We start from the raw sequence: 109,220 nt of genomic DNA, 5'->3' as shown, positions 1-109,220 counted from the left end.
CGCGGCAGTGCGCGCAGTGGCCGACCTTCTCCACCGCTTCGGCCAGCACGTGCGCCAACCGCTGCCCGCCCTCGCGCTCGCGTTCGAGCACGTGGTAGGCCATGCGCTGCGCCGACTTCTGGCCCACTCCCGGCAGGATCCTGAAAGCCTCGATCAGTTGGTCGAGCAGCGGCGAACTCATGCGTCCTGCGCGGTCTCGGACTGCGCGCCGTCGAGGCCGTCGCGCAGCGTGCGCAACCGGTGCAGCGCCTGCGCGACCGCAGCGTCCATCTCTTCGCGCGACACCATCCCGAACCCGGGCATATAGCTCACGATGTGCTCCACTTCCTCGTGGTGCGCGCCCGGACGCTCCAGCAATGCCAGCGCCAGCGCGTCGAACGCCTCGCCGTAGCCGGTGCCGCGCCCGTAGCGCAGGTCGCTGAGCGGATGATCGCCTGGCTTGCCGTTGGGCATGTCAGAACGGCAGCTTCATGCCCGGCGGCAACTGCATGCCGGCGGTGGCCGACCCCATGCGCTGCTTGGACTCGGCATCGATCTTGTTGGAGGCATCGTTGAAGGCGGCGGCGATCAGATCCTCGGCCATCTCCTGGTCGGAGAGGATGCTCGGATCGATCCGCACCTTGCGGCATTCCTTGGCGCCGGTCAGGGTCACGCTGACCATGCCGCCGCCGGCCGTGCCGGTGACTTCCAGCTGGGCCAGTTCTTCCTGCGCGCGCTGCAGGTTTTCCTGCATCTTCTGCGCCTGTTGCATCAATTGGGCGATGTTGCCACGCATGCGTTCTACTCTTCGTATGGGCGGATGGAATCGGGAACGACCCGCGCGCCTTGCTGCTGGAGCAGCGCTTGCACCGCCGGGTCGCGCATGAACGCGGTCTCGGCCGCATTCTGGCGCTCGCCGCGTTGCCGGTGCGAGCGCTCGTGCAGGGTCTCGGCATCGACTTCGATGCCGCTTTCGATCACGATCTTCGGCTTGCTGCCCAGCGCATCGGCCAGCGCCGTGGCCAGTTCGCCGAGCGAACGTTCGGACTGCAGGTATTCGAAGCCCGCCGACAGCGACAGCCGCAGCACGCCCTCGGCGTGGCTGACGAAGGCCGCGTTGGCCGCCAGCTGCCGCGACGGCCCGGTCAGGCCGCAATCGGCGACCAGCTCCAGCCAGTCCTCGGCCGCGTGCAGCACGCGCGGCGTCGCGCTTGCAGACGGCGGCGTGCGCGTGGCCGCGGCCAGCGGCGGCACCATCGCCATTTCCGGCTCGGCCACAGGCACAGGCGCCGGCGGCGCGGTGTTGGTCGCTGCCGGCGCGGCCTGCGCAGGTGCCGGTGGTGCCGCGGTGTCCCACGGCGGATCCAGCACTGCGGCCGTCGCAACCGGCGCAGGCGTCGGCCTGGCAGCGGCGGGTGTCGGCGCGGGCGCCATCATCGGTGCGACGGGCGCCGCGACCGTGGCAGACGGCGCCGCGACGCTTGCCGAAGCGGCGGCCGGTGCCGCGGCCACCGGCGCCGCAGGCGTACGGCCTTCGGTCGTCGTGCCCGACCCGGACGCGGCCGGCAACGGCGCCGCGCCGGCCGGGCGGAACGCGAGCATGCGCAACACCGCCATCTCGAATCCGGCGCGCGGGCTCGGCGCCAGGTACAGGTCGCGGCGCCCGTTCAGCGCCATCTGGTACCACAGCTGCACGATTTCCGGGCGCAGGCGCTCGGCGAACGGCGCCGGATCGAGACCGTCCAGACCCGCCACCGCCGCGGCCGGCACCAGCTGCCGCACCTGGATCCGGTGCAACGCCTCGGCCAGCGCCTCCAGCACCCCGCCCCAGTCCGGCGAGAACTCGGCCAGCGCGGCGACCACCTGCAGCAGCCGCTGCCCGTCGCCATCGGCCAGCGCCTCGAGCATCGCCCCGACCTGGGTGCGGTCGACCGTGCCCAGCATCGCCCGCACCACGTCGTCGCGCAGCGCGCCGCCGGCGTAGGCGATGGCCTGGTCGAGCAGCGACAGGCCGTCGCGCAGGCTGCCGTCGGCGGCCTTGGCCAGCTGCACGATCGCCGAGGCATCGACCTCGATCTGCTCGGCGGCCAGAATCCTGGTCATCTGCCCCTGGATCTGCTCCTCGTCCAGGCGCTTGAGGTTGAACTGCAGGCAGCGCGACAGCACCGTCACCGGCAGCTTCTGCGGGTCGGTGGTGGCGAGCAGGAACTTGACGTGCTCCGGCGGCTCCTCCAGCGTCTTCAGCAGCGCGTTGAACGCCGCCTTGGACAGCATGTGCACCTCGTCGATCAGGTACACCTTGAACTTGCCGCGCGAGGGCATGTACTGCGCGTTCTCGATCACCTCGCGCACGTCGTCCACGCCGGTATTGGACGCGGCGTCGATCTCCAGCAGGTCGATGTAGCGGCCGGCATCGATGTCCAGGCACGCCGGGCACTGCCCGCACGGATCGGCGCTGGTGCCCTGCTCGCAGTTCAGCGACTTGGCGAAGATGCGCGCGATGGTGGTCTTGCCGACGCCGCGGGTGCCGGTGAACAGGAACGCGTGGTGCACGCGCCCGCTGTCCAGCGCATTGGTGAGCGCGCGGACCACGTGTTCCTGCCCCACCAGCTCGGCAAAACGCTTGGGGCGCCACTTGCGGGCGAGAACGAGATAGGACATCAGGCAACCGTCTTCATCTGAACCGCCATTGTGCCACGCCGCGCCAGTTCGATCGTTCAGCGGCGGCGCCCGGACCGGCCCGTCGCCGCGGAGCCCGGACGACGACCGGCCGGCAGTCTCCCGCAATCCGGGCCGGCGCCGCAGCACGCCCCCGCCTCCGCAAAGCGCCGTCCTTGTGAACGGCGCCCGCGACGGCTAGAATCCCGCCCCTGCCGTCGGCTAGTCGCGCCGGCAGGCCCGGAGAGGTGTCCGAGTGGTTGAAGGAGCACGCCTGGAAAGTGTGTAAGCGTCTAAACCGCGCTTCGGGGGTTCGAATCCCCCTCTCTCCGCCAGATTCGAATTGCGCTTCCCTCGCAGGGTTTCTTCGCCACCGGCGAAAGAACTCAAAGGGAAAGACCGCGCCACGGCGCGGTTTCGTCTCTATGGTGGCCCCGTCGGCCCCTCGCGACGCTAGGTCGAAAACTCCGCCAGGGCCGGAAGGCAGCAACGGTATCGATCGACGCGGGCGCCGAGGTCAGCCGGCGGGGTCGCCACCCTTTCCTGAAAACACATCCGCCAGATAAAATGCGGTCACTTCGACCGGATGGTGCTGGCAAGCTGCGGCTGTGTCCCGCGCCATGCCGCAAGCGTCGATCCTGGCCAGTCATTGGCACCGGCCGTGGCGACGGCGCAACCATCACCGCAACGGCAACATTCCCACGGCGCGTATCGATCGACGCGGGCGCCGAGGTCAGCCGGCGGGGTCGCCACCCTTTTTCTGAAAACACATCCGCCAGGTAAATGCGGTCACTTCGACCGGATGGGTTCTGGCAAGCTGCGGCTGTGTCCCGCGCAGTGCCGCAAGCGTCGATCCTGGCCAGTCGTTGGCACCGGCCGTGGCGACGGCGCAACCATCCCCGCAACGGCAGCATTCCCACGGCGCGTATCGATCGACGCGGGCGCCGAGGTCAGCCGGCGGGGTCGCCACCCTAATCTCTTCGAAGAACGCCACACCGGCCAATTCGTGCGCCCATGGCGCGTGCATGCGCTTGCCGGTCGCCACGTCTCGTCAGGTCATCGCCGCGATATCGGCGCCTGCCGATGGCCCAGCATCCCGGGCCTGCCCTACGCCTCCGGATGCAGCCAGCCGGCGTCGCCCTCGCGGTAGCGCTCGTGCTTCCAGATCGGCACCCGCGCCTTGACCTCGTCGATGACGTAGCGGCACGCGTCGAACGCCGCGCCGCGATGCGCCGCGACCACGCCGACCCAGACCGCCAGGTCGCCGATCGCCAGGTCGCCGACGCGGTGCACGCAGCGCAGGTCGAGGATGTCGAAGCGGGCCAGCGCTTCGTCGGTGATGCGCCAGCCTTCGGCCTCGGCCAGCGCCGCGTAGGCTTCGTAGCGCAGGCCGTCGACTGCGCGGCCGTCGTTGTGGTCGCGCACCCAGCCCTCGAAACTGGCATAGGCGCCGGCCTGCGCGTGCGCCAGCGGCGCGCGCAACGCGGCGATGTCCAGGGCGCTGTCGGCAAGATGGAACCGCTGCGGCGTGGACATCGCTCAGCCTCCCGAGACCGGCGGAATGAACACCACTTCGCTACCGTCGCGCGGCGCCTCGTCCCAGCTCACGAAGGCGCCGTCCACGGCCACGCGCAGGCGTTGCGGCGGCCAGCGCAGGCCGTGCCGCGCGTCGAGTTCGGCATACAGCGCGCGCAGGTCGGCGGCCGCGGTGCGCACCTGCTCGCGCTCGCTGCCGGCCGCCTCGCGCAGGCTGGCGAAATACAGCACGGTCACCTGCACGCTCATGCCGCGCTCCCGACGTCGCGCTTGCCGCCGCGTTTGCCGAGCAGCCGCACCGGGCCGATGGTCATCGCGTGGGTCAGCGCCTTGCACATGTCGTAGACGGTCAGCGCGGCGATGCTGGCGCCGGTCAGCGCCTCCATCTCCACGCCGGTGCGGTGCACGGTGCGCACCGTGCATTCGATGCGCAGCACCTGCGGCGAGGCCCAGTCGATCGCGAAGCGGCAGCCGTCGATCGGCAACGGGTGGCAAAACGGGATCAGTTCGTGGGTGCGCTTGACCGCCATGGTGCCGGCGATCACCGCGGTGTCGACGATGCCGCCCTTGGCGCTGCGCAGCGCGTCGGCGCGCAATTGCGCGGCCACCGCGGCGGGAAAGCGCACCCGCGACTCGGCCACCGCGACGCGCGCGGTGACTGCCTTGGCCGAGACGTCGACCATCGTTGGCAGACCTTGCGGGTCCAGATGGGTCAGCGTCCTGCTCGCCGCGACGGCGTATTTGGCCTGTTCTTCGCTCATAGGCTGCGCTGCCGCTCCCACGGCACCATGCTCAGACATTGCCGGACATCGGCGTGCCCTGGTGGAACAGCATGCGCCATTCGCCGTCGCGGCAGCGCCACAGCGAACTGCGCAGCGCATGCCGTACCGGCACGCCGTCGCCTTCGTGGCGCTCGCTGCGGTAGCGCAATTGCGCCAGGTCCGGCGCCAGCCAGCATGCCTGCAAGTCGAACGCGCGATAGCGGACCGCGCCGGCCTCGGCCGGCAATGCCTGCAGCAGCGCCGGCTTGTCGATGCAGCACCCGGACGCGCCGAACTCGACGAACGCCTCGTCGAGCAGCGCCGATACCCGCGCGACCGAAGCGCGCGTCGCCGGCTCCAGCAACTCCAGCTCGAGCGCGAACAAGCGGTTTTCCAGCGATTTGTCCATGCCGCTCATCCGCCGATCAGGAACATCTCGACGTGCTTGCCGCGCGCCGCGCGCGCGTCGCCGCGCAGTTCGCTGTAGCGGTCGCCGCGCTGGCCCCACAACGCCCGCACGCGCTCGGCCAGCGCGTCCTCGCCGCCGCCCAGCGACGGCTTCAGGTCGGTGCCGGCGGCGGCGAACAGGCAGGTGTAGAGCTGGCCGTCGGCCGAGACCCGGGCGCGATGGCAATCGCCGCAGAACGGCGCGCTGACCGAGCTGACGAAGCCGATCTCGCCGCCGCCGTCGACGAAGGCATGGCGCGCGGCGACTTCGCCGGCGTAGTGCGGATCGAGCGCGCGCAACGGCCAGCGTTCGGCGATGCGCGCGTGCAGTTCGGCCGAAGGCACCACCCGTTCGCGGCGCCAGGCATTGCAGGTGCCCACATCCATGTACTCGATGAAGCGCAGCACGTGGCCGCTGCCGCGGAAGTGCGCCAGCAGCGGCAGCACCTGGTCGTCGTTGATGCCGCGCTGGACCACGCAATTGATCTTGACCGGCCCCAGGCCGGCGGCCACCGCAGCGTCGATGCCGGCCAGCACCTGCGCCACCTCGCCGCGGCCGCCGGACATATGCCGGAAGGTCGCCGGGTCGATCGCATCCAGGCTCACCGTGACCCTGCGCAATCCGGCCTCGCGCAAGGCCTGCGCGTGCCGCGCCAGCAGCGAGCCGTTGGTGGTCATGGCCAGGTCGTCCAGGCCCGGGATGCGCGCCAGCCGCCGCACCAGCTCGGGCAGGTCGCGGCGCAGCAGCGGCTCGCCGCCGGTCAGGCGCAGCTTGCTGACGCCGTTGCGCACGAACGCGCGCACCAGGGTCTCGAGCTGCTCGAAGGACAGCCGCGAGGACGCGTCGAAGCCGTAGTCGTCGGGCACCTTGTCGGCCGGCATGCAGTAGCCGCAGCGGAAGTTGCAGGCCTCGATCACCGACAGGCGCAAATCGCGCAGCGGCCGCCCCAGCCGATCCAGCGGCGTGGCCGGCAGCGGCGGCAGCGGCGGGCGCAGCAGCGCGTTCATGGCGCCGGCACCTGCGGCGCGCGCGGCGCGTCCAGGGCCACGCATTCGCCGGGCCGCGCGACGCGGTGGCCGCGCGCGCGCAAGGCCTGGGCATCCTCGGCGCTGGCGTAGTGGTACAGCATCATGCGTTGCCGCAGCTCGGCGGGATATTCCCGTTCCAGGTCGTCCACGCCAGTATGCGACGGATTGCCGTGAAGGCCGCAGTCGTGCGCGATCAGTTCGCCGTCGTTGGCGTAACGGCTCAGCATTTCCGGGATCGGCCGGGTATCGCCGCTCCATACCAGCGCGCCGGGCAGGCGCAGCCCGTAGGCGGTTTCCGGCCAATGGTGGCGCACCGGGAACGCTTCCAGCCGCACCCCCTCGTGCCAGAACGCCTCGCCCACCGGAACCAGCTGGAACGCGTCCCAGAAGTTGGCGCCGCCCTCGGCCAGCGCGTTCGGGTAGTCGCCGACCCGCTTGTGCAGCAGCGGCACCACCGGCGCCGGCACGTACAGCCGCACCTTGCCGCGCCGCGCCGAGAAATACGCGTCCACGAACAGCCGCTCGAACCCGGCCACGTGGTCCAGGTGCACATGGGTGACGAACAGCGCCTGCGGCATCGCCCGGTAGTGCGCCTGGTAGGCGCTCAGGCCCTCGCCACCGCAGTCGATGCTCAGCCACGGCGCGCCGTCGCGCTCGATCGTGGCCATCGGCGAGCCCAGTTCCACCGCCGACGCGTTGCCGACGCCCTGGAAGCGCAGCGCCCAGGCCATCAGTAGCCCCGGTTCCAGGCCAGGTCGTAGGCGCGGCGCAGGCGCGCGTAGTCCTTGTCGACCTCGTCGACGCTGCGCTCGCCGCGCAGCTTCAGCAGCGAGCGGTGCAGGCGCTTGAGGTTGCGCTCGCGCCAGCGCGTGGCCGGAATGCGCAGCACGCCGCGGTCGAAATCGATCATCCAGCCACGGCCGTTGCCGTCGAACAGGATGTTGTGCGCGTTGAGGTCGGCGTGATCCAGCCCGGCGCGGTGGAAGCGCGCGATCAGCCGCCCCGCCTCCTCCCACGGCGCGCCGCGGCCGGCGACGTGGGCGCGATCGGCCAGCGAGCGCACGCCCTCCAGCCGCTCCATCAGGATCGCCGCGCGGTAGCGCAGCCCCTGGCGCAGGTAGCAGGCGGCCAGCGGCACCGGCACCGGCAGCTTGCGTGCGATCAGCGCGCGCATCAGCCGGAATTCGGCGAAGCTGCGGGTGCGGTCGGCGCCGGACCAGAAGTAGCGATCGCGGCTGAGCTTGGCGACCAGGCCGCCGCGCCGGTATTGGCGCAACACGCTGGCGCCGAACGGGGCATCGACGAACCAGGCGCCGCCGCGGCCACCCTCGTCCACCGGCCGCGCGCGCTCGGCCCAGTGCGCGGCGGAGAACAGCGCCGGCTCGGCTTGCCGCAGTCGCTGGCGGTCGAACAGAATGGCGCCATAGCCGCGTCCCTCGCGGTACGGCGTCAGCGCTTCGGTGGCGTCGAATGCAACCATTCAGCGAGTCTAACAACACCATGGCAGCAACGCTCCCTTCGCTGTGCCTGTTGCGCCTGTCGGCGCTGGGGGACGTGACCCACGTGGTGCCGCTGGTGCGCACCCTGCAGCGCGCCTGGCCCGACGCACCGCCGCTGCACTGGATCATCGACAAGGCCGGGCACAAGCTGCTCGACGGCCTGCCCGGGGTGGTGTTCCATGCCTACGACAAGCGCAGCGGCGTGGCCGGCATGCGCGCGCTGCGCCGCGAACTGCCGCCGCAGCGCTTCGATGCGCTGCTGCAGATGCAGGTGGCGCTGCGCGCCAACGTGCTGTCCGCGTTCGTCCGCGCACGCCGCCGCATCGGCTACGACCGCAGCCGCTCCAAGGACCTGCACGGCCTGTTCGTCAACGAACGCATCCCCGACCGCCCCGGCATCCACGTGCTCGACGCGATCGGCAGCTTCTGCGAACCGCTGGGCCTGCGCCAGACCGAGGTGCGCTGGGACCTGCCGATCCCGGACGATGCGTACGCCTGGGCGCAGGCGCAATGGCCCGACGACGGCCGCCCGGCGCTGCTGATCTCGCCCTGCTCCAGCCACGTGCGCCGCAACTGGTACGCCGACCGCTACGCCGCGGTCGCCGACCACGCCGCCGCGCAGGGCTGGCGGGTGGTGCTGTGCGGCGGGCGCAGCGAGCTGGAGCGCAGCACCGCCGACGCCATCGTCGCGGCCGCCCGCGCGCCGCTGCTGGATCTGGTCGGCCGCGACACGCTCAAGCAGCTGCCGGCGCTGCTGCAGCGCGCCGCACTGGTGATGACCCCCGACTCGGGCCCGATGCACATCGCCAACGCCGTGGGCAGCAAGGTGCTGGGCCTGCACGCGGCCAGCAACCCCCGCCGCAGCGGCCCGTACTCGGACATCCGCTACTGCGTGGACAAGTACGACGCGGCGGCGCGCAAGTTCCTCGGCAAGCCGGCCGAGCAGCTGAAATGGGGCAGCAAGATCGAGTTCGACGAGGTGATGGCGCTGATCGGCGTGGACGAGGCGATCGCCGCGTTCGAGCGCTATCGCACCGACCAAGGCATGTAGGCCGGCTTGTGCGCCGGCCGAGCGCGGCCTTACCATGCTGGCGCGCGTTCGCCACCACTTCGGTCTGCGGACGCCGCCGTAAGCGTTTACGTCAAGCAACGCGCCAACCGCGCCGGATTCGTCCGGGGCCGTTTCCCGCCAGCGCCTCGGCGCCTGCGGGTGGCGCCTTTGCTTCGACCGGCTTACGGAGTTCGCACCATGTCCCGTTCCCCTCGGTTTTTCCCGCGCAAACTGCATTCCCGCCATGCCGGCTGGGTGATGCCGCTGTTGTTGTCGATCCTGATGACCTGCGTGGTCTCGATGATCAGTACGCTGCGCACGGTCGGCCTGGCGCCGGGCGTGTACACGCTATGGCTGGGTGCCTGGGCGTTGTCGTGGCTGATCGCCTTTCCCACCCTGCTGCTGGCATTGCCGCTGGTGCGTCGGCTGACCGGACTGCTGGTCGCCCGCACCTGACCGTCCACACCCGGCCGCACCGATCATCCGGGAGGCGACGACGCCTCCCGGATGTTTTCCTCAGGTCGCCGCGCCGCGGTAGTCCTGGTAGGACTTCTCTTCGACGTAGCTGGAACCCAGCGCCAGGTTGATCTCCTTCTTGAGCCGCGCGCGCTCGTCGTTCTCGTAGTACACGCTGCGCGCGAGCTTGATGAACTCCTCGTCGAAGGCCTGCGCCTTCTCCTTGATCCGGATCTCGTCCTCGATCACCCACAGGCGCTCGTTGACCGCCTTCAGCTCCAGCCGCAGCCGGGCCACGTCGCCGCTGGCGGCCGGATGCGCCATCCAGGTCTTTTCCAGCGCCGACAGCTCCGCGCGCACGTTGGCCAACTTGGCCGCATCGCCGATGCGCTCGGACTTGATCTGCAGGATGGCGATCTTGTCGAGCAGTTCGCCAAAGGACACGGGGGCCAGAATTTCGGACATGGGAACACCCAAGCGATAGTTGAGAGGAAGTGTAACGGGCAGGCCTTAACGCCATGTCGGCGCCGCATGGCGAGCGCCGTCAAAAGACAAAAGGCCCCTGACGGGGCCTTCTGAAAACTGGCGGGAAGGGGGGGATTCGAACCCCCGAGGCGCTATAAACGCCTGCCTGATTTCGAGTCAGGTACATTCAACCGCTCTGCCACCTTCCCGGGTGGTCCCCGGCGGACCGGGGGCGTGCATCATACGGTCCCTGCCGCGCGCGGACAAGCGCCGCGTCGCCCGGTAGCGCCCGTACCCCCATGAACCCCGCCTGCCCTGCGGCACGGCCAACGATTGCCTGATGTCCGCTTGGCCGCGATGATGCCGTTTGAATGACAGGACGCCGGGCCGGCCGCGGGCACGCAATGATCGAATTCGGACACCTCACCCACGTCGGCCTGCGCCGCGAGCTCAACGAGGACACCTATTACGGCGACAACGAGCTCGGCCTGTGGCTGGTCGCCGACGGCATGGGCGGCCATGCCTGCGGCGAGGTCGCCAGCGCGCTGGCGCGCGAGGCCATCGTCCGCGAGGTGCGCGGCGGCACGCCGCTGGCGCAGGCGATCCGCATCGCCGACGAGGAGATCATCCGCGCCTCGCGGCGGCGCAACGACAGCTTGCCGATGGGCACCACGGTGGTCGCCGCGCGGGTGCAGGGCAACCGCTTCGAGGTGGCCTGGGTCGGCGACAGCCGCGCCTATCTGTGGCGCGACGGCAAGCTGGCCCAGCTCAGCCAGGACCACAGCTACGTGCAGGAACTGATCGCACAGGGCGCGCTGACCGCCGAGCAGGCGCGCGCGCATCCGCACCGCAACGTGGTCACCCAGGCGCTGGGGGTCACCGATCCGCTGCACCTCAACGTGGCCACGATGACCGGCGAACTGCGCCCGGGCATGCAGCTGCTGCTGTGCAGCGACGGGCTGACCGAGGAAGTGGACGATGCCGGCATCGCCGCCACCCTCGGCCACGACGACTGCAGCGCGCAGGAATGCGTGGACACGCTGGTGGCCGCCGCGCTGGACGGCGGCGGCTCGGACAACATCACCGCGATCCTGGTGCGCTGCCACTGAGCCGATGCGCCGATGCCCGCGCTTGTCGGCGCAGGCCGGGCCACGGCAGGCACGCGCGATTCGCGGCTGCGCTCAGCGCGCGCTGCGCCCCACGCTCGCCGCGATGGCCGCGCCGGTAGCTGGCGGGGCAAGCCCGAAGCAGCGCCAGCGAACGATCGTCTGCACGACGTCGCCCCGCTCAACCGGCCACGGCCTCGGCCAGCACCGGCTCGGCCTCGTCCCACAGCGCACGTCCGGCCTTCTTGCGCAGCTTTTCCAGCCGCGCCTGGTGCGCTTCCAGCTCCGACGCGGTCGGCAGCACCCGCGGCCGCGGCAGCAGCATCGCCATGTCGAACGCCGCGCGCTGGCCATCTGCGTGGTCGCCGGCGCGGTCGTCGGCCAGGGCGAAGCCGATCTCCTCCTGGCCCGAGGTCAGCGCGATGTAGACGTCGCTGAGGATCTGCGCATCGAGCAGCGCGCCGTGCAGTTGCCGGTGCGAGTTGTCCACGCCCAGCCGCTTGCACAGCGCGTCCAGCGAATTGCGCTGGCCCGGGAAGCGCTCGCGCGCCAGCAGCAGCGTATCGATGACCGTGGCGCGGTCGAGGATGCGCCCGTAGGACGCGCCCAGCCGCGACAGTTCGTAGTCGAGGAAGCCCAGGTCGAACGAGGCGTTGTGGATGATCAGTTCGGCGCCGTCGACGAACGCCAGGAATTCGTCCACCACCTCGTGGAATTCCGGCTTGTCGGCCAGGAACTCCAGGGTCAGGCCGGTGACTTCCTGGGCGCCGGGTTCGAAGTCGCAGTCCGGGCGCAGGTAACGGTGGAAGTTGCGCCCGCTGGGACGGCGCTCGAGCAGCTCCACCGCGCCGATTTCGACGACGCGGTTGCCCTTCTTCCATTCCAGGCCGGTGGTTTCGGTATCGAGGATGATCTGACGCATGTCGCTCGCTGCAGGATGGATCGTGGAAAGGATCAGGACGCGACCGCGGCGCCGCCGGCGCGCACCCGCAGCGCCTGGTTGCGCGCCAGCACGTCCACCCGCTCGTTGTCCGGATCGCCGCTGTGGCCCTTGACCCAGCGCCAATCGATCGTGTGCCGCTGCGCGGCGGCGTGCAGCCGCTCCCACAGGTCGCGGTTCTTGACCGGATCGCCGCCGGCGGTCTTCCACTGCCGCCGCACCCAGCCCGGCATCCATTCGGTGATGCCCTGGCGCACGTACTGCGAATCGGTATGCAGCACGATCTGGCACGGCTCGCTGAGCGTCTCCAGCGCCATGATCGCGGCCATCAGCTCCATGCGGTTGTTAGTGGTGTGCGCCTCGGCGCCGGCCACTTCGCGCTCCAGGCCCTTGTAGCGCAGCAGCGCGGCCCAGCCGCCGGGGCCGGGATTGCCGAGGCAGGCGCCGTCGGTATGGATATCAACAGTCTTCATGTACGTCCAGGATCAGATGGAAGCGGCCGAACCGCGCCAGCGTACCGGCGCGCGCAGCGGAATGGGGCCGATGCCGGCGGCGGTGCGTTTTTCTGCCTGCAGCATGCACACCGCGCGCAACGGCGCGCCGGACGTCGCCGCCGCGATGCCGCCACGGGTCGGCCACACCGGCCCGAGGTAGCGCAGGCGCTCGACGCACGGCAGCCCGGCCTGCGCCAGCAAGCCGCGCCAGCTGCCCGGCGGCCGCGCCACCAGGCCCTGCCGGCGCCAGCGCAGCCGGTACGGGCTCATCGCGTTCAGTGCGAACAGCCAGATGCGCCCGCCCGGCAGCAGCACCCGCTCGCATTCTTCCAGCAACGCGGTGGCGTCGGCACCCAGCACGTGCTGCAGCACGATCGCGTTGACGCTCTCCGACGGCAGCGGCAACGGCAGCGTGCACACCAGGTCGCCGGCATAGCCGTGCGCGGTGCGATGCAAGCGCACGCCGCGCCCGGGCAGCTCGCGCGCCAGCGGCGCGAACGGCACCGGCGCCAGCCACAACCAGGGCTGTGCGGGGCGAGCGAGCAAGGCGTCCAGGATCAACGGCTGCTCGGCCTGCAGCAGCTGTTGCGCCACCGCCGTATCAAACCAGGATGAGACGGCGGCTTGACGGGGGAACGGGGCGGCAGGCATGGTGCCAATTCTATGCGACTGATCGCCCTGCCCGCATTCCAGGATAATTACATCTGGGCGATCGCCGCCGCGGATGGCCGCGCCGTGCTGGTCGACCCCGGCCAGGCCGAGCCGGTATTCGAGGCAGCCGCCCAGGGATTGCAGCCATCCGCGGTGCTGCTGACCCATCATCACGACGACCACATCGGCGGCGTGGCGGTTCTGCGCGAGCGCTGGCCGGACCTGCCGGTGTTCGCCCCGGCGGACGAGCCGCGGATCCCGCTCGCCAGCCAGCACGTCGGCGACGGCGATGCGGTGCAGGTGCTGGAATGGGAGTTCCGGACCCTTGCCGTGCCTGGGCACACCCGCTCGCATGTGGCCTATGTCGGCCATGGCCACCTGTTCAGCGGGGACACGCTGTTCAGCCTAGGCTGTGGGCGCATGTTCGAAGGTACGCCCTCCCAGATGTTGGGTTCGCTGCAACGGCTGGCCGCCCTCCCGGGCGCCACGCTGGTGTGCTGCGGACACGAATACACCCTGGCCAATGCGGCATTCGCCGTCACGGTCGATCCCACCAACGCTGCCTTGCGGCAGCGCCATCAGGAAGTCCAGGCCATGCGTCACGCTGCCCGTCCCACTGTTCCCGTCACCCTCGCCAGCGAAATGGCGACCAACCCGTTCCTGCGCACCGCCTCGGCGGCGATCCAGCAGGCGGTCGCCGCCCGGCTCGGCCGCGGCGCGCGCGACGAAGTGGAGGTATTCGCCGAATTGAGGCGCTGGAAAGACGATTTCCGCGCATGAGGTCGCTGCTGTTGAGCGCGGCGCTGACGCTGACCATCGCGTCGGCGACTCCTTCCGCGACCGCGGCGGCGCCGGTCGGCGCCGCACTGGAGCAGACCCTTGCCGGGCTGAATGCGCTGCCGACGGACGCTGCGGCGTTGCCGCCGGCGACCACGCGTAACGGCCATACCATCCTGGCCAACTTCCGCGACGGCCTGGCCGACGCGCAATGTGACAGCAGCGCCACCGACGCGCGCTGGAAACAGCAGTTTGCGCGCGCGCCGGCGCGCCTGGCCAACGAGGACGAGGACGTGTTGCCGCTGTTCGGCTACGTGGTCGACGAATTGCGTGCCGCCGACCTGCCGACCGAATTCGCGCTGATCCCGTTCGTCGAGAGCGGCTATCGTCCCGCCGCACGCAACAGCGGCGGTCCGGCCGGACTGTGGCAGTTCATCGCCGGTACCGCCCGCAACCACGACGTCCCGGTCGAAGGCAGCTACGACGGGCGCCTGTCCGCGGTGGATTCCACCCGCGCCGCGGTGCGCTACCTGAAGACCCTGCACGGCATGTTCGGCGGCGATTGGCGCCTGGCGATCATGGCCTACAACGCTGGCGAATACCGCGTGCTGCAGTCGATGCGCCGCGCCGGCATGAACGCGCAGAACGCGCAACCGGCCAAGCTGCCCGGGTTGTCGCCGATCACCTACGCCTACGTCGAGAAGCTGCACGCGCTGGCCTGCGTGCTGGAGCAGGCGCAGAGCCGCGACGAGTGGATGGCCTCGCTGGACCGCGAGGTGCCGATCCTGCAGGCGCGCACCCTGCCCGCCGGCATGGCGCTGGACGACTGGGCGCGCCAGCAGGCGCTGCAGGGCGACCGGATCGCGCGCCTGAACCCGGCGCTGGGCAGCGGGCGCAACAGCAAGCGCGCGCTGCCGGTGCTGGCGCCGGTCGGCAGCGGCGGCAGCGCGGCCACGGCCGCCGCCGACGCGCTGGCGGCGACGCAGGCGCAGGTCGAGGCGCCGGCCGTGCGGACCGTCGCCAGCGTCGGCGAAGCCGCAACGCCGCGGATCCGCTCACGCACGGCTGCGGCGCGCCGCACCCACACCGTCCGCGACGGCGACACCGCCTGGACCATCGCCAAGCGCTACGGCATCACCGTGCAGACCCTGCTGGCGAAGAACGGCCTGTCCGCGCGCAGCGTGCTGCGCCCGGGCATGGTGCTGAGCTACGAGGAATAGGCCGCCCTCCCGCTGCGGCGGGATCGATGCGCTGCGGCAGGACCGACGAGACCGCGACAGCGGCGACCGCCAGCGCTGCCACCGTCAGCCTACGCAAGAAGCCACTTGTGGGAGCGACTTCAGTCGCGACGGGCTTTATCGATAAAGCCTACGCGACTGAAGTCGCTCCCACAGCATGGCGAACAGCTGAGAGATGAAACGAGAAGTCTCAGCTTCCACATTGGCCAGTGCCGCAGCCCAAGGCAGGCGTGGCCGCCATTGCATCGCCGCTGACGTCGTCCCCACCGCATGGCGAACAGCCGAGAGAACGCTTAAGTCGCAAGCGCTCCGCAATAGCGCGCAGCGAACGCCCGAAGCCGGCCTTGCCCGACACATCGCTGCGGCGATGGACGCCATCATGGCCAGCGGTAATCGGCATCGGCATCGGCATCGGCACCGATGCTGCCGCCTAGCGCAGGCGCGACAGCCCTGGGCGTGCGTCATACACGCGCACCGGTAACCCGCACGCACGCGTCAGCGGGCCACACCTCGCACGCTGGCGCTTCCTTCTCCCCTCGGGAGAAGGTGCCCCGAAGGGGCGGATGAGGGTACGACGTACCGGCGCATGCACGAAGCACATGCACACTTCCTTGCCGGCCTTCCGACCTGCCGCAGCGACAGCGTCACGACGCATGATCGCGCAACACATCACCGCACATCCGAATGTCCCAAGTGCTCCCGTGCTCCCTTTGCCCGGAGTGCCGAGTGCCTCAAGTGCCCGCAGTGCAGGCCCCACAAACGAACAAGCCCGGCAATGCCGGGCTTGTTCGCATCATGCATCGGCAAGCGGCAGTTACAGCTGCGCTTCCTGCACGGTGACCTTGTAGCGCTTGCGCATCGCGTCGACGTAGGCCTTCGCCGCGGTGGCGCCCTCGATCTGGCCCAACTGCTGCTTGAGCGTGGCCTGCTGCTCTGCCGGCACCTTGCTCAGGTCGCCCGGATTCACCTTGTTGACCACGAACAGCGCGTAGCGCTTGGCGCCGCCCGGGATGCCGTTCGCCGACAGCTCCACCTTGCCCACCGACGGCTTGCCCGCGGCCGGCGGCGGCGCGCTGAAGATCGCGCGATTGGCTTCCGGACTCGGCATCGGCACGGTGCGCGGCAACCCCGGCATCGGGTTGAGCTGCAAATTCTCTGGGCCGGCCAGCGCCTGCAACGTCTCGCCCTTGCGCAGCTTCTCCAGCAGCGCATCGGCCTTGGCCGCCGCCGCCTTGGCGGTGCGATCGGCATGCACCGCAGCGACCACCTGCTCGCGGACCTTGGCCAACGGCTGGGTCTGCTCGGGCAGGTGCTGGGTGACGCGGATCATCACGTTGTGGTTCGGCCCCAGCGTGATCGGATCGCTGACCGTGCCGTCCTGCACCAGCGTGTCGGAGAACGCCGCACGCAGCACCGCCGGCTGCGCAGCGACGCCACTGGCGTCGGCGCGCGAGAACGGCCCCAGGGTCTGCACCGGCAGGCCCACTTCCTTGGCCGCCGGCGCCAGCGCGGTCGGGTTCTTGTAGACCAGGTCCACCAGCCGCCCGCTCAGTTCGCTGAAGGCCTTCTCGTTGTCGGCCTGAAGCTGCTCGCCGGCGAGCTGGTCGCGCACCTGCTCGAAGCTCTTGCCCTGGCCGCCCTTGATCTCGCGCAGCTGGATCACGTGGTAGCCGAACTCGCTCTTCACCGGGCCGATGATGTCTCCGGCCTTCATCGCGAACAGCGCGTCGTCGAACGGCTTGACCATCGTGCCCTTTTCGACCCAGCCCAGGTCGCCGCCGGCGTTCTTGGAGCCCGAATCCTCGGAATTGGCGCGGGCCAGCGCGGCGAAGTCGGCGCCCGGCTGCTTGGCCTCGGCGACCAGCTTGGCGGCCTTGGCCTCGGCCGCCTTCTGCGCTGCGGCGTCCTTGCCGGCGCTGATCAGGATGTGCGAGGTCAGGCGCTGGTCGGGTTCGACGAAGCGCGCCTTCTCCTCCTCGTAGCGCTTGCGCAGCGCCGCCTCGTCGGCCGGCTTGGCCGGCGGCAGCTTGGACGCGTCCAGTTCGACGTATTCGATCGACACCCGCTCCGGCTGCTTGAAGTCGGCCTGGTGCGCGTCGTACCACTGCTGCACCTGCGCGTCGCTGACCGGCGTGGTGTCGGCCGGCTGCTCCGGCAGCAGCGCCAGGTCCACGTCGCGGGTCTCGCTCAGCATCTTCAGCAGGCGCTCGGTTTCCTGCTGGGTCGCGAACGCCGATTCCATCAGCGCAGACGGGATCAGCGACTGCTGCAGGCCATCGCGCACCATCTGGTCGAACATCGCCGGCGTCCGCGGCGGCGTGCCCGAAGCCAAGGCCAGGCGGTAACGCTCGGGATCGAACTTGCCGTCGTTCTGGAACGCCGGAATGGTGCTGATGTAGTCGCGGATCGCCGCATCGCCGATGACCACGCCGGCCTGCTCGGACGCCAGCTTCACCACTTGCTCGTCGATCAACTGGTCGAGCACCTTGCGCTTGTTGTCGGCGCTTTCGAACTCGCGCGGGTCGAAGTTCTCGCCCTGTTGCTGCCGCTCCTGCTGGCGCGCTTCCTCGAAGCGCGCGCGGAACTGCTCCGTGCTCACTTCCTGGTGGCGCCACAGCAACGAGGCCGGCCACCACGACGGAGCCGACGCCCACCACGACGGCGGCGCCTGCACCTTGGCGACGTTGTTGGCACCGACGCCACCGAGGTAGCTGCCGTCGATGACGAACAGGAACGGAATCATCAACAGGCCGATGATCGCGGTGGCGATCCAGCCCGAGGTCTTTTCGCGGAGTTTCTGCAGCATTGGTTGGGAACCGAGGCCAGGTGGCGAGCCGCGCAGTTTAACCCGCTTCACGCCCTGCCGCGGAATGGCGTACCGCAGGGGCCGCGCGCCACGGACATCCGCGGTCCGCCCGGCTGTCGCCGGCAACGCCTTCCGGAAAAAAAGAAACCCCCGATCGCTCGGGGGTTTCGCGTACAAAACTGGCGGAGTGGACGGGACTCGAACCCGCGACCTCCGGCGTGACAGGCCAGCATTCTAACCGACTGAACTACCACTCCGCTTTTTGAACGGAGGCAGGCGCAAGGCCCGCAATCTCTGGGTATCGGCGCAGCGCAGAACGCGGCGGATGCTTCGAGAAACGAAACCCCCGATTTCTCAGGGGCTTCGGTGCAACTGGCGGAGTGGACGGGACTCGAACCCGCGACCTCCGGCGTGACAGGCCAGCATTCTAACCGACTGAACTACCACTCCGCTTTTGAAACTTGTCGCTCGGTGCTCTGGTGGGTGCTGAGGGTTTCGAACCCCCGACCCTCTCCGTGTAAAGGAGACGCTCTACCGCTGAGCTAAGCACCCTAGCGAGTCGATTAGTTTACGGCATCCTTCAGCGCTTTGCCAGCCTTGAAGGTCGGATTCTTCGACGCGGCGATCTTGATCGAGTCGCCGGTCTTCGGGTTGCGGCCGGTGCGCTCGGCACGGTCGCGCACCTGGAAGGTGCCGAAGCCCACGAGGGTCACGCTGTCGCCCTTCTTGAGCGCCTTGGTGACTTCGGATACGAAGGCGTCGACGGCGCGACCGGCTTCGGCCTTGGAGATATCGGCAGCGGCGGCGATAGCGTCGTTCAGTTCGGCTTTATTCATTTCTTGATGACTCCATGTGCGGCAGAAAACCGCGGAATTGAGGATCGGGTGTCGGCTTGGCCTGCCTCGTCCGGGACGAGGCCCCCGATTGATTTTTCACTACCAAGCACGCCCGTTCGCAGTGCTCGCAAGTCGTGCATTTATACCAGCGGCCTCGTACCCGCGCAAGCCGAAAAGCCAGCAACGGCGCGGGTTTGAGCCACTTGGGCGGGTGCGGTTCAGCGCTTTTCAGTGCTTGACGCGCGCGTTCGGGGATGCTTTCGGCTTGGGCTTGCGCCGCACCGGCGCCTGCTCGCCATCGGCCGCGGCCTTGGGCTTGAGCGGCGTCTCCAGCGCCAGATCCAGCACTTCGTCGATCCACTTCACCGGCACGATCTTCAGGTCGCGGGTCACGTTGTCCGGGATGTCGGCCAGATCCTTGCGGTTCTCTTCGGGGATGATCACCGTGCGGATGCCGCCGCGCAGCGCCGCCAGCAATTTCTCCTTGAGCCCGCCGATCGCCGAGACGCGGCCGCGCAGCGTGATCTCGCCGGTCATCGCCACGTCGGCCTTGACCGGCACCTTGGTCAGCATCGACACCAGCGAGGTCACCATCGCGATGCCGGCGCTGGGGCCGTCCTTCGGCGTGGCGCCATCGGGCACGTGCAGATGCACGTCGTGCTTCTGCAGGAAGTCGACCTCGATGCCGAGCCGCTCGGCGCGCGAACGCACCACCGACAGCGCCGCCGATGCCGATTCCTTCATCACGTCGCCGAGCTGGCCGGTCAGGATCACCGCGCCCTTGCCCGGGACCAGGGTCGACTCGATCTGCAGCAGATCGCCGCCGACCTCGGTCCAGGCCAGGCCGGTGACCAGGCCGACCTCGTTCTGCTCCTCGGCGCGACCGAAATCGAAGCGGCGCACACCCAGGTACTTGTCCAGGTTCTTGGAACCGACACTGACGCGCGCCTTGTCCTTGCGCGCCGCGCCCTTCTTCGCCACCGCCTTCTTGGCGACCTGCGCCTGCGGCCCGGCCAGCGCGATCTCCTTGACCACCTTGCGGCAGATCTTGGCGACCTCGCGCTCGAGGTTGCGCACGCCGGATTCGCGCGTGTAGTAGCGCACGATGTCGCGGATCGCGTCGGCGGCGATCTCCAGCTCGTCGCCCTTCAGGCCGTTGGCCTTCAGCTGCTTGGGCACCAGGTAACGCATGGCGATGGCGAGCTTCTCGTCCTCGGTGTAGCCGGGGATGCGAATCACCTCCATGCGGTCGAGCAGCGGGCCGGGGATGTTGAGCGAGTTGGAGGTCGCCACGAACATCACTTCCGACAGGTCCAGATCCACTTCCAGGTAGTGGTCGTTGAACGCGTTGTTCTGCTCGGGGTCGAGCACTTCCAGCAGCGCCGAGGACGGATCGCCGCGGAAGTCCATCGACATCTTGTCGATCTCGTCGAGCACGAACAGCGGGTTCTTGCTGCCGACCTTGTTGAGGTTCTGCACGATGCGGCCTGGCATCGAGCCGACGTAGGTGCGCCGATGCCCGCGGATTTCCGCCTCGTCGCGCACGCCGCCGAGCGACATGCGCACGAACTTGCGGTTGGTCGCCTTGGCGATCGACTGGCCGAGCGAGGTCTTGCCAACGCCGGGCGGACCGACCAGGCACAGGATCGGGCCCTTCATCTGCTTCACCCGCGACTGCACCGCGAGGTATTCGAGGATACGGTCCTTGACCTTCTCCAGGCCGTAGTGATCGGCGTCCAGCGTTTCCTGCGCGACCTTCAGGTCCTTGCGCACCTTGCTGCGCTTCTTCCACGGCACGCCCAGCAGCCAATCCAGATAGTTGCGCACGACCGCGGCCTCGGCCGACATCGGCGACATCTGCTTGAGCTTGTTGAGCTCGGCCTTGGCCTTGGTCTCCACCGGCTTGGGCATGCCCGCCTCGGCGATCTTGCGCGCCAGCTCTTCCAGTTCGCCGGGCGCGTCGTCGAGATCGCCCAGCTCCTTCTGGATCGCCTTCATCTGCTCGTTGAGGTAGTACTCGCGCTGGCTCTTCTCCATCTGCGACTTGACCCGGCCGCGGATGCGCTTCTCCAGCTGCTGCACGTCGATCTCGCCGTCGACCAGGCCGACCAGCATCTCCAGGCGCTCGCCCACTTCCAGGGTTTCCAGCAGGCGCTGCTTGTCCGACAGGCGCACGCCGATGTGCGCGGCGATGGTGTCGGCCAGGCGGCCCGGCTCGTCGATGCCCGCCAGCGTCTGCAGCAGCTCCGGCGGCAGCTTGCGGTTGGTCTTGACGTACTGCTCGAACAGCGACATCAGCGAGCGCGCGATCGCCTCGACCTCGCGCTCCTCGCGCGACTCGGCGGCCTCGATCTCGCTGCCTTCGCCCTGCAGCGCGCCGTCGCGCTCGACCACCTTGTCGACGCTGACCCGCGACAGCCCCTCGACCAGCACCTTGATGGTGCCGTCGGGCAGCTTCAGCAGTTGCAGGACCTGCGCCAGGGTGCCGACGTTGTACAGGTCGGCGGCCACCGGATCGTCGGTCTCGGCGGATTTCTGCGCGACCAGCAGGATGCGCTTGTCGGCCTCCATCGCGTGCTCGAGCGCGCGCATCGACTTGTCGCGGCCGACGAACAGCGGGATGACCATGTGCGGGAAGACCACGACGTCGCGCAACGGCAGGACCGGCAGGTCGAGGACTTCGGATTTGGACTGGGCCATGAGGGTTCCGATGTGGGGTGCGGGAATGCGTAAAAGGCGGGCATAAAAATGCCGATGGCCCCGTTATGGGGCCATCGGCTGGATGATGCAAGGGCAGCGAAAAAGCCCCTTTTCTTTCAACCGCTTAGCAGGCCGCGAAGACCACGGCGGGACAGCGCCGCGGCCTCACCCGAGCCTCACTCGGCGGACGCCACCTTCGGCGCCGGCGGCGGGGTCTGGTAGATCAGGTACGGCTCGGACTTGTGCTCGATCACCGACTCGTCGACCACCACCTTGCTGACGTTTTCCTGCGACGGCAATTCGTACATCGTGTCCAGCAGCACCGACTCGACGATGGTACGCAGGCCGCGCGCGCCGGTCTTGCGCTTGAGCGCCTTCTTGGCGATGGCCAGCAGCGCGTCGGGCCGGAATTCCAGCTCCACGCCTTCCATCTCGAACAGCTTCTTGAACTGCTTGGTGATCGCGTTCTTCGGCTCGGTCAGGATCCGGATCAGCGCCGGCTCGTCCAGCTCCTCGAGCGTGGCGACCACCGGCAGGCGGCCGACGAACTCGGGGATCAGGCCGAACTTGATCAAGTCCTCCGGCTCCACTTCCGCCAGGATCTTGCCGACTTCGCGCTTGCGCTCGGAACTCTTCACCTTGGCGCCGAAGCCGATGCCGCCGACGTCGTTGGAGCGCTGCTGGATCACCTTGTCCAGGCCGGCGAACGCGCCGCCGCAGATGAACAGGATGTTCTTGGTGTCCACCTGCAGGAATTCCTGCTGCGGATGCTTGCGCCCGCCCTGCGGCGGCACCGAGGCGACCGTGCCCTCGATGAGCTTCAGCAGCGCCTGCTGCACGCCTTCGCCGGACACGTCGCGGGTGATCGACGGGTTCTCGCTCTTGCGCGAGATCTTGTCGATCTCGTCGATGTAGACGATGCCCTGCTGCGCCTTGTCGACGTCGTAGTCGCACTTCTGCAGCAGCTTCTGGATGATGTTTTCCACGTCCTCGCCGACATAGCCGGCTTCGGTCAGCGTGGTCGCATCGGCGATCGTGAACGGCACGTTGAGCAGTCGCGCCAGCGTCTCGGCCAGCAGCGTCTTGCCCGAACCGGTCGGGCCGACCAGCAGGATGTTGGATTTGGCCAGTTCGACTTCGTCGTTCTTCTGGCGGCTCTCGATGCGCTTGTAGTGGTTGTACACGGCCACGGCGAGCGTGCGCTTGGCGCGCAGCTGCCCGATCACGTACTGGTCCAGCACCTCGAGGATTTCCTTGGGCTTGGGCAGGCTGCTGCGTGCGGACTGCGCCTTCTCCTCGAGTTCCTCGCGGATGATGTCGTTGCACAGCTCGACGCATTCGTCGCAGATGAACACGCTCGGCCCGGCGATCAGCTTACGGACCTCGTGTTGACTCTTGCCGCAGAACGAGCAGTACAGAATCTTGTTGCTGTCGCCGGAACGGCCTTGCCGGTCTTCGCTCATTGCTTCGCTTACCCAGTTACCCCACCCGATGAACGGGGGTTCGATTTCGAGAATAGCACAGGGCCGGGAGGACGCTAGCCCGACCCCGGCCCTGCGGAATACGCTGCGTTTTGCAGTACATGCAAGCCTTATGCCGGCTGGATCGACTCTTCCGGACGGCGCTCCAGCACCTGGTCGACGAGCCCGTAGGTCTGCGCGTCGACGGCGCTCTTGAAGTTGTCGCGCTCGGTGTCGCGGGCGATGGTTTCCAGCGACTGGCCGGTGTGCTTGGCGAGGATTTCGTTCAGCCGCGCGCGCAGGGTCAGGATCTCGCGGGCGTGGATGTCGATGTCGGTGGCCTGGCCCTGGAAGCCGCCCAGCGGCTGGTGGATCATCACCCGCGAATTCGGCAGCGCGTAGCGCTTGCCGGCCGCGCCCGACGCCAGCAGCAGCGCGCCCATCGAGGCGGCCTGGCCGACGCAGATGGTGCTCACGTCCGGCTTGATGTACTGCATGGTGTCGTAGATCGCCATGCCGGCGGTGACCACGCCGCCCGGCGAGTTGATGTAGATGCTGATGTCCTTTTCCGGGTTGTCCGCTTCCAGGAACAGCATCTGCGCCACGATCACGTTGGCCATGTGGTCGTCGATCGGACCGACCAGGAAGATCAGACGCTCCTTCAGCAGGCGCGAATAGATGTCGTAGGCGCGCTCGCCGCGGCTGGTCTGCTCGACCACCATCGGAACCAGATTCAAGGCCTTGGTCACATTGTCCACGCGGGAACTCCTGCTCTGTGTGTCGTCCCTGCACGGGGATGTGCAGGGGTTGCATCGTGTCGCGCCCCACGGCTGCGAGGGCTTGGATTGCGTCTCCAACCCGCATGCAACATGCGGGCCGCCGCGAAGCGTCGCCTTACTGGCGGATCGCTTCCTGGAACGTCATCGCCTGCTCGGTGTGCTTGGCGCGCTCGGCGATCCAGTCGATCACCTGCTCCTCCATCACACGGCTCTGCAGTCCACCCATCAATTGGGGGTCGTTGCGGTACATCTCAATGACCTGTTCCGGCTCTTCGTAGGTCGAGGCGATCAGGCGCAGCGTCTCCGAGACCCGCTTGGGGTCCAGGCGCAGCTCGTTGCGGCGGGCGACCTCGCCGACCAGCAGGCCGACCAGCACGCGCTTGCGCGCCGCGTCGACGAAGCCCTGGTGGGCGTCGTCCGGCACCTGGCCCGGATCGCGGCCGGAGCGGCGCATCTGTTCCACCTGCTGCGCCAGCATCGAACGCGCTTCGTTCTCGACCAGCCGCGGCGGCATTTCCACCGACGCGTAGGCGGCGATCAGCTGCTCGCCGACCTCGCGGCGCAGCCGGTTCATCAGCGCGCCCTTGAGCTCGCGCTCCAGGTTGATGCGGATGTCCTTGCGGAACTGCTCGGCGTCGCCGCTCTTCACGCCGAAGCTCTTGATGAACTCCTTGTCCACCTCCGGCAGCACCGGCGCGGCGACGTCGACCGCCTTCACGTGCACCTGGACCTGCTTGCCGGCGAACTGCGGCACGCGCCAGTCGGCCGGGAAATCGACCGTCAGGGTCTTTTCCTCGTCCTTGGACAGGCCGACCAGGCCCTGCTCGATCGCCGGGAACATGACGCCCGACCCGATCACACTGCTGCCCTTCTCCACGCCCTCGGCGGGCAGGCGCTCGTCGCCGGCCTGCGACCAGGTCTCCAGGGTCACTAGGTCGCCGTCCTGCGCCGGGCGCTCGGCGGGCTGCCAGGTGCGGCGCTGCAGGCGCAGGTTCTCGATCATCTGCTCGATGTCGGCATCGGTGACCTCGGCGGTGTGGCGGACCACTTCGAGCTTGGCCACGTCGATGTCGCCGAAATCCGGCACCACTTCGAAGGTCGCCACGAACTGCAGCTCGTTGTCGCCGGCGCGGTCGATGCGCGGATTGCCGGCCAGGCGCAGCTCGTGCTCGCGCACCGCCGAGTCGAAGGTCTCGCGCAGCAGGCCGTCCAGCGCCTCGGCGCGGATCTGCGGGCCGAAGCGTTGCTCGATCACCTTGGGCGGGATCTTGCCGGGGCGGAAACCCTTGATCCGCGCGGTCCGCGCGACTTCGCGCAGGCGGCCGCCGATATGGGTCTCCAGGCGCTCCTCCGGCAGGGTGAAGGTCAGACGCCGTTCCAGGGTACCGGTGGTTTCGATCGAAGCTTGCATGTGGACTCCTGCCACCGGGAGCCCACGGCTCTCGGCACGATGTAGAGAAATACGGGTTGACGCGGGCACGGGACGGCCGCCGCAGCCGGATAGTTTCGCCTATTCCCGCGGTGCCTGCCAGCGCACCCGGTCGACCGGCGCCGGCATGGGCCTGGCGCGACGGGCCTGCGGACGGGGCTGCAGGGGGACGGCGGGCCGCGCGAGCGGCGCCGGGATGGTGCGAAAGAGGGGACTCGAACCCCTACGCCTTGCGGCACTGGTACCTAAAACCAGGGCGTCTACCAATTCCGCCACTTTCGCGCTGCGGCGCAGGACGCGCTCGCCTGCGCATTGTTGCAGGCCTGCCGGCAAAGAAAAAGGCACCTGGCTGAGCGGATGCCGTCCATCCGGTCGGCGACAGGGGATGCGCGGCTCCACATCTGGTGGAGCGCGGGAGGCGACGTCAACCGGCTGCAAGCAACACGTTGGGCATGCGCGTCGCGAAGACGCGTCTCGCGTGGCCGACGGACGGGCGCCCCGCCAAACGCCAGCCGCGAGGCGACGTCCCGCCTGCCGTTCAGCGCTTGGGCGCCCGGCGCCGGCCGCGCACCGCCGCCGGCGCGAGCACGAACGCCAGCGACATCGGCCGGTCGCGCGAGGGATCGCGCGGGCGGCTCAACAGGTCGCACAGCCGCTCCAGCAAGGCATTGGCTTCGGCCAGTTCGGCCGCGTTGAGCCAGCCCTTGTTGCGTGCCGCCCACAGTTGCCGGGCGGGGCCTTCGACCTCGACCCCGGGCTGCTTCAAGGCCGCCTGGAAGTCGCGCTCGGCGACCTGCGCCAGGCCCTTGGCATAGGCGGCCAGGGCCGCAGCCGCCTGTTCGTCGGCCAGATCGTAGGCCAGTCGCAGAGGTGCGCCGGCGCTGCCCGCGAGCCGGAAGATCCGCTCCCCGGCCGCGCCCTCGCCTTCGCGCACGAGTTCGCTCTCGGCGAGCAGTTGCAGGTGGTAGTAGAGGCCGTCCGCCGGCCGCCCCAACTGTTCCGAGAGGTCCGCAACGCTGGCCTCCCCGCCCAGCGAGGCCAGCGTATCGACCAGCTCCTGGCGGACCGGCGAGGCCAGCAGACGGATGTGGGCCGGATCACGGATCGCGGCGGCATCGAGCGGCGGTTTGGCTTTCTTCGTCATATTGAAATTTTATGGTATTTTTTCAACACACTTTCCGGGAGGTCGTCATGCCAAGGCTGCCACTGCTCCGAGCATGCCTGCTCTTGCTTGCCGCCACGCCGGCGCTGATCGCGCCCGCCCTGGCGGCTGAACGCTACAGCACGCAGCAGCTGCGCGCCGACATCGACGCCCTGGAAGCGGGAATCGCCGCGACCCACCCGCAGCCATCGCATTCGACCGATCCCATGCGGCTGCAGTCCGCGCTCGACGCGCTGCGCCAGCGGGTCGCGACCGGATTGGACCGCGATGCGGCCTGGCGGGAATTCTCCACGCTCAACCCGCTGCTTGCCGATGGCCACTTCTTCGTCGGCTATGCCGACTGGCGCGCGGAGACGGAACGTCATCTGCGCGACGGGGGCGCCCTGTTTCCCTTCGAGGTCACGGTCGATGCGCAGGCGCGGGTGCGGATCCTGTCCGACCTGGGCGGCGCCCCGACCGCCCTCGCCGGCCGCCGGGTCGCGACCATCAACGGCGTTCGCGCGGACGCGGTCGCGCGCGCATTGCTCGCGCACGTGCACGGCGACAGCGCACGCTTCCGCGCCGACCTGCTGTCGCGGCGCTGGTGGTTCTTCTACTGGAAAGTGTACGGCGCACCCGCGACATTCCGGCTGACCCTCGCCGGGCCGCCGCAGGCGCGGCTGCACCAGACCGCAAGCCACGCCCGCCCTTCAATCCTGGTCGGCGAGGACGAGTTCGACCGGCAGTTCGGCTTCGAGCTGCGCCCGGGCGCCGCCGCGGTCATGACCATCCGCACCTTCTCGTGGCCCGAGCCCGCCGCCTTCCTGGAGTTCACACGCCGCGCGTTCCAGCAGATGCAGGCCAGCGGCACGCGGACGCTGATCATCGACGTACGGCAGAACGGCGGCGGCGACGATGCGCTGTGGCTGCAAGGGCTGCTGCCCTACATCGCCGATCGCCCCTACCGCTGGGCGTCGCGCTACACCAAGAAGGTGATCCGCGCCGACCCGTCGAAACATGAACGGCTGGGCGAGGTGCTGAGCGGCCCCATAGAGACATGGAGCACCCCGCAGACGGCGGACCCGCTGCACTTCGACGGCAAGGTCTATGTACTGGTCGGCCGCGGCACCTATTCCTCGGCGGTGCTGTTCGCCGACACGATGCAGGACTTCCGCTTCGGAACGCTGCTCGGCGAAGGCGCCAGCGCCAGGAGCACGCAGACCGGCGGCGTCCAGAAGATCGTACTGCCGCACACCGGGCTGGCGCTGTGGGTTCCGCGGCTGCTGCTGGTGCGGCCGTCGGCAGCGGCGACACCGATGCTGCTGACGCCGGACATCGCCATCGACGACGATCCGCTGCGGCCCGACGCGATGGTGGAGACCGCATTGGCGATCGCGGCGGCGGCGCGGGACTGAGCAAGGCACCGTGCGCGCCCATGCCATCGCCGGCTGCTCCGCGCGCGGCACATAAAAAAACAGCCACTTGGCTTGCGCTAAGTGGCTGCTTGATTTGGTGGGCCGTCAAGGATTCGAACCTTGGACCTATTGATTAAGAGTCAACTGCTCTACCAACTGAGCTAACGGCCCTGAAACTGAGTCGCGCATTTTATGCGCTTTTTTGCTTCGTTGCAACACCCCGCGAAGCAGCGGGTCACACGATCAATGGGGTGGCTGAGGGGACTCGAACCCCCGACATCTGGAATCACAATCCAGTACTCTAACCAGCTGAGCTACAGCCACCATTGAACTCTTGCAACACCCTGCCCGGCACCGATGTGGCGCGCCCGACAGGAATCGAACCTGTAACCGCCGGCTTAGAAGGCCGGTGCTCTATCCGGTTGAGCTACGGGCGCCCGGGGCCGGATTGTCGCATTCCTCTCCGCCGTTTGGACATCGGATTGGTCGGGGTAGAGGGATTCGAACCCCCGACATCCTGCTCCCAAAGCAGGCGCGCTACCAGACTGCGCTATACCCCGGCGGAACATCCCTCGCGGCCGAGGCCGGAAAGGTCGGCTATTGTGGGAACCTCGCGGCCCGGTGTCAACGGCACGCGGCGTCACCGTGGCCTGCGCTATGCTCGGCACTTGCGGCCGATACGGGCCAATCGTCTTTTTTACAGGGAGAAACAGCATGATCCGCAGCGGCAACCCCGCCTTGAAGGAATCCACCTTCCTCGACCTCGGCAGCGGCGCGGTGGTCTCGCGCGACGGCGAGGCGATGACCCTGAACGGCACCATCCACAAGACCGGCGCGTTGCTGCTGTTGACCGTGCTGACGGCGGCGTTCGCCTGGAGCCAGTCGATCTCGATCGACGGCGCCGGCAAAGAAGTGATCGCCCCGGGCATCATCGGCTACGTGCTGGGCGGCGCCATCGGCGGCTTCATCCTGGCCATGATCACCACCTTCAAGAAGACCTGGGCGCCGATCACCGCGCCGCTGTACGCGCTGGTGGAAGGCTTCTTCCTGGGTTCGATCTCGGCGATGTACGAAGTGCGCTTCAACGGCATCGTGCTGCAGGCGGTGCTGCTGACCTTCGGCACCCTGTTCGCGCTGCTGTTCGCGTACCGCAGCGGGCTGATCAAGGCCACCGAGAACTTCAAGCTCGGCGTGGTGGCGGCCACCGGCGGCATCGCACTCGTGTACCTGGCGACCATCGTGCTCGGCTTCTTCAACATCCAGATCCCCTTCATCCACGCCTCCGGCACGGTCGGCATCCTGTTCAGCCTGTTCGTGGTGGTGGTGGCGGCGCTGAACCTGGTGCTGGACTTCGACTTCATCGAGAGCGGCGTGGAACAGGGCGCGCCGAAGTACATGGAGTGGTACGGCGCGTTCGGGCTGATGGTCACCCTGGTGTGGCTGTACATCGAGTTCCTGCGGCTGCTGTCGAAGTTGCAGTCGCGAAATTAAGCCGGGAGTCGGGAATCGGGATTGGGGATTCGCAAGAGCGGCTCCCTGTGATCGATGAGCGGAAGTGGCTTCAGACAAACTTCCGAGCAAAAGAAAGGGCGCCTCAAGGCGCCCTTTATTTTTTGCGATCTTCCGGCGCGCTCAGAGGCGGCTGGCGATGGCCTTGGCGAAGCCCATGGTGTTGCCGCTGCCGCCCAGGTCCGGGGTCAGCCCGTCCTTGGCTTCCAGCGTGGCGACGATGGCATTGCGCAGGCGCTCGGCGTTCTGCGGCTGGCCGACGTGATCCAGCAGCTGCGCCGCGCCCAGCAGCAGCGCGCACGGGTTGGCCTTGCCCTGCCCGGCGATGTCCGGGGCCGAGCCGTGCACGGCCTCGAAGATCGCCGCGTCGACGCCGATGTTGGCGCCCGGGGCCAGGCCCAGGCCGCCGACCAGGCCGGCGCACAGGTCCGACAGGATGTCGCCGAACAGGTTGGTGGTGACGATGACGTCGAACTGCTCCGGACGCATCACCAGCTGCATGCAGGCGTTGTCGACGATCATTTCCTGGAATTCGATCTCCGGGTAGTTCGCCGCCACTTCGCGCGCCACCTTCAGGAACAGGCCCGAGGTCGACTTGATGATGTTGGCCTTGTGCACGGCAGTGACCTTCTTGCGGCCGGTCGCCCGCGCCAGGTCGAAGGCGTAGCGGACGATGCGCTCGGAGCCCTTGCGGGTCACCTTGGCCATCGACACCGCGGTCTCGCCGTCGGCCGACACTTCCTGGCCTTCGCTCAGGTAGGCGCCTTCGGTGTTCTCGCGCACGGTGATCAGGTCCACGCCGGCGCCGAAGCGCGACTTGGTGTTCGGGAACGACTTGGCCGGGCGCACGTTGGCGTACAGGTCGAACTGGCGGCGCATGGCCACGTTGATCGAGCTGAAGCCCTCGCCCACCGGCGTGGTCAGCGGGCTCTTCAGCGCGATCCTGTTCTTGCGGATCGAGTCCAGGGTGGCGGCCGGCAATAGATCGCCGTGCTTCTCCAGGGCGACCAGGCCGGCGTCGGCGTATTCGTAGGTGAGGCCGGCGTTCAGCGCGTCGAGCACGAACAGCGTGGCGTCCATGATCTCGGGGCCGATGCCATCGCCACGGATGACCGTGATTGTCTGCGTCATAGGATTGCGGTTTCCGTACAGAGGGGGAGCGCGCCGGCCGGAAGCCCGGGCTGCAGGCGCAAGGAGGTTTCACCGGTAATTATGCCCGAAGCCGGTGAAGGCTCCCAAACCGCCGCGGCGCCGAAACGCAGCGCGCCGCCCGTGGGCGGCGCGCATCGGGCCGATCCGGGCGGCGCTCAGGCGTGCGCGTGCTCCGCCGGCGCGGCGGCCGCGCCGTCCTCGAGCTTGTCGAGGAAATCCACCGCCCGGCGCAGGTGCGGGATCACGATCGAGCCGCCGACCACCAGGCCCACCGAGAAGGTCTCGAAGAACTCGTCGCGCTGCACGCCGGCCTCCTTGCACTGGGCCACGTGGTAGCTGATGCAGTCGTCGCAGCGCAGCACCAGCGAGGCGACCAGGCCGAGCAGTTCCTTGGTCTTCACATCCAGCGCGCCGGCCTGGTAGGTCTGGGTGTCCAGCGCGAAGAAGCGCCGCACCACCTGGTTCGGCTCGGCCAGGATGCGCTGGTTCATGCGCTGGCGGAACTCGGTGAACTCGCGCACCCGGTCCTGGCCGTCGCCACCCTCGCCGCCGGTCTGCGCAGCGCTCATGCCTGCGCCTCGGGCGCCTGGCCGTCGAGCAGCGGCTGCAGCTTGCCGGCGCGGTGCAGCGCCATCATGTCGTCGTAGCCGCCGACGTGGGTGTCGCCGACGAAGATCTGCGGCACGCTGGTGCGCCGCGCCAGGGCCACCATCTTCTCGCGCTCGGCCGGGTCCAGGTCGATGCGCACCTCGATCCAGCTGCGGCCCTTGCTCTTCAGGAAGTTCTTGGCCGCCACGCAGTACGGGCAGATCGCGGTGGAGTACAGGGTGATCGGCGGGCCGCCGGCCTGGCCGGCGTCGGCATGCTGGGTGTCCATAGGAAACTCCGGGCGCTGTAAGTGGTCCAAGCCACTATGGTAGCGGGCGGGTGGATTTTCGAGTCCGCTGCCGCAACACTGCGGATTACCGTGGATTCACCCATCGTATCCGGAACGCCGCCCGCGGCGCCCTTGCTTTTCTCCTGGAGCCTGCCTTGCGCCCGCTGCCGCTTGCCTTCGCAATTACCCTGGCCACTGCCGCCGCCGTCGCGCCGGCGCAGGAGAACAAGCTCCCGGACATCGGCTCCTCGGCCGGGGAATTGCTGACCCCGGCGCGCCAAGCCGAGTACGGCAAGATGATGCTGGCCGAGCTGCGCAACTACGACTACGTGCTCGAGGACCCGCTGATCGGCGACTGGCTGCAGACAATGGGCACCCGGCTCGGCGCCAACAGCGACCAGCCGCAGCAGAAGTACACCTTCTTCATGCTGCGCGACCGCCAGATCAACGCCTTCGCCACGCTGGGCGGCTACGTCGCGGTCAACGCCGGGCTGGTGCTGACCGCCGAGCGCGAGGACGAGGTCGCCGCGGTGCTGTCGCACGAGATCGCGCACATCACCCAGCAGCACGTGCTGCGTGGGGTGGAGCGGGCGCAGCGCGACCAGGTGCCGATCCTGCTCGGCATGCTCGCCGCGGTGGTCGCCGCGCAGCAGGCCGGCGGCCGTTCCAGCGGCGACGCCACCCAGGCGGCGATCGCCAGCGGCCTGGGGCTGATGCAGCAACGCCAGATCGACTACACCCGCTCCAACGAATCGGAGGCCGATCGCCTGGGCATCCGCACCCTGGCGCGCAGCGGCTACGACGTGGATGCGATGGCCGGCTTCTTCGAGCGCATGTCGCTGGCGATGCGCGGCAACCAGGGCGGCTACAGCACCCCCGACTACCTGATGACCCACCCGGTCACCACCACCCGCATCAGCGAGGCGCGGCAGCGCGCCGAGCAGATGAAGAAGAACACCGTGACCCTGACCACCCGCGTGCCCGGCGGCACCTTGCAGGAGCGGGTCGACCCCAACGACGTGTCGCTGAGCCAGCCGCTGGGCGCGCCCAGCAACCCGTTGCTGCCCGGGAGCCTGCAGCTGCCGTTCGACACCTATGCGCGCGGCACCAGCGGCCAGTTCGAATGGGCCCGCGAGCGCCTGCGCGTGCTCAGCGCCAATACGCCGGCCGATGCGGTGCGCGAGTACGAGGGCCTGCGCCAGGGCAGCAAGCAGGGCCTCAGCGATGCCCAGCGCTACGGCTTGGCGCTGGCCCGGCTGCGCGGCGGCGGCAGCGCGCTGGACGCGACCAAGACCCTGGAGGAGCTGTTGCAGGCGCACCCGGACAGCTGGTGGTTGGGCCTGGCGGTGGCCGAGGCCGAATCGCGCAATGGCCGCGTCGCGCAAGCCAACCAGCGCTTCGACGGCCTGCTCAAGCGGCTGCCGAGCAACCGCGCGGTGGCACTGACCTATGCCGCCGCGCTGAACGAGCAGGGCGGCCGTGCCGCCGGCCAGCGCGCGCAGGCGGTGCTGCGGCCATTGCTGGCCGCGGCGGCCGACGATCCGGTGTTCCAGCGCACCTTCGCCCGCGCCTGCGAGCTAGCCGGGGACGGCAATCGCGCCGGCGAGGCCTATGCGGAAGCCGCGTATCTGAACGGACGCCCCGAACAGGCGCTGATCCAGTTGAACAACCTGAAGAAGCGCGAGGACCTGGATTACGTGGCGCGCGCCCGCATCGATGCGCGCATTGCCGCGATCACGCCCACGGTGCTGGAGCTGCGTCGCCAGGGCGTGGAGGATCCGGATGTGAAACAACGCTGAAACGCCATACAGGCGCCGTCACTGAATCGTAATAAAACCGTAGTCTACTGGCGACCTCTCCTCCCAGTCCCACGGTGCCGTCGTGCAGAAACGCATCCTGATCGTCGACGACGAACCCGCCATCCGCGACATGGTGGCGTTCGCCCTGCGCAAGGGCGACTTCGAACCGGTCCACGCCGGCGACGCGCGGGAAGCGCAGACCTCCATCGCCGACCGCGTCCCCGACCTGATCCTGCTGGACTGGATGCTGCCCGGCACCAGCGGCCTGGAACTGGCCCGGCGCTGGCGCAAGGACGCGATGACCCGCGAGGTGCCGATCATCATGCTCACCGCGCGCGGCGAGGAAAACGACCGGGTCGGCGGCCTGGAAGCCGGGGTCGACGACTACGTGGTCAAGCCGTTCTCGGCGCGCGAGCTGCTGGCGCGGATCCGCGCGGTGATGCGCCGCACCCGCGACGACGACGAGGACGGCAGCGTCTCGGTCGGCAGCCTGCGCATCGACGGCGCCGCGCACCGCGTGTTCGCCGGCGACGCGCCGGTGCCGATCGGCCCCACCGAATACCGCCTGCTGCATTTCTTCATGACCCATCCCGAGCGCGTCTACAGCCGCGCGCAGCTGCTCGACCACGTGTGGGGCGGCAGCGTCTACGTCGAGGAGCGCACCATCGACGTGCACATCCGCCGGCTGCGCAAGACCCTGGAGCCGTTCGCGGTGGAGAACATGGTGCAGACGGTGCGCGGCTCCGGCTATCGCTTCTCGTCCTCCATCTGACTGCAGCCTTCGCCTGCTATAAACGGCGGACGGACACGATCCATTGCGACAGAGCGCGCTCCCGATGCCCCGCCACATCCGTTCCGCCTGGTTCAAGACCCTCGGCACCCTGGCCGCGCTGCTGCTGCTGGCGGTGCTGGTCGGCTGGCTCGGCGGCCACGTGTGGATGGCGCTGACCCTGATGGCGCTGGCGGTGATGGGCTGGCACTACTGGCGCCTGCGCCGCGTGCTGCGCCGGCTGACCGCGCGCCAGCGCTGGGAGCCGCCGGCCGGCACCGGCGTGTGGAACGAACTGGACCGGCTGCTGTACCGCAGCCAGGCGGAGATGCGCACGCGCAAGCGGCGCCTGCTGGACATGCTGCGCGCCTACCGCGCCGCCGCCGCGGCGCTGCCCGACGCGGTGGTGGTGGTGGACCGCAACAGCCAGCGCATCCAGTGGTTCAACGAAGCCGCCGGCACCCTGCTCGGCCTGCGCCATCCCGGCGACCTCAACGTGCCGGTGGTCGAACGGCTGCAGCCGATGCCGCTGGCGCACTGGCTGGCCGGCGGCCGCAACGCCGAGCCGATGCTGGATACGCCCTCGCCGATCGACGACCGGCTGCGCCTGAACCTGCGCCTGATCCCCTACTCCGACGACTACTGGCTGCTGGTCGCGCGCGACGTCAGCAAGCTGCTGCAGCTGGAGCAGGTGCGCCGCGACTTCGTCGCCAACGTCTCGCACGAACTGCGCACGCCGCTGACCGTGGTGCACGGCTACCTGGACATGCTCGATCCGGAGGATTTCCCCGATTCCGGGCCGATGATCGCCGAGATGCGCAAGCAGTCGCAGCGCATGACCCAGTTGGTCGAAGACCTGCTGACCCTGTCGCGGCTGGAATCGCAGGAGCACGCCAACGAGGAGAGCATCGCGATGGCGCCGATGCTGGCCACGCTGCGCCGCGAGGCCGAGGCGCATAGCCAGGGCCGGCACCGCATCGAGGTGCACGACGAGGCCGATCTGGACCTGGTCGGCTCCAACAAGGAACTGCACAGCGCGTTCTCCAACCTGGTCACCAATGCAGTGCGCTACACCCCTGCCGGCGGCGCGGTCAGCATCACCTTCGCCCGCGAAGGCGACGGCGCGGTGCTGTCGGTGCGCGACAGCGGCTACGGCATCCCGTCGCACCATCTGCCGCGCATCACCGAACGCTTCTACCGCGTCTCCAGCAGCCGCTCGCGCGAAAGCGGCGGCACCGGGCTGGGACTGTCGATCGTCAAGCACGTGCTGGGCCTGCACCAGGCGCGGCTGGACATCGAAAGCGAAGTCGGCAAGGGCAGCACGTTCTCCTGCCACTTCGGCGCCGGACGCGTGCATCCGCGGCACGACCATGCCACCCTGACCTCCGCCTAACGAGTACCGCCATGCCACGCGCCGCCGCCCTGCCGCCCACGCCGCCACCGGACGTTCCCAGCGACCCGCTGCGCGACCCGTCGCTGTACCTCAACCGCGAACTGTCGCAGCTGGACTTCAATTTCCGCGTGCTGGCGCAGGCGCAGGACCCGAGCGTGCCGCTGCTGGAGCGACTGCGCTTCCTGTGCATCTCCTGCACCAACCTCGACGAATTCTTCGAGATCCGCGCCGCCACCGTGCGCCACGCGCTGGAATTCGGCCTGCCGCCGGCGCCGGACGGGCTGAGCTCGAGCGCGATCCTCAACACCATCCACGATCGCGCCGCGCAGCTGGTCGACCATCAGTACCGCTGCTGGAACGAGGTGCTGCGCCCGGCGCTGAAGGAAGCCGGCATCGGCGTGCTCGGCCGCAACAGCTGGAACGCGCGGCAGAAGCGCTGGCTGCGCGCCTACTTCCGCAACGAGATCATGCCGGTGCTGTCGCCGCTGGGCCTGGACCCGGCGCATCCGTTCCCGAAGATCCTCAACAAGTCGCTGAACATCGTGGTGGTGCTGAAGGGTACCGATGCGTTCGGCCGCATCGGCCACCTGGCGATCGTGCGCGCGCCGCGCTCGCTGCCGCGCATCATCCAGCTGCCGGAAAGCCTGTCCGAAGGCGGGCAGAGCTTCGTGTTCCTGTCCTCGGTGCTGTCCACCTTCGTCGACGAACTGTTCCCGGGCATGGAGGTGATGGGCTCCTACCAGTTCCGCGTGACCCGCAATTCCGAGCTGGTGGTGGACGAGGAGGAAGTGGAGAACCTGGCGCTGGCGTTGCGCGACGAGTTGGTCAACCGCGGCTACCGGCCGGCGGTGCGGCTGGAGATCGCCGAGGACTGCCCGAAGTCGATCATGCGCACGCTGCTGCAGAACTTCGAATTGCCGGAGAACGCGGTCTATCGCATCGACGGCCCGGTCAACCTGAGCCGGGTCAACCAGGTCTACGACCTGGTGCAGCGCCCGGACCTGAAGTACCCGTCGATGAATCCGCGCACGCTGCGCGACAGCGAGGGCATCTTCGAGATCGCCGCCGCCGGCGACGTGCTGCTGCACCATCCGTTCGACGCGTTCACCGCGGTGCTGGACCTGATCAAGCAGGCCGCGGTGGACCCGCAGGTGCTGGCGATCAAGCAGACCCTGTACCGCACCGGCAAGGACTCGGGCATCGTCGATGCGCTGGTGCTGGCCGCGCGCAACGGCAAGGACGTGACCGTGGTGGTCGAACTGCGCGCGCGCTTCGACGAGGAAGCCAACCTGGGCCTGGCCGATCGCCTGCAGGAAGCCGGCGTGCAGGTGGTGTACGGCGTGGTCGGCTACAAGACCCACGCCAAGATGCTGCTGATCGTGCGCCGCGAAGGGCGCAAGCTGCGCCGCTACGTGCACCTGGGCACCGGCAACTACCACAGCGGCACCGCGCGCGCCTACACCGACCTGAGCCTGATCACCGCCGATGCGGACATCTGCAACGACGTGCACCTGCTGTTCCAGCAGTTGTCCGGGCTGGCGCCGAAGATCCGCCTCAAGCGCCTGCTGCAATCGCCGTTCACCCTGCACCCGGGCGTGCTGCACCGGATCGAGCGCGAAACCAAGCTGGCCCTGGCCGGTCGTTCGGGCCGCATCATCGCCAAGATGAACGCGCTCAACGAACCGCAGGTGATCCGCGCGCTGTACGTGGCCTCGCAGGCCGGGGTCAAGATCGACCTGATCGTGCGCGGCGCGTGCACGCTGCGTCCCGGCGTGCCGGGCGTGTCGGACAACATCCGGGTGCGCTCGATCGTCGGCCGCTTCCTCGAGCACAGCCGCGTCTACTGGTTCGGCAACGACGGCGCGCCGGAACTGTTCTGCGCCAGCGCCGACTGGCTGGAGCGCAACCTGCTGCGCCGGGTCGAGACCTGCTTCCCGATCCTGGATCCTAAGCTGATCCAGCGCATCCATCGCGAAGTGCTGAAGAACTACATGGACGACAACCTCAACGCGTGGGAACTGGACGCCAGCGGCACCTACCGCAAGCTGACGCCGGGCCAGGACCAGCCGCCGCATTCGGCGCAGCTGGCGCTGCTCGACGGGCTCTGAACCACGCCACGCGCGCGCCGATGGACGGCACCCGCCGTGCATCGGCTACCATTCCGCCCATGCCTCCCATCTCCCCGTACACGCCGTTGCGCGATGGCGACCTGCTGGCCGCCGTCGACCTGGGTTCCAACAGTTTCCACATGGTCGTGGCGCGGTATCAGCTCGGGCAGTTGCGGGTGGTGGACCGCCTGCGCGAGACCGTGCGCATGGCCGACGGCCTGGACAACAAGGGCGGGCTGTCGGCCGAAGCCCGGCAGCGCGCGCTGGAGTGCCTGGCGCGCTTCGGCCAGCGTATCCGCGACGTGCCGTCGCTGCGGGTGCGCGCGCTGGCCACCAACACCGTACGCCAGCTGCGCTCGCCGCAGGCGTTCCTGATCCCCGGCGAGACCGCGCTCGGCCATCCGATCGAAGTGGTCAGCGGGCGCGAGGAAGCGCGCCTGATCTACCTCGGCGTGGCGCATGCGCAACCGCCCAAGCCGGACCAGCGCCGGCTGGTGATCGACATCGGCGGCGGCTCCACCGAATTCATCATCGGCCGCGGCTTCCAGACCCTGGAGCGCGAGAGCCTGCAGGCCGGCTGCATCGCCAGCACGCGGCGCTTTTTCCCCGGCGGCAAGCTGTCGAAGAAGAAATGGAAGGACGCGCTGACCGAGATCGGCGCCGAGTTCCAGCAGTTCGCCGGGCTGTACCGCGCGCTGGGCTGGCACGAGGCGCTGGGGTCGTCGGGCACGCACAAGGCGATCGGCGAGATCTGCGCGGCGATGAAGCTGACCAAGGGCGCGATCACGGCCGAGGCGCTGCCGCAACTGCGCGAGCGCCTGCTGCTGGCCAAGCGCATCGAGGACATCGACCTGCCCGGCCTGTCCGCCGACCGCCGGCCGATCATCGCCGGCGGCGTGCTGGTGCTGGAAGCCGCGTTCCAGGCGCTGGGCCTGCAGCGCCTGATGGTGAGCAAGGCGGCCATGCGCGAAGGCATCCTGTACGACATGCTCGGCCGCGGCGGCGAGAACGATCCGCGCGAAACCGCGATCGCCGCGCTCACCCAGCGCTACGGCATCGACGAGACCCAGGCCGCGCGCGTGGAAGGCACCGCGATGGCGCTGTTCGAACAGGTCGCCACGGCCTGGGCGCTGGATGCCGACGATGGGCGCATGCTCGGCTGGGCCGCGCGCCTGCACGAGCTGGGCCAGGTCATCGCGCACAGCCAGTACCACGTGCACGGCGCCTACGTGCTCGAGCACTCCGACATCGCCGGCTTCTCGCGGCAGGAGCAGCAGGTGCTGGCGACGCTGGTGCGCACCCACCGCCGCAACGTGCCCAAGACCGCGTTCGATGCCCTGCCCGACCGCCTGCTGCTCAGCGCCAAGCGCAAGGCCGCGCTGCTGCGGCTGGCGGTGCTGCTGCATCGCGCGCACGAATCCGAACCGATCCCGTCGCTGGAACTGAAGGCCGACGGCGACAACCTGCACCTGATCCTGTCGCAGCCGTGGATCGAAGCGCGGCCGCTGCAGCGCGCCGACCTGATCGGCGAGGTCGAGGGCATGGCCGGGCTGGGGATCAATTTCCGGCCGTTTGTGGCTTGAAGGCCGGGATTGGGGATTCGGGATTGGGGATTCGTAGCGCCCTCTAACTGGCGCGCCGCTAAACGTCCTGGGCCGGCGTCATCATTTCTACATGCGGCGGACATGTTCGCTTCACCGCTGCGCGCGAAGCTTTGGCAAACCGGAGCCTCAACATGCGCTACGCGATCGTCACCGAGACGTACCCCCCTGAGGTCAACGGCGTCGCGCTGACCGTGCAGGGGCTGGAACTGGGATTGCGTGCGCTCGGCCATCAGGTCGACGTGGTGCGGCCGCGTCAGGTCGGCGACCACGACGACGATGCGCACCTGGTGCGCGGTGCGGCGCTGCCGCGCTACCCCGGCCTGAAGTTCGGTCTGCCCGCGCCGCGGCGCCTGGCCCGGTTGTGGCAGGCCACGCCGCCGGACGCGGTCTACATCGCCACCGAAGGCCCGCTGGGCTGGTCGGCGCTGCGCACCGCGCGCCGCCTGGGCATCCCGATCGCCACCGGCTTCCACACCCGCTTCGACGAATACCTGCCGCAGTACGGCGCCGCCTGGCTGCAGTCGACCGCGCTGCGCTGGATGCGGCGCTTCCACAACCAGGCCGACGCGACCCTGGTGCCGACCCGCGAACTGCTCGGGTTCCTCGCCGGGCAAGGCTTCCAGCGCGTGCGCCTGCTGGCGCGCGCGGTGGACAACCGCCAGTTCGAACCGCAGCGCCGCGATGCGCAGCTGCGCCGCGAATGGGGCCTGGACGACGCTGGCTGCGCGGCGCTGTACGTCGGCCGCATCGCCTCGGAGAAGAACCTGCCGCTGGCGGTGCGCGCGTTCCGCGAACTGCAGCAGCGGCGGCCGGACGCGCGCTTCGTGTGGGTCGGCGACGGCCCGATGCGCGAGCGCCTGGCGCAGGAGAATCCCGACTTCATCTTCTGCGGCGTGCAGCGCGGCGACGCGCTGGCACGCCACTTCGCCAGCGGCGACCTGTTCCTGTTCCCCAGCCGCAGCGAGACCTTCGGCAACGTGACCCTGGAAGCGATGGCCAGCGGCGTGGCCACCGTCGCCTTCGACTACGGCGCCGCGCGCGAATACCTGCGCGACGGCGTCAACGGCGCGGCGGTGGCCGACGACGCGGACTTCGTCGCCGCGGCGCTGCGCCTGGGCGGCGACGACGCGCTGCGCAGGCGCCTGGGCGAGGCCGCCTGCGCGGCGATGCAGCAGCTGCGCCCGGAACGGGTGGTGGCCGATTTCGAAGCGCTACTGGGCGAACTGGCATCCAGCAGGAGGACACATGTCGACGCGGCTTGAGATCTTGCGCGGGCACGAAGCCCGCTGGTGCCGTCAGGCCAACCACTGGTGCCGGCAACGTTCCGTGCGGCGCTTCTTCGCGATGATCAGCCGGCTCGGCGACGGCGTGTTCTGGTATGCGCTGATGGCCTTGCTGGTGGTCTGCGACGGCATGGACGGCGTGTTCGCGTCCGCGCACATGGCCGCCACCGGGGTGGTCGCGCTGAGCCTGTACAAGGGCCTCAAGCGCTGGACCCGGCGCCCGCGCCCGTACGCGGCCGACCTGCGCATCCGCGCCTGGGTGGCGCCGCTGGACGAGTTCAGCTTTCCGTCCGGGCACACCTTGCATGCGGTGTCGTTCGGCATCGTGGCACTGGCGTACTACCCGTGGCTGGCACCGCTGCTGATCCCGTTCATCGCCTGCGTGGCGCTGTCGCGGGTGGTGCTGGGCCTGCACTACCCCAGCGACGTGCTCGCCGCCACCGGCATCGGCGCGCTGCTGGCCGGGATGTCGCTGTGGCTGCTGCCGATGCCGGCGTTGCTTGGGTGAGACTCGGGACTCGGGACTCGGGACTCGGGACTCGGGACTCGGGACTCGGGACTCGGGACTCGGGACTCGGGACTCGGGACTCGGGACTCGGGACTGCAGGATGATGTCCCGGCGCAAATCGCTGTCAAGCGATTTGATGCAAAAAGGGCCGCTTTTTTTAAAGAAAAAGCGGCTTTTTTTGGTTATAGCTAACCGCTTTTCTGTAGGAGGGGCTTCAGCCCCGACGCCTTACCGGTAACGCGTCGGGGCTGAAGCCCCTCCTACAGAAAACGCGCATCGCTGCAGACATGGGAAAATCCCGAGTCCCGAGTCCCGAGTCCCGAGTCCCGAGTCCCGCCCCGTACAATGCCCCAATGACCACCCTGTTCATCTCAGACCTGCATCTGGATCCGGCGCGGCCGGCGATCACCGAGTTGTTCCTTGAGTTCCTGCGTGGCGAAGCGCGCTCTGCCGACGCCCTGTACATCCTCGGCGACCTGTTCGAGGCGTGGATCGGCGACGACACGCCGTCCGCGGCGGCCGATGCGGTGGCGCTCGAACTGCGCGCAGTGAGCGACGCCGGCGTGCCGGTGTATTTCATGCATGGCAACCGCGATTTCCTGCTCGGCGCCGACTACGCGCGCCGCGCCGGCATGCGCCTGCTGCCCGATCCGTGCGTGATCGACCTGTACGGCGAACCGACGCTGCTGCTGCACGGCGACCTGCTGTGCACCGACGACACCGCTTACCAGGCGTTCCGCGCACAGACCCGCGATCCGGCGTTCCAGCAGCAGTTCCTGGCGCAGCCGCTGGCCGCGCGCATCGCCTATGCGCAGCAGGCGCGCGCCGCCAGCCAGGCGCGACAGGCGGAAATGAAGCAAGGCGACCGGGCGCAGTTCGAAACCGTCACCGACGTGGCGCCGGACGAGGTCGTGGCCACGTTCGCGCGCTACGGCGTGGCGCGGATGATCCATGGTCATACCCATCGCCCCGCGGTGCACACGCTGGAGGCGAACGGCCGCAGTTGCACCCGCATCGTGCTCGGCGACTGGTACGAACAGGGCTCGGTGCTGCGCGTGGACGCGCAGGATTGCCGGCTGCAGCAGCTGTAGTCCGCCGCCGCGAAACAACGCGACAGACGAGCGGCGCGGGCTAGAGCATGCCGCCGGTGCGGTCCTGCGCACGTTGTGCATAGCCGACGAAATCGCCCTCGGCCACGTCGTACCATAGGATCGCGCCGGAGCGTTCGACCCGGTAGCGGTCGCGCACCGGCGCGGTCTGCGGGTCGCCCGGGCAGCCGTCGCCGTGCTTCTCGCGCACCGCGAACTCGATCGCAGCCGGTGCGGCGGCGGCGGCTCCGCTGATCGCGGGTGGCGGAGCAGCGGCGTCATCGGCCACCGGTTCGGCGTCGGTCTCGGCGTCGTACTGCAGGCACTGCGCATCGGCATAGACATGGTCGGCCGCCAGCCGCGTCTCCAGCATGTCCAGCGCCCGGGTTTCGTCGAAGGCCGCCGCAGGCGCATCGCGCGCGACAGGGGCGGCGGCCGGTGCAGCAGCGCTGGCCGGCGCCTGCTGCGGCGCTGCCGGCGGATCGGCCGCCGGGCCGCAGCCCATGCTCAATATCGCCAGCGCCAAGGCGGCTGGCACGCCTATGCTCTTCAACACCATCGCCGGATCCACACGTAGTGAGCGGTGCGCGCCGGCCCATGCCGGACACGTCGTCGCGCAGCATAGCCGAAGCCGGACGCCACGGCGTCCGCCCGGCCTGCAGGATCGGCAAGCGGGGCGTTCCGGCACGCGCCTGGCGCGGCTTGCACCGGAACGCCGCTGGAACGTACTGCCTCGGTCAGCGGAACGCGGCGACCGCCGCCTTGGTGTTGACCAGCACGCGCTGGTTGTCGGCGCTGGTGGCATTGCCCATCGGCACGCCGCCGTAGGTAATGTTCGGGTTGGACCAGTAGTTCAGGCGCGGGCAGTTGACCGGGCAGTTGTAGGCCATGATCGTGCGCCAGTTGTTGCCGTAGCGGTAGCCGTGGCCATAGGCGTACGGCGAGGTGCTGGGATCGGTGGCGATGTCGTGGCGCGCGCTCTGCAGGTGGCCGATCTCGTGGGCGAAGCTGTAATAGCCCGTGGCGCAGTCCCAGTACACCGCGGCGAACGCGGTGGCCGCGGTCGAGCCGATGCCCGAGGCCAGGCCGCAGTAGCTGGCGTTGTCGATGATCAGCACGCCGACGTCGGCGGCCACGCTGTTGCGCGTGGTGTGGATGCTGTCCATGTAGCCGTCGCTGGTGCCGCGGAAGCGGGTCAGGTCGGTGGTGAAGTTGCCCGACTCGGTATAGGTGGTGGTCTGATAGCCGGCGAGGACCAAGTTGATGCCGACGTTGCTGTTGACATAGCCCTGGTTGGACTCGGCCACCGCCAGCTGCACCAGCGACTGCATGTTGCCGCCGTAGCCGCTCACCGCCTGGTTGGTGGCCACCACCAGCACGCGGATCGTCGCGGTCGGGCCGGCGGTCGGGGACGCGATGACCGCGCGGTCGTCGATCGCGGCCTGCGGCATGCGGATGGTCGGCAGCAGCGCGTATTCGCCCGGATGCTCGGCCGGCATGCGGCTTTCGTCGACCTCGACCAGCACGTGGCCGCCGCCGGCAATCGGACGCAGGTGGAACAGCGTGCCGTTGCTGCGGATGCTGCCGGTGATGGTGTCGCCGCTGCGCACCAGGATCGCCGAATTCAGCGGATCCAGGCCGGAGCGGGCGCGCGCCTTGGCCGCGGCGGCATTGCCGAGATTGCCGTACCAGATGCTGTTGCCGCCTTCCAGCCGCTCGGTCTTCAGTTGCGTGGCGGTGACGCGCTGGCCCAGCAGGTCCAGTTCCAGCTGCGCCTGCGTGGCATCGACCGCGGCGGCGTCCACGCGCACGCTCTGCACGGCGCCGGTGGCGGGATTGGCCAGCACGCGGCTCAATCCGGGCTCGCCAGGAATGGCCTTGGAAATGTACTGACTGCTCTGGAACAGGGGTTTTCCGGCCGCGGAGGCGGAACCGGCGACACACAGGGCAAGCATCGCGGTAAGGCAGCAGATCGACTTCATGTCGTACTCCCAGGGGTGGTGAGAAGAGACGGAGCGTCGTCCCTCGCGCAGAAGGCGCGTCCACAGCGCGCGGAGGATTCCGATTAGCCGCCCGGCCGACAGCCAGCGCAAGCGACAAATGCGCGGCGTTTCCACTCAGAGATAGCCATTCCAGAAGGCGCCGTGATCGCCATCAACGCCGACGACGTCGTGGTTCACGCATCGACTGCACCTGCACGCCATTTCATCTTCGTCATGTCAGCGGCCCGCGCCAGTCGGTGCCGTGCGCGGTCGGTGCAGGAAGGCCCACCCGGCAGCGCGCGCTGCGCAGTTTCGCCGCCGCGCGTCAACCTGCCTGGTGCTGCAGCGCCAGCAGTTCGTCCTCGTCGAAGCCGGCCAGCAAGCGTGCCGGCAGGTTGAACGGGCCGTGCAGATAGCCGCCGGCGTATTCGCGCAGCAGCTCGGCGAAACGGGCGCGCGGCTCGATGCCGGCGCGCGCGCAATACCAGCGGTACCAGCGCGAGCCGGCGGCGACGTGCGCCACTTCCTCGCGCAGGATCAGTTCCAGGATCTCGACCGTGGCCTCGTCACCGAGCGCGCGCAGCTTGACGATCATGCCCGGGGTCACATCCAGCCCGCGCGCCTCCAGCACGCGCGGCACCAGCGCCATGCGCGCCAGGCCGTCGTGCGCGGTCTTCTCGCACATCTCCCACAGCCCGTTGTGCGCGGCGAAATCGCCGTAGTCGTGGCCCAGCGCGCGCAGCCGATCGCGCAGCAGCGCGAAGTGGCGCGATTCGTCGGCTGCCACCGCCACCCAGTCGGCATAGAACGCGTCGGGCAATCCGCGGAAGCGGTACACCGCATCCCAGGCCAGGTCGATCGCGTTGAGCTCGATGTGCGCGATCGCATGGACGAAGGCGGCGCGGCCTTCGGCGCTGCCGAGCCCGCGCCGCGGCAGCTCGCGCGGATGCACCAGCACTGGCCGCGGCGGACGCCCCGGCATGCGGATCGGCTCCGGTTCGCCGGCATCGGCCGGCACGCGCAGTTCGCCGGCGGCGAACGCAGCGGCGTAGTGCTGGGTCAGGGCGACCTTGTCCTCGGGCGCGCTGGCGGCCAGGCACCGCCGCGCGGCTTGCAGCAGATCTCCGCCGGCGTGCGCGTCCTGCATCCGTGCGCTCCGCAGCGCCGCGTCAGGCGCGGCGCTTCTTCTTCGCTTCGTCCGAACGCAGTTGCATGATGCGCTCGAAGTAGCCGGGCTCGATGCCGGTGGTGTATTCGCCGTTGAAGCACGAGGAATCGAAGGTCTTCAGTTCCGGGTTGCCCTCGCGCACCGCGGTCTCCAGGTCTTCCAGGTCCTGGTAGATCAGCCAGTCGCAGCCGAGGAATTCCTGGATCTCCTGCTCGCTGCGGCCGTGCGCGATCAGCTCGTCGGCGGCCGGCATGTCGATGCCGTAGATGTTCGGGTAGCGCACCGGCGGCGCGGCGCTGGCCAGGTAGACCTTGCGCGCGCCGGCCTCGCGCGCCATCTGCACGATCTGCCGGCTGGTGGTGCCGCGCACGATCGAATCGTCGACCAGCAGCACCACGCGGTTGCGGAACTCCAGGTGGATCGGATTGAGCTTGCGGCGCACCGACTTCACCCGCTCGACCTGCCCCGGCATGATGAAGGTGCGGCCGACGTAGCGGTTCTTGACGAAGCCCTCGCGGTACTTCACCCCGAGCACGTTGGACATCTCCAGCGCGGCGTCGCGCGAGGTGTCCGGGATCGGGATGATGGTGTCGATGTCGTGGTCCGGGCGCAGGCGCAGGATCTTCTCGCCCAGCTTCATGCCCATGCGCATGCGCGCCTTGTGCACCGAGACGTTGTCGATCATCGAGTCCGGGCGCGCGAAGTACACGTACTCGAAGATGCACGGGGTATGGTCGGTCGGCGAGGCGCAGACCTCGGAGAACAGCTCGCCGCGGCCGGTGATGACCAGCGCCTCGCCCGGGCGCACGTCGCGCAGGCGGGTGAAGCCGAGGATGTCCAGCGCCGAGGACTCGGAGGCGACGATGTACTCGTCGCCTTCGGCGCTCTCGCGCTTGCCCAGCACCAGCGGACGGATGCCGTGCGGGTCGCGGAACGCCACCAGGCCCAGGCCCAGCACCACGCTGACCACCGCGTAGCCGCCCTTGCAGCGGCGGTGCACGCCGGCCACCGCGCGGATCGCCGCTTCCGGGGTCAGCATGCGCTGCGCGTCCAGCTCGTAGGCGAACACGTTCAGCAGCACTTCGCTGTCCGAATCGGTGTTGATGTTGCGCCGGTCGGCCTCGAACACCTGCTGCCGCAGCGCCTCGGTATTGATCAGGTTGCCGTTGTGCGCCAGCGCGATGCCGTAGGGCGAATTGACGTAGAACGGCTGCGCCTCGTCCATGCCTTCCGAGCCGGCGGTGGGGTAGCGGCAATGGGCGATGCCGACCCGGCCTTCCAGCACCGCCATGCGCTTCTCGTCGAAGACGTCGCGGACCAGGCCATTGGCTTTCTGTACGCGCAGGCGGGTGCCATCGGCGGTGGCGATGCCTGCGGCATCCTGTCCGCGATGCTGCAGCACGGCCAGGCCGTCATACAGTTGCGCAGCGACATTCTGATTGCCGACGATTCCGACGATGCCACACATTTGAGCGCTCTCCGCGGCGACTGCGCCGCTATTGGGAAGGTGGCCGTGCCTGGCCGTTGGATTCGACCCGTGCCGGGTCGTTTGCTGCCGGACGCGCCTGCGCCGGATCGATGTTCGCAGGCAGAACCTGGGTCGGATCGCCTCCGGGCTGCGCGGATTGGGCACCCGGACGCCCCAGGGCCTTGGACACGATGTCCTGCAGGCCGCTGGCCGACAGGGCATTGCCCAGGGCGGCATTATCGCCTGCCGCGGGCAACTTGCCCAAATCCATCTGCTGCATGTTCATCTGCTGCATGTTCAGTTGCGGCATCTGCGGCATCTGCGGCATGCGCCAGTCCGGCAACTGCGCGCGCATCCAGTGCACGCCGGGGCTGAGCACCGGCAGCACCACCGACTGGCGCCAGGCCGGTTCGCGGGTCAGCGGGGTGAAGCTCATCAGCAGCACCAGCACCGCGGCGAAGAACCCGCCGCGCAGCGTGCCCAGGCCGAAGCCGAGCGCGCGGTCGGTGCCGGACAGCGCAGTGGCGCGCACCGCGCTGCGGATCACCATGCCGGTGATGCCGACCACCGCCATCGTCACCACGAAGGTCAGCGCATAGCCGCCGAGGTAGTAGGTCATGCTCGGGCGCGCGCCGTCGGCCAGCCAGCGCCCGGCGTCGCCGCCGAACTGGAAGGTGGCCCAGCCGGACAGCAGCCACGACAGCGTGCCGACCACGATGCCGACGAAGCCGCGCAGGGCGCCCAGCAGCGCCGAGACCAGGATCACCGCCAGCAGCACCATGTCGATCATGCGCGCCTCCCGCGGCCGTGCCGCAGCATGGCGACGGCGACGCGTCGCGGTTCCCTTCCCTGGTACATGCTTGCGACTCCGCGGGCCGAAACCCGGTTCAAGGGTGTGGACGTACCATACCGCTGATGCCGACCTTCGATGCGACCTGCGCGCGCAGCTGCTCGGCATCGGCGCGATTGGCGACCGGGCCGACCCGCACCCGGTTCAAGGCGCCCTTGTCGGTGCGCACCTGTTCGACGAAGGCGCTGAAGCCGGCAGCGCGAACCTTGTCGCGCAAGGCGTTGGCATCCTCGGCCTTGCCGAAGGCGCCCAGCTGCACGGCGAAGCCGGTGCCGGACGCGGCCGGGGCCGCCGGCACGCTCGGGGCGGGCTTGGCCGCCGCGACCGGTGCCGGCGTCGCCGCCGGCTTGGCCGGTTCGGGCCTGGCCGGTTCCGGCTTGGGCGTCGCGGCGACCGGCGGCTTGGCCGCGGCCACCGGCTTGGCCGGCTCCGGCGGCAGGGTTTCGGTCTTGGCCGGCGCGGCGGCGGCTGGCGCCGCGGCAGCCACCGACGTGGCGCTCGGCGCGTCCAGGGTCACCACCTGGGCGTTGACGTCGTTGCGCACCTTGACCGCCTGCAGCCGCACCGACTCGGCCTGGGCGCGGTCGGCATACGGGCCGATGCGCACGCGCCAGGCCTGGCGCCCACCGATCGTGGCCGCCTCGCGGAAGCCCGGCAGCTGCGCCTGCTTGAGCCGCGCGATCACCGCATCGGCGTCGGCCGGCGTGGAGTAGGCGCCGAAATTGACCGCGTAGTTGCCGGCCGCCACGGTCGGCGGCAGCGGCTGCGCGGCACTGCCGGCGGCGGCCGGCGCTGGCGTGGCTAGGTCGGCGGCATCGGGGTTGTCCTGCACCGGCGCCGGCGCGGCAGGCGCGCTGGCCATGCCCACGGCGCCGCCGCTGGGCGTGTCGCCCGGCGTCACCAGCGGCAATTCGCGGGTCTGGAACTGGCCGTCGGCCGGAGCGTCCGGGGCGTTCAGCGGGACATTGGCGACGCCGCTGTCGGGCGCGGGGCCCTTGACCAGCATCGGCAGGAAGATCACGGCGAGCGCCACCAGGACGAGGGCGCCAATCAGTCGCTGTTTCAGGACGGTATCCACGGAAAGCTTGAGGGGGCGGCATGGCGGAGTGCCGCCGCGATTATAAGGTCGGGCCGGCCGCCGGCGGGGTCAGCCGGCTGAATGCAGCCAGTGCAAGGCGTCGGCGGCGGTGCGGAACGAGCCGAATACCAACACCCGATCGCCCGGCTGCGCCTGCGCCAGGGCCTGCTGCAGCGCCTGCGCCACGCTGTCGGCGACCGTGGCCGCAGCCGCCGCGTCGGTACCGGCCAGACGCGCCTGCAACTGCGCACCGCTCTGGCCGCGCGCGCCCGGCAGCCCGGCCAGGTACCAGGCAGCGACCTGCCCGGCCAGCGCCTGCACCACGCCGGCCGCGTCCTTGTCGGCCAGGGCGGCGAACACCGCGCGGGTGCTGCCGGCGCGCGGTTGCGCCTGCAGCGCCGCGGCCAGCTCGCGCGCGGCCTGCGGGTTGTGGCCGACGTCGACCAGCACCTCCACGTCATCGCGCACGAACGGCTGCAGGCGTCCGCGCAGCTGCGTCGCGGCGATGCCTTCGGCATAGGCGGTGCGCGGCAAGGCTTTGCGCAGCGCGCGCAACGCGGCGATGGCGGTGGCGGCATTGGCGCGCTGCACCGGCGCGCGCAGCTGCGGCGATGGCAGTTCCAGTGTGGTGCCGACGTCGCGCCAACGCCATTGCTCGGCGTCGATCGGCTCATGGAAGAAATCGCTGCCGGCGCGGATCGCGTTGGCGCCGATCGCATAGGCGCGGCGCAGCACGCTCGACGGCGGATCGATCTCGCCCAGCACCAGCGGCTTCCACGGCCGCGCGATGCCGGCCTTCTCCGCACCGATCGCCTCGCGGTCCGCGCCCAGCCAGTCGGTGTGGTCGATGTCGACGGTGGTGATCACCGCCACGTCGGCATCGACCAGGTTCACTGCGTCCAGGCGCCCGCCCAGGCCCACTTCCAGCACCGCCAGGTCCAGGTCGGCCTGCTCGAACAGCCACAGCGCGGCCAGCGTGCCGTACTCGAAATAGGTCAGCGGCGTGTCGCCGCGCGCGGCCTCCACCGCATCGAAGCCGGCCACCAGTTGCGCGTCGCCGGCCTCTTCGCCGCCGATGCGCACGCGCTCGTTGTAGCGCAACAGGTGCGGCGAGGTGTAGCTGCCCACCGCCCAGCCGCCGGCGCGTGCGATCGCCTCGACGAAGGCCACGGTCGAGCCCTTGCCGTTGGTACCGCCGACGGTGATGACCTTCTTCGCCGGCCGGGTCAGGCGCATGCGTCCGGCCACCGCGCGCACGCGCTCCAGGCCCATCGCGATGTCCTGTGGGTGTTGCTGCTCGATGTAGGCGAGCCATTCGGGGAGGGTTTTCATACGTTCGACTGGACTCGACTGATGCGCCGACAGCGCTTGAATCGCCGGGGTTGTGCTTTGCATTTGCTTTGGCTTTCCCGGGCCCCGTGAGGCACGGCAAGCCGATCGGACGAAAACCCCGCAGGGGCGGCGCGCACGATGCGCGCCGTTTTTCGACGGCACATGGATGTGCCGCCGAAAAATGTCCGGTCGGCTTGCGCACCCGGAGCGCGCAGCGCGGAGGGCGTGCCGCCCGGGTGTGCCGCCCGGGTGTGCTTTCTTTTGGTTACTTTTCTTTGCACAAGCAAAGAAAAGTGACTCGCGCCGAGCGCGAAAGCATTTGCTCATGTCTTTGCGTCGCGCTAGCGAACCATGATGCGAAAACTTGGAACAGAGCCTACAGCGCCCGGTGCTTGGCCTCGCCGAAGAACGGGGTGTGGTGCGCGCAATCGTTCAGGCGCACCACTTCCAGATGCTCCACGTCCGGGCCTTCGAGCAGGTTCAGCGTGGTCGGCGCCTGGCGGAAGCTCCACAGCTTGGCGATCGGCAGGCCCAGCACCCGGCACAGGATCACCCGGTTGACCGCATCGTGCGCCACCACCAATAAGGTTTCGTCCCCGCCCAGGCCCTCGGCGGCGCGGGTCAGACCGCGCCAGGAACGGTCCAGCACCTGGCGCAGCGATTCGCCGCCCGGCATCAGCACCGTGTCCGGCTCCTCGCGCCAGGCGCGCAGCCGCGCCGGATCCTTGTCGTTGATCTCGCTGGCCAGCAGGCCTTCCCATTCGCCGTGAGCGATTTCCTGCAGGTCCGGATCGGTCAGCAGCATCGCCTCGCGCTCCGCGCCGAGCGCGTAGCGGGCCGTGCTCTGCGCGCGCGACAGCGGCGAGGCCACCGCGCGAGTCAGCGGCACCTCGCGCAAACGGGCGCCGAGCGCCTGCGCCTGCGTTTCGCCGACCGGCGACAACGCGATGTCGATCTGGCCCTGGTAGCGGCCTTCGGCGTTCCACGGGGTTTCGCCGTGACGAGCGAGCAGGATGCGCATGCTGCGGAATTCCGTTTGGGAGAGGTCCCGCCTCGCGAACGAAACGGAGCGGCATGATACCTGCTCCGTTGCCGGAAACCCCCGAACCGCATCCCGCTCCGCCGCCGCAACCGCCACCGTTTAGCGGCGGGCAGGCCAGGCACTGGCGGCGGCCGCGCGCCGCCGCCGTGCCGCGCGGTTACTGCTTCAGGTTCAGCTCTTTCAGCAGCCGCGGCGCCGGCGCCACTTCCTGCATGATCCAGTGCAGGTAGCGCGCATCGACCGCGATCATCCGGGTCATGGCCGGGTCGAACACCCAGTTGGAGCTCACCGACTCCCAGTTGCCGTCGAACGCCAGGCCGACCAGCTTGCCTTGCGCATCCAGCACCGGCGAGCCGGAGTTGCCGCCGGTGATGTCCAGGTCGGACAGGAAATTGACCGGCACCGAACCCAACCGCTTGTCCTCCAGCCCGCCGTAGCGCTTGGCCTTGGCCGCGTCGAGCAAGGCCTTCGGCGAATCGAACGGATCGGCGCCGGTGTCCTTGGCCAGCACGCCTTCCAGCGTGGTGAACGGGGTGTAGGCCACGCCGTCCTTGGGCGTATAGCCCTTGACGTTGCCGAAGGTGATGCGCAGCGAGGAGTTGGCGTCCGGATAGACCGACTCGCCCTGGCTCTTCTTGTAGTCGGCCAGCGCCTGCAGGTAACGCGGACGCGCCAGCAGCTCCTCGCCTTCGCGGCGCTTTTCCTCGCGCTCGATCTGCAGCAGCGCCGGCATCAGCGCGACCGCGTAGCGGAGCGCCGGGTCGTCGCTGGCTTCGAACGCGGCACGATCGGCGCGCAGCCACTTCAGGCGTTCCTCGGTGCTGCCCAGCCTGGTGCCGGCCAGGCGCGCGGCGGCGGTCTGCGCATCGGCGCCGGACAGCCACTGGTCCAGCGCCGGCAGCCGCTGCGCCTTGGGCAGCTTCAGGTACTGGTCGAACCAGTAGCGCTGCAGCTGTCCATCCATCGAGGCGACGTAGCGGCGCTCCATCTGCTTCTGCGCGCCCTCGATCTCCGGCAGGTCGCGCTCCTGGTAGCCGGGCTCGCGCTCGGCGTCGGGCTTGGCCCGTTCGATCGACAAGCGGTACAGCGACACCGCACTGCCGAGCACGCCGGTGCGGCGCAACTGGCGCAGCACCAGATCGCGGTCACGGGTCGCCTTGGCCTGGTCGTCCAGCGCCAGCAACTGCGCATGCGCCTGCAGCGCGGCTTTGCCGTCGCGGCCCTGGCGCTTGAGCCAGGCCAGCACCGCGCGTTCCTCGGCCTGCTTCTGCGCGGCCGCGTCGATGCGCTTGAAGCCCTCCAGCTGCCCTTCGTAGTTCTTGGCGACGTTGTTCCAGCTGGCCATCGTCGCCGCGTACTTCACCTGGATGTCCGGGTCCTGCTTGCCGGCCTGCTCCACCAGCGCGATCAGGTCGCGGTACTGGCGCCCTGCGGTCGGATAGGCCCAGCCGGCGGTGGCATCGAATTCCGAGGCCAGCGCGTACCGGTTGGTGCGGCCCGGATAGCCGGCCACCATCACGAAATCGCCGGCGCCCAGCGGCTGGTCGGCGAACTTCAGGAAATGCTTGGGCTGGTACGGCACGTTGTCCTTGGCGTAGGCGGCCGGCTTGCCATCCTTGCCGACATAGGCGCGGTAGAACGAGAAATCGCCGGTGTGGCGCGGCCACATCCAGTTGTCGACGTCGCCGCCGAACTTGCCGATCCCCGACGGCGGTGCGTACGCCAGGCGCACGTCGCGGATCTCCAGGGTGCGGAACAGCCGGTAGGTGTTGCCGCCGGCGAAGCTGTACAGCTCGCAGCGGTAGCCGGCCTCGGCTTCGCAGGCCGCGACCTGGGCCTTGTCGAACGCCTCCAGCGCCTGGGTGCGCTTGAGCGCGTCGGCGCCGGCAACCGCCATCGCTGCCTTGGCCTGCTCGGTGACGTCGCTGATGCGGTCGAGCACGTAGATGCGCGCGTTCGGCCCGGCGCTGAGTTCGGCGCCGGCGCTGGCCGCGCTGAAACCGTCGCGAATCAGGTTCTTCTGCGGCGTGGAATTGAGCTGGATCGCGCCGTAGGCGCAATGGTGATTGGTCACCACCAGGCCCTGCGGGGAGACGAAGCTGGCGGTGCAGCCGCCCAGCGACACCACCGCGCCCATCGGATCGCCGGTCAGGTCGGCCAGTTGCTGCGGCGACAGCTTCAGTCCGGCCTGCTGCAGCGGGCCGGCGATATCCGGCAATTGCTGCGGGACCCACATGCCTTCGCCGGCATGGGCGGCCGGGGCACAAGCCAGGGTGGCGACAACGGCGACAGCCAACAGATTCGAGCGCATCGAATGGATTCCTTCGCGACTAACGTTAGACAGACGTTAGATTGTAACGAACGCAACCGATCCCGCGACCGTGACCAACGGCACCCCGCACGCGCCGCAACATGGCCGCGCCCGCGGGCGGCTTATACTTCGCGCCCTCTCAACCCCGAGTCTTGCACCGCCATGGCGCAAACAATGAAAGCGCTGGTCAAGCGCGACGCAGCCAAGGGCATCTGGCTGGAACAGGTGCCGGTGCCGGTACCCGGCCCCAACGAGGTGCTGATCAAGCTGGAGAAGACCGCGATCTGCGGCACCGACCTGCACATCTACCTGTGGGACGAATGGAGCCAGCGCACGATCAAGCCCGGCCTGACCATCGGCCACGAGTTCGTCGGCCGCATCGCCGAGCTCGGCTCGGCGGTCAGCGGCTACCAGATCGGCCAGCGCGTGTCGGCCGAAGGCCACATCGTCTGCGGGCATTGCCGCAACTGCCGCGGCGGTCGCCCGCACCTGTGCCCGAACACGGTCGGCATCGGCGTCAACGTCAACGGCGCCTTCGCCGAATACATGGTGATGCCGGCCTCCAACCTGTGGCCGATCCCGGACCAGATCCCGTCGGAACTGGCCGCGTTCTTCGATCCGTACGGCAACGCCGCGCACTGCGCGCTGGAGTTCGACGTGATCGGCGAGGACGTGCTGATCACCGGCGCCGGCCCGATCGGCATCATCGCCGCCGGCATCTGCAAGCACATCGGCGCGCGCAACGTGGTGGTCACCGACGTCAACGACTTCCGCCTCAAGCTGGCCGCCGACATGGGCGCCACGCGCGTGGTCAACGTCGCCAACACCTCGCTCAAGGACGTGATGGCCGATCTGCACATGGAAGGCTTCGACGTCGGCCTGGAGATGAGCGGCAACCCGCGCGCGTTCAACGACATGCTCGACTGCATGTACCACGGCGGCAAGATCGCCATGCTCGGCATCATGCCGCGCGGCGCCGGCGCCGACTGGGACAAGATCATCTTCAAGGGCCTGACCGTGCAAGGCATCTACGGCCGCAAGATGTACGAGACCTGGTACAAGATGACCCAGCTGGTGCTGTCCGGCTTCCCGCTCGGCAAGGTGCTGACCCACCAGCTGACCATCGACGAATTCCAGAAGGGCTTCGACCTGATGGAAGAAGGCAAGGCCGGCAAGGTGGTGTTGAGCTGGTGATGCCTGCCGCGGCGGCGGCGATGCCGCCCGCTGCGTCGGCTGGGTCTGCGTAATCGTCTTGGTCATCGCACAAAAAAGAAGGGCGCCCCAGGCGCCCTTCTTCGTTCGCGACGCTGCGCCCCGATCAGAACGCGATCGTGCCCGAGACCACGACACGGTGGTCGGCCAGCTTCTCGCCGAAGTTCTGGTTGCCTTTGTCGTCGGTGTCGTAGTAGCCCACGCTCAGCGCCAGCGGACCGACCGCCTTGCCGACGCTGACGCTGTAGTCGGTGTAGTCCTGGTACTGGGGCAGCGCGCTGGCATAGGTGGTGCGGCCGACGTGCGCGCCGATGGTGAACTCGTGCGGCAGGGTCCAGTTCCCGTCCAGCGCGTAGTAGAAGCTGTCCTCGTCCAGGCCGTAGATGTCGTCGGTGTAGGCGACGGTCAGCGCGTAGGTGTCGAGGAACTTGGTCTTGGTGATCAGCTCGTTGTAGTTCGAACCGCCGGCACCGGGATAGCCGTAACGGTTGATCATCACGTCGAAGTTCCAGTTCTCGGAGAAGTCGACGTTGTAGCCGATGAAACCGTCCACTTCCCAGTCCGGATCGCCGGCGCCGAAATCGACGTTGGAGCCCCAGGTGCCGACGTACAGGCCGAACGGCGAGGTGTAGGTGAGGCCGGCCTGGAACGCGGCGCCTTCGTCGGTCTGCGACACGCCGCGGAACACGTAGTCGCTGACCACGCCGTAGGAACCGGAGATCGGCGAGGCAGGCGCCTCGTCCTGGGCCAGGGCACTCAACGGAGAGGCGGCCAGCGCTACGGCCAGGGCGACACCAAGCTTGATCTTGTTCACCGGTAATTCTCCTGCGGTTGTCGAGGGGGTGGTTCCAGCGCCTTGCCCCGCACTGGCTTCACACTTTTTTAACCGCTTTTTTCTTGCAGTGCAACACTTTCAAGACAAACCAGTCATTCCAGGCCTTGCGCGGGCGTTCTTGGGGTCAAAGCTTGTCTACGTCATGCCACGCGGTCGGCGCCGGCCCAGGCCCATCGGCAAAAACAGTTGTGGGAGCGACTTCAGTCGCGACGGGCCTTATCGGGAAAGCCTCGTCGCGACTGAAGTCGCTCCCACAATCCAGTCCGCTTGCCCGCAGACGCTCGTCGAAACGCGCGAGCGCCGCCGCTGCGCGCCTGGGCCCGAATGAATCGCTAGCTGCGCTGCGCGAACAGGCCGAAGCGGCGCGCGCTCAGTTGCAGCACTTGCCCGGGCGCATAGCGCGCCGTGCCCTCGCCCGCCGGCAGTTCCACTTCCACTTCATCCTGGCCATGCGCCAGCTGCGCGCGCAGACGCAGCCGCGAACCGCTGCGCTGCGAGGACAGCACCGTCGCCGCCCAGCCGCTGTCGCTGGGCGCCAGATCTTCCGGGCGCACGTACAGATCGACCGGGCCGCTGGACAGCGGCGTGTCCGGCGCCGGCAGCGCCAGTCCGGCGACCTGCAACTGGCCGTCGTGCAGTTGCGCCGGCAGCCGGTTGACCGCACCGACGAAGCCGTACACGAACGGCGACACCGGGCGGTCGTAGACATCGGCCGGGCTGCCGAGCTGTTCGATGCGCCCGCGGTTGAGGATCGCCACGCGGTCGGCCAGTTCCAGCGCCTCTTCCTGGTCGTGGGTGACGAACACGGTGGTCAGCCCGGTGCGGTCGTGCAGCTCGCGCAGCCAGCGCCGCAGGTCGCGCCGCACCTGCGCGTCGAGCGCGCCGAACGGTTCGTCCAGCAGCAGCACGCGCGGCTCGATCGCCAGCGCGCGCGCCAGGGCCACGCGCTGGCGCTGGCCGCCGGACAGCTGCGTCGGATAGCGCAACTCCAGTCCGTCCAGTTGCACCAGCGCGAGCAGTTCGCTCACCCGCGCACGGATCGCCGCCTCGGCCAGGCGCTCGGCGCCGCGGCGCACGCGCAGGCCGAAGGCGATGTTGTCGCGCACGGTCATGTGCCGGAACAGCGCGTAGTGCTGGAACACGAAGCCGACCCGGCGCGACTGCACCGGCAGGCCGGTCGCGTCCTCGCCGTCGATCAGCACGCGCCCGGCATCGGCATGCTCCAGCCCGGCGATCACCCGCAACAACGTGGTCTTGCCCGAGCCGGACGGCCCCAGCAGCGCCAGCAACTCGCCCTGGCGGATGTCCAGGCTGACGTCGTCGAGCGCGACGAATTCGTCGAAACGCTTGCCCAGGTGCTGTACGCGGATGGTCATCGCAACCTCAATGTCGGTGATTGGCGGCCAGCGATTCGCCGTGGCGCCATTCCAGATAGGACTTCAGCGCCAGGGTCAGCAGCGCGGTCAGCGCCAGCAGGCTGGCGCAGGCGAACGCGGCGCTGTAGGCGTATTCGTTGTAGAGGATTTCCACGTGCAGCGGCAGCGTGTTGGTGCGCCCGCGGATGTGCCCGGACACCACCGACACCGCGCCGAACTCGCCCATCGCCCGCGCACTGCACAGCAGCACGCCGTACAACAGGCCCCAGCGGATGTTGGGCATGGTCACCCGCCAGAACATCTGCCAACCGTTGGCGCCCAGGCTCAACGCCGCCAGTTCCTCGTCGCTGCCCTGCTGCTCCATCAGCGGCATCAGCTCGCGGGCGATGAACGGGAAGGTGACGAAGGTCGTCGCCAGCACGATGCCGGGCAGCGCGAACACGATCCGCGGCAGTTGCAGCAGCACCTCGCCGAACACAGGCAGGTGCAGCCGCCAGCCTTCGTCGATCAGCGGCCAGGCCCAGCCGCTGCGGCCGAAGATCAGGATGAAGACCAGGCCGGCGACCACCGGCGACACCGAGAACGGCAGGTCGATCAGGCTCACCAGCAGACGCTTGCCCGGAAAGCGATGCTTGCTCACCGCCCACGCCGCGGCCACGCCGAACACCAGGTTCAACGGCACCACGATCGCGGTCACCAGCAGGGTCAGGCGGATCGCGGCCAGCGCATCCGGATCGGAGACCGCCCGCCAGAACACGCCCAGGCCGCCGCGCAGCGCTTCGACGAACACCAGCAGCAGCGGCAGGAACAGGAACGCCAGCAGGAAGCCCAACGCGCCGAGGATCAGCAACGCCTGCACCCACCGCGGTTCGGTGGTGACCGACGCGGCGCGGCGGCGGACGGGCGGCGATGCGCTCAACGCGTTCTCCGAAAACGGCACGGTCAACGTGGACACGGTATCGCTCATCTCAATGCGCCGCCAGGCCGCGCCGCGCGAACCGCGCCTGCACGCCGTTGACCAGCAGCAGCATCACCAGCGACAGCAGCAGCATCGCCGCGGCGATGGCGGTGGCGCCGGCATAGTCGAATTCCTCCAGGCGGATGGTGATCAGCAGCGGCGCGATCTCGGTCGCGTTGGGCAGGTTGCCGGCGATGAAGATCACCGAGCCGTATTCGCCCACGCCGCGCGCGAAGGCCAGCGCGAAGCCGGTCAGCACCGCCGGCCACAGTCCGGGCAGCACCACGCGGCGGATGGTCTGCCAGCGGCCGGCGCCGAGCGTGGCAGCGGCCTCCTCCAGTTCGCGCTCGGCCTCGGCCAGCACCGGCTGCACGATCCGCACCACGAACGGCAGGCCCACGAACACCAGCGCCACCACGATGCCGAGCGGCGTGTACGCGACCTTGATCCCGTCGGCTCCGCTCGCCTGCATCAGCCCGGCATAACCGATCACGATGACGCCGATGCACACTGCGGCCAGACTCGCCGCGGCCACGGCACCGAACAGGCGGCGCAGCGCCAACAGCGGTGCCGGCAGCACGGCATGGCCGCGGCGCAGCAGCGCATAGCCGCCGGCGGACAGAGCCAGCAGCAGCGCCAGCCGCGGCCACAACCAGGCCAGGGTCGGCAAGTTGGCCGCCAACGCCTGCGCCGGCTGCTCCAGCCACTGCCCGACCCAGCCGTTGCCGCCGTACAGCGCGGTCAGCGCGATGCCGGCCACCGCGGTCGGCAGGGCGAACGGCAGGTCGATCATCGCGTCGAACAGGCGCTTGCCGGGGAAGCGGTAACGCACGAACACCCAGGCCACCCAGGTGCCCATCACCGCGTTGAACGCGGCAGCGACGAAGGCGGTGCCGAAGCTGACCCGCAGCGCCGACAGCACCCGCGGTTCGCTCCACACCTGCCACACGCCGTGCCAGCCCAAGCCGCTGGTCTTGAGCACCACGCCCAGCAACGGGATCAGCACCACCAGGCCAAGCCAGGCAAGCGTGATCCCCAGGCTCAGGCCGAGCCCGGGGATCACCCTGCGCCGCGACCGCGGCCGCGTGCCTGCCACGGCATTCACTCCCATCGCGTCACTTGCTCGCCTGGATCTGGTCGAACAGGCCGCCGTCGTTGAAGTGTTCGGCCTGGGCCTTGGCCCAGGAGCCGAACTGCTGGTCGATGGTCACCAGCTGCACCTTCGGCAGGCGCGCGATGTCGGCGCGGTCGGCGTACTCGGGATGGCGCGGACGGTAGTAGTGCCTGGCCGCGATCTTCTGCCCTTCCGGCGAATACAGGTATTTCAGGTACTCCTCGGCGGCGGCGCGGGTGCCGTGCTTGTCCACGTTCTTGTCGACCACCGCCACCGACGGTTCGGCCAGGATCGACAGCTTCGGCACCACGATCTCGAACTTGTCCTTGCCCAGTTCCTCCTGGGCCAGGAACGCCTCGTTCTCCCAGGCCAGCAGCACGTCGCCGATGCCGCGCTGGACGAAGGTGGTGGTGGCGCCACGCGCGCCGGTGTCCAGCACCGGCACGTTGCGGAACAGCGCGCGCATGTAGCCTAGGATGCGCTCGCGGTCGCCCTTGAAGATGTGGTCGGCGTAGGCCCAGGCGGCCAGGTAGTTCCAGCGCGCGCCGCCGGAGGTCTTCGGGTTCGGGGTGATCACCGACACGCCGGTGCGCAGCAGGTCCGGCCAGTCCTTGATCTTCTTCGGATTGCCCTTGCGCACCAGGAACACGATGGTGGAGGTGTACGGCGCGCTGTTGTCGGGCAGGCGCTTGGCCCAGCCCGGGTCGATCAGCTTGCCCTTCTCGGCGATCGCGTCCACGTCGTAGGCCAGCGCCAGCGTCACCACGTCGGCCTCGACCCCGTCGATGACCGAGCGCGCCTGCTTGCCGGAACCGCCGTGCGAGGTTTCCACCGTCACCTTGTCGCCGCTGTGGGTCTGTTCCCAGTGCTTGGCGAAGGCCGTGTTGTAGTCGCGGTACAGCTCGCGCGTGGGATCGTAGGACACGTTGAGCAGTTGCACGTCGCGCGCGGCCGCGGTGCCGACGAACGCGCACAGCGCGAGCGCGAGCAGCGGGCTGAATCGGCGCGGCAGGAGGCTGGGCATGGGCGGATCTCCGGAGTGAGGGGGCGGGCGGCACGGCGGTCCGGCCGCGCGAACCACGGCCAGTGCGCCATGCTGCGCAGCCGCATTCGTACGGTGAAATGACTTCGCCGCCGATGCTTATGCCATTTGTGCATGACGCCCGCCGACCTTCGCATACGCCGCGTTAAAATCTTCGCTTCTTTCCCTGCGCGTGCCCGTCATGACCGATTCCCGCCTCACCCAGCACTACGCCGACGAACTGGACACGATCCGCGCGCAGGGCCTGTTCAAGTCCGAGCGCATCATCGTCGGTCCGCAGTCGGCCGAGATCACCCTGGCCGACGGCCGCACGGTGCTGAACTTCTGCGCCAACAACTATCTCGGCCTGGCCGACCACCCGGACCTGATCCAGGCCGCCAAGGACGCGCTCGACAGCCATGGCTTCGGCATGGCCTCGGTGCGCTTCATCTGCGGCACCCAGGACCTGCACAAGCAACTGGAAGCGCAGATCGCCACGTTCTTCGGCACCGAGGACACCATCCTCTACGCCGCCTGCTTCGACGCCAACGGCGGCCTGTTCGAACCGCTGCTCGGCGAAGCCGATGCGATCATCTCCGACGCGCTCAACCACGCTTCGATCATCGACGGCGTGCGCCTGTGCAAGGCCAAGCGCTTCCGCTACGCCAATTGCGACATGGCCGACCTGGAAGCGCAGCTGCAGGCCGCCGACGCGGCCGGCTGCAAGACCAAGCTGATCACCAGCGACGGCGTATTCTCGATGGACGGCTTCATCGCCCCGCTGGACGAGATCACCGCGCTGGCGCGCAAGTACGGCGCGCTGGTGCACATCGACGAATGCCATGCCACCGGCTTCCTCGGCGCGACCGGCCGCGGCTCGGCCGAGGTCAAGGGGGTGATGGACAAGATCGACATCTTCACCGGCACCCTGGGCAAGGCGATGGGCGGCGCGCTGGGCGGCTTCACCACCGGCCGGCGCGAGGTGATCGAACTGCTGCGCCAGCGCTCGCGCCCCTATCTGTTCTCCAACTCGTTGCCGCCGCACGTGGTCGCCGCCGGGATCAAGGCGTTCGCGATGCTGGATGCGGCCGACGCCCTGCGCGCGCAACTGGTCGAGAACACCCGCCACTTCCGCGAGCGCATGGCCGCGGCCGGCTTCGACATCAAGCCCGGCACCCACCCGATCTGCCCGGTGATGCTGTACGACGCGCCGCTGGCGCAGCGCTTCGCCGAGCGGCTGCTGGAGGAAGGCATCTACGCGATCGGCTTCTTCTTCCCGGTGGTGCCCAAGGGCCAGGCGCGGATCCGCACCCAGATCAGCGCCGCGCACACCCGCGAGCAGTTGGACCGGGCGATCGACGCGTTCGTGCGGATCGGGCGCGAGTTGAACGTGATCCCTGCCTGAGGTGCGTACGCTCCTGCGCCAACGGCTGTTGCTGGCGGCGCAGACCGACGCGCAGGCGCAGCCGGTGGACGGCGGCTGGGAGACACGGTGCCTGCACTGCCGGCGCCGCCTGCGCGTGCGCGACGACGGGGAACCGCTCGGCCACAGCACGCTGGAACACGTGGTACCGCAGGCCTGGTTCGGCCGCCGTGCGGCCATCGCGTTGTGCGGACTCGTCGGCGACGACCCCAACGACGCACGCAATCTCGCGCTGGCCTGTGCCGGCTGCAACCACACCAAGGGTCGCCACCACGACGCGCGCGGTCCGCAGGATGCGCGCGCCTACGACGTAGTCGCCGCCCTGCTCAGCGCGCGACTGGCGCGCTGGCGTCCGCCGCCGGCACCAGTGCAGCGACTTCCGTCGCACTGAGTTCACGCCAGGCGCCCTTGCCCAGTTCGCCCAGCGCCAGCCCGCCGATCGCCACGCGCATCAGGCGCAGCACGCCCAGGTCGAGTTCGGCGAGCAGGCGCCGGATCTGCCGGTTGCGGCCCTCGTCCAGCACCACTTCCAGCCAGGCGTGCTTGTCGCCCTGGCGCAGCAGCCGCACCTGCTTGGCGCGCAGCGCTTCGCCCTCGGCGACCACGCCGGCGCACATCCGCGCCAGCAGGTCCGCATCCGGCACCGCATCGACCTGCACGTGATAGGTCTTGTCCGGACCGCTGGCCGGGTCGGTGACCCGCGCCGCCCACTGCGGGTCGTTGCAGAACAGCAGCAACCCCTCGCTGGCCTTGTCCAGGCGCCCGACCGGCGCCAGCCAGGGCAGCCCGGCGCCGTCGAAACAGCGGTAGACGGTGTCGCGGCCGCGTTCGTCCTGCGCGGTGGTGACCAGGCCGCGCGGCTTGTTGAGCATCAGATAGAGGCGCTGGGTCGCAGCCAGCGGCGCGCCGTCGAGCGCGAGGCGATGCCGGCCGCGCAGGATCGGGAATTCGGGATCGGTGACGGTGCGCCCGTCGACCGCGACGCGGCCGGCGGCGATCCAGCGCGCGGCCTCGGTGCGCGAGCACAGGCCGAGCTTGGACAGGGTCCGCGCCAGGCCGTGGCGGGCCTCGCCTGCCGCCGCGGCAGCAGGCGGCCGCTTGGCGCCGGCCGCTGACGCCGACGCGCGCGATGCGGGACGGCGGGAACGCGAAGGAGGCTTCACCGCTCGCGCTTCGTACGCAGGCGCGGTCGGCGACCGCGCGCCGCGCTTACTGCTTGTCGGCCGGCTTGGCCGCGTCGGGCGCTGCCGCGGCCGGCACTACCGCCGCGGCCGGACGCGCCTTGACCACGCGCACGCCGCGCGCCTTCATCCAGGCGTCGAATTCCTCGGCGGTCATGCGCTTGCCGTTCTGGCTCATGTCGAACCGCCAGGGCGTGTTGTCGAACGCGGTGGTCGGCTTGTACGCGGCCGGATCGTTCGGCTTCACCGCGCCGCCGGCGGGCACGACGTTGGCCAGGCTCTGGCAGCCTTCGGCGCGCAGCCGCAGCAGCACCCGGTCCAGCGACTGGTCGCCGCTGTAGGCCTGGGCCAGCACGCCGCTGGGCATGCCCAGCTGCAGGTTGCGCGTGGACAGCTCGGAAGCGACCGGCGCACCGACCGTGGCCGGCAACGGCAGCGGCTTGGGCAGAACGTCGCCGGAGCAATCCGGTGCGGCATGGGCGGCAGGAATCAGGGCCAGACCAAGCAGGCCAGCCGTAACGATACGCAGCATCGGGTTTTCCATTCAGGCGAGACGACGCCGCGAGTGTAGGCAGGGCCAGGCGCAGTTTCAACCGATACCGGCACTGCATGCGCTAAATAATTGGGAAGGCTGAAAAAGTTCAGCTTGAAGACGTTTGTGCTGCGTTTGCAGAAGTGCCGCTTTTCCGAGTCCCGAGTCCCGAGTCCCTGGTCCCGGCTCCACACGCACAAAAACAAAGCCCGGCGCGAGGCCGGGCTTTGCTTGAAGCATGAAGCGTCCGATTAGTTCTGGACGTTCAGCTCGGTACGACGGTTCTTCGCACGGCCTTCCGGGTTGTCCGAACCATCCGGGTTGGTGTTCGGCGCAATCGGGCGGCTCTCGCCGTAACCGATCGGACCGACCAGACGCGAAGCGTCCACGCCGTTCTTGGTCAGGTAGTCATACACGGTGGTCGCACGACGCTCGGACAGCTTCTGGTTGTAGGCGTCGGTACCCTTCGAGTCGGTGTGACCGGCGACCTCGACCTTCAGGTCGGGGTAACGCTTCAGGATCTCGGTGGCCTCGCTCAGGATCGCGATCGCGTCCGGACGCAGGGTCGACTTGTTGAAGTCGAAGTTGACGCCCTTCAGGTCGATCGACACCGGCACCGGGCAACCGTCCGGACCGATGGTCTGGCCAGGCTGCGAAGCCGGGCACTTGTCGTCGCAGTTGTTGACGCCGTCACCGTCGTCGTCCATGTCCGCGCAGCTCGGGGCAGCGGTCGGAGCAGGAGCGGCAACCGGAGCCGACGGCGGCGGGCCGAGCGGGATCACGACGCCGACCGAGGCCAGCACGTCGCCGAACCAGTTCTCCGACGGAGCGGAAACGCTCTGGTCGTCGAAGTCAGCGCGGTAGGCCACTTCGGCACGCACGGCAACGCGCTTGTCGAAGGTGGTCTGCAGGCCGACGCCGGCCTTGGCGGCGAAGTTGCCGTCCTTGCGCTGACCCGGGGACACGGCGGCGCCGGTGTCGAACTCTTCTTCCGAGCGCTGGTAGCCCAGGCCGAACAGCAGGTACGGGTTCCAGCCGCGGCCTTCCTGGATGAAGTGGCGACGCAGGTCGAACGAGACGCCGTACTGGCTCCAGTTCAGGTCCTGGTTGGCATCGAAGTTCGGGTTCTGATAGTTCAGTTCACCGTCGATCGACCAGTTCGGGCTGACGAACTTGCCCAGGCCCAGGGTGACGAACGGGGCGTCGTTGGTCAGACGGTCGTTGTCCTGGAAGTTGAAGCCGGCCGAACCGGTCAGGTACCAGCGGTCGTCGAATTCCTGTGCGGACGCTGCCTGGGCGACGGCCAGACCGCCCAGCAACGCGGCGGTGAGAATTTTCTTGTTCATTAATACAGCTCCTTGTTTCGGGGATATAGAAACCGATAGGGCATGGTTCAGTACAGATGTCTCGTCACATCCAGACGGCCGTTTCCGCACGCCATCGCCGCGCACATTATGCTCGGCATGGTGAAGACGGCGTTAACGGGCGCGTAACATGTGAAACCCATGGCCAGACCCTCAACGGTCGTGGATACACCGTATACAGCTTCATGAAATGATGCAATGCGGCGCCTGGGCGTCCGTCTGCGTCCGTAGACAGTACGCCTGCGTGTTGTTTTTGCGACTCAGGCCAGGCGCTCCCAGGGCGGCGGGTCGGCCAGCTGCACCTGCATGAACTCGACGAAGGCGCGCACCCGTGGCGGCATCAGCCGGCGCTGCGGCATCACCGCATAGATGCCGGTCTCGGCGATCGCGTATTGCGGCAGCACCTGGCGCAGGCGCCCGCGGCGCAGGTCCTCGGCCACATGCCATACCGAATGCAGGGAGATGCCCTGGCCGTTCAGCGCCGCATCGCGCAGCACCTCGCCGAAGTTGGATTCCAGCGGACCGCGCACCCTGACCGCGACCTCGCCCTCGGCGCCGTGCAGGCGCCAGGTGTCCTGGCGGCCCTCGGCGCCGGTCAGCAGCAGGCAGGCGTGCGCGGCCAGGTCCGCCGCGGTCGCCGGTTCGCCGTGACGGCGCAGGTAGTCGTCAGACGCGCACAGCACGCGGCGGTTGCCGGCCAGGCGCCGCGCGACCAGGCTGGAATCGCGCAGCGCGCCGATCCGGATCGCCAGGTCGAAGCCCTCGCTGATCAGATCCACCACGTTGTCGCTCAGGTGCACGCTCAGCCGCATCTGCGGATACAGGGCCATGAACTGCGGCAGCAGCGGCGACACGTACTGGCGCCCGAACGAGGCCGACATCGTCACCCGCAAGGTGCCGGCGGCGGCGTTGCCGGCGGCGCGCAGGCCGCCGGCCAGCGACTCCAGGTCCTCGACCAGGACGCGCCCCTGTTCGGCCAGCTGCAGGCCTTCGGGCGTGGGATGCAGGCGCCGCGTGGTCCGGTGCAGCAGGCGCACGCCGAGGTCGCGCTCGAGCCGCTTCAGCCGCTGGCTGGCGACCGCCACCGACAGATCCAGGCTGCGCGCCGCGGCGCTGATCGACCCCAGGTCGAGCACGCGCAGGAACAGGGCGATGTCGCCGATCCGGTCCACTTTATCGATTCCATTGAAAGTCACTCAATATATTGCCAGTTTCAGCTGATAAAGCGCGGACCTAGGCTGTGCTTCTCCCGCCTTCTCCGGAACCGCCATGCCTCCCTCCCCCACGCTACGGCCGGCCGCTGCGCCGCCACCGCGGCTGCCGCTGGCCCTGTTCGCGCTGACCGCCGGCGCCTTCGGCATCGGCACCACCGAGTTCGTGATCATGGGCCTGCTGCTGCAGGTCGCGGCCGACCTGCAGGTCAGCGTGCCGGCTGCCGGGCTGCTGATTTCCGGCTACGCGCTGGGCGTGTTCGTCGGCGCGCCGCTGCTGACCGTGGCCAGCCGGCGCTGGCCGCGCAAGCGGGTGCTGGTGGCGCTGATGCTGGTGTTCACCGCCGGCAACCTGGCCTGCGCGCTGGCGCCGGACTACGCCACGCTGATGGCGGCGCGGGTGGTCACCTCGCTGGCGCACGGCACCTTCTTCGGCGTCGGCGCGGTGGTCGCCACCGGCCTGGTGGCGCCGCAACGCAAGGCCTCGGCGATCGCGACCATGTTCACCGGGCTCACCGTCGCCACCCTGCTCGGGGTGCCGGCCGGCGCCTGGCTGGGCCTGCAGTTCGGCTGGCGCGCGACGTTCTGGGCGGTGGCCGCGATCGGCCTGCTGGCCACCGTGGTGATCGCCGCGCTGGTGCCGGCCGGCGACGACGCCACGCCGACCCTGCCGCTGCGCGAGGAACTGCGCGCGGTCGGCCGCGCGCCGGTGCTGCTCGGGCTGGCGACGACGGTGCTCGGCTATGCCGGCGTGTTCACCGTCTACACCTATATCCAGCCGATCCTGACCCGGGTCACCGGCCTGGGCGACGGCGCGGTCTCGCCGCTGTTGCTGGTGTTCGGGGTCGGCATGATCGTCGGCAACCTGCTCGGCGGGCGCCTGGCCGACCGCCATCCGCGGCAGGCGTTGCCGCTGACCCTCGGGCTGCTGGCGCTGGTGCTGGCGGCGCTGGCCTTCGCGCTGCGCTCAGTGCCGGCGATGGTGCTGTTGGTCGGCCTGCTCGGGGTGGCCGCGTTCGCCACGGTGGCGCCGCTGCAGCTGTGGGTGCTGGGCAAGGCCGGCGATGCCGGCCGACATCTGGCCTCGAGCCTGAACATCGGCGCCTTCAACCTGGGCAATGCGCTGGGCGCCGGGCTCGGCGGGCTGGTGATCGGCCACGGCGGCAGCCTGGCGCAGTTGCCGTGGGCGGCGGCGCTGGTCACCGCGACCGGCCTGGCGGTGGCGCTGCTGGCGCTGCGGCTGTCGCCCGCCTCCGCCCATGCGCCGGTGCACGCCTGCGCCGCGGGCGGTGCGGCATGAGCCGGCAGCTGCGCCAGGCCGCGCTGGTCACCACCTTGCTGGGCGCGCTCGCATTGCCGGCCGGCGCCGCCGAGCGCGACTGGATCGCCACCTGGCAGGCCAGCCCGCAGCCGCTGTGGGCCGCCGACTTCCCGTTCCCGACCCAGACCCCGTTCAACCTGTGGCAGCAGACGGTGCGCCAAGTGGCGCGGATCAGCCTGGGCGGCGATACGGTGCGCGTGGAGCTGTCCAATGCCTATGGCCGCGAACCGCTGCACATCGGCGCCGCGCACCTGGCGCTGGCCGGCGACGGCGCGGCGACCGTGCCCGGCTCGGACCGCGAACTGCGTTTCGGCGGGCAGCGCACGGTGACCATCCCGCCCGGCGCGCCGGTGCTCAGCGACCCGGTCGCGCTGCGCGTGCCGGACCTGGCCCGGCTCAGCGTCAGCCTGTACCTGCCGCAGCCGACCGCGCCGTCCACCTTCCATTGGGAAGGCCTGCAAAGCGCCTGGCTGACCGCGGGCGAGCGCACTGCGGACGCGACGCTGGCCGACGCCACCGCGTTGCCGGTGCGCCTGTTCGTCAGCGGCATCCAGGTGCGTCGCGCCGACGCCGCCGGCGCGGTGGTGGCACTGGGCGATTCGATCACCGATGGCGCCGCGTCCACCCCGGGCCGCGACCGGCGCTGGCCGGACCAGCTCGCCACGCGGCTGGCCCCGCAGCGCATGGCGGTGCTCAACGCCGGCATCTCCGGCGGCCGCGTGCTGCGCGACCGCATGGGCCGCAACGCGCTGGCACGGCTGGACCGCGACGTGCTGGCGCAACCGGGCGTGCATACGCTGGTGCTGCTGATCGGCATCAACGACATCAGTTGGTACGCCACGCCGTTCGCGCCGGACGACGCGCCGGTGTCCGCGCAGGAACTGATCGCCGGCTACCGCCAGTTGCTGCAGCGCGCGCAGGCGCGCGGCCTGCGGGTGATCGGCGCCACGCTGACCCCGTTCGAGGGCGCATTGCCGGACACGCCGATCCACGGCTACTACAGCTCGGACAAGGAACGCGTGCGCCAGCAGGTCAACGCATGGATACGAAACGGCAACGGTTTCGATGCGATCATCGATTTCGACGCCCTGCTCCGCGACCCCGCGCACCCCACCCGCATGCTGCCCGCGTTCGATTCCGGCGATCACCTCCACCCCGGCGACGCCGGCTATGCCGCCATGGCCGAGGCCGCCGCGCGCGTGCTCGGCAGCGAGACCGACACGCACGCCGTCTCCGCTTCGCCACGCTGATTTCCGCATCCCGCCATTTCCCCCTGCATCAAGGAGTCTCACCATGGAATACCGTCATCTCGGCGCCTCCGGCTTCAAGGTCCCCGTGCTCAGCTTCGGCACCGGCACCTTCGCCGGCTCGAACGAGTTCTTCGCCGCCTGGGGCAATTCGGACGTGGACCAGGCGCGGCGCCTGATCGACATCTGCCTGGAGGCCGGGGTCAACCTGTTCGACAGCGCCGACATCTATTCCGGCGGCGCCGCCGAATCGGTGCTGGGCGCGGCGATCAAGGGCCGCCGCGACCAGGTGCTGATCTCGACCAAGGCCACGTTCCGCTTCGATCCCAACGACCCCAACAGCGTCGGTTCCTCGCGCTTCCACCTGGTGCGCGCGGTCGAGGCGGCGCTCAAGCGCCTGGGCACCGACTACATCGACCTGTTCCAGCTGCACGGCTTCGACGCGAAGACGCCGGTGGAGGAAACCCTGTCCACGCTCGACGACTTGGTCCGCGCCGGCAAGATCCGCTACCTGGGCGTGTCCAACTTCTCCGGCTGGCACCTGATGAAGTCGCTGGCGGTGGCCGACCGCTACGGCTGGTCGCGCTACGTCGCCAATCAGACCTACTACTCGCTGATCGGCCGCGACTACGAGGAAGAACTGATGCCGCTGGGCCTGGACCAGGGCGTGGGCGCGGTGGTGTGGAGCCCGCTGGGCTGGGGCCGGCTGACCGGCAAGATCCGCCGCGGCCAGCCGCTGCCGGAGAGCAGCCGCCTGCACAACAGCAAGGTCACCGAGGCCGGCCCGCCGGTCGAGGACGAGCGCCTGTACCGGGTGGTCGACGCGCTCGACGTGATCGCCGCCGAGACCGGCAAGAGCGTGCCGCAGATCGCACTGAACTGGCTGTTGCAACGGCCCACGGTGAGCAGCGTCATCATCGGCGCGCGCAATGAGGAGCAGCTGCGGCAGAACCTGGGCGCGGTCGGCTGGAATCTCGACGCCGCGCAGGTGCGGCGCCTGGACGAAGCGAGCGCGGCGGTACCGCCGTACCCGTACTGGCACCAGCGCGGCTTCGCCGAACGCAACCCGCGGCCGGTATGAGCCGGACACGCAGCGCCTTCCCGCCACCGATTCCCCCACGCCTGGAGACATCATGAAAGCCGTCGCCCTCACCCATTACCTGCCGATCGACGATCCGCAGTCGCTGCTCGACGTGGACCTACTCAAGCCGCCCGCGCCCACAGGTTTCGACCTGCTGATTCGAGTGGAGGCGGTGTCGGTCAACCCGGTCGACACCAAGGTGCGCGCCCCCAAGCCGCAGGTGGAGGCGCAGCCCAAGGTGCTGGGCTACGACGCGGCCGGCGTGGTCGAGGCGGTCGGTGCCGATGTCGAGGGCTTCGAACCCGGCGACGAGGTCTATTACGCCGGCGACATCACCCGCGCCGGCAGCAATGCGCAATATCAGCTGGTGGATGCGCGCATCGTCGCGCGCAAGCCGGCGACGCTGGATTTCGCACAGGCCGCGGCGCTGCCGCTGACCACGCTGACCGCGTGGGAACTGCTGTTCCAGCGCATGCCGTTCGACTTCGACGACGAGCGCAACCGCGGCCGCCGCCTGCTGGTGATCGGCGGCGCCGGCGGCGTCGGCTCGATCGCGATCCAACTGGCGCGGCATGCCGGCTTCGAGGTCATCGCCACCGCGTCGCGCCAGCAGACCCGCGACTGGTGCCTGCAGTTGGGCGCGCAGCACGTGATCGACCATCGCCAGCCGCTGGCGCCGCAGCTGCAGGCCCTGGGCATCGAACAGGTGGATGCGGCATTGAATCTGGCCGACACCGACCGCTACTGGGACGCACTCGGCGAACTGGTCGCGCCGCAGGGCCATGTCGGCCTGATCGTGGAACCGGCCGGCGCGCTGCGCATCGGCGATCCGTACAAGTCCAAGTGCATCGGCATCCACTGGGAAATGATGTTCGCGCGGGCACGCTTCAAGACCGCCGACATGATCGAGCAGCACCGGATCCTGGCACGCACCGCCAGCCTGGTCGATGCCGGCGAACTGCGCACCACGCTGACCGAGACGCTGACGCCGATCGACGCGGCAAACCTGCGCGAAGCGCACCGGCGTCTGGAATCGGGCAGCACCATCGGCAAGCTGGCGCTGGCCGGCTGGGGCTGAGGTTTAGCGCAGTTCGGCCCGGACACGGGGGCGATCGCCTTGCTTTGCGCGCGCGGCGGCCATTGGCCGCCCCACAGACCGTTCGCCAGCTCCGCTGTAGCTTCCGCTTCCGCTTCTGCTGTTGCAGTTGCTGTCGCCTTTGCTTTGTTTTGATAAGAGGCCCCTCAGCGCGGCAGGCCCGGCGGGCGAATACCCGAAGGGCGGCGCGCAGGATGCGCGACGTTTTTCGCCGGCACATGGATGTGCCGTCGAAAAATGCCCGTCGGGGCTGCGGACCCGGAGCGCGCAGCGCGGAGGGCGCGCTGCGGGGTGTGCTTTCTTTTGGTTACTTTTCTTTGCACAAGCAAAGAAAAGTAACCCGCGCCAGCGGAAGCTGTTGCTGTTGCTCCAAAGCTTCAAAGCTTCAAAATCCCAGGGCAAGACCAAGGCAACGGCAAAGGTAAAGCCAACGCCCCTCTTGCCGTAGCCCAGGTTTCGCGTCACCCTGCGCGCTTCCGTACGCCAGCGTATCCAAGCCATGTCGCCCGCCTCCGGCCAGCCCGACCCGTCCCCCGCCGCCTACCCGCACCTGTTCGCCCCGCTCGACCTGGGCTTCACCCAACTGCGCAACCGGGTGCTGATGGGCTCGATGCACACCGGCCTGGAGGACCGCGCCCGCGACTTCCCCAAGCTGGCCGCGTATTTCGCTGAACGCGCCGCCGGCGGCGCCGGGCTGATCGTCACCGGCGGCTTCGCCCCGAACGTGGTCGGCTGGCTGAAGCCGTTCGGCGGCAAGCTGTCGTGGCCATGGGAAGTGCGCCCGCACCGGCAGGTGACCCGCGCGGTGCATGCGCATGGCGCCAAGATCTGCCTGCAGCTGCTGCATGCCGGGCGCTACGCCTACCACCCGCTGTCGGTGGCACCGTCGAAGCTGAAGGCGCCGATCAATCCGTTCACCCCGCGCGCGCTGTCCGCACGCGGCGTCGAGCGCCAGATCGGCGCCTACGCCCGCGCCGCGCGGCTGGCGCGCGAAGCCGGCTACGACGGCGTCGAGGTGATGGGCTCGGAAGGCTATCTGATCAACGAGTTCGTGGCTCCGCGCAGCAACCGCCGCGACGATGCCTGGGGCGGCGACGCGAGCAAGCGCATGCGCTTCGCGGTGGAGATCGTGCGCCGCATCCGCGAGGCCTGCGGGCCGGACTTCATCATCATCTACCGGCTGTCGCTGGTGGACCTGGTCGAGGACGGCAGCGACTGGCAGGAGATCGTGGCGCAGGCGCAGGCGATCGAGGCCGCCGGTGCGACGCTGATCAACTCCGGCATCGGCTGGCACGAGGCGCGCGTGCCGACCATCGCCACCTCGGTGCCGCGCGCCGCCTTCGCCGGCGTCACCGCCAAGCTCAAGCCGCACGTGCGGGTGCCGCTGATCGCCACCAACCGTATCAACATGCCCGACGTGGCCGAACGCATCCTCGCCAGCGGCGGCGCCGACATGGTGTCGCTGGCGCGGCCGCTGCTGGCCGATCCGGAGTGGCCGAACAAGGCGCGGCGCGGCCAGGCGCAGGCGATCAACACCTGCATCGCCTGCAACCAGGCGTGCCTGGACCACGTGTTCGAGAACAAGACCGCCAGCTGTCTGGTCAATCCGCGCGCGGCGGCCGAAACCGAACTCAACTACCTGCCCACGGCGACGCCGCGGCGCATCGCCGTGGTCGGCGCCGGCCCGGCGGGGCTGGCCTGCGCCACGGTGGCCGCCGAGCGCGGCCACCGCGTGACCTTGTTCGACAGCGCCACGGAGATCGGCGGCCAGTTCAACGTCGCCAAGCGCATTCCCGGTAAAGAAGAGTTCCACGAAACGCTGCGCTATTTCCGCCACCAGCTCGACGCCACCGGCGTGGACGTGCGCCTGCGCACCACCGCCGATGCGGCGCTGCTGGCCGACTTCGACGAGGTGGTGCTGGCCACCGGCATCGTGCCGCGCGCGGTCGATTTCCCGGGCGCGGATCATCCCAATGTGGTCAGCTATCTCGACGTACTGCAAGGCCGGGTACAGGCCGCGGACAAGGTCGCGATCATCGGCGCCGGCGGCATCGGGTTCGACGTCGGCGAGTTCCTGGTGCATGCCGGCGAATCGACCGCGCTGGATCCGGCGCGCTGGATGGCCGAATGGGGCGTGGATCCGCAGTTCGAAACGCGCGGTGCGCTGCGCAAGCCGCAGCCGGAAGCGCCGGCGCGCACGGTGTGGCTGCTGCAGCGCAGTGCCGGCCGCCCCGGCGCGCGCCTGGGCAAGACCACCGGCTGGATCCACCGCGCCACGCTCAAGGCCAAGGGCGTGAGCATGCTCGGCGGGGTCGAGTACCTGGGCATGGACGACGCCGGCTTGCGCATCCGCGTGGACGGTACAGAACAGCTGTTGCCGGTCGGCACCGTGGTGGTCTGCGCCGGCCAGGAGCCGCGTCGCGACCTGCACGATGCGCTGCAGGCCGCCGGTCGCAAGGTGCACCTGATCGGCGGTGCCGACGTCGCCGCGGAGCTGGATGCCAAGCGTGCGATCGCTCAGGGCAGCCGCCTGGCGGCGCAGCTCTAGGCGCGCGTGCGGCGATAACGGCATGCGCTTAGCGGACGCAGGGAAAGGACGCGCGCAACACCTGGATCACCAAGGACGAGGCGCTGTCGCAACTGCGCAGGTGGCAATGCGCTGAACGCGGTGTACACGCGATCGGCCAGTTCGTGGCGCAGCACGCGCGTGGTGCCGGCACACCACTGCACGCCTCGGCGCGCTATCGGCGACACCCGCGATGTAGGGCTGCGCCGCGTCGCTGGCCTGCTGGCGATGGCGTTCGGCGCGCTGCGGCTCCAGTCCGGCAACGGCCTGCGGATCTCCCTTCCGGAGTTGCAGCAGGCGCTGTCCGGACAATTGATAGACAACACATTCGACTTGCGCGCAGGCACGGCCGATACAGGCAAGGCACCGCGTCCGCCGCCAACAGACAGAATATGGCCAACGCGTAACGTCATGCGCACGCTTCAGCGCGGTTCGCTATGCGGCAGCGCATACAACGCGATGTTCGCGTCATGCAGCTTGGCGATGCAGCTGCTGTTCTCCGACTTAGCGCATTGTCGAAGCCGGAACCGCATTCGCGCATCCACATGCGACGTTCGCCACGACGCTATAGGCACAGCGTTGCCCCTATTGCCGCTCAGCACATCGTTGCCGCGTTCGATTCTTCGATGGCATCGTCATGCGCAATACGCGTCGAGACCAATCGCGCAACTCTATGCAGCGTGATGCAAATGTGATGCACAAGGTTCGCGCGTGCGCAACGATGCGACCGTGGACTCGCGCTGCAGCGCACCACAGCCAATGTGAGCGCTGTCAATGTCAGGGGTTCAGTTGCGATTGGGGAAGCGGCGCCTATTGTGCGCGCCACTTCTGATCCACCCATCTTGGTGGATCCGCCGGCCTCCAGATTGCGCCGGCACCCGGGCGGCCCGTGACAGGCCGCCTCCCCATGACGCCAAGCCGCATCGCCTTGCCGCGCCACCCGGTGCAGCCCCGATGACGGCCCATACGGAGCAAGGAGTCATATGAAACTGGCCTGGATTCTCTGGCTGTCGCAGCTGTTGCCGCAACCCGCCGCCGATTCGTTGTGTTTGAGCACCACCGTATACCTGGAAGCGCGCGACCAGACGCTGCGCGGCCAGCAGGCGGTCGCCGAAGTGGCGCTGCGGCGCCTGGACAGCGGCCTGTGGGGCAACTCGATGTGCCAGGTGGTCACCGCGCGCAAACAGTTCGCGCCGGGGCTGGTGAAACCCGGCACCGAACTGAAGAATGACGACGCCTGGGCCGATGCGGTCGACGTCGCCTTTGCCGCGGAGCGCAACTGGGCGCTGCCGCAGGGCCAGCGCAAGGAGATCGTGCCCGGCGCCAGCCACTTCGCCGCGCATGCGATCGCCAGCCCCAGCTGGCGCAATGCCTACCAGGTGGCGACGATCGGCGACCACACGTTCTACCGCGTACAGAAGCTGCGGCCGCGCAACGCGTCCTGATCGCGCACTGCCGCACTATCGCCAACGACATGCAGGGCCGGGTACGCTTCCCGGCCCTTTGTCTGTGCGGAGTGCCGCAATGAAACTGTATTCCAAGCCCGGCGCCTGCTCGCTGGCCGACCACATTGCGCTGCGCTGGGCGGACCTGCCGTTCGAACTGGAACTGCTCGATGCCGCGTCGATGAAGGCGCCGGCCTATCTCGCCCTCAATCCCGCCGGCGCGGTGCCGACGCTGCAGGTGGACGACTGGGCGCTGACCCAGAATTCGGCGATCCTCAACTACATCGCCGACCTGGCGCCGGCCGCGCAGCTTGCCGGCGACGGCAGCGCGCGCGGCCGCGCCGAAGTGCAACGTTGGCTCGCCTTCCTCAACGCCGACCTGCATCCGGCCTTCCATCCCATGTTCGGCAGCACGCGCTACCTGGAAGACGCGGCGGTGATCGCGCGCACCCAGGAGCATGCGCGTGAGCGCCTGCGCACGTTGTATGCACGCGTGGACGCGCACCTGGCAACGCAGGCATGGCTCGGCGGCGCGCAACGCTCGATCGCCGATGCCTATCTGTTCGTCACCTTGCGCTGGGCGCGCGCCCTGAAGATCGAGCTCGGCACGCACCTCCAACGCTTCTTCGAACGCATGATGGCCGATCCGCAAGTGCAGGCGGCGCTGCATGCCGAAGGCCTGGACTGAACGCAGGCAACAGCGGCGCATGCAGTGTGACGCGCTGCGTGAATGAGCAGTTGCCAGAAAACTTCCGCATCGACTGATGCCAAGGTGTGGGAGCGACTTCAGTCGCGACGGGCTCTACCGGCAATGCCCGTCGCGACTGAAGTCGCTCCCACAAACGCGCCGCGGGCTGCAACGGTCCGCATCCGAACTGCATCCGCAAGACAGCCGACCCGCAGGTGCAGGTGGCGCTGCAGTCGGAAGGCCTAGAGAGTCCATGCAATTCGAGCGATCTTTTTTGCTTGTTTGCACGCAAACGAAACCTTTAGGAGCGGTTTCAGCCGCGACAGGCTCTATCGGACATATCCTGTCGCGGCTGAAGCCGCTCCTACAACGGCCACATTGCGACTGCCAGCCGTCTTAGAGCACGCTGCCTGCATCGGCCATGGCCACGAACAGGGCCACGATTGTCCAGCGGCAGGCGAGCGCCGTGCAGCAGCCTTGCGGCGCGGCGCAGGCCGCGCGCGTTCTGGATCGGCAGACACTGCACGCCGGAACCTGCCTGCGCGTGGCATTGGTGTTTGATCGCGACTACTGCGCATCCGCGCCGAGCGTATCCTGCAACCAGCGCGCGGCCAGCGCCGGACTCTTGGCCTTGCCTATCGCGGTGGCCAAGTCCGGCAGCAGCGCTTCGAGCGCAGCGGCGTCGCTGCAGCGCTCGATCTTCAGCTGCATGAAATAGCCCTTCAATCCCAGGTACTGGCGCACCGCTTCGCTCATTGCGTCGTAGAGGCGCGAATAGCGCTGCGCCGCTTCGCGCGACACCGGCGCATCGGCGCGATCGGCCAGCGCCTGGAGGGCGTCGGTCACCGTTGCCGCGGACGCCGCCAACGGTGCGCTTGATGCCGATGGCGATGGCGATGGAGACGATAGCGGTGATGCCGGCAGCGACGCATCGCCGCCGCGGCGGATCAGGCCCATCTGCTGCAATTGCGCCAAGGCATCGTCGGGCGCATGCACGCCGGCAACGATCTGCTGCAGCGTGCTGTCGTCCTTCTGTCCGTCCACCACCAGCAGGATCGAGCGCAGTTGCGCCGGCAGCCGGCGCGCGCGGTCCGCGATTTCCTGCCGTCCCGCCTCGGTCTTGGCATACCACCCGTTCTCGCTCATCCCCCGCCTCCCCTGGTTGCGCGTCAGCGTCGGCCGCCGCGATTGCCGCGCGATGCAGGCGCGCAGCGGTGCCTCATCGCCCCAGCACCCTGCGAATCTCGTCGAGCGCAGCGGGATCGTCCAGCGTGGACAGATCGCCCGGATCGCGCTGTTCGGCCAACGCCTGCAGCGAGCGCCGCAGCAACTTGCCCGAGCGCGTCTTCGGCAGCGCCTGCACCAGATGCACCTGCGCCGGCCGCGCCACCGCGCCGAGCCGCTCGACCACGCATTGCCGCAACTGCTCGGCGACGCCGGCCGCATCGGACGCCGCCTGTTTCAGCGTGGCGAACACCACCGGCACCTGTCCCTTCAGTTCGTCGTGCATGCCGATCACTGCGACCTCGGCCACGTCCGGATGGCCGGCGATGGCTTCTTCGATCTCGCGCGTGCCCAGGCGATGGCCGGCGACGTTGATCACGTCGTCGGTGCGGCCGAGAATGAAGATGTAGCCGTCGTCGTCGCGGATCGCCCAATCCAGCGAGCTGTACAGCAGCTCCTCGAAATGGCTGAAGTAGCTGCGCAGGAAGCGCGCGTCGTCGTTCCACACTGTGGTCATGCAGCCCGGCGGCAACGGCGGCTCGATCACCAGCACGCCCTTGCGCCCGGCCGGCACTTCGGCGCCTTGCGGGTCGACGATCTTCATCTTGTAGCCGAGGTTGGGAAACCCCGGCGACCCCAGTTTGACCGGGCGCATGTCCACTCCCGGCAGCAAGGTCAGCGCCGGCCAGCCGGTCTCGGTCTGCCAGTAGTTGTCGATGACCGGCTTGCCCAGCGCCTCGCCGATCCACAGCGCGGTCGGTTCGTCCAGCGGTTCGCCGGCCAGGAACAGGTACTGCAGCGCGCTCAGGTCGTGGTCGCGGATGTGGCGCAACGGATGCTTCTTCAGCACGCGGATCGCGGTCGGCGAGGAGAACATCGTGCGCACGCGGTACTTCTCGCACAGCGCCCACCACACGCCGGGATCCGGCTGCACCGGCAATCCTTCGTACAGCAACGAAGTGCAGCCGGCGATCAGCGGGCCGTACACGTTGTACGAATGGCCGACCGCCCAGCCGACGTCGGAGGTGGAGAACATCACTTGGCCCGGCGCGCAATCGAACACCGTGCGCATCGACAGCGCCAGCGCCACCGCGTAGCCGCCGACGTCGCGTTGCACGCCCTTGGGCTTGCCGGTGGTGCCGGAGGTGTACAGCAGGTAGCTGGGTTCGTTGGATTCCAGCCAGGCGACCGGCACATGCGCATCGCCCACCTCCGCGCGCAGGCTGGCGTAGTCGACGTCGCGCCCGTCGATGCGCGGCTGGGCCGGATCCAGCCCGCGCGAGACGATCAGCACCTTCGGCGGCGGCGTGCTCGCTTCCGCGCAGGCGGCGTCGATCAGCGGCTTGTAGGGAATGATCTTGCCGCCGCGGCTGCCGGCATCGGCGGCGATCAGCAGCTTCGGCGCCGCATCGTCGATGCGCAGCGCCAGGTTGTGCGCGGCGAAGCCGCCGAACACCACCGAGTGCACCGCGCCGATGCGCGCGCAGGCCAGCATCGCGAATACCGCCTCGGCCATGTTCGGCATGTAGATGACCACGCGGTCGCCGCGCTGCACGTCCAGGCGCAGCAGCACCGCGGCGAACGCGTTGACCTCCGCGTGCAGCTGCGCATAGGTGAATTCGCGGGTCTGCCCGGTCTCGCTGGACACCGCGACCAGTGCCAGCTGCGCGGCGCGTTCGGGCAGGTGCCGGTCGACCGCGTTGTGGCACAGGTTGGTCAGCCCGCCGCCGAACCAGCGCCGGAACGGCGGGTGGTCGTATTCCAGGATCGCCTGCGGCGGCCGCTGCCAGTGGATGGCCTTGGCCTGCTCCGCCCAGAACTCCTCCGGCTGCTCGATCGAGCGCCGGTACAGCGTCGCGTAGTCCATGCAGCCCCTCCCAAGGCCATGCACCCGCCCGGAGCATAGTCCTTGCGCCGCGCTTGCGTCCTTCGACCTTGGTCGAAGTGGCGCAGGCGGCACCGTGTCCGCCTGCGCCATTGCCTTCCGCTACCGCTTCGGCGGGGTCGCCGCGGCCGCGGCCGGCGCCGCCTGCTTCACGTAGCGGTCGAACCACTCCAGCATCTCGGCCACCACGTCCTCGTTGGACTCGCGCGCGGTGTACCAGTGCGGCTCGAACGGCAGCAGCACCAGCCGCGCGGTGCCTCCGTTGCCGCGGATCGCCTGGAACAGCCGCGGCGCCTGGGTGGTCTCGGTGCCGGGATTGGCGTCGTCCATGCCGTGCACGATCAGCAGCGGCTCGTTGATCTTGTCGGCGTGGAAGAACGTCGACGCCTGCGCGTAGACCTCCGGCGCGGCCCAGAACGAGCGCCGCTCGTTCTGGAAGCCGAACGGGGTCAGGGTCTTGTTGTAGCTGCCGCTGGTGGCCACGCCGGCGCGGAACAGGTCGGTGTGCGCCAGCAGGTTGGCCGCCATCAGCGCGCCGTGGCTGTGGCCGGTGACGCCGATCCGCTGGCGATCGACCACGCCCAGCTCCACCGCCTTGTCCACCGCGGCGGTGGCGTTGTCGACCAGTTGCTGCAGATAGGTGTCGTAGGCGGTCTTGGGATCGCCGACGATCGGGAACGCGGTGTCGTCGATGACCGCGTAGCCGGCCAGCAACAGCAGCTGGTAGGAGCTCAGCCGGGTGAAGTCGCGCTCGTTGGCGCCGCTGACCTGGCCGGCCTTGGACGGATCGGCGTAGTCCAGCGGATACGCGTACAGGATCGCCGGCACCCGCGTGCCTTCCTTGTAGCCGGGCGGCGTGTACAGCGTGAACGACAGCTCCACCCCGTCCTTGCGCTTGTAGGTCACCAGCCGCTTCTTGATCTGCCGCACCAGCGGCGTCGGGTCGGGGAAACGGGTGACCGGCGCGAGGCTGGACGCGTAGGCCGCCTCGCCCGCGGCCGCGTCGGGCTGCGCCTGGCCCAACGTGCGCAGGTAAACGTTCGGCGGGTCGGCCGGCGACTGCCGCCAGGTCAGCAGCCGGGTCGCGTCGTCGCCGGCGAACCCGGCGAACACCTCGTCGACGCTGGCGTCGCTGCGGAACAGGCGCTCGCTCTTGCCGCTGGCCAGGTCGTAGCGGTCGAGGAAGGCGCGGTCGCCGGCGGGCGTGGCGCCCTGCCCGCTCAGGAACAACGCGCCGCGGTCCTCGTGCAGCACCGCTTCGCCGTTGGCCAGCACGCGCAGTTCCGGCGTGCCGGGATCGGCGTACAGGTCGTCGGTGGACAGGTCGAACAGCACCCGGCCAGGGCTGCCGGGACGATCCGCGTCCAGCAGCGTGGTGCGGCGCCAGTGGCGGTTCTCGTCGAATTCGTCCAGCAGCGCGCGCCCGCCCTCGGCGAACCAGGACAGCCCGGCGTAGCGCTGGGTCACCCGCGCCAGTTCGCGCGGCTTGCCGGTGAACGGCGCCGCCAGGGTCAGCAGCTTGTCGCGCGCCGGCACGTTGGCCTTCCAGTCGCCGCCGTCCAGCGCCTCGGCCCAGACCAGCGTGGCCGGCTGGTTGGCCCGCCAGGAATACGCGCGCGGGCCGGTCGGCACGCCATGCACCGGCACCCGGTCGGCGACCGGCAGCTTGGCCAGCACGCGCTCGCTGCCGTTGGCCAGGTCCAGCACCGCCACATCGCGCGCGAAGCGCGCATAGGTGGTGACGTAGGAATACGGCCGCTGCAGCCGCTCCACGCGCACATGGCGGCCATCGGGCGCGCCATCCACCGCGGTGTAGACCGCCGGCGCGCCGATCTTGGCCTGACTGCCGCTGGCGGCATCCACCTTGAGCAGCTGCGAGGTGGCGTAGTAGGTGAACAAGGCCTCGTCCTCGGGACTGGACAGGGTGTCGCGCGCCTCGTAGGTGCTGCTCTCGCCCTTGCCCTGGATGGTTTCCTTGACCTCCGGGCCCGGCGGCACCGCCGCCTTGCGCGGCGCCGCGCCCAGGTCCTGCGGCACGGTCTTGAGCAGCAAGGTGTCGCTGCCGCCCAGCCACTGGATCTCCCCGCCCAGCACCGGATTGAGCTGCACACCGTCGATGCGGCGCACGTTGCCTGTGGCGACGTCGCCCAACCACAGCTCGACGCGGTCGGCGGCGGTGTTGTTGAAGGCGAAGCGGCGCCCGTCCGGCGACCACACCGGCAACGCCGGGCAGGCGCCGGCCGGCAGGGTTACCGCGGTCTGTTTGCCGCTGGCCACGTCGACCAGAGCGAAGCCGTCCAGGCAGGTGCGGATGCCGTAGCCGTTGGACATGTCGTGGCGGCTGTGGCTGCGCGGCTCCACCCGCACCCCGGCCAGCTTCAGATACGGCTCGGCGACGCGTGCGATCGGCGGATACTGATTGCGCTGCACCAGCAGCAGGGTCTTGCCAGTGGGGTCCAGCCGCGGCGACGGATTGAGCGGCGCGCGCATCACCCCCAGCAGCGGCTCGGGCGGCTGCCGATAGCCGTTGTCCGCAGCGACGGCGGCGAACGGCAATACGCTGGCGAGCGCCAGCGACGAGACCCACCGGTACGGCATGACCATAGAAATTGTCCCCTGGCGAATGGCTGCGGAAACGTAGCACACCGCACCAGGCTCCTACCGCTCTCCGAAGCCGGCATCTCTACCTTTCTCCCGATGGGAGAGGAGCTAATGGCTGTTCCCTTCTCCCCTCGGGAGAAGGTGCCCCGAAGGGGCGGATGAGGGTACGGACGCAGTCTCGCACACCCAACTCAGCGAGACGCTTCGCGCCGTACCCTCACCCCAACCCCTCTCCCGAGGGGAGAGGGGCTAGTGCTGTTCCCTTGTCCCATCGGGACCATGGCCCACTTTTCGGGGGAAGGTGGCCCGCAGGGCCGGATGAGGGCATGGGCGCAGCCTCGTGCGCCTAACTCAGCGAGTCGCTTCGCGCCGCACCCTCACCCCAACCCCTCTCCCGAGGGGAGAGGGGCTATGGTTCCTTCTCCCACCGAGGGAAGTGGCCCGCAGATTTGGAACCCCACAACGCAGAACGCCGGGCAGAGCCCGGCGTCCGGTGACGCGATCGCCGACGCGATCAACCCAGCAGGTGCGCCACGCCGCTGCGCTCTTCTTCCAGCTCGGCCAGGGTCTTGTCGATGTACTTGCGGCTGAAGTCGTCGATCGGCAGATCCTTGACCAGGGTGTACTCGCCGTTCTCGGTGGTCACCGCGAAGCCGAACATCACCCCTTCCGGAATGCCGTAGGAGCCGTCGGATGGAACGCCCATGGTCACCCACTTGCCGTTGCTGCCCAGCACCCAGTCGCGCACGTGGTCGATGGCGGCGTTGGCGGCCGAGGCGGCCGAGGACAGGCCGCGCGCTTCGATGATCGCCGCGCCGCGCTTGCCCACGGTCGGGATGAAGCTGCCGGCGTTCCAGTCCTGGTCGTTGATCGCATCGGCGACCGAGGCGCCGTCGGCGGTGGCGAAGCGGTAGTCCGGATACATGGTCGGGCTGTGGTTGCCCCACACCACCAGCTTCTCGATGCCGCCGACCGGCTTGCCGAGCTTGAGCGCCAACTGGCTCAGCGCGCGGTTGTGGTCCAGGCGCAGCATCGCGGTGAAGTTCTTCGGGTTCAGGTCCGGCGCCGACTTCATCGCGATGTAGGCATTGGTGTTGGCCGGGTTGCCGACCACCAGCACCTTGACGTTGCGGCTGGCGACCTTGTTCAGCGCCGCGCCCTGCGCGGTGAAGATCTTGGCGTTCTCCAGCAGCAGGTCCTTGCGCTCCATGCCCGGGCCGCGCGGACGCGCGCCGACCAGCAGGGCGATGTCGGCGTCCTTGAACGCCACTTCGGCGTCGTCGGTGCCGACCATGCCGGCCAGCAGCGGGAATGCGCAGTCTTCCAGCTCCATCATCACGCCCTTCAGCGCGGCCTGGGCCTTCTCCATCGGCAGCTCGAGCAGCTGCAGGATCACCGGCTGGTCCTTGCCCAGCATCTCGCCGGAGGCGATACGGAACAGCAGGGCATAGCCGATCTGGCCGGCGGCGCCGGTCACAGCAACACGTACGGGTGTCTTCATGGGGGGTTCCTCTGCTAAAAAAGGGATAAAGGGGTCAGTAGACGCGGTAGCCGAGCGGCTGCAGGTGCGCGTCCAGGGCGGCGGTGTCGTAGCCGTCGATCACGTGCTGGCCGATCACCGTGATCGGCACGCCTTCGCGGCCCAGCGCGGCCGCGGCCAGGCGGCCGTCCTCCTGCTCCACGTCGAGCACGCGGTAGCGGACCTGGGCACGTTCGAAATCGGCCTGTTGCCGGCGGCAGTAGCCGCACCAGTCGGCGGCCAGCATGACGATGCCGTCCTCGCCGGTGAGCCGCCGCGGGTCGCCGGCCGCCAGCGCTGCCGGCGTGGGCGCCTGGCCGCTGCGCCACCACGTATGCACGCCGCCGCCGATCCCGAGCAGCACCATGCACAACAGAAGGGAACGCATCGTCATCGGGCTGGAGCGCGGCAGTCAACCGGGAAATGTTAGCACGCAGGCCATCGGCGACCGGCCTGGACGGCCGGTCGCGGCGGCACTCAGGCGCTGAGCAGGCGGTTCCACTCGGCGACGCGGTCGGCCTTGGCCGCCAGCACCGCGTCGGCGTCGCCTTCGATGGTGATCTTGTTGATCGCATCGCCCTGGGCGACGCTGTCCACCACGTCCAGGCCCTGGGTCACCTTGCCGAACACGGTGTGCTTGCCGTCCAGCCACGGGGTGGCGGTGTGGGTGATGAAGAACTGGCTGCCGTTGGTGCTGGGACCGGCATTGGCCATCGACAGCACGCCGCGCTCGTGGCGCACGCCGTTGTCGGTCTCGTCCTCGAAGCGGTAGCCCGGGCCGCCGCGGCCGGAGCCCTCCGGGCAGCCGCCCTGGATCATGAAGTCGGCGATCACGCGGTGGAAGCTCAGCCCGTCGTAGAAGCCGCGCTTGGCCAGGTTCACGAAGTTGGCCACGGTCAGCGGTGCCTTGTCGGGGTACAGCTCGATCGTGATCGGGCCGCGGGCGGTGTCGAAATGGGCGATCAGGGACATGGGATTCCTTGGAAACGGGGGCGTCATTTGGGGCGCATAGGATACACGGCGGCCTGTTTGGCCCGCTTCAGGCCCCCGCTTCGGCGGCTGAACGGCCCCGCCCCACGGCCGCCGAATCCTGAACCGCAGGCGCGCCGGGATACAGGTATAATAGGGGGCTTACTCTCCTTCCTTTCTGGCGCCGGTTGGCCCCCTTTCGCATGTCCATCGAAAATCTTCGCAATATCGCCATCGTCGCCCACGTCGACCATGGCAAGACCACCCTCGTCGACTGCCTGCTGAAGCAGTCCGGCACCCTCTCCGAGCGCACGGTGCTGGCCGAGCGCGTGATGGACAGCAACGATCAGGAAAAGGAACGTGGCATCACGATCCTGGCCAAGAACACGGCCATCACCTGGCAGGGCAACCGCATCAACATCGTCGACACTCCCGGACACGCCGACTTCGGCGGCGAAGTGGAGCGCGTGCTGTCGATGGTGGACTCGGTGCTGATCCTGGTCGACGCGATGGACGGGCCGATGCCGCAGACCCGCTTCGTGACCCAGAAGGCCTTCGCAATGGGCTTCAAGCCGATCGTGGTGGTCAACAAGATCGACCGCCCGGGCGCGCGTCCGGACTGGGTGATCGACCAGGTGTTCGACCTGTTCGACAAGCTCGGCGCGACCAACGAGCAGCTCGACTTCCCGATCGTCTACGCCTCGGCGCTGCACGGCTACGCGAGCCTGGACGACAGCGCCCGCGAAGGCGACATGACTCCGCTGTACGAAGCGATCATGAAGCACGTGGCGCCGCCGCAGGTGGATCCGGACGGTGCGTTCCAGATGCGCATCAGCCAGCTCGACTACAACAACTTCGTCGGCCTGATCGGCATCGGCCGCATCCAGCGCGGCAAGGTCAAGAAGAACATGCCGGTCAGCATCGTCGACCGCGAAGGCAAGAAGCGCCAGGGCAAGATCCTGCAGGTGCTGGGCTTCATGGGTCTGGAGCGGGTGGAAGTGGAAGAGGCCGAGGCCGGCGACATCGTCGCCATCTCCGGCGTGGCCGACATGAGCATCTCCGACACCATCTGCGCGCTGGACACCCCGGAAGCGCTGCCGGCGCTGACCGTGGACGAGCCGACCATCTCGATGACCTTCCAGGTCAACAACTCGCCGTTCGCCGGCAGCAAGGAACACAGCGGCGGCAAGTTCATCACCAGCCGCCAGATCCGCGAGCGCCTGGAACGCGAGACCCTGCACAACGTCGCGCTGAAGGTCGAGGAAGGTTCGGACCCGGACAAGTTCCTGGTCTCCGGCCGCGGCGAACTGCACCTGTCGGTGCTGATCGAGAACATGCGCCGCGAAGGCTTCGAGCTGGCCGTGTCGCGTCCGGAAGTCATCGTCAAGGAAATCGACGGCAAGCTGATGGAGCCGGTCGAGCAGTTGGTGGTGGACATCGAAGAGCAGCACCAGGGCGGCGTGATGGAAAAGCTGGGCATCCGCAAGGGCCAGCTGAAGAACATGGAGCCGGACGGCAAGGGTCGCGTGCGCCTGGACTACATGATCCCGGCGCGTGGCCTGATCGGCTTCCAGAACGAGTTCCGCACCCTGACTCAGGGCTCGGGCCTGCTGTTCCACGTGTTCGACCACTACGGTCCGAAGGAACAGGGCGCCATCGCCAAGCGCCAGAACGGCGTGATGATCGCCAACGCCGCCGGCGCCACCCCCGCCTACTCGCTGGGGCCGCTGGAAGAGCGTGGCCGCCTGTTCGCCGCCGAAGGCGACAACGTGTACGAAGGCCAGCTGATCGGTATCCACTCCAAGGACAACGATCTGACCGTCAACGCGATCAAGACCAAGCCGCTGACCAACATGCGCGCCTCGGGCAAGGATGATGCGATCAAGCTGACTCCGGCGATCAAGTACACGCTGGAACAGGCGCTGGACTTCATCGAGGACGACGAGCTGGTCGAAGTCACCCCGAAGGAAATCCGCCTGCGCAAGAAGTTCCTGACCGAAAGCGATCGCAAGCGCGCCGGTCGCGGCGGCTGACCGCAGGCCTCCCGTGGCCAGCAAGAAGGCGTACAACCCGGATCCGCATGCGCATCCGGGCTTGCACCTGATCGCACTGCTGGAGGCCAGCAAGGGCCTGCTCGCGGTACTGGCCGCAACGGGTCTGGAGATCATGGGTCCGCTGCCGCTGCGTGCGGCGGTGGGCCGGCTGATCGTCCGTTTCAGCCTGGACCCCGAGCACGGCGCGCTGCCGTCGCTGCTCACCATGATCAACCCCGGCGCGGTGCATCTGGCCGCCGCCGGCATGCTCGCCTACGGCGTGCTGCACATCGTCGAAGCCTGGGGCCTGTGGCGCGCCAAGGCCTGGGCGTCGATGCTGGGCTGTGTGTCCGCGGCCATCTACCTGCCGTTCGATATCTACGCGATCGTGCGCCATCCCGGCTGGGCCGCATGGGCGGTGCTGGCGATCAATCTCGCCGTGGTCGGCATCCTGGCCCGCGACCTGATCCGGCGCCGACGCCGCCCCGCGCTCTGAGCGCAATGCGGGCACGCGCCCGCACACCGGTTTGCCAATCCCCGTAGCGCTGCGTAGCCTCCTGGAGAACCATTCCCCGGGAACCTGCCGATGCGCGTGCTGCCCGTCCTGTTGCTGTGCGGCGCCCTCGCTGGCTGCCGGCACGCCGCCCTGCCCGACATCGCCGCCATCGCACCGCAGCCCGCGCCAGCGGCGTTCGCCCATGCCGAAGCCGACATCGCCACGCTGCAGGCGCAGATGGCGCGCGGCACGCTCGACAGCGCCGGCCTGACCGCGGCCTACCTGCAGCGGATCGATGCGCTGGACCGGCGCGGGCCGGCGCTGCACGCGATCATCGAACGCAATCCGCAGGCTCTGGACGACGCGCGACAGCTGGACGCCGAGCGCCGCGCCGGGCACCTGCGCGGCCCGCTGCACGGCATCCCGCTCGTGCTGAAGGACAACATCGACGCGCGGCCGATGGCCAACTCGGCCGGCTCGTTGGCGCTGGCCGAGTTCCATCCGCCGCACGACGCGTTCCTGGTGCAGCGGCTGCGCCAGGCCGGCGCGGTGATCCTGGGCAAGAGCAACCTCAGCGAATGGGCCAACTTCCGCGCCAGCAAGTCCAGTTCCGGCTGGAGCGCGCGCGGCGGGCAGACCCGCAATCCCTACGTGCTCGACCGCAATCCCTGCGGCTCCAGCGCCGGCACCGGCGTGGCCGTGTCGGCGAACCTGGCCGCGGCCGGGATCGGCACCGAGACCGACGGCAGCATCGTCTGCCCGGCGGCGGTGAACGGCCTGGTCGGCTTGAAGCCGACCGTGGGCCTGGTCAGCCGCGACGGCATCATCCCGATCTCGGCCAGCCAGGACACCGCCGGGCCGATGACCCGCAGCGTCGCCGATGCCGCGGCGCTGCTGAGCGTGCTGGCCGCGCCCGACCCCGCCGACCCGGCCACCGCCGCGGCACCGCGCGCACCCGGCTACGACTACGCCGCGCACCTGCGCAGCGACGCGCTGCGCGGCGCGCGCATCGGCCTGCTGCCATCGCCGCTGACCCAGACCGCGGACATCGCCGCGGCGCAGGCGCGCGCGGTCGCCACGATGCGTGCGGCCGGCGCCATCGTGGTCGATGCGCAGATCCCCACCGCCGGGCAATGGGACGACGCCGAACTGACCGTCTTGCTGACCGAGTTCAAAGTTGGGCTAGAGCGCTACCTCGATACACGCAAGGCGCCGCTGCGCACGCTGGCGCAGCTGATCGACTTCAATCGCGCGCATGCCGCGCGCGAACTGGCCGCGTTCGACCAGGCGCTGTTCGAGCAGGCGCAGGCCACGCGCGGCCTCGACGACCCGGCCTACCTGCAAGCGCGGGAGAAGGCGAAATGCCTGGCCGGGCCAGACGGCATCGATGCGGCGCTGCGCGCGCAGCGGCTGGATGCGCTGATCGCGCCGACCACCGGCCGCGCCTGGAAGACCGACCCGGTCGGCGGCGACGACTTCCCCGGCGCCAGCTACGGCGCGGCTGCGGTGGCCGGCTATCCGAGCCTGACGGTGCCGATGGGCAGCAGCGACGGCCTGCCGCTGGGCCTGGTGTTCATCGGCAGCGCCTGGAGCGAGCCGCGCCTGATCGAACTTGGCTACGCCTACGAGCAGCACAGCCGCGCACGCACGCCGCCGACCTTCCTGCCGACGCTGCCGGCCCAGGCGCAATCTGCGCGGGCGACGGATGATCGATGACGCGGGTAGCGCCGCAAGAGCAGCGGAGGCGGCGACACAGCAACAGACGGCTGGCGAGGAACGCTTTTGTAGGAGCGGCTTCAGCCGCGACCGGGCGTTACCGGTAAAGCCCCGGTCGCGGCTGAAGCCGCTCCTACATTCATTGCCTGCGGGCAGATGAGTGAGATAAACAAGTCGTCAGGCGCCAGCAACAACGCATGCGCCGTGCAGCGCAACGCGACGACACAACACGCTAGCGCAACACACCTCAAGGCTACGCCGCATCCGGCTTCTGCTCGCCCGCATCAGGCGCCACTGTCGCCGCCGGCGCGCCGTCCTCGGCGCCCGGCGAACGCATTGCCGCCGAGTCGCTGGGGACAGCCGGCGGCCGCGGCGTACGCGCCGGCTCGGACGCGATCTGCGCACGCAGCGTCGGCAAGGCGTAGGGATGCTCGCGGGTCAGGAAGTCGATCATGCGTTCGCGCACGATGCAGCGCAGGTCGAACGCATCGCCGGAGTTGCGCGCACTGACCAGCAGGCGCACCTGGATCGTGCTCTCGCTGGTCTCGGTCACCTGGGTCACGCAGACGCGTCCGTCCCACAACGGCTCGCTCTTGCAGATCCGCTCCAGTTCCGCGCGCAGCTGCGCCATCGGCGTGCGGTAGTCCAGCCACAGGAACGCGGTGCCGAGCAGATTGGCGCTGCTGCGCGTCCAATTCTGGAATGGGTTCTCGATGAACCAGGTCAGCGGCACCACCATGCGCCGCTCGTCCCAGATCCGCACCACCACATAGGAACTGCCGATCTCCTCGATGCGGCCCCACTCGCCTTCGACGATGACCACGTCGTCGAGCCGGATCGGCTGGGTCAAGGCGATCTGCAGGCCGGCGATCAGGTTGCCGAACACCGGCTTGGCGGCGATGCCGGCGACCAGGCCGATGATGCCGGCCGAGGCCAGCAGCGTGGTGCCGATCTGCCGCACCGCGGGGAAGGTCAGCAGCACCACCGAGGTGCCGAGCAGGATGATCGTGCCCATCGCCACGCGCGCCAGCACCCGGGTCTGGGTCTGGACGCGGCGCGCGGTCAGGTTGTCGGCAACCTCGATCGGATAGCTGCGCAGGATCGCCCGCTCCAGCGCGGCGACGCCGCGCACCAGCAGCCAGGTCACGCAGCCGATCATGCCGATGTGCAGCAGGTGTTGCAGGTCGGCCAGCGCGCGATCGTCCAGCGGCGTGGACTCCAGCGCGAAGCTGAGCATCAGCATCGGCAGCAGGAACGCCATCGGCACGCTGATCACGCCGATGATGCGGGCACGCCGATAGTCGCGCCCGCGCATGCGCTGCGCGATGCGCAGCAGCAACCACCAGGCGAGGAAGCCGAGCACCACCGCCGCGCCGATCGGCAACGTGTAGGCCCGCCATGGGATCCAGTCTAGGTCCAGAGTCAAGATGCGCTCCTTGAAGGGGGGAGGAGTCGCGACAGTGTGACAAAGCAAGCATAAGCGCAGTGTCGAGCGCTGCGCCCCGGTACGAAGCGTGGCGTCATCGCGAGGCGTGCGGCACGGCGCGCATGCAGCGCTCGCTCATCGCGGAGGCGCAGCGCGTCGGCCTGGGGCACTCCATGACCGATGTGCGCGATCGCGCCATGCGCGGCTCCTGCCCGGCGGCAAGCAACTCGCACATGGCCCCGCAGCAGCCGCTGCAGACGATGCTTCTTCAGTTACATCCGAAGCTCTACGCAGCAGACGCGGCGCCTGCCGAGACCCGATGCGCCGACATCGCCAACCGGCACACGCAGCCCCCGTCGCGGGCCGCGATACCTGCGCATTGCAGGCCTGCATTTCGCGATGCCCGACATCGACGACTGCCAGCGCGTCACCGAGACCCATCGCCACCACATCGACGCCCGGCGCACGCAGCGCACCGGCAAGTGCGCTGCGGCGGCCGCGAAGCGCGCGTCGTCAGTCCGTCGTCAGCGGCACGCTGCGCCCGTTCTGCTTGCGCACGATCGCCAGCGCGATCTCCAGCGACTGCTCGTAGTTCAGGCGCGGATCCACGCTGGAGCGGTAGGCGCGCTCCAGGTCGCGTTCGGTCAGCTCGCGCGCGCCGCCGGTGCATTCGGTGACGTCCTCGCCCGTCAGTTCCAGGTGCACGCCGCCCAGCCGCGTGCCGGCCGCGGCATGGATGTCGAACGACTGCTCCACCTCGCCCAGCACGTTGTCGTAGCGCCGCGTCTTGTAGCCGTTGCTGGTGCTCTCGGTATTGCCGTGCATCGCATCGCACACCCACAGCACGCGGCGGCCGTCGCGCTTCACCGCGTCCAGCAGCGGCGGCAGCTTCTGCGCGATCTGCGCCGCGCCCATGCGATGGATGAAGGTCAGCCGGCCCGGCTCGTCCTCGGGATTGAGCACATCGATCAGGCGCAGCAACTGGTCCGGCTGCGCCGACGGCCCGACCTTGATCGCGATCGGATTGCGGATGCCGCGGAAATATTCCACGTGCGCGCCGTCCAGCGCGGCGGTGCGCATGCCGATCCACGGATAGTGCGTGCTGAGGTTGAACCAGCCCCACTGCCGCGGCACCTCGCGGGTCAACGCCTCCTCGTACGGCAGCAGCAGCGCTTCGTGCGAGGTGTAGAAATCGACCCGGTTGAGGTTGTACAGCTGCGCGCCGGCCAGCGTCTCCATGAAGCGCACCGCGTCGCCGATCGAGGCCACCATCTTCTGGTAGTCCTCGGCCAGCGGCGAGTAGCCGACCCAGCTCAGGTTCCAGTATTCGGGATGGTGCAGGTCGGCGAAACCGCCATCGATCAGCGCGCGCACGAAATTCATCGTCATCGCCGAACGCGAGTGCGCGGTGATCATCCGCTGCGGGTCGGGCACGCGCGCCTGCGCGGTGAATTCCGGGCCGTTGACCACGTCGCCGCGATAGCTGGGCAGGGTCACGCCGTCGCGGGTTTCGGTATCGGCCGAGCGCGGCTTGGCGTACTGGCCGGCGTAGCGGCCGACCCGCACCACCGGCAGGCGCAGTCCGTGCACCAGCACCAGGCTCATCTGCAGCAGCACCTTGAGCCGGTTGGAGATGGTGCCCGACTCGCAATCGCTGAAGTTCTCCGCGCAATCGCCGCCCTGCAGCAAGAAGCGCTTGCCCTCCTGGGCCTCGGCCAGCTGCTTCTTCAGCGCGAAGATCTCCCAGGAGGTAACCAGCGGCGGCAGATGGCGCAATTCGCCCAGCGTCGCTTCCAGCGCCTGCGCGTCCGGATACACCGGCATCTGCAGCGCGGGTTTGCCGCGCCAGCTGGCGGGCGTCCAGAGCGGCGGGACGGATTCGGGCGCGGCGGTGGGGACGGACAGGTTCATGAAAGGACTCCTAGGCAACCTGCGATGTTCGCAGAGCCTGGCCGCGACGCAAAGCACTTGCGCGTCGCCGGCGCCGCCATCGCAGCGCCGGTACCGCAGACATGAACGGCAAGCAACACCGGCATGCCGCCATGACTTCCGGCCTACGCCAGGGTCGCTGCGGAAGCAGATTGTTACTTAATAACAAAACATTCCCCCACTCCTCCCGGTCCGCACTGCCATGACTCCTCGCCCCCTCTCCGCCGCCATCGCCCTAATCCTGCTGGCCGCCCCCGGCCTCGCGCTCGCCGCCGATGCGGCCACTGCCGATACCGGCCCCGAGCGCACCACCGACCTGGATGCGGTCAGCGTCACCGCCAAGCTCGAAGCCGCGCGCAACGCGCTGTCGCCGGATATCGGCAGCAGCCAATACACGATCAACGCCGAGGACATCGACCGGCTGCCGCTGGGCGCCTCCACCCCGCTCAACCAGGTGCTGCTGCAGGCGCCGGGCGTGGTCCAGGATTCCTACGGCGGCATCCACGTGCGCGGCGACCACGCCAACCTGCAGTACCGCATCAACGGCGTGCTGATCCCCGAATCGATCTCCGGCTTCGGCCAGAGCCTGGACCCGCGCACGATCAAGAGCATCAAGCTGCTCGACGGCGCGCTGCCGGCGCAGTTCGGCGACCGCACCGCGGCGGTGGTGGACATCACCACCAAGAGCGGCGTGGAACTGGGCAACGGCGGCAGCGTCGGCCTCACCGGAGGCTCCTACGGCACGCTCAATCCGAACGCCTCCTGGTGGGGCAGCAGCGGCCGCTGGAGCTGGTTCGTCACCGGCGACTACGAGCAGAACAAGAACGGCCTGGAGAACCCGGTCGACAGCCGCAGTCCCGAGCACGACAAATCGCACCAGGGCAAGGGCTTCGCCGACCTCAGCTACCTGCTCGACGAGAACACCCGGCTCAGCCTGCTGGTCGGCTTCGCCAACAACCGCTTCCAGATCCCGAACAATCCCGGGCAGACGCCCGCGTTCGACTACCTGGGCACCACCGATTTCGATTCGTCCAGGCTCGACGAGAACCAGCGCGAGAACACCCGCTTCGGCACCTTGGTGCTGCAAGGCTCGCTCGGCGCCACCAGCTACCAGCTGTCGGCCGGGCAGCGCTACAGCAGCGTGGCGTTCTCGCCCGACATCGCCGGCGACCTGATCTTCAACGGCGTCGCCTCGCAGGTGGACCGCAGCAACCGCGCCAACACCGTGCAGGCCGATTTCTCCACCCCGCTCGGCGACGCGCACACCTTGCGCTACGGCCTGTACGGCAATTTCGAACACGCCATCGCCGGCAACAATTCCTACGTGTTCCCGGCCGATGCCGACGGCAACCAGGCCGGCAACGCGCCGCTGTTCATTCCCGACGCCAGCCGCTTCCACGCCAGCACCTACGCGCTGTATCTGCAGGACGAGTGGAAGATCGGCGACGACTGGACCGTGAATTACGGCGTGCGCGGCGACCGCTACAAGGCGTTCGGCACTACCGAAGGCCAGCTCAGCCCGCGCCTGGGCGTGGTCTGGCAAGCCAGCGCCGACACCACCGTGCACGCCGGCTATGCGCGCTACTTCACCCCGCCGGCCAGCGAGCTGATCTCCACCAGCGACATCGCCCTGTACGACGGCACCACCAACCAGCAGTCCACCGCCGGCGGCGCGACCACGCCGCTGAGCGAGCGCAGCGACTACTACGACCTGGGCATCTCGCAGGTGGTCACCGATCACCTGACCCTGGGCCTGGACACGTATTACCGCAAGGCCGACCGGCTGCAGGACGAAGGCCAGTTCGGCGCCGCCTACGTCTATTCCACCTTCAACTACCGCTATGGCCGCATCCGCGGCGCCGAATTCAGCGCCGACTACAGCAACGGGCCGGTCACCGCCTACTTCAACGCCGCCTACAGCAAGGCGATGGGCAAGCGGGTCATGACCAGCCTGTACAACTTCGACCCGGACGCGCTGGCCTACGCCTACGACAACTGGATCCACCTGGACCACGACCAGAAGTTCACCTCGTCCGGCGGCATCAGCTACGCGATCGACGACGCCAGCCGGGTCGGCGCCAACTATCTGTTCGGCAGCGGCCTGCGCACCGACACCGCCACCGTGCCCAACGGCGGCGAGCTGCCGTCGTACTTCCAATTGAATCTCAGCGCCGGGCACGACTTCGCGCTCGGCGCGCATCCGCTGCACACGCAACTGGCGGTGCTCAACGTCCTCGATCGCAGCTACCAGCTGCGCGACGGCGGCGGCATCGGCGTATTCGCGCCGCAATGGGCGCCGCGCCGCGGCGTGTACCTGAGCCTGCAGCAGGATTTCTGAGGCGGGATGGGAACAGGCCGCGCCCGGGAACACACGGGCCAGCCTGAATGCGCTGGCGGCAGCCAGCATATCCCTGTAGGAGCGACTTCAGTCGCGACGGGCTCTACCGGTAACGCCTGGTCGCGACTGAAGTCGCTCCTAAAGGGAGGCGACCGCCGCCCGCAGCGGCTATTGGCAACAGCGCACAGCGCCCCACGCAACACTCAGTGCAGCGAACGCCGCCTGGTCTTGAATCCGGCATACAGCGCGAACACCGCCAGCAGCACGAAGCAGATCAGGCACCACATCGGCATCGACAACCCCAGGAAGCGCCAGTCGATATTGCCGCAGTCGCCGGTCCCGGTCAGCACCCGGCGCAGCACCTCGAACGGTCCCAGCGTCTCGCGCAGGAAGCTCAGCGGCGGCCCGCAGGAGGCCATCGGATCGGGGAACAGCTGCACCGACACGTGCTTGGTGGAGATGCCGGCGCCGATCGCCGCGGCCAGGAACGTCAGCACCGCATAGATCTTGCGCCCGCCGCTGCGCGCCGGACCGTGCAAGGCGCCGAGCAGGAACAGCAGGCCCAGCGCGGCGAACGCGATGCGCTGGAAGATGCACAGCGGACAGGGTTCGATGCCGAGCTGCACCTGCACATAGATCGCGTAGCCCAGCAGCGCGGCGCAGATCAGAAAGCCGAGCAGGAACTGCGCGCGGAAACTCCAGCGTAACGGGTTCATCGGGTCGGGCTCACATGAACGATCCGGCATTATCCGCCATCGCCCGCCTCGCCACCATGTGCCGTGCGTCCACAGGCGCGGCGTGCCGCCGCGGCGCCCTTCGCGCAAAAACCCACCGCCCAGACGCAAAAAAGCCCGGACATGCCGGGCTTTCTGCTGACGCGGTGCGGGCCGGATTTACTCGGCCACTTCCTCGGCGATCGCGGTCGGGCGATCGACCAGCTCGACGTACGCCATCGGCGCGTTGTCGCCGGCGCGGAAGCCGCACTTCAGGATGCGCAGGTAGCCGCCCGGACGCGACTGGTAACGCGGGCCCAGCTCGACGAACAGCTTGCCCACTGCTTCCTTGTCGCGCAGGCGCGAGAAGGCCAGACGGCGGTTAGCGACGCCATCGACCTTGGCGATGGTGATCAGCGGCTCGGCGACGCGACGCAGCTCCTTGGCCTTCGGCAGGGTGGTCTTGATCAGCTCGTGCTTGAACAGCGAGGCCGCCATGTTGGAGAACATCGCCTTGCGATGGGCGCTGGTGCGGTTGAACTTGCGGCCGGATTTCTGGTGACGCATGGTCTTGATTCCTATGGAAAGTTGAAACTGCTGGAGATCGCTGTCGCCGTCCTGGCGTTGAACAATGGACTGCGGATGGTCCGAGCCGGCCGTCCCTGACCGGACAACGCCGCGGGCTTGAAGACCCGTCGGCGTAGTTGTGCAACTGATGCGGCGCGAGGCGCCGCGAAGGCGCCCCTGCTTCCATCCCTGGCGGTCTTACCCGGGCTCCGTGGAGCCCTGCCCGGCCATCCATGACCGGACCTGCAGCGTCCGTGGCCGATGCCGGTGCGGCATCGGCCAGGTGCGGCTGCTTAGCCGAGCATGCCGTGCTGGGCGACGCCGGCCGGCGGCCAGTTCTCCAGCTTCATGCCGAGCGACAGGCCACGCTGGGCCAGCACTTCCTTGATCTCGGTCAGCGACTTCTTGCCGAGGTTCGGGGTCTTGAGCAGCTCCACTTCGGTCTTCTGGATCAGATCGCCGATGTAGTAGATGCTCTCGGCCTTCAGGCAGTTGGCCGAACGCACGGTCAGTTCCAGATCGTCGATCGGACGCAGCAGCACCGGATCCACGCCGTTGCTGGCCGGCTTGGCCGCGCCACGGTCGCGATGGGTGAAGTCGCCGAACACCGACAGCTGATCGCTGAGGATGTCGGCGGCGGTGCGCACGGCTTCCTCGGCGTCGATGGTGCCGTTGGTCTCGATGTCCAGGACCAGCTTGTCCAGGTCGGTCCGCTGCTCGACGCGCGCGGATTCGACCGCGTAGGCGACGCGGCGCACCGGCGAGAACGACGCATCCAGGACCAGGCGGCCGATGGTGCGGGTTTCCTCGTCCGGACGGCGACGCGCGGCGGCCGGCTGGTAGCCGAAGCCACGCTCGATCTTCAGACGCATGTTGATCGCCGTATCCTTGGTCAGGTGGCAGATGACATGATCGTTGTTGAGGATCTCGACGTTGTGGTCGACCTTGATATCGGCAGCGGTCACGACGCCCGGACCCTGCTTGGACAGCGACAGCGTGGCGCTGTCGCCGGTATGCATGCGGATGGCCACGTCCTTGAGGTTGAGCAGGACTTCCAGCACATCTTCCTGCAGCCCTTCGACCGTGGTGTACTCGTGCAGCACGCCGTCGATCTCGACTTCGGTGATCGCGAAGCCGGGGATCGAGGACAGCAGCACGCGACGCAGGGCATTGCCCAGCGTGTGCCCATAACCACGCTCCAAGGGCTCGATTACGACCTTGGCGCGGTTGTCGGTAAGGCGTTCGATCTGCGGCCCACGGGGGCGCAGAACCTGGTTGGCGGTAACCGTCATGTTGCGGGTTCTCCTGACGAGCCTCCGTTGCCGGAGGCTCTCCAATGTGATTACTTCGAATACAACTCGACGATCAGCGCTTCGTTGATGTCAGCAGGCAGGTCCGCACGATCCGGCACGGCCTTGAAGATGCCGCTGAACTTCTTCGAATCGACCTCGACCCAGGACGGGTTCAGGTCGTGCGTTTCGGCAACGGTCAGCGCTTCCTGCACGCGAAGCTGCTTCTGGGCCTTTTCCGACAGGGCGATCGCGTCGCCGGCCTTGACCTGGTAAGAGGCCAGGTTCACCGACTTGCCGTTGACCAGCACGCCACGGTGCGACACCAGCTGGCGCGCGGCCGGGCGGGTGACGGCGAAGCCCATGCGGTAGACGACGTTGTCCAGGCGGGTTTCCAGCAGCTGCAGCAGGTTCTCGCCGGTGTTGCCCTTCTTGGTCGAGGCCTTCTTGTAGTAGTTGCGGAACTGACGCTCCAGCAGACCGTAGATACGCTTGACCTTCTGCTTCTCGCGCAGCTGGGTGGCGTAGTCGGACAGCTTGCCCTTGCGGGCGGTCGCGCCGTGCTGGCCGGGCTTCTGCTCCAGCTTGCACTTGGAATCCAGCGCACGCGCCGGGCTCTTGAGGGAAAGATCGGCGCCTTCACGGCGCGCGAGCTTACAGGTAGGACCGATATAACGAGCCATTTCTTATCGCTCCTTTAGACGCGACGCTTCTTCGGCGGACGGCACCCGTTGTGCGGGATAGGCGTCACGTCGATGATGTTGGTGATCTTGTATCCGACGTTGTTCAACGAACGGACGGCGGACTCGCGACCCGGACCCGGGCCCTTGATGCGCACTTCCAGCGACTTCACGCCGTAGTCGAGCGCAGCGCGCCCGGCCTTCTCGGCGGCAACCTGCGCCGCGAACGGCGTGGACTTGCGCGAACCGCGGAAACCAGCGCCACCGGAGGTCGCCCAGGACAACGCATTGCCCTGACGGTCGGTGATGGTCACGATGGTGTTGTTGAACGAAGCGTGGACGTGGGCGACGCCGTCGGTGACGACGCGCTTGATCTTCTTCTTGGTCTTTGCTGCTGCGGGCTTAGCCATGTCTGTCCCTTACTTCCTGATCGCCTTGCGCGGGCCCTTGCGGGTGCGGGCGTTGGTGCGGGTGCGCTGACCACGCAGCGGCAGGCCACGACGATGACGCAGGCCGCGGTAGCAGCCCAGGTCCATCAGCCGCTTGATGGCGATGCCCACTTCGCGACGCAGGTCGCCTTCGACGATGTACTTGCCGACTTCGAGGCGCAGGCGCTCGATTTCCGGTTCGGACAGGTCACGGATCTTGGTGGTCGAGGTCACGCCTGCGGCTTCGCAGACCTTCTTCGAACGGGTACGGCCGATGCCGAAAATGCTTTGCAACCCGACCCAGACGTGCTTCTGGGCTGGCAGGTTGACGCCTGCAATACGCGCCATGACGCGGTTCTCCAACTGAGTGATGGCCCGACGGCGCACTGCGGCGCCATCCGGCAGGATGGATCAAAAAGTGAACTTGTAAGTCTAGCAAGGTCTCGGGTTACATGGAAGCCCGTGGAACCTTTCGGTTCCGCAGGCCCGGCATGGGGAGTGTGCCCATGCTCCGGCGCCGGACGTCGTTGGCCAAGGTGAGGATCCACCTCGGCCGCCCGCGCTACTCCAGCGCAGGACCACCACGTCGCACCCACGCACGAGACCGCTGCATGGGCCGCCCTTCAAGTCGGAAGACTGCGCCCGGGAACCGGGGCGTCTTCGCGGAAGGAAGTCAAATTATAGCAATCAACCGCGGGCGAAACCGCCGCCGCGCGAGCCACCCTTGAGGTTGGCCTTCTTCAACAGGCTTTCGTACTGGTGCGACATCAGGTGCGCCTGGATCTGCGCGATGAAGTCCATCACCACCACGACCGCGATCAACAGCGAGGTGCCGCCGAAATGGAACGAGGTGCCGAGCTGCGCGCGCATGATTTCCGGCAGCAGGCAGACGATCACCAGGTACAGCGAGCCGGCCGCGGTCAACCGGGTCAGCACGCCGTCGACGTAGTCGGCGGTGGCCTTGCCCGGACGGATGCCCGGAATCAGCGCGCCGGACTTCTTCAGGTTGTCCGCGGTTTCCTGCGAGTTGAACACCAGCGCGGTATAGAAGAACGCGAAGCCGATGATCAGCGCGGCGAACACGATCATGTGCACCGGCTCGCCCGGGCCCAGCGCATTGGCGATGCGCTGCAGCCAGCTGCCGAAGGTGCTGTTGGAGGCGGCCTGGCCCGACCACATCGACAGCGTCGCCGGGAAGGCGAGGATGCTCGAGGCGAAGATCGGCGGAATCACGCCGGCCATGTTCAGCTTCAGCGGCAGGAACGAGGTCTGGTTCATGTACGCATTGCGGCCGCCCTGGCGGCGCGCGTAATTCACCGTGATTCGTCGCTGCCCGCGCTCGACGAACACCACGAACAAGGTGAAGGCGAGGATGGTCAGCACGATCAGCAGCAGCGAGATGAACTGCAGGTCGCCATTGCTGTAGGCCTCCAGCGTCTGGATCGCCGCCGCCGGCAGGCCGGCGACGATGCCGGCGAAGATGATCAGCGACACGCCGTTGCCGATGCCGCGTTCGGTGACCTGCTCGCCGACCCACATCAGGAAGATGGTGCCGGCGGTCAACGCGATCACCGCGGTGAGCACGAAGCCCATGCCCGGCGCGTACACCACCGGTGCGCCGCCCGGTGCGGTCTGGTTCTGCAGCGCCAGCGCGATACTGCCGCCCTGCACCACCGCCAGCAACACCGCGCCGATGCGCGAATATTGGGTGATCTTGCGTCGGCCGGATTCGCCTTCCTTCTGCATCGCCTTCAGCGACGGGAAGATGTGCGTGGCCAACTGGATCACGATCGATGCCGAGATGTACGGCATCACGTTCAGCGCGAAGATGCTGAAACGGTGCAGGGCGCCGCCCGAGAACATGTTGAACATGTCCACGATGCCGCCGCCCTGCGCCTGCATCAGCGCAAGCATGGCTTCGGGATTGACGCCCGGCACCGGCACATAGCAGCCGATGCGGTAGACAATCAATGCGCCGAGAACGAACAACAGGCGCTGGCGAAGTTCCGTGAACTTGCCGAGCCCGCCGCCGAGGTTACCCATGCCAGCCTGCGCCATCTGCGTGTTACTCCTGCACGCTGCCGCCGGCAGCTTCGATTGCCGCCTTGGCACCGGCGGTCGCGGCGATACCCTTGAGCACGAACTTCTTGCTCAGCTCGCCCTTGAGGACGACCTTGGCCTTCTTCGCGGTGCTCGGGACCAGCTTCGCAGCGCGCAGCGCGGCGAAATCGATCTCGCCTTCCGGCAGGTTGTCCAGCTGGTAGGACAGCACTTCGGCAGTGTCCTTGGCCATCTTGGAACGGAAGCCGATCTTCGGCAGACGGCGCTGCATGGGGGTCTGGCCGCCTTCGAAGCCGGCCTTGATCTTGCCGCCGCCCTTGCGCGCGAACGAACCCTTGTGGCCGCGGCCGCAGGTCTTGCCCAGGCCCGAACCGATGCCGCGGCCGACGCGGGTGCGCTCGGTACGCGCGCCTTCGGCGGGCTTCAGATCATTCAGATGCAAAGTCATGGTCGCTTACTCCTCAACCTGGACGAGGTACTGAACCTTGTTGATCAGGCCGCGTACCTGCGGGCTGTCCTTCAGTTCACGCACATCGTTGAGCTTGTTCAGGCCCAGCGCACGCACCGACAGGCGGTGACGCGACTGGGTACCACGAAGGCCGCGCACCAGGCGCACCTTCACCGTCTTGTTGGACTCATTAGCCATGGTTGAGTTCCTCCACCTTCTTGCCGCGCTTGGCCGCGATGCGCGACGGCGACTGCATGTCTTCCAGGCCGCGCAGCGTGGCGCGCACCAGGTTGATCGGGTTGCGCGAGCCGACCGCCTTGGCCAGCACGTTCTTGACGCCGACCGCTTCCAGCACGGCGCGCATCGCGCCGCCGGCGATGACGCCGGTACCTTCCGAGGCGGGCATCATGAACACGCGCGCCGCGCCGTGGCCGGACTTCACCGGGTGCCACAGGGTGCCGTTGTTCAGGTCGATGTTGAGCATGCCCTTGCGCGCATATTCCATCGACTTCTGGATCGCGACCGGCACTTCGCGCGCCTTGCCGTAACCGAAACCGATCTTGCCGTTGCCGTCGCCGACCACGGTCAGCGCGGTGAAGGTGAACTGGCGACCGCCCTTGACCGTCTTGCTGACGCGGTTGACCGCGACCAGCTTTTCGATCATGCCATCGTCGACTTTCTCTTCGCGGTTGCGGTCGCGATCACGACCCCGCGGTGCACGCTGTTCTTCAGCCATTGTGTATTCCTTGGTAGTTGAAAGATTTACGGCTTGCATGCCGCTTGTAGTTGTTGACTGGAACCGTGTTCCCCGGACGCGCGCAGAAGGCGCGCCAAGGTCCGATGCGGCCCGCATCGGCAGGTCGGGCGCGGCGTGGACGCCGCACCCGCAAGGATCAGAACTGCAGGCCGCCTTCGCGCGCGGCGTCGGCCAGCGCCTTGATGCGGCCGTGGTAGCGGTAGCCCGAGCGGTCGAAGGCGACCTTCTCGATGCCCGCGGCCTTGGCGCGCTCGGCGATCAGCTTGCCGACCTTGACGGCCGCCTCGCTGTTCTTGCCGCTCTTCAGGCCGTCCTTGACGTCGGCCTGCAGGGTGTTCGCCGCAGCGATCACCTTGGAGCCGTCGGCAGTGAAGACCTGCGCGTACAGGTGCTGGCCGGTGCGCAGCACCGACAGGCGGGCGACGCCGAGTTCGCGGATGTGCGCACGGGTCGACTTGGCGCGGCGCAGGCGGGCGATGTTCTTGTTGATGGTCATGATATGTGTCCTACGGAAGCGGATCGACTTTGGGCGAGAGACCTGTCGGATTCCCGGCCATGGATGGCCGGGTTCCTAGCAGAGCAACCTGCCTTATGCCTTCTTGGCTTCCTTGCGAATGATGACTTCACCGGCGTACTTCACACCCTTGCCCTTGTAGGGCTCCGGCGGACGGAAACCGCGGATCTTGGCGGCGACTTCGCCGACGCGCTGCTTGTCGGCGCCCTGCACCACGATCTCGGTCTGAGTCGGGGCGGTCAGGGTGATGCCTTCCGGCGCCTTGAACACGACCGGATGCGAGAAACCGAGCGCCAGGCTCAGGTCCTTGCCCTGCATCGTGGCACGGTAACCGACGCCGACCAGCTCGAGCTTGCGCTCGAAGCCTTCGGACACGCCGTGCACCATGTTCGCCAGGATCGCGCGGACGGTGCCGGTGATGGCGATCTGCGACGGGTCGTTCGCCGACAGCGTGGCGACACCGTTTTCCTGCTGGATTTCAACGCCAGCCGGCTTCGGCAGCGACAGGGTGCCCTTCGGGCCCTTGACGCTCACCAGCTCGGGCTGGACATTCAGTTCGACGCCCTTCGGGAGGGAGATCGGCTTCTTGGCTACGCGGGACATTTACTTACTCCTTCCCTTAGGCCACGAAGCACAGGACTTCGCCACCGACGCCGGCCTGACGGGCCTGCGCATCGGTCATGATGCCCTTGGACGTGGAAATGATGGCAACGCCCAGGCCGCCGAGAACCTTCGGCAGCTCGGCCTTACCGCGATACTGGCGCAGACCCGAACGGGACACGCGCTTGAGCGTATCGATGACCGGACGGCCCTCGAAATACTTCAGCACGATTTCCAGCTCGGACTTGTTGTTCTCGATCGCGTTGACGCGCAGGTCGCTGATGTAGCCTTCGGCCTTCAGCACTTCTGCGATCGCAACCTTGATCTTGGAGGACGGCATTTTCACCGTCGGCTTGCCAACCGCGGCCGCATTCTTGATGCGGACCAGCAGGTCGGCGATGGGATCAGTCATGCTCATGGTGTCTACCTTTGAGTGCACCGATATCCGCTTTCGCGAAAATCTTGTGATGTGTAGCTGTGGAATGACGCAGTGATGTGCAGCGTGAAGCGTCCTGGAGAAGGCCAGGGCCTGGTCCCGCCATCACCCGCTGGGCGCAGGCAAGGAGCGGGATTATACGACAAAAAGTCCGACTTGCGTCGGACTCGTTGACTGAACAGCAAGCGGGCGTGCGACCGCCCTGCCCCGGGCTCCGCGAACGGAGCCGGGACCGCCGGTTGTTACCAGCTGGCCTTGCGCAGGCCCGGCACGTCGCCGTTCATCGTCGCCTTGCGCAGCATGTTGCGGCCGAGGCCGAACTTGCGGTACACGGCGCGCGGACGACCGGACAGCTCGCAACGGGTGCGCTGGCGGCTCGGCGACGAATCGCGCGGCAGCTTCTGCAGCTTGACCACCGCGTCGGCCTTCTCGTCGTAGGACGAGCTGTCGGCGGCGATGATCTTCTTCAGCGCATCGCGCTTGTCGGCGAACTTCTTCGCCAGCTTCTTGCGCTTGATGTCGCGGTTGACCATGGAGGTCTTTGCCATCTGTAAATCCTCGGGATTCGAGATTGGGGATTGGAGATTCTCAGGAGCCGGGGCTTGGAGGGCGACGCCCTGCCAATCCCGAATCCCGAATCCCAAATCCCGGTTGTCAATCAGTTACGGAACGGGAACTTGAACGCTTCGAGCAACGCCTTCGCTTCGGCGTCGGTCTTGGCGGTGGTGGTGATGGCGATATCCATGCCGCGGATCGCATCGACGGCGTCGAAGTCGATTTCCGGGAAGATGATCTGTTCCTTCACACCCATGTTGAAGTTGCCGCGACCGTCGAACGAACGACCCGAGACACCGCGGAAGTCGCGCACGCGCGGCAGCGAGATGTTGATCAGGCGATCCAGGAACTCGTACATCTTGGCGCGACGCAGCGTGGTCTTGCAGCCGATCGGCCAACCATCGCGGATCTTGAACGACGCCACCGAGATACGCGACTTGGTGACGACCGGCTTCTGGCCGGAGACCTTGGCCATGTCGGCCACGGCGTTTTCCAGGATCTTCTTGTTCGTCGCCGCCTCGCCCACGCCCATGTTCAGCGTGACCTTGACCAGCTTCGGCACTTGCATCGGATTGGTGTAACCGAACTTCTTCATCAGAGCCGGCACCACTTCTTCCTTGTAGATCTTTTCGAGACGGGAATTCATTGTGTCATTCCTCAGGCGTCGAGCGCCTCACCGCTGGAGCGGAACACACGCAGTTTGCGTCCATCCTCCAGCACCTTGAAGCCAACGCGCTCGCCCTTGCCCGTTGCCGGGTTGACGATCGCCACGTTGGAAATATGGATCGACGCTTCACGCTCGACCACGCCGCCGGCAACGCCTGCCTGCGGGTTCGGCTTGGTGTGGCGCTTGACGATGTTCGCGTTGGAGACGATCACGCGATCGCCGTCGACGCGGACGATTTCGCCCTGCTTGCCCTTGTCCTTGCCGGTAGTGACGACGACCTGGTCGCCCTTCTTGATACGGTTAGCCATGTGTATGTCCTCCGCTCACAGCACTTCAGGAGCGAGCGAGACGATCTTCATGAACTTCTCGGAACGCAGCTCGCGGGTAACAGGCCCGAAGATACGCGTGCCGATCGGCTCCTGCTTGTTGTTGAGCAACACCGCAGCGTTGCCGTCGAAGCGGATCAGCGAACCGTCGGGACGACGCACACCCTTGCGGGTACGCACCACGACGGCGTCGTAGACTTCGCCCTTCTTGACCTTGCCGCGCGGGATCGCGTCCTTGACGGTGACCTTGATGATGTCGCCAATGTGCGCGTAGCGGCGCTTGGAGCCGCCGAGCACCTTGATGCACATCACTTCCTTGGCACCGGAATTGTCGGCGACGTCGAGGTAGCTCTGCATCTGGATCATGATTCAGATCTCCCTTATTCGGCCGAACGGGTGACGATTTCGACCACCCGCCAGTTCTTGGTCTTGGACATCGGCGCAATCTCGGTCACCCGCACCAAATCGCCTTCGTTGCAGGCGTTGTCGGCGTCGTGGGCGTGGAGCTTGGTCGAGCGCTTGATGTACTTGCCGTACAGCGCATGCTTGACCTGACGCTCCACCAGCACGGTGACGGTCTTGTCCATCTTGTTGCTGACGACGCGGCCTTCGACCGTGCGCAGCGTCTTGCTTTCGTTAGTGTCGCTCATGGCGGCCATCCTTACTTCGTGCTGCCGATCAGGTACTTCACGCGAGCAATCTCGCGGCGCACCCGGCGGGTTTCGTGGGTCTTCGGCAGCTGCCCGGTGACCTGCTGCATGCGCAGGGCGAACTGCTCCTTGCGCAGATCGGTCAGGTGGGACTTCAGATCGTCAGCCGACTTCTCGCGGAGTTGTTTGATGTCCATCAGCGTACCGTCCGGGTCACGAAGGTGGTGGTCACCGAAAGCTTGGCAGCGGCCAGGCGGAACGCCTCGCGCGCGACATCTTCGCCGACGCCTTCGATTTCATAGATCATGCGGCCGGGCTGGATCTGGGCGACCCAGTACTCGACGTTGCCCTTACCGGAGCCCATTCGCACTTCGATCGGCTTCTTGGTGATCGGCTTGTCCGGGAACACGCGGATCCACATCTTGCCGCCGCGCTTGACGTAGCGGCTGATCGAGCGGCGCGCCGCTTCGATCTGGCGCGCGGTCAGCTGACCGTGCGCGGTGGCCTTCAGCCCGTACTCGCCGAAGCTGACGGCGTTGCCGCTCCATGCCAGGCCGTCGTTACGGCCCTTGTGCATCTTGCGGTATTTGGTTCGCTTGGGTTGCAACATTGCCGTTACCTCGCTTCACGAGCCGGACGCGACGGACGGTCACCACGGTCGCCGCGATCGTTACGATCGTTGCGCGGGGAATCGTCCTGCTTTTCCTGGCCAACCTGGGAGAAATCGAAGATCTCGCCCTTGTAGATCCATACCTTGATGCCGATGATGCCGTAGGTCGTCTTGGCTTCAGCGAAGCCATAGTCGATGTCGGCACGCAGCGTATGCAGCGGCACGCGGCCCTCGCGGTACCACTCGGAACGGGCGATTTCCGCACCGTTCAAGCGGCCGGCGACGTTGACCTTGATGCCCAGGGCACCCAGGCGCATCGCGTTGCCGACCGAGCGCTTCATCGCGCGGCGGAACATGATGCGACGCTCCAGCTGCTGCGCGATCGACTCGGCGACCAGCTGCGCATCCAGCTCCGGCTTGCGCACTTCGGTGACGTTGATGTGGGCGGGGACGCCCATCATCTCGCTCACTTCCTTGCGCAGCTTCTCGATGTCCTCACCGCGCTTGCCGATCACCACGCCCGGACGGGCGGTGTGGATCGTCACGCGCGCGGTCTTGGCCGGACGCTCGATCAGGATCTTGCTGATGCCCGCCTGCGCCAACTTCTTGCGCAGCATTTCGCGAACCTTGAGGTCGGCTGCCAGGTAACCGGCGAACTCGCCCTTGTTGGCGTACCACTTGGAATTCCAGTCCTTGGAGACACCCAAGCGGATTCCAATCGGATGAACTTTATGACCCATCGTCTTTTCCTTTCCGCTTTACTTGGCGGCGCCCACAACCACAGTGATGTGGCTGGTGCGCTTGAGGATGCGGGTACCGCGGCCTTTCGCCCGCGCCATGAAACGCTTCAGGGTCGGACCTTCATCAACCATGATGGTCTTGACCTTCAGCTCGTCGACATCCGCGCCCTGGTTGTTCTCGGCATTGGCGATCGCCGACTCCACCACCTTCTTGATCAGGTGGGCAGCCTTCTTATCCGAGAACTTCAGCAGGTTGACCGCCCGCTCGGCGGAAAGACCGCGCACCTGGTCGGCGACCAGGCGGGCCTTCTGCGGGGAGATGCGCGCAGTGCGCAGGATTGCTTTCGCTTCCATCGTCATCTCTCCTTACCGGCTCGACTTCTTGTCGCCACCGTGACCCTTGAAGGTCCGGGTGACGGCAAATTCGCCGAGCTTGTGGCCGACCATGTTCTCGTTGACCAGCACCGGAACGTGGTTCTTGCCGTTATGCACGGCGATGGTGAAGCCCACCATCTCCGGCAGGATCATCGAGCGACGCGACCAGGTCTTGATCGGACGCTTGCTGCCGGCCGCGGCCTCCACCTTCTTGACGAGGTGGTGATCGACGAACGGGCCTTTCTTGAGTGAACGTGCCATGGTCGATTAGCCCCTACGATCGCGGACGATGAATTGTTCGGTGCGCTTGTTATGGCGCGTCTTGTAACCCTTGGTCGGCACGCCCCACGGGGTGACCGGATGCGGATTACCCTGACCGGCCTTCGCCTCACCACCACCGTGCGGGTGATCGACGGGGTTCATGGCCGCACCGCGAACGGTCGGACGCACGCCGCGCCAGCGCTTGGCGCCCGCCTTGCCCAGCTTCTCGAGGTTGTGCTCGTCGTTGCCGACTTCGCCGATCGTGGCGCGGCACTCGACCGGCACCTTGCGCATTTCGCCGGAGCGAAGACGCAGGGTGGCGTAGATGCCTTCACGCGCGACCAGCTGCACCGCGGCGCCGGCAGCGCGCGCGATCTGCGCGCCCTTGCCAGGCTTCAGCTCGATGCCGTGCACCGTCGTACCGACCGGGATGTTGCGCAGCGGCAGGGTGTTGCCCGTCTTGATCGGCGCATCCGAACCCGCGATCACCTGATCGCCGGCCTTCAGGCCCTTCGGCGCGATGATGTAGCGGCGCTCGCCGTCGGCATAGCACAGCAGGGCGATATGGGCGGTGCGGTTCGGATCGTATTCGATCCGCTCCACGCGCGCCGGAATGCCTTCCTTGTTGCGCTTGAAGTCTATCAGGCGGTAATGCTGCTTGTGGCCACCGCCGACGTGACGGGTGGTGATGCGGCCGTGGTGGTTACGACCACCGGACTTGCTCTGCGGCTCCAGCAGTGCCGCGTGCGGCGCGCCCTTGTGCAGATCGGGCGTGACCACGCGCACGGCCGAACGACGGCCGGGAGAAGTGGGTTTGAATTTCATCAATGGCATGGGATGGACCTCAGGCCTTGGCCGTTACGTCGATGGACTGGCCTTCGGCCAGACGCACGTACGCCTTGCGCCAATCGCCGCGACGACCGCTGCGCGAACGGAAGGACTTGTTCTTGCCCTTGACGTTCAACACGTTGACCGACTCGACCTTGACGTCGAACAGCTGCTCGACCGCGGCCTTGACATCGGCCTTGGTGGCTTCGCTCGAGATCTCGAAGACGTACTGATTGGAGAGTTCCTGCAGGCGCGCGGTCTTTTCGGAGACACGCGGGGCACGCAGCACGCTGAAGATTTTTTCGTTGCTGCTCATGCCAGCCACTCCTCGACCTTCTTGACCGCATCGGCGGTGATCACGACCGTATCGGCCCCGACCAGCGACACCGGATCCAGGCCCTGCACGTCACGCACTTCCACGTAGGGAAGGTTGCGCGCCGACAGGTACAGATGCTCGGACGCCTCTTCGGTCACGATCAGCGGGCGCTTGCCCACTTCCAGACCCTTCAGCTTCTCGATCAGATCCTTGGTCTTGCTGGCCTCGACGTCGAACGCGTCGACGACCATCAGGCGACCCTGGCGGTTGAGCTCCGAAAGGATCGCGCAGATCGCGGCGCGATACATCTTGCGGTTCACCTTCTGCTCGAAGCTGCGCGGCTTGGCCGCGAAGGTCACGCCGCCGCCGACGAAGATCGGAGCGGTCAGCGCGCCGTGGCGAGCGCCACCGCCCTTCTGCTTCTTCGACTTCTTGGTGGTGCCGTTGACTTCCGAACGCGTCTTCTGCGCCTTGGTGCCGGCGCGGCCGGCGTTGCGATAGGCGACGACGACCTGGTGAACCAGATCCTCGCTGAAATCGCGACCGAACACGGCGTCGGAGACCGAAACCTTGTTGTTGCTACCCGTGATAACGAGTTCCATCGTCATCTCTCCTTATGCCTTGCTAGCCGGACGCACGATCACGTCGCCACCGGCAGCGCCAGGCACAGCGCCGCGAATGGCGATGAGGCCACGCTCGACGTCGACCTTGACCACTTCCAGATTCTGCGTGCTCTGCTGCACCGCGCCCATGTGGCCGGACATCTTCTTGCCCGGGAAAACGCGACCCGGGGTCTGGCGCTGACCCAGCGAACCCGGCGCGCGATGCGACAGCGAGTTACCGTGGGTGGCATCGCCCATGCGGAAGTTGTACCGCTTGATGGTGCCCTGGAAACCCTTGCCCTTGGTGACGCCCTGGACGTCGACCTTCTGGCCGACCTCGAAGATGTCCGCCTTGATCTCGCCGCCGATGGCGTAATCGCCCAGCTGCGCGTCTTCAACGCGGAACTCCCACAGGCCGCGACCGGCTTCGACCTTCGCCTTGGCGTAGTGGCCGGAGGCAGGCTTGTTGACCAGCGCGGCGCGACGGGCGCCCACGGTGATCTGCACGGCGCTGTAGCCGTCGCTTTCGACGGTCTTGAGCTGGGTGATGCGGTTCGGGGTCGCTTCGATCAGGGTGACCGGAATGGAGCGGCCGTCTTCGGTGAAGACGCGGCTCATGCCGGCCTTGCGGCCCACGAAGCCCAACGAATATTTCTTCGTCATGGTCGTAGTCCTCAGGTCAACTTGATCTGGACATCGACGCCCGCCGCGAGCTCGAGCTTCATGAGCGCGTCCACGGTCTTGTCGTTAGGGCCGATGATGTCGAGCACGCGCTTGTGCGTGCGGGTCTCGTACTGGTCGCGCGCGTCCTTGTCGACGTGCGGAGAAACGAGAATGGTGTAGCGTTCGATCTTGGTCGGCAGCGGGATCGGGCCGCGCACTTGCGCGCCGGTCCGCTTCGCCGTCTCAACGATCTCGCTGGCCGAACGGTCGATCAGACGATGATCGAACGCCTTCAGCCGAATCCGGATCTTCTGATCCGCTTTCTGACCGGTCTTTTGCTCCGCCATGGCGGTGGGTTCCTTCGTTAAAAGAGCGACGGGCAAGGCCTCTGGGATACCTGCCCCGATTATTTCCTGATGTGTATACCGCCGAGCATCCAGCTGGCGAGGGCCATTCCTCCGCCCAAAAACTGAGGCAGACCAGTTACCCGGCCTGCCCAGACGGAAAAGTATAATGCGCAGCTACAGCACCGTCAACAGCGCGAGGCCGTTGAGTGCTCCATGCAACGCGACCTTCCCGGTCTGCGAACACGAGGGGCGTCCTGCCTCTCTTTTCGCGGTGTATCCGGCGCCCTACCCAGGAACGCCGAGCCGCGCATTATAGCGACTGTTTCACCCGCCCGCAACATCCCGCAGCTACGAATCGCACGATCCGTATTCGTCCGCAAAAACCCACCGGCCACAAACGACGAAAGGCCGGCAGATGCCGACCCTTCGTTGCGACCGCCAGCCGAAGCCGCGGTCATTGTTGGCCGGATGCCCCATCGAGGGCGGCCGGCACATCATCGTCAGACGCGCCCGGCGACCGAAGTCGCCGGAGCGGGCATTACTTGATGATCTTGGCGACCACGCCGGCGCCGACGGTGCGGCCACCTTCGCGGATCGCGAAACGCAGGCCTTCGTCCATCGCCACCGGGTTGATCAGCGTGACCACCATCTTCACGTTGTCGCCCGGCATCACCATCTCGACGCCTTCCGGCAGCTCGCAGGCGCCGGTGATGTCGGTGGTGCGGAAGTAGAACTGCGGACGGTAGCCCTTGAAGAACGGGGTGTGGCGGCCGCCCTCGTCCTTCGACAGCACGTACACCTCGGCTTCGAACTCGGTGTGCGGCTTGATCGAACCCGGCTTGCACAGCACCTGGCCGCGCTCCACGTCGTCACGCTTGGTGCCGCGCAGCAGCAGACCGGCGTTGTCGCCCGCCTGGCCCTGGTCCAGCAGCTTGCGGAACATTTCCACGCCGGTGACCGTGGTCTTCTGCGTGGCGCGGATGCCGACGATTTCGATTTCGTCGCC

At 68.3% G+C, this 109,220-nt stretch carries 110 protein-coding genes, 10 tRNA genes, 1 other RNA gene and 2 pseudogenes (1 of these 123 running past the window's edge); 32 read left to right on the top strand and 91 right to left on the bottom strand.

Annotated elements, in window-relative coordinates:
* The 4 genes in view from recR to dnaX are tightly spaced (at most 5 nt apart) and all read right to left on the bottom strand, a layout consistent with a single transcriptional unit that may run on beyond the window.
* Window positions 1-181 carry the beginning of a recombination mediator RecR gene (gene recR / locus J2Y70_RS00615; protein WP_263397483.1) on the bottom strand. Its footprint begins 434 nt before the window's first position, so the window shows 181 of its 615 coding nt (coding positions 1-181); the start codon lies at window positions 179-181; its stop codon lies off the left edge, out of view.
* Window positions 178-453: a hypothetical protein gene (locus J2Y70_RS00610; RefSeq protein ID WP_309912245.1), complete on the bottom strand. Its 276-nt coding sequence runs from the start codon at window positions 451-453 to the stop codon at window positions 178-180. Before J2Y70_RS00610 ends, recR begins: the two co-directional genes overlap by 4 nt.
* A 1-nt stretch (window position 454) precedes the next feature.
* Window positions 455-775 carry a YbaB/EbfC family nucleoid-associated protein gene (locus J2Y70_RS00605; RefSeq protein ID WP_263110614.1) on the bottom strand — a complete coding sequence of 107 codons (321 nt, stop codon included), beginning with the start codon at window positions 773-775 and terminating at the stop codon, window positions 455-457.
* Between the two features lie 5 nt (window positions 776-780).
* The gene (gene dnaX / locus J2Y70_RS00600; RefSeq protein WP_309912242.1) at window positions 781-2,640 is read right to left on the bottom strand and encodes a DNA polymerase III subunit gamma/tau; all 1,860 of its coding nucleotides are present in this window, start codon (window positions 2,638-2,640) and stop codon (window positions 781-783) included.
* A gap of 239 nt (window positions 2,641-2,879) precedes the next feature.
* Between dnaX and J2Y70_RS00595 the strand changes: the two genes are divergently transcribed.
* Window positions 2,880-2,972 (top strand) — tRNA-Ser (locus J2Y70_RS00595).
* A 99-nt stretch (window positions 2,973-3,071) separates the two neighbouring features.
* Window positions 3,072-3,168: signal recognition particle sRNA small type (gene ffs / locus J2Y70_RS00590), an RNA gene on the top strand.
* Window positions 3,169-3,370: 202 nt separating this feature from the next.
* On the opposite strand, the gene J2Y70_RS00585 is transcribed toward ffs, so the two are convergent.
* From J2Y70_RS00585 to J2Y70_RS00550, 8 genes are all read right to left on the bottom strand, one after another.
* Entirely contained in the window at window positions 3,371-3,682 is a 312-nt protein-coding gene (locus J2Y70_RS00585; protein ID WP_309912240.1) for a hypothetical protein, read from the bottom strand.
* A 62-nt stretch (window positions 3,683-3,744) separates the two neighbouring features.
* Window positions 3,745-4,173: a molybdenum cofactor biosynthesis protein MoaE gene (locus tag J2Y70_RS00580; protein ID WP_263397480.1), complete on the bottom strand. Its 429-nt coding sequence runs from the start codon at window positions 4,171-4,173 to the stop codon at window positions 3,745-3,747.
* A gap of 3 nt (window positions 4,174-4,176) precedes the next feature.
* Window positions 4,177-4,422, bottom strand: a complete 246-nt coding sequence (locus tag J2Y70_RS00575) for a MoaD/ThiS family protein (RefSeq protein WP_263397479.1) — start codon at window positions 4,420-4,422, stop codon at window positions 4,177-4,179.
* Entirely contained in the window at window positions 4,419-4,934 is a 516-nt protein-coding gene (gene moaC, locus J2Y70_RS00570; RefSeq protein WP_263397478.1) for a cyclic pyranopterin monophosphate synthase MoaC, read from the bottom strand. Before moaC ends, J2Y70_RS00575 begins: the two co-directional genes overlap by 4 nt.
* A 31-nt stretch (window positions 4,935-4,965) precedes the next feature.
* A complete protein-coding gene (locus J2Y70_RS00565; protein WP_309912236.1) occupies window positions 4,966-5,343 on the bottom strand; it encodes a nuclear transport factor 2 family protein in 378 nt (125 codons plus the stop codon).
* 5 nt (window positions 5,344-5,348) lie between these two features.
* On the bottom strand, window positions 5,349-6,389 hold the full coding sequence (moaA, locus tag J2Y70_RS00560; protein ID WP_309912234.1) for a GTP 3',8-cyclase MoaA: 1,041 nt from the start codon (window positions 6,387-6,389) through the stop codon (window positions 5,349-5,351).
* Window positions 6,386-7,141: an MBL fold metallo-hydrolase gene (locus tag J2Y70_RS00555; protein ID WP_309912232.1), complete on the bottom strand. Its 756-nt coding sequence runs from the start codon at window positions 7,139-7,141 to the stop codon at window positions 6,386-6,388. The genes moaA and J2Y70_RS00555 overlap by 4 nt, the downstream gene beginning before the upstream one ends.
* Entirely contained in the window at window positions 7,141-7,890 is a 750-nt protein-coding gene (locus J2Y70_RS00550) for a 3-deoxy-D-manno-octulosonic acid kinase (RefSeq protein WP_309912231.1), read from the bottom strand. The genes J2Y70_RS00555 and J2Y70_RS00550 overlap by 1 nt, the downstream gene beginning before the upstream one ends.
* A 20-nt stretch (window positions 7,891-7,910) precedes the next feature.
* Here J2Y70_RS00550 and J2Y70_RS00545 point away from each other — a divergent pair, with 20 nt between their 5' ends.
* Together J2Y70_RS00545 and J2Y70_RS00540 are read left to right on the top strand one after the other, a co-directional pair.
* Window positions 7,911-8,960, top strand: a complete 1,050-nt coding sequence (locus J2Y70_RS00545; RefSeq protein ID WP_309912229.1) for a glycosyltransferase family 9 protein — start codon at window positions 7,911-7,913, stop codon at window positions 8,958-8,960.
* A gap of 198 nt (window positions 8,961-9,158) precedes the next feature.
* Window positions 9,159-9,416, top strand: coding sequence for a DUF2798 domain-containing protein (locus tag J2Y70_RS00540; protein ID WP_309912227.1), 258 nt, complete (start codon window positions 9,159-9,161; stop codon window positions 9,414-9,416).
* 60 nt (window positions 9,417-9,476) lie between these two features.
* On the opposite strand, the gene J2Y70_RS00535 is transcribed toward J2Y70_RS00540, so the two are convergent.
* On the bottom strand, window positions 9,477-9,881 hold the full coding sequence (locus J2Y70_RS00535) for a DUF6165 family protein (protein ID WP_263397471.1): 405 nt from the start codon (window positions 9,879-9,881) through the stop codon (window positions 9,477-9,479).
* 118 nt (window positions 9,882-9,999) lie between these two features.
* A tRNA-Ser gene (locus tag J2Y70_RS00530) sits at window positions 10,000-10,090 on the bottom strand.
* 195 nt (window positions 10,091-10,285) lie between these two features.
* Here J2Y70_RS00530 and J2Y70_RS00525 point away from each other — a divergent pair.
* Window positions 10,286-10,990, top strand: coding sequence for a PP2C family serine/threonine-protein phosphatase (locus J2Y70_RS00525; protein ID WP_263397470.1), 705 nt, complete (start codon window positions 10,286-10,288; stop codon window positions 10,988-10,990).
* Window positions 10,991-11,168: 178 nt separating this feature from the next.
* Here the strand turns inward: J2Y70_RS00525 and dnaQ are convergent, their stop codons facing one another.
* From dnaQ to J2Y70_RS00510, 3 genes are read right to left on the bottom strand one after another with little or no spacing between them, the layout of a single operon-like run.
* Window positions 11,169-11,909 (bottom strand): DNA polymerase III subunit epsilon, encoded by a 741-nt coding sequence (gene dnaQ, locus J2Y70_RS00520; protein ID WP_309912224.1) that lies wholly within the window; start codon window positions 11,907-11,909, stop codon window positions 11,169-11,171.
* A gap of 32 nt (window positions 11,910-11,941) precedes the next feature.
* Window positions 11,942-12,400 carry a ribonuclease HI gene (gene rnhA, locus J2Y70_RS00515; RefSeq protein WP_053841401.1) on the bottom strand — a complete coding sequence of 153 codons (459 nt, stop codon included), beginning with the start codon at window positions 12,398-12,400 and terminating at the stop codon, window positions 11,942-11,944.
* A 12-nt stretch (window positions 12,401-12,412) separates the two neighbouring features.
* On the bottom strand, window positions 12,413-13,072 hold the full coding sequence (locus tag J2Y70_RS00510; RefSeq protein ID WP_263397468.1) for a class I SAM-dependent methyltransferase: 660 nt from the start codon (window positions 13,070-13,072) through the stop codon (window positions 12,413-12,415).
* A gap of 12 nt (window positions 13,073-13,084) precedes the next feature.
* On the opposite strand from J2Y70_RS00510, the gene gloB reads away from it, so the two are divergent.
* A complete protein-coding gene (gene gloB / locus J2Y70_RS00505; protein ID WP_263397467.1) occupies window positions 13,085-13,852 on the top strand; it encodes a hydroxyacylglutathione hydrolase in 768 nt (255 codons plus the stop codon).
* Entirely contained in the window at window positions 13,849-15,069 is a 1,221-nt protein-coding gene (locus J2Y70_RS00500) for a transglycosylase SLT domain-containing protein (RefSeq protein WP_309912220.1), read from the top strand. The genes gloB and J2Y70_RS00500 overlap by 4 nt, the downstream gene beginning before the upstream one ends.
* A gap of 832 nt (window positions 15,070-15,901) precedes the next feature.
* On the opposite strand, the gene J2Y70_RS00495 is transcribed toward J2Y70_RS00500, so the two are convergent.
* The 11 genes from J2Y70_RS00495 to J2Y70_RS00445 all read right to left on the bottom strand — a co-directional run bounded on the left by J2Y70_RS00495 (window position 15,902) and on the right by J2Y70_RS00445 (window position 26,241).
* A complete protein-coding gene (locus J2Y70_RS00495; protein WP_309912218.1) occupies window positions 15,902-17,893 on the bottom strand; it encodes a peptidyl-prolyl cis-trans isomerase in 1,992 nt (663 codons plus the stop codon).
* Between the two features lie 180 nt (window positions 17,894-18,073).
* A tRNA-Asp gene (locus J2Y70_RS00490) sits at window positions 18,074-18,150 on the bottom strand.
* 116 nt (window positions 18,151-18,266) lie between these two features.
* Window positions 18,267-18,343: transfer RNA gene (locus J2Y70_RS00485), tRNA-Asp, on the bottom strand.
* 27 nt (window positions 18,344-18,370) lie between these two features.
* Window positions 18,371-18,445, bottom strand: a tRNA-Val gene (locus tag J2Y70_RS00480).
* 11 nt (window positions 18,446-18,456) lie between these two features.
* Window positions 18,457-18,774 (bottom strand): HU family DNA-binding protein, encoded by a 318-nt coding sequence (locus tag J2Y70_RS00475; protein WP_228320647.1) that lies wholly within the window; start codon window positions 18,772-18,774, stop codon window positions 18,457-18,459.
* Between the two features lie 183 nt (window positions 18,775-18,957).
* Window positions 18,958-21,429 (bottom strand): endopeptidase La, encoded by a 2,472-nt coding sequence (lon, locus tag J2Y70_RS00470; protein WP_309912216.1) that lies wholly within the window; start codon window positions 21,427-21,429, stop codon window positions 18,958-18,960.
* A gap of 176 nt (window positions 21,430-21,605) precedes the next feature.
* On the bottom strand, window positions 21,606-22,892 hold the full coding sequence (clpX, locus tag J2Y70_RS00465) for an ATP-dependent Clp protease ATP-binding subunit ClpX (RefSeq protein WP_003468538.1): 1,287 nt from the start codon (window positions 22,890-22,892) through the stop codon (window positions 21,606-21,608).
* Between the two features lie 128 nt (window positions 22,893-23,020).
* Entirely contained in the window at window positions 23,021-23,647 is a 627-nt protein-coding gene (gene clpP, locus J2Y70_RS00460; RefSeq protein WP_145701584.1) for an ATP-dependent Clp endopeptidase proteolytic subunit ClpP, read from the bottom strand.
* A gap of 136 nt (window positions 23,648-23,783) precedes the next feature.
* The gene (tig, locus tag J2Y70_RS00455; RefSeq protein ID WP_263397463.1) at window positions 23,784-25,079 is read right to left on the bottom strand and encodes a trigger factor; all 1,296 of its coding nucleotides are present in this window, start codon (window positions 25,077-25,079) and stop codon (window positions 23,784-23,786) included.
* Between the two features lie 215 nt (window positions 25,080-25,294).
* A tRNA-Leu gene (locus tag J2Y70_RS00450) sits at window positions 25,295-25,379 on the bottom strand.
* Between the two features lie 256 nt (window positions 25,380-25,635).
* Window positions 25,636-26,241, bottom strand: coding sequence for a helix-turn-helix domain-containing protein (locus J2Y70_RS00445; protein ID WP_309912212.1), 606 nt, complete (start codon window positions 26,239-26,241; stop codon window positions 25,636-25,638).
* Window positions 26,242-26,288: 47 nt separating this feature from the next.
* On the opposite strand from J2Y70_RS00445, the gene J2Y70_RS00440 reads away from it, so the two are divergent.
* On the top strand, window positions 26,289-27,653 hold the full coding sequence (locus tag J2Y70_RS00440) for a S41 family peptidase (RefSeq protein WP_309912210.1): 1,365 nt from the start codon (window positions 26,289-26,291) through the stop codon (window positions 27,651-27,653).
* A 95-nt stretch (window positions 27,654-27,748) separates the two neighbouring features.
* Here J2Y70_RS00440 and J2Y70_RS00435 read toward each other — a convergent pair.
* The 4 genes from J2Y70_RS00435 to J2Y70_RS00420 all read right to left on the bottom strand — a co-directional run bounded on the left by J2Y70_RS00435 (window position 27,749) and on the right by J2Y70_RS00420 (window position 28,213).
* Window positions 27,749-27,824: transfer RNA gene (locus J2Y70_RS00435), tRNA-Lys, on the bottom strand.
* Between the two features lie 76 nt (window positions 27,825-27,900).
* A tRNA-His gene (locus J2Y70_RS00430) sits at window positions 27,901-27,977 on the bottom strand.
* A 36-nt stretch (window positions 27,978-28,013) separates the two neighbouring features.
* Window positions 28,014-28,090, bottom strand: a tRNA-Arg gene (locus tag J2Y70_RS00425).
* Window positions 28,091-28,136: 46 nt separating this feature from the next.
* A tRNA-Pro gene (locus tag J2Y70_RS00420) sits at window positions 28,137-28,213 on the bottom strand.
* Between the two features lie 154 nt (window positions 28,214-28,367).
* Here J2Y70_RS00420 and J2Y70_RS00415 point away from each other — a divergent pair.
* Window positions 28,368-29,144, top strand: coding sequence for a Bax inhibitor-1/YccA family protein (locus J2Y70_RS00415; protein ID WP_286038036.1), 777 nt, complete (start codon window positions 28,368-28,370; stop codon window positions 29,142-29,144).
* 141 nt (window positions 29,145-29,285) lie between these two features.
* Here the strand turns inward: J2Y70_RS00415 and J2Y70_RS00410 are convergent, their stop codons facing one another.
* The 3 genes from J2Y70_RS00410 to grxC all read right to left on the bottom strand — a co-directional run bounded on the left by J2Y70_RS00410 (window position 29,286) and on the right by grxC (window position 31,191).
* Window positions 29,286-30,293, bottom strand: coding sequence for an isocitrate dehydrogenase (locus J2Y70_RS00410; protein ID WP_263397460.1), 1,008 nt, complete (start codon window positions 30,291-30,293; stop codon window positions 29,286-29,288).
* Window positions 30,294-30,469: 176 nt separating this feature from the next.
* On the bottom strand, window positions 30,470-30,883 hold the full coding sequence (locus J2Y70_RS00405) for a carboxymuconolactone decarboxylase family protein (RefSeq protein ID WP_309912206.1): 414 nt from the start codon (window positions 30,881-30,883) through the stop codon (window positions 30,470-30,472).
* A complete protein-coding gene (grxC, locus tag J2Y70_RS00400) occupies window positions 30,880-31,191 on the bottom strand; it encodes a glutaredoxin 3 (RefSeq protein ID WP_309912204.1) in 312 nt (103 codons plus the stop codon). The genes J2Y70_RS00405 and grxC overlap by 4 nt, the downstream gene beginning before the upstream one ends.
* A gap of 155 nt (window positions 31,192-31,346) precedes the next feature.
* On the opposite strand from grxC, the gene J2Y70_RS00395 reads away from it, so the two are divergent.
* The 8 genes from J2Y70_RS00395 (at window position 31,347) to lpxH (ending at window position 41,746) form a co-directional block, all read left to right on the top strand.
* Window positions 31,347-32,990: a M48 family metalloprotease gene (locus J2Y70_RS00395; protein WP_263397457.1), complete on the top strand. Its 1,644-nt coding sequence runs from the start codon at window positions 31,347-31,349 to the stop codon at window positions 32,988-32,990.
* Window positions 32,991-33,072: 82 nt separating this feature from the next.
* Entirely contained in the window at window positions 33,073-33,762 is a 690-nt protein-coding gene (gene phoB, locus J2Y70_RS00390; protein WP_003468516.1) for a phosphate regulon transcriptional regulator PhoB, read from the top strand.
* 64 nt (window positions 33,763-33,826) lie between these two features.
* Complete coding sequence (gene phoR / locus J2Y70_RS00385) at window positions 33,827-35,152, top strand: phosphate regulon sensor histidine kinase PhoR (RefSeq protein WP_309912202.1); 1,326 nt, start codon at window positions 33,827-33,829, stop codon at window positions 35,150-35,152.
* Window positions 35,153-35,163: 11 nt separating this feature from the next.
* Window positions 35,164-37,260 carry a polyphosphate kinase 1 gene (gene ppk1, locus J2Y70_RS00380; protein WP_309912199.1) on the top strand — a complete coding sequence of 699 codons (2,097 nt, stop codon included), beginning with the start codon at window positions 35,164-35,166 and terminating at the stop codon, window positions 37,258-37,260.
* Between the two features lie 59 nt (window positions 37,261-37,319).
* Window positions 37,320-38,843 (top strand): exopolyphosphatase, encoded by a 1,524-nt coding sequence (ppx, locus tag J2Y70_RS00375; RefSeq protein ID WP_263397454.1) that lies wholly within the window; start codon window positions 37,320-37,322, stop codon window positions 38,841-38,843.
* A 152-nt stretch (window positions 38,844-38,995) separates the two neighbouring features.
* Window positions 38,996-40,126 (top strand): glycosyltransferase family 1 protein, encoded by a 1,131-nt coding sequence (locus J2Y70_RS00370; RefSeq protein WP_309912197.1) that lies wholly within the window; start codon window positions 38,996-38,998, stop codon window positions 40,124-40,126.
* Window positions 40,110-40,655 (top strand): phosphatase PAP2 family protein, encoded by a 546-nt coding sequence (locus J2Y70_RS00365; RefSeq protein ID WP_263397452.1) that lies wholly within the window; start codon window positions 40,110-40,112, stop codon window positions 40,653-40,655. Before J2Y70_RS00370 ends, J2Y70_RS00365 begins: the two co-directional genes overlap by 17 nt.
* A gap of 353 nt (window positions 40,656-41,008) precedes the next feature.
* A complete protein-coding gene (lpxH, locus tag J2Y70_RS00360; protein ID WP_309912194.1) occupies window positions 41,009-41,746 on the top strand; it encodes a UDP-2,3-diacylglucosamine diphosphatase in 738 nt (245 codons plus the stop codon).
* Window positions 41,747-41,786: 40 nt separating this feature from the next.
* Here the strand turns inward: lpxH and J2Y70_RS00355 are convergent, their stop codons facing one another.
* The 9 genes from J2Y70_RS00355 to J2Y70_RS00315 all read right to left on the bottom strand — a co-directional run bounded on the left by J2Y70_RS00355 (window position 41,787) and on the right by J2Y70_RS00315 (window position 52,974).
* Entirely contained in the window at window positions 41,787-42,302 is a 516-nt protein-coding gene (locus J2Y70_RS00355; RefSeq protein ID WP_309912193.1) for a hypothetical protein, read from the bottom strand.
* Between the two features lie 178 nt (window positions 42,303-42,480).
* A complete protein-coding gene (locus J2Y70_RS00350) occupies window positions 42,481-43,725 on the bottom strand; it encodes a zinc-dependent metalloprotease (protein ID WP_309912191.1) in 1,245 nt (414 codons plus the stop codon).
* Between the two features lie 325 nt (window positions 43,726-44,050).
* Complete coding sequence (locus tag J2Y70_RS00345) at window positions 44,051-44,872, bottom strand: ferritin-like domain-containing protein (protein WP_263397448.1); 822 nt, start codon at window positions 44,870-44,872, stop codon at window positions 44,051-44,053.
* A 22-nt stretch (window positions 44,873-44,894) separates the two neighbouring features.
* Window positions 44,895-46,361, bottom strand: a complete 1,467-nt coding sequence (purF, locus tag J2Y70_RS00340) for an amidophosphoribosyltransferase (protein ID WP_263397447.1) — start codon at window positions 46,359-46,361, stop codon at window positions 44,895-44,897.
* Window positions 46,362-46,389: 28 nt separating this feature from the next.
* The gene (locus tag J2Y70_RS00335; protein WP_309912186.1) at window positions 46,390-47,151 is read right to left on the bottom strand and encodes a CvpA family protein; all 762 of its coding nucleotides are present in this window, start codon (window positions 47,149-47,151) and stop codon (window positions 46,390-46,392) included.
* A gap of 97 nt (window positions 47,152-47,248) precedes the next feature.
* Entirely contained in the window at window positions 47,249-48,289 is a 1,041-nt protein-coding gene (locus J2Y70_RS00330; protein ID WP_263397445.1) for an SPOR domain-containing protein, read from the bottom strand.
* 69 nt (window positions 48,290-48,358) lie between these two features.
* Window positions 48,359-49,621: a bifunctional tetrahydrofolate synthase/dihydrofolate synthase gene (gene folC / locus J2Y70_RS00325; RefSeq protein WP_309912184.1), complete on the bottom strand. Its 1,263-nt coding sequence runs from the start codon at window positions 49,619-49,621 to the stop codon at window positions 48,359-48,361.
* Window positions 49,622-49,997: 376 nt separating this feature from the next.
* Window positions 49,998-50,642 carry a histidine phosphatase family protein gene (locus tag J2Y70_RS00320; protein WP_309912182.1) on the bottom strand — a complete coding sequence of 215 codons (645 nt, stop codon included), beginning with the start codon at window positions 50,640-50,642 and terminating at the stop codon, window positions 49,998-50,000.
* 178 nt (window positions 50,643-50,820) lie between these two features.
* A complete protein-coding gene (locus tag J2Y70_RS00315) occupies window positions 50,821-52,974 on the bottom strand; it encodes a S46 family peptidase (protein ID WP_309912180.1) in 2,154 nt (717 codons plus the stop codon).
* 162 nt (window positions 52,975-53,136) lie between these two features.
* Here J2Y70_RS00315 and tdh point away from each other — a divergent pair, with 162 nt between their 5' ends.
* Window positions 53,137-54,168, top strand: coding sequence for an L-threonine 3-dehydrogenase (gene tdh, locus J2Y70_RS00310; RefSeq protein ID WP_263397441.1), 1,032 nt, complete (start codon window positions 53,137-53,139; stop codon window positions 54,166-54,168).
* Between the two features lie 124 nt (window positions 54,169-54,292).
* On the opposite strand, the gene J2Y70_RS00305 is transcribed toward tdh, so the two are convergent.
* The 6 genes and pseudogenes from J2Y70_RS00305 to J2Y70_RS00280 all read right to left on the bottom strand — a co-directional run bounded on the left by J2Y70_RS00305 (window position 54,293) and on the right by J2Y70_RS00280 (window position 59,493).
* Window positions 54,293-55,000, bottom strand: coding sequence for a TorF family putative porin (locus tag J2Y70_RS00305; protein ID WP_309912177.1), 708 nt, complete (start codon window positions 54,998-55,000; stop codon window positions 54,293-54,295).
* A gap of 353 nt (window positions 55,001-55,353) precedes the next feature.
* On the bottom strand, window positions 55,354-56,397 hold the full coding sequence (locus J2Y70_RS00300; protein WP_309912175.1) for a sulfate/molybdate ABC transporter ATP-binding protein: 1,044 nt from the start codon (window positions 56,395-56,397) through the stop codon (window positions 55,354-55,356).
* Between the two features lie 7 nt (window positions 56,398-56,404).
* Window positions 56,405-57,364, bottom strand: coding sequence for a sulfate ABC transporter permease subunit CysW (gene cysW, locus J2Y70_RS00295; protein ID WP_309912173.1), 960 nt, complete (start codon window positions 57,362-57,364; stop codon window positions 56,405-56,407).
* Between the two features lies 1 nt (window position 57,365).
* Window positions 57,366-57,806, bottom strand: a pseudogene (locus J2Y70_RS00290) (ABC transporter permease subunit); the annotation flags it as partial.
* Between the two features lie 246 nt (window positions 57,807-58,052).
* Window positions 58,053-58,466, bottom strand: a pseudogene (locus J2Y70_RS00285) (molybdate ABC transporter permease subunit); the annotation flags it as partial.
* Between the two features lie 4 nt (window positions 58,467-58,470).
* Complete coding sequence (locus tag J2Y70_RS00280; RefSeq protein ID WP_309912171.1) at window positions 58,471-59,493, bottom strand: sulfate ABC transporter substrate-binding protein; 1,023 nt, start codon at window positions 59,491-59,493, stop codon at window positions 58,471-58,473.
* Window positions 59,494-59,692: 199 nt separating this feature from the next.
* On the opposite strand from J2Y70_RS00280, the gene kbl reads away from it, so the two are divergent.
* Window positions 59,693-60,895 (top strand): glycine C-acetyltransferase, encoded by a 1,203-nt coding sequence (kbl, locus tag J2Y70_RS00275; protein ID WP_309912169.1) that lies wholly within the window; start codon window positions 59,693-59,695, stop codon window positions 60,893-60,895.
* A gap of 1 nt (window position 60,896) precedes the next feature.
* On the top strand, window positions 60,897-61,304 hold the full coding sequence (locus tag J2Y70_RS00270) for an HNH endonuclease (protein WP_309912168.1): 408 nt from the start codon (window positions 60,897-60,899) through the stop codon (window positions 61,302-61,304).
* On the opposite strand, the gene J2Y70_RS00265 is transcribed toward J2Y70_RS00270, so the two are convergent.
* The 4 genes from J2Y70_RS00265 to J2Y70_RS00250 form a co-directional block, all read right to left on the bottom strand.
* Window positions 61,240-62,076, bottom strand: a complete 837-nt coding sequence (locus J2Y70_RS00265) for a pseudouridine synthase (RefSeq protein ID WP_309912165.1) — start codon at window positions 62,074-62,076, stop codon at window positions 61,240-61,242. The two genes, J2Y70_RS00270 and J2Y70_RS00265, sit on opposite strands and share 65 nt — an antisense overlap.
* 46 nt (window positions 62,077-62,122) lie before the next feature.
* Window positions 62,123-62,626 (bottom strand): hypothetical protein, encoded by a 504-nt coding sequence (locus tag J2Y70_RS00260; protein ID WP_263397433.1) that lies wholly within the window; start codon window positions 62,624-62,626, stop codon window positions 62,123-62,125.
* Window positions 62,627-62,877: 251 nt separating this feature from the next.
* Entirely contained in the window at window positions 62,878-63,972 is a 1,095-nt protein-coding gene (locus J2Y70_RS00255; protein WP_263397432.1) for an OmpA family protein, read from the bottom strand.
* Window positions 63,973-64,250: 278 nt separating this feature from the next.
* Entirely contained in the window at window positions 64,251-65,162 is a 912-nt protein-coding gene (locus tag J2Y70_RS00250) for a LysR family transcriptional regulator (protein WP_309912163.1), read from the bottom strand.
* A gap of 97 nt (window positions 65,163-65,259) precedes the next feature.
* On the opposite strand from J2Y70_RS00250, the gene J2Y70_RS00245 reads away from it, so the two are divergent.
* The 8 genes from J2Y70_RS00245 to J2Y70_RS00210 all read left to right on the top strand — a co-directional run bounded on the left by J2Y70_RS00245 (window position 65,260) and on the right by J2Y70_RS00210 (window position 74,645).
* A complete protein-coding gene (locus tag J2Y70_RS00245) occupies window positions 65,260-66,501 on the top strand; it encodes an MFS transporter (protein ID WP_309912161.1) in 1,242 nt (413 codons plus the stop codon).
* Complete coding sequence (locus tag J2Y70_RS00240; RefSeq protein WP_309912160.1) at window positions 66,498-67,772, top strand: SGNH/GDSL hydrolase family protein; 1,275 nt, start codon at window positions 66,498-66,500, stop codon at window positions 67,770-67,772. Before J2Y70_RS00245 ends, J2Y70_RS00240 begins: the two co-directional genes overlap by 4 nt.
* Window positions 67,773-67,815: 43 nt before the next feature.
* Window positions 67,816-68,850: an aldo/keto reductase gene (locus tag J2Y70_RS00235; protein ID WP_309912157.1), complete on the top strand. Its 1,035-nt coding sequence runs from the start codon at window positions 67,816-67,818 to the stop codon at window positions 68,848-68,850.
* Between the two features lie 52 nt (window positions 68,851-68,902).
* Window positions 68,903-69,928 carry a zinc-binding alcohol dehydrogenase family protein gene (locus tag J2Y70_RS00230; protein WP_309912154.1) on the top strand — a complete coding sequence of 342 codons (1,026 nt, stop codon included), beginning with the start codon at window positions 68,903-68,905 and terminating at the stop codon, window positions 69,926-69,928.
* A 517-nt stretch (window positions 69,929-70,445) separates the two neighbouring features.
* Entirely contained in the window at window positions 70,446-72,494 is a 2,049-nt protein-coding gene (locus J2Y70_RS00225) for an NADPH-dependent 2,4-dienoyl-CoA reductase (protein ID WP_309912153.1), read from the top strand.
* 159 nt (window positions 72,495-72,653) lie between these two features.
* A complete protein-coding gene (locus J2Y70_RS00220) occupies window positions 72,654-73,196 on the top strand; it encodes a hypothetical protein (RefSeq protein ID WP_309912151.1) in 543 nt (180 codons plus the stop codon).
* 299 nt (window positions 73,197-73,495) lie between these two features.
* Complete coding sequence (locus tag J2Y70_RS00215; protein ID WP_228320640.1) at window positions 73,496-73,957, top strand: cell wall hydrolase; 462 nt, start codon at window positions 73,496-73,498, stop codon at window positions 73,955-73,957.
* Window positions 73,958-74,036: 79 nt separating this feature from the next.
* Window positions 74,037-74,645, top strand: a complete 609-nt coding sequence (locus J2Y70_RS00210; protein ID WP_309912148.1) for a glutathione binding-like protein — start codon at window positions 74,037-74,039, stop codon at window positions 74,643-74,645.
* A gap of 567 nt (window positions 74,646-75,212) precedes the next feature.
* Here J2Y70_RS00210 and J2Y70_RS00205 read toward each other — a convergent pair.
* The 6 genes from J2Y70_RS00205 to J2Y70_RS00180 form a co-directional block, all read right to left on the bottom strand.
* Window positions 75,213-75,791 carry a hypothetical protein gene (locus tag J2Y70_RS00205; RefSeq protein WP_309912146.1) on the bottom strand — a complete coding sequence of 193 codons (579 nt, stop codon included), beginning with the start codon at window positions 75,789-75,791 and terminating at the stop codon, window positions 75,213-75,215.
* A gap of 73 nt (window positions 75,792-75,864) precedes the next feature.
* On the bottom strand, window positions 75,865-77,736 hold the full coding sequence (prpE, locus tag J2Y70_RS00200; RefSeq protein ID WP_309912144.1) for a propionate--CoA ligase: 1,872 nt from the start codon (window positions 77,734-77,736) through the stop codon (window positions 75,865-75,867).
* A gap of 120 nt (window positions 77,737-77,856) precedes the next feature.
* Window positions 77,857-80,358, bottom strand: a complete 2,502-nt coding sequence (locus tag J2Y70_RS00195; RefSeq protein ID WP_309912142.1) for a prolyl oligopeptidase family serine peptidase — start codon at window positions 80,356-80,358, stop codon at window positions 77,857-77,859.
* A gap of 511 nt (window positions 80,359-80,869) precedes the next feature.
* Window positions 80,870-81,856, bottom strand: a complete 987-nt coding sequence (locus tag J2Y70_RS00190; protein WP_263397421.1) for a malate dehydrogenase — start codon at window positions 81,854-81,856, stop codon at window positions 80,870-80,872.
* A 34-nt stretch (window positions 81,857-81,890) separates the two neighbouring features.
* Complete coding sequence (locus tag J2Y70_RS00185; RefSeq protein ID WP_309912140.1) at window positions 81,891-82,262, bottom strand: glutaredoxin family protein; 372 nt, start codon at window positions 82,260-82,262, stop codon at window positions 81,891-81,893.
* Window positions 82,263-82,351: 89 nt separating this feature from the next.
* Window positions 82,352-82,846, bottom strand: a complete 495-nt coding sequence (locus J2Y70_RS00180) for a peptidylprolyl isomerase (protein ID WP_263397419.1) — start codon at window positions 82,844-82,846, stop codon at window positions 82,352-82,354.
* Between the two features lie 200 nt (window positions 82,847-83,046).
* Here J2Y70_RS00180 and typA point away from each other — a divergent pair, with 200 nt between their 5' ends.
* From typA to J2Y70_RS00165, 3 genes are all read left to right on the top strand, one after another.
* Window positions 83,047-84,876 (top strand): translational GTPase TypA, encoded by a 1,830-nt coding sequence (gene typA, locus J2Y70_RS00175; protein ID WP_263397418.1) that lies wholly within the window; start codon window positions 83,047-83,049, stop codon window positions 84,874-84,876.
* Window positions 84,877-84,889: 13 nt separating this feature from the next.
* Complete coding sequence (locus J2Y70_RS00170) at window positions 84,890-85,372, top strand: DUF2127 domain-containing protein (protein WP_309912137.1); 483 nt, start codon at window positions 84,890-84,892, stop codon at window positions 85,370-85,372.
* A 90-nt stretch (window positions 85,373-85,462) separates the two neighbouring features.
* Window positions 85,463-87,088, top strand: a complete 1,626-nt coding sequence (locus J2Y70_RS00165; protein WP_309912135.1) for an amidase — start codon at window positions 85,463-85,465, stop codon at window positions 87,086-87,088.
* Window positions 87,089-87,341: 253 nt separating this feature from the next.
* Here J2Y70_RS00165 and J2Y70_RS00160 read toward each other — a convergent pair whose 3' ends face one another.
* Both J2Y70_RS00160 and J2Y70_RS00155 read right to left on the bottom strand, forming a co-directional pair.
* Complete coding sequence (locus J2Y70_RS00160; protein ID WP_309913194.1) at window positions 87,342-88,508, bottom strand: mechanosensitive ion channel family protein; 1,167 nt, start codon at window positions 88,506-88,508, stop codon at window positions 87,342-87,344.
* A 519-nt stretch (window positions 88,509-89,027) separates the two neighbouring features.
* Complete coding sequence (locus tag J2Y70_RS00155; protein WP_309912133.1) at window positions 89,028-90,425, bottom strand: class II 3-deoxy-7-phosphoheptulonate synthase; 1,398 nt, start codon at window positions 90,423-90,425, stop codon at window positions 89,028-89,030.
* Between the two features lie 220 nt (window positions 90,426-90,645).
* On the opposite strand from J2Y70_RS00155, the gene J2Y70_RS00150 reads away from it, so the two are divergent.
* Window positions 90,646-92,781: a TonB-dependent receptor gene (locus J2Y70_RS00150; RefSeq protein ID WP_309912131.1), complete on the top strand. Its 2,136-nt coding sequence runs from the start codon at window positions 90,646-90,648 to the stop codon at window positions 92,779-92,781.
* 203 nt (window positions 92,782-92,984) lie between these two features.
* On the opposite strand, the gene J2Y70_RS00145 is transcribed toward J2Y70_RS00150, so the two are convergent.
* The 29 genes from J2Y70_RS00145 to J2Y70_RS00005 all read right to left on the bottom strand — a co-directional run.
* On the bottom strand, window positions 92,985-93,497 hold the full coding sequence (locus J2Y70_RS00145) for a disulfide bond formation protein B (protein ID WP_263397413.1): 513 nt from the start codon (window positions 93,495-93,497) through the stop codon (window positions 92,985-92,987).
* Window positions 93,498-93,674: 177 nt separating this feature from the next.
* The gene (rplQ, locus tag J2Y70_RS00140; protein ID WP_309912128.1) at window positions 93,675-94,061 is read right to left on the bottom strand and encodes a 50S ribosomal protein L17; all 387 of its coding nucleotides are present in this window, start codon (window positions 94,059-94,061) and stop codon (window positions 93,675-93,677) included.
* A 293-nt stretch (window positions 94,062-94,354) separates the two neighbouring features.
* Window positions 94,355-95,353, bottom strand: coding sequence for a DNA-directed RNA polymerase subunit alpha (gene rpoA / locus J2Y70_RS00135; protein ID WP_263397412.1), 999 nt, complete (start codon window positions 95,351-95,353; stop codon window positions 94,355-94,357).
* A gap of 50 nt (window positions 95,354-95,403) precedes the next feature.
* Window positions 95,404-96,033, bottom strand: a complete 630-nt coding sequence (gene rpsD, locus J2Y70_RS00130; RefSeq protein ID WP_010340454.1) for a 30S ribosomal protein S4 — start codon at window positions 96,031-96,033, stop codon at window positions 95,404-95,406.
* A 14-nt stretch (window positions 96,034-96,047) separates the two neighbouring features.
* Window positions 96,048-96,440, bottom strand: coding sequence for a 30S ribosomal protein S11 (gene rpsK, locus J2Y70_RS00125; protein ID WP_003470632.1), 393 nt, complete (start codon window positions 96,438-96,440; stop codon window positions 96,048-96,050).
* A gap of 9 nt (window positions 96,441-96,449) precedes the next feature.
* Window positions 96,450-96,806, bottom strand: a complete 357-nt coding sequence (rpsM, locus tag J2Y70_RS00120; protein ID WP_145701687.1) for a 30S ribosomal protein S13 — start codon at window positions 96,804-96,806, stop codon at window positions 96,450-96,452.
* 339 nt (window positions 96,807-97,145) lie between these two features.
* Window positions 97,146-98,516, bottom strand: a complete 1,371-nt coding sequence (secY, locus tag J2Y70_RS00115; protein ID WP_263397411.1) for a preprotein translocase subunit SecY — start codon at window positions 98,514-98,516, stop codon at window positions 97,146-97,148.
* Between the two features lie 7 nt (window positions 98,517-98,523).
* Window positions 98,524-98,967 (bottom strand): 50S ribosomal protein L15, encoded by a 444-nt coding sequence (gene rplO, locus J2Y70_RS00110; RefSeq protein ID WP_003470637.1) that lies wholly within the window; start codon window positions 98,965-98,967, stop codon window positions 98,524-98,526.
* Window positions 98,968-98,973: 6 nt separating this feature from the next.
* Window positions 98,974-99,165 carry a 50S ribosomal protein L30 gene (rpmD, locus tag J2Y70_RS00105; protein ID WP_005408214.1) on the bottom strand — a complete coding sequence of 64 codons (192 nt, stop codon included), beginning with the start codon at window positions 99,163-99,165 and terminating at the stop codon, window positions 98,974-98,976.
* On the bottom strand, window positions 99,158-99,703 hold the full coding sequence (rpsE, locus tag J2Y70_RS00100) for a 30S ribosomal protein S5 (RefSeq protein ID WP_104557639.1): 546 nt from the start codon (window positions 99,701-99,703) through the stop codon (window positions 99,158-99,160). Before rpsE ends, rpmD begins: the two co-directional genes overlap by 8 nt.
* A 157-nt stretch (window positions 99,704-99,860) precedes the next feature.
* Complete coding sequence (gene rplR / locus J2Y70_RS00095; RefSeq protein WP_003470642.1) at window positions 99,861-100,220, bottom strand: 50S ribosomal protein L18; 360 nt, start codon at window positions 100,218-100,220, stop codon at window positions 99,861-99,863.
* Between the two features lie 93 nt (window positions 100,221-100,313).
* Entirely contained in the window at window positions 100,314-100,841 is a 528-nt protein-coding gene (rplF, locus tag J2Y70_RS00090; protein ID WP_263397409.1) for a 50S ribosomal protein L6, read from the bottom strand.
* Between the two features lie 16 nt (window positions 100,842-100,857).
* On the bottom strand, window positions 100,858-101,256 hold the full coding sequence (gene rpsH, locus J2Y70_RS00085; RefSeq protein ID WP_145701691.1) for a 30S ribosomal protein S8: 399 nt from the start codon (window positions 101,254-101,256) through the stop codon (window positions 100,858-100,860).
* Window positions 101,257-101,516: 260 nt separating this feature from the next.
* A complete protein-coding gene (rpsN, locus tag J2Y70_RS00080; protein ID WP_179570573.1) occupies window positions 101,517-101,822 on the bottom strand; it encodes a 30S ribosomal protein S14 in 306 nt (101 codons plus the stop codon).
* A 110-nt stretch (window positions 101,823-101,932) separates the two neighbouring features.
* Window positions 101,933-102,475, bottom strand: coding sequence for a 50S ribosomal protein L5 (rplE, locus tag J2Y70_RS00075; protein ID WP_145701692.1), 543 nt, complete (start codon window positions 102,473-102,475; stop codon window positions 101,933-101,935).
* 11 nt (window positions 102,476-102,486) lie between these two features.
* A complete protein-coding gene (gene rplX / locus J2Y70_RS00070) occupies window positions 102,487-102,804 on the bottom strand; it encodes a 50S ribosomal protein L24 (protein ID WP_009607346.1) in 318 nt (105 codons plus the stop codon).
* Between the two features lie 15 nt (window positions 102,805-102,819).
* Window positions 102,820-103,188 (bottom strand): 50S ribosomal protein L14, encoded by a 369-nt coding sequence (gene rplN, locus J2Y70_RS00065; RefSeq protein WP_003486699.1) that lies wholly within the window; start codon window positions 103,186-103,188, stop codon window positions 102,820-102,822.
* Between the two features lie 14 nt (window positions 103,189-103,202).
* Window positions 103,203-103,472 (bottom strand): 30S ribosomal protein S17, encoded by a 270-nt coding sequence (rpsQ, locus tag J2Y70_RS00060; RefSeq protein ID WP_263397408.1) that lies wholly within the window; start codon window positions 103,470-103,472, stop codon window positions 103,203-103,205.
* Between the two features lie 11 nt (window positions 103,473-103,483).
* Window positions 103,484-103,669, bottom strand: coding sequence for a 50S ribosomal protein L29 (rpmC, locus tag J2Y70_RS00055; RefSeq protein ID WP_145701693.1), 186 nt, complete (start codon window positions 103,667-103,669; stop codon window positions 103,484-103,486).
* On the bottom strand, window positions 103,669-104,082 hold the full coding sequence (rplP, locus tag J2Y70_RS00050) for a 50S ribosomal protein L16 (RefSeq protein ID WP_003470657.1): 414 nt from the start codon (window positions 104,080-104,082) through the stop codon (window positions 103,669-103,671). The genes rpmC and rplP overlap by 1 nt, the downstream gene beginning before the upstream one ends.
* A gap of 5 nt (window positions 104,083-104,087) precedes the next feature.
* Window positions 104,088-104,822, bottom strand: coding sequence for a 30S ribosomal protein S3 (rpsC, locus tag J2Y70_RS00045; protein WP_003470660.1), 735 nt, complete (start codon window positions 104,820-104,822; stop codon window positions 104,088-104,090).
* 18 nt (window positions 104,823-104,840) lie between these two features.
* Complete coding sequence (gene rplV / locus J2Y70_RS00040) at window positions 104,841-105,176, bottom strand: 50S ribosomal protein L22 (protein ID WP_003470663.1); 336 nt, start codon at window positions 105,174-105,176, stop codon at window positions 104,841-104,843.
* 12 nt (window positions 105,177-105,188) lie between these two features.
* Window positions 105,189-105,458, bottom strand: coding sequence for a 30S ribosomal protein S19 (rpsS, locus tag J2Y70_RS00035; RefSeq protein ID WP_003470666.1), 270 nt, complete (start codon window positions 105,456-105,458; stop codon window positions 105,189-105,191).
* Between the two features lie 6 nt (window positions 105,459-105,464).
* Window positions 105,465-106,292, bottom strand: coding sequence for a 50S ribosomal protein L2 (gene rplB / locus J2Y70_RS00030; RefSeq protein ID WP_046979791.1), 828 nt, complete (start codon window positions 106,290-106,292; stop codon window positions 105,465-105,467).
* A gap of 10 nt (window positions 106,293-106,302) precedes the next feature.
* Window positions 106,303-106,602, bottom strand: a complete 300-nt coding sequence (gene rplW, locus J2Y70_RS00025) for a 50S ribosomal protein L23 (RefSeq protein WP_003470672.1) — start codon at window positions 106,600-106,602, stop codon at window positions 106,303-106,305.
* Entirely contained in the window at window positions 106,599-107,204 is a 606-nt protein-coding gene (gene rplD / locus J2Y70_RS00020) for a 50S ribosomal protein L4 (protein ID WP_047325541.1), read from the bottom strand. Before rplD ends, rplW begins: the two co-directional genes overlap by 4 nt.
* 12 nt (window positions 107,205-107,216) lie before the next feature.
* A complete protein-coding gene (gene rplC, locus J2Y70_RS00015) occupies window positions 107,217-107,867 on the bottom strand; it encodes a 50S ribosomal protein L3 (protein WP_046979794.1) in 651 nt (216 codons plus the stop codon).
* 11 nt (window positions 107,868-107,878) lie between these two features.
* Window positions 107,879-108,214, bottom strand: coding sequence for a 30S ribosomal protein S10 (gene rpsJ, locus J2Y70_RS00010; RefSeq protein WP_003470680.1), 336 nt, complete (start codon window positions 108,212-108,214; stop codon window positions 107,879-107,881).
* Between the two features lie 538 nt (window positions 108,215-108,752).
* Window positions 108,753-109,220, bottom strand: a 468-nt coding sequence (locus J2Y70_RS00005) for an EF-Tu/IF-2/RF-3 family GTPase (protein ID WP_309912105.1), incomplete at its 5' end; no start/stop codon positions are given.

This window comes from Xanthomonas sp. 1678 (assembly GCF_031455575.1).
Classification (GTDB): domain Bacteria; phylum Pseudomonadota; class Gammaproteobacteria; order Xanthomonadales; family Xanthomonadaceae; genus Xanthomonas_A.
Note: the sequence above shows the minus strand (reverse complement) of the source record. Positions and strands in the feature narration are given on the sequence as shown.

What these genes read in the sequence shown, in the direction of transcription:
- J2Y70_RS00610 (WP_309912245.1), bottom strand. Translation starts at nt 453, where the DNA reads ATGCCCAACGGCAAGCCAGGCGATCATCCGCTCAGCGACCTGCGCTAC.
- J2Y70_RS00605 (WP_263110614.1), bottom strand. Translation starts at nt 775, where the DNA reads ATGCGTGGCAACATCGCCCAATTGATGCAACAGGCGCAGAAGATGCAG.
- dnaX (WP_309912242.1), bottom strand. Translation starts at nt 2,640, where the DNA reads ATGTCCTATCTCGTTCTCGCCCGCAAGTGGCGCCCCAAGCGTTTTGCC.
- J2Y70_RS00580 (WP_263397480.1), bottom strand. Translation starts at nt 4,173, where the DNA reads ATGTCCACGCCGCAGCGGTTCCATCTTGCCGACAGCGCCCTGGACATC.
- J2Y70_RS00575 (WP_263397479.1), bottom strand. Translation starts at nt 4,422, where the DNA reads ATGAGCGTGCAGGTGACCGTGCTGTATTTCGCCAGCCTGCGCGAGGCG.
- moaC (WP_263397478.1), bottom strand. Translation starts at nt 4,934, where the DNA reads ATGAGCGAAGAACAGGCCAAATACGCCGTCGCGGCGAGCAGGACGCTG.
- J2Y70_RS00565 (WP_309912236.1), bottom strand. Translation starts at nt 5,343, where the DNA reads ATGGACAAATCGCTGGAAAACCGCTTGTTCGCGCTCGAGCTGGAGTTG.
- moaA (WP_309912234.1), bottom strand. Translation starts at nt 6,389, where the DNA reads ATGAACGCGCTGCTGCGCCCGCCGCTGCCGCCGCTGCCGGCCACGCCG.
- J2Y70_RS00555 (WP_309912232.1), bottom strand. Translation starts at nt 7,141, where the DNA reads ATGGCCTGGGCGCTGCGCTTCCAGGGCGTCGGCAACGCGTCGGCGGTG.
- J2Y70_RS00550 (WP_309912231.1), bottom strand. Translation starts at nt 7,890, where the DNA reads ATGGTTGCATTCGACGCCACCGAAGCGCTGACGCCGTACCGCGAGGGA.
- J2Y70_RS00545 (WP_309912229.1), top strand. Translation starts at nt 7,911, where the DNA reads ATGGCAGCAACGCTCCCTTCGCTGTGCCTGTTGCGCCTGTCGGCGCTG.
- J2Y70_RS00540 (WP_309912227.1), top strand. Translation starts at nt 9,159, where the DNA reads ATGTCCCGTTCCCCTCGGTTTTTCCCGCGCAAACTGCATTCCCGCCAT.
- J2Y70_RS00535 (WP_263397471.1), bottom strand. Translation starts at nt 9,881, where the DNA reads ATGTCCGAAATTCTGGCCCCCGTGTCCTTTGGCGAACTGCTCGACAAG.
- J2Y70_RS00525 (WP_263397470.1), top strand. Translation starts at nt 10,286, where the DNA reads ATGATCGAATTCGGACACCTCACCCACGTCGGCCTGCGCCGCGAGCTC.
- dnaQ (WP_309912224.1), bottom strand. Translation starts at nt 11,909, where the DNA reads ATGCGTCAGATCATCCTCGATACCGAAACCACCGGCCTGGAATGGAAG.
- rnhA (WP_053841401.1), bottom strand. Translation starts at nt 12,400, where the DNA reads ATGAAGACTGTTGATATCCATACCGACGGCGCCTGCCTCGGCAATCCC.
- J2Y70_RS00510 (WP_263397468.1), bottom strand. Translation starts at nt 13,072, where the DNA reads ATGCCTGCCGCCCCGTTCCCCCGTCAAGCCGCCGTCTCATCCTGGTTT.
- gloB (WP_263397467.1), top strand. Translation starts at nt 13,085, where the DNA reads ATGCGACTGATCGCCCTGCCCGCATTCCAGGATAATTACATCTGGGCG.
- J2Y70_RS00500 (WP_309912220.1), top strand. Translation starts at nt 13,849, where the DNA reads ATGAGGTCGCTGCTGTTGAGCGCGGCGCTGACGCTGACCATCGCGTCG.
- J2Y70_RS00495 (WP_309912218.1), bottom strand. Translation starts at nt 17,893, where the DNA reads ATGCTGCAGAAACTCCGCGAAAAGACCTCGGGCTGGATCGCCACCGCG.
- lon (WP_309912216.1), bottom strand. Translation starts at nt 21,429, where the DNA reads ATGGCCCAGTCCAAATCCGAAGTCCTCGACCTGCCGGTCCTGCCGTTG.
- clpX (WP_003468538.1), bottom strand. Translation starts at nt 22,892, where the DNA reads ATGAGCGAAGACCGGCAAGGCCGTTCCGGCGACAGCAACAAGATTCTG.
- tig (WP_263397463.1), bottom strand. Translation starts at nt 25,079, where the DNA reads ATGCAAGCTTCGATCGAAACCACCGGTACCCTGGAACGGCGTCTGACC.
- J2Y70_RS00445 (WP_309912212.1), bottom strand. Translation starts at nt 26,241, where the DNA reads ATGACGAAGAAAGCCAAACCGCCGCTCGATGCCGCCGCGATCCGTGAT.
- J2Y70_RS00440 (WP_309912210.1), top strand. Translation starts at nt 26,289, where the DNA reads ATGCCAAGGCTGCCACTGCTCCGAGCATGCCTGCTCTTGCTTGCCGCC.
- J2Y70_RS00415 (WP_286038036.1), top strand. Translation starts at nt 28,368, where the DNA reads ATGATCCGCAGCGGCAACCCCGCCTTGAAGGAATCCACCTTCCTCGAC.
- J2Y70_RS00410 (WP_263397460.1), bottom strand. Translation starts at nt 30,293, where the DNA reads ATGACGCAGACAATCACGGTCATCCGTGGCGATGGCATCGGCCCCGAG.
- J2Y70_RS00405 (WP_309912206.1), bottom strand. Translation starts at nt 30,883, where the DNA reads ATGAGCGCTGCGCAGACCGGCGGCGAGGGTGGCGACGGCCAGGACCGG.
- grxC (WP_309912204.1), bottom strand. Translation starts at nt 31,191, where the DNA reads ATGGACACCCAGCATGCCGACGCCGGCCAGGCCGGCGGCCCGCCGATC.
- phoR (WP_309912202.1), top strand. Translation starts at nt 33,827, where the DNA reads ATGCCCCGCCACATCCGTTCCGCCTGGTTCAAGACCCTCGGCACCCTG.
- ppk1 (WP_309912199.1), top strand. Translation starts at nt 35,164, where the DNA reads ATGCCACGCGCCGCCGCCCTGCCGCCCACGCCGCCACCGGACGTTCCC.
- ppx (WP_263397454.1), top strand. Translation starts at nt 37,320, where the DNA reads ATGCCTCCCATCTCCCCGTACACGCCGTTGCGCGATGGCGACCTGCTG.
- J2Y70_RS00370 (WP_309912197.1), top strand. Translation starts at nt 38,996, where the DNA reads ATGCGCTACGCGATCGTCACCGAGACGTACCCCCCTGAGGTCAACGGC.
- J2Y70_RS00365 (WP_263397452.1), top strand. Translation starts at nt 40,110, where the DNA reads ATGTCGACGCGGCTTGAGATCTTGCGCGGGCACGAAGCCCGCTGGTGC.
- lpxH (WP_309912194.1), top strand. Translation starts at nt 41,009, where the DNA reads ATGACCACCCTGTTCATCTCAGACCTGCATCTGGATCCGGCGCGGCCG.
- J2Y70_RS00355 (WP_309912193.1), bottom strand. Translation starts at nt 42,302, where the DNA reads ATGGTGTTGAAGAGCATAGGCGTGCCAGCCGCCTTGGCGCTGGCGATA.
- J2Y70_RS00350 (WP_309912191.1), bottom strand. Translation starts at nt 43,725, where the DNA reads ATGAAGTCGATCTGCTGCCTTACCGCGATGCTTGCCCTGTGTGTCGCC.
- J2Y70_RS00345 (WP_263397448.1), bottom strand. Translation starts at nt 44,872, where the DNA reads ATGCAGGACGCGCACGCCGGCGGAGATCTGCTGCAAGCCGCGCGGCGG.
- purF (WP_263397447.1), bottom strand. Translation starts at nt 46,361, where the DNA reads ATGTGTGGCATCGTCGGAATCGTCGGCAATCAGAATGTCGCTGCGCAA.
- J2Y70_RS00335 (WP_309912186.1), bottom strand. Translation starts at nt 47,151, where the DNA reads ATGATCGACATGGTGCTGCTGGCGGTGATCCTGGTCTCGGCGCTGCTG.
- folC (WP_309912184.1), bottom strand. Translation starts at nt 49,621, where the DNA reads ATGAAAACCCTCCCCGAATGGCTCGCCTACATCGAGCAGCAACACCCA.
- J2Y70_RS00320 (WP_309912182.1), bottom strand. Translation starts at nt 50,642, where the DNA reads ATGCGCATCCTGCTCGCTCGTCACGGCGAAACCCCGTGGAACGCCGAA.
- J2Y70_RS00315 (WP_309912180.1), bottom strand. Translation starts at nt 52,974, where the DNA reads ATGCGCTCGAATCTGTTGGCTGTCGCCGTTGTCGCCACCCTGGCTTGT.
- tdh (WP_263397441.1), top strand. Translation starts at nt 53,137, where the DNA reads ATGGCGCAAACAATGAAAGCGCTGGTCAAGCGCGACGCAGCCAAGGGC.
- J2Y70_RS00300 (WP_309912175.1), bottom strand. Translation starts at nt 56,397, where the DNA reads ATGACCATCCGCGTACAGCACCTGGGCAAGCGTTTCGACGAATTCGTC.
- cysW (WP_309912173.1), bottom strand. Translation starts at nt 57,364, where the DNA reads ATGAGCGATACCGTGTCCACGTTGACCGTGCCGTTTTCGGAGAACGCG.
- J2Y70_RS00280 (WP_309912171.1), bottom strand. Translation starts at nt 59,493, where the DNA reads ATGCCCAGCCTCCTGCCGCGCCGATTCAGCCCGCTGCTCGCGCTCGCG.
- kbl (WP_309912169.1), top strand. Translation starts at nt 59,693, where the DNA reads ATGACCGATTCCCGCCTCACCCAGCACTACGCCGACGAACTGGACACG.
- J2Y70_RS00260 (WP_263397433.1), bottom strand. Translation starts at nt 62,626, where the DNA reads ATGCTGCGTATCGTTACGGCTGGCCTGCTTGGTCTGGCCCTGATTCCT.
- J2Y70_RS00255 (WP_263397432.1), bottom strand. Translation starts at nt 63,972, where the DNA reads ATGAACAAGAAAATTCTCACCGCCGCGTTGCTGGGCGGTCTGGCCGTC.
- J2Y70_RS00245 (WP_309912161.1), top strand. Translation starts at nt 65,260, where the DNA reads ATGCCTCCCTCCCCCACGCTACGGCCGGCCGCTGCGCCGCCACCGCGG.
- J2Y70_RS00240 (WP_309912160.1), top strand. Translation starts at nt 66,498, where the DNA reads ATGAGCCGGCAGCTGCGCCAGGCCGCGCTGGTCACCACCTTGCTGGGC.
- J2Y70_RS00235 (WP_309912157.1), top strand. Translation starts at nt 67,816, where the DNA reads ATGGAATACCGTCATCTCGGCGCCTCCGGCTTCAAGGTCCCCGTGCTC.
- J2Y70_RS00230 (WP_309912154.1), top strand. Translation starts at nt 68,903, where the DNA reads ATGAAAGCCGTCGCCCTCACCCATTACCTGCCGATCGACGATCCGCAG.
- J2Y70_RS00225 (WP_309912153.1), top strand. Translation starts at nt 70,446, where the DNA reads ATGTCGCCCGCCTCCGGCCAGCCCGACCCGTCCCCCGCCGCCTACCCG.
- J2Y70_RS00215 (WP_228320640.1), top strand. Translation starts at nt 73,496, where the DNA reads ATGAAACTGGCCTGGATTCTCTGGCTGTCGCAGCTGTTGCCGCAACCC.
- J2Y70_RS00210 (WP_309912148.1), top strand. Translation starts at nt 74,037, where the DNA reads ATGAAACTGTATTCCAAGCCCGGCGCCTGCTCGCTGGCCGACCACATT.
- J2Y70_RS00205 (WP_309912146.1), bottom strand. Translation starts at nt 75,791, where the DNA reads ATGAGCGAGAACGGGTGGTATGCCAAGACCGAGGCGGGACGGCAGGAA.
- prpE (WP_309912144.1), bottom strand. Translation starts at nt 77,736, where the DNA reads ATGGACTACGCGACGCTGTACCGGCGCTCGATCGAGCAGCCGGAGGAG.
- J2Y70_RS00195 (WP_309912142.1), bottom strand. Translation starts at nt 80,358, where the DNA reads ATGGTCATGCCGTACCGGTGGGTCTCGTCGCTGGCGCTCGCCAGCGTA.
- J2Y70_RS00190 (WP_263397421.1), bottom strand. Translation starts at nt 81,856, where the DNA reads ATGAAGACACCCGTACGTGTTGCTGTGACCGGCGCCGCCGGCCAGATC.
- J2Y70_RS00185 (WP_309912140.1), bottom strand. Translation starts at nt 82,262, where the DNA reads ATGCGTTCCCTTCTGTTGTGCATGGTGCTGCTCGGGATCGGCGGCGGC.
- J2Y70_RS00180 (WP_263397419.1), bottom strand. Translation starts at nt 82,846, where the DNA reads ATGTCCCTGATCGCCCATTTCGACACCGCCCGCGGCCCGATCACGATC.
- typA (WP_263397418.1), top strand. Translation starts at nt 83,047, where the DNA reads ATGTCCATCGAAAATCTTCGCAATATCGCCATCGTCGCCCACGTCGAC.
- J2Y70_RS00165 (WP_309912135.1), top strand. Translation starts at nt 85,463, where the DNA reads ATGCGCGTGCTGCCCGTCCTGTTGCTGTGCGGCGCCCTCGCTGGCTGC.
- J2Y70_RS00155 (WP_309912133.1), bottom strand. Translation starts at nt 90,425, where the DNA reads ATGAACCTGTCCGTCCCCACCGCCGCGCCCGAATCCGTCCCGCCGCTC.
- J2Y70_RS00150 (WP_309912131.1), top strand. Translation starts at nt 90,646, where the DNA reads ATGACTCCTCGCCCCCTCTCCGCCGCCATCGCCCTAATCCTGCTGGCC.
- J2Y70_RS00145 (WP_263397413.1), bottom strand. Translation starts at nt 93,497, where the DNA reads ATGAACCCGTTACGCTGGAGTTTCCGCGCGCAGTTCCTGCTCGGCTTT.
- rplQ (WP_309912128.1), bottom strand. Translation starts at nt 94,061, where the DNA reads ATGCGTCACCAGAAATCCGGCCGCAAGTTCAACCGCACCAGCGCCCAT.
- rpoA (WP_263397412.1), bottom strand. Translation starts at nt 95,353, where the DNA reads ATGACGGTTACCGCCAACCAGGTTCTGCGCCCCCGTGGGCCGCAGATC.
- rpsD (WP_010340454.1), bottom strand. Translation starts at nt 96,033, where the DNA reads ATGGCTCGTTATATCGGTCCTACCTGTAAGCTCGCGCGCCGTGAAGGC.
- rpsK (WP_003470632.1), bottom strand. Translation starts at nt 96,440, where the DNA reads ATGGCTAAGCCCGCAGCAGCAAAGACCAAGAAGAAGATCAAGCGCGTC.
- rpsM (WP_145701687.1), bottom strand. Translation starts at nt 96,806, where the DNA reads ATGGCGCGTATTGCAGGCGTCAACCTGCCAGCCCAGAAGCACGTCTGG.
- secY (WP_263397411.1), bottom strand. Translation starts at nt 98,516, where the DNA reads ATGGCGCAGGCTGGCATGGGTAACCTCGGCGGCGGGCTCGGCAAGTTC.
- rplO (WP_003470637.1), bottom strand. Translation starts at nt 98,967, where the DNA reads ATGACTTTGCATCTGAATGATCTGAAGCCCGCCGAAGGCGCGCGTACC.
- rpmD (WP_005408214.1), bottom strand. Translation starts at nt 99,165, where the DNA reads ATGGCTAATGAGTCCAACAAGACGGTGAAGGTGCGCCTGGTGCGCGGC.
- rpsE (WP_104557639.1), bottom strand. Translation starts at nt 99,703, where the DNA reads ATGGCTGAAGAACAGCGTGCACCGCGGGGTCGTGATCGCGACCGCAAC.
- rplR (WP_003470642.1), bottom strand. Translation starts at nt 100,220, where the DNA reads ATGACCATCAACAAGAACATCGCCCGCCTGCGCCGCGCCAAGTCGACC.
- rplF (WP_263397409.1), bottom strand. Translation starts at nt 100,841, where the DNA reads ATGTCCCGCGTAGCCAAGAAGCCGATCTCCCTCCCGAAGGGCGTCGAA.
- rpsH (WP_145701691.1), bottom strand. Translation starts at nt 101,256, where the DNA reads ATGAGCATGACTGATCCCATCGCCGACCTGCTGGTCCGCATCAAGAAT.
- rpsN (WP_179570573.1), bottom strand. Translation starts at nt 101,822, where the DNA reads ATGGCAAAGACCTCCATGGTCAACCGCGACATCAAGCGCAAGAAGCTG.
- rplE (WP_145701692.1), bottom strand. Translation starts at nt 102,475, where the DNA reads ATGAATTCCCGTCTCGAAAAGATCTACAAGGAAGAAGTGGTGCCGGCT.
- rplX (WP_009607346.1), bottom strand. Translation starts at nt 102,804, where the DNA reads ATGGCTAACCGTATCAAGAAGGGCGACCAGGTCGTCGTCACTACCGGC.
- rplN (WP_003486699.1), bottom strand. Translation starts at nt 103,188, where the DNA reads ATGATCCAGATGCAGAGCTACCTCGACGTCGCCGACAATTCCGGTGCC.
- rpsQ (WP_263397408.1), bottom strand. Translation starts at nt 103,472, where the DNA reads ATGAGCGACACTAACGAAAGCAAGACGCTGCGCACGGTCGAAGGCCGC.
- rpmC (WP_145701693.1), bottom strand. Translation starts at nt 103,669, where the DNA reads ATGGACATCAAACAACTCCGCGAGAAGTCGGCTGACGATCTGAAGTCC.
- rplP (WP_003470657.1), bottom strand. Translation starts at nt 104,082, where the DNA reads ATGTTGCAACCCAAGCGAACCAAATACCGCAAGATGCACAAGGGCCGT.
- rpsC (WP_003470660.1), bottom strand. Translation starts at nt 104,822, where the DNA reads ATGGGTCATAAAGTTCATCCGATTGGAATCCGCTTGGGTGTCTCCAAG.
- rplV (WP_003470663.1), bottom strand. Translation starts at nt 105,176, where the DNA reads ATGGAAGCGAAAGCAATCCTGCGCACTGCGCGCATCTCCCCGCAGAAG.
- rpsS (WP_003470666.1), bottom strand. Translation starts at nt 105,458, where the DNA reads ATGGCACGTTCACTCAAGAAAGGCCCGTTCGTCGATCACCACCTCGTC.
- rplB (WP_046979791.1), bottom strand. Translation starts at nt 106,292, where the DNA reads ATGCCATTGATGAAATTCAAACCCACTTCTCCCGGCCGTCGTTCGGCC.
- rplW (WP_003470672.1), bottom strand. Translation starts at nt 106,602, where the DNA reads ATGAGCAGCAACGAAAAAATCTTCAGCGTGCTGCGTGCCCCGCGTGTC.
- rplD (WP_047325541.1), bottom strand. Translation starts at nt 107,204, where the DNA reads ATGGAACTCGTTATCACGGGTAGCAACAACAAGGTTTCGGTCTCCGAC.
- rplC (WP_046979794.1), bottom strand. Translation starts at nt 107,867, where the DNA reads ATGACGAAGAAATATTCGTTGGGCTTCGTGGGCCGCAAGGCCGGCATG.
- rpsJ (WP_003470680.1), bottom strand. Translation starts at nt 108,214, where the DNA reads ATGGCGGAGCAAAAGACCGGTCAGAAAGCGGATCAGAAGATCCGGATT.